Origin of the sequence: Pseudomonas sp. MN1F (assembly GCF_009391885.1) — a bacterium.
GTDB lineage: Bacteria > Pseudomonadota > Gammaproteobacteria > Pseudomonadales > Pseudomonadaceae > Aquipseudomonas.
In genome coordinates, this window is the sequence record NZ_VZII01000009.1 from 284,498 (window position 1) to 372,723 (window position 88,226).

An 88,226-nucleotide genomic window follows, 5' to 3' on the forward strand; every position below is an offset into this window, starting at 1 on the left:
CTGTGGATAACGTCACCACCCAGGTCGCCAAGGGCGAAGTGGTGGTGGTGCTCGGCCCGTCGGGTTCGGGCAAGTCGACCTTCCTGCGCTGCCTCAACGGCCTGGAGCATTTCGACCAGGGCCATGTGGCCATCGATGGCCTGCAACTGGCTGATCCGAAGACCGACATCAACGCTTACCGCCGCGAAGTCGGCATGGTGTTCCAGCACTTCAACCTGTTCCCGCACATGACCGTGCTGGAAAACCTGTGCCTGGCGCAGAAGGTGGTGCGCAAGCGCAACAAGGCCGAGCGTGAGGCCAAGGCGCGGGCGTTGCTGGAGAAGGTCGGCATTGCGCAGAAGGCCAACGAGTACCCGTCGCGCCTTTCCGGTGGCCAGCAGCAGCGGGTGGCGATTGCCCGTGCGCTGGCGATGGACCCGAAGGTGATGCTGTTCGACGAGCCTACCTCGGCGCTCGACCCGGAAATGGTCGGCGAGGTGCTGGACGTGATGAAGACCCTGGCCCAGGAAGGCATGACCATGGTCTGCGTTACCCACGAAATGGGCTTTGCCCGCGAAGTGGCCGACCGGGTGCTGTTCTTCGATCACGGCAAGCTGCTGGAAGATTCGGCGCCGGCTGAGTTCTTTGCCTCGCCTAAGGACCCGCGCGCTCAGGCCTTCCTGCGCCAGGTGCTGTAGCCGCGGTGGATTCATCGCGGATGAATCCGCTCCTACAGGGATCTGCACTGCCGCAAGGGCAGCACAGTACCTGTGGGAGCGGGTTCACCTGCGAAGCAAGCGACCCGGTATCAAAGGTTGAACCGCCCCACCATCCCGCGCAATTTCCGTCCTAATTGCTCCAGCTCCCCACTCGAAGCCGCCGTCTGTTCACTGGCCGTGCTGGTCTGGTCCGACACATCCCTCACACTGATCACGCTGCGGTTGATCTGCTCGGCCACCACGCTCTGTTCCTCGCTGGCCGTGGCGATCTGCTGATTCATCCCCTGGATGCTCGACACCGTGTCGGTGATCTGCCCCAAGGCCTGCCCGGCCCTGCGGCTCAGCTCAACGCTTTGCTCGGTCAGGCGCTTGCTGTCGTCGAGCAGGCTGGTGACCTCGTCGGTACCGCTGTGCAGGCTGGCGATCAGCTGCTCGATTTCCTCGGTGGATTGCTGGGTGCGCTGCGCCAGCCCGCGTACCTCATCGGCAACCACGGCAAAACCACGGCCCGCTTCACCCGCCCGGGCGGCTTCGATCGCCGCGTTCAGCGCCAGCAGGTTGGTCTGCTCCGACACCGACTTGATCACATCGAGAATGCTGCCGATACGCTGGCTCTCGCCGGCCAGGTGCTGCATGGCGGCCAGGCAATGGTCCATCTGCCCCGCCAGCTGTTCGATACGGCCAATGGCTTCGCCTACCACCTGGTCACCCAGTTGCGCCTGCTGGTCGGCATTGGTGGCCGCCAGTGACGCTTGCTCGGCGTTTTGCGCCACCTCCTGCACCGTGGCGCTCATCTGGTTCATGGCAGTGGCGACCTGGTCGGTTTCCTCGCGCTGCTGGTTGATGCGCAGCTTGGTGTCCTCACTGCTGGCTGCCAGCTGCGACGCAGCGTGGGACAGCTGGCCGACGCCCTGATCGATACCGCCGATCAGCTCGCGCAGGCTGGCGGTCATTTCACTCATGCGGGTCTGCAGCTGCCCCATTTCGTCGCGGCGTTGCACCGGCTCGAGCTGGCTAAGGTCGCCTTTGGCAATACTCGCGGCCAAGGCCAGCGTCTGGCGCAGCGGTTGGGTGATCTGCAGGGTAATCAACCAGCCGGCAAGGATGCCCACAATCAGGGCCAGCAGCGCCACGCTGGTGAGCAAGGAGCGGGCCGCCACGGCTTCGCTGTCGCGTTGCTCCACCTTCCGTTGGCTCAGTTCCAGGCTGACGGCCCTGAGCTCGGTGCCCATCTGTTCCATTTCGTTCTGCAACTGCTCGACCCGCAGCGCCGTTTGGCGGTACTGCTCCAGGCTGCTGCGGTACTTGCCCAGTTCGATGCCAGGCTGTTCCGTCAGCGTACGTGGCAGGCCCAGTGGCGCAAGGCCCTTGAGCAGCTGGCCGAGGCTGGTATCGGCGGCATTTAGTGCGACATCGCCAACCTTGGCGAAGTCCTCAAGGGGCGAGAAGGTGTATGCCGGCACCAGGCTTTGCTGATTGGCGGTGTCGACCTGGCGGCTAAGGTTATCCATCAGGCCAAGCACGCCGCCCTGGCTGTCGGCGGGCATCTTCAGCAGGGCCTGGGTCTGCAGGTCGTCGATGACGTCGTTGAGCTTCTGTTCTTGGGCCTGCATCGCCGCGCGTACTGCGCGGCGCTCGTCGACGCTGCGTTGCAGCGTGGTGAAGGTATCGCGCAGGCGCTGCAGCATTTGCAGTTTCTGGGTCAGCATCTGGCGTGACTCATCGACGTTGCTGCGCTGCTGAAGCGTGGTCAGCATGGCATCGAGCTGCTGCAGGATGCCGGCGATCTGCGCCTTGCTGGCGTCGTCCGCCAGCACTCGGTAGGTGATGCGCTCGGCGCGCAGGTCCTTGACCAGATCATTGATCCGGCCGATCTCACTGAGTTGTTCCGAGCGGGTAATGGCGCCGTCCAGGGCGCGCCAGCCGCTGACCGTGGTGGCCAGGGTAAGCGCGAGGACCACGGCGAAGCCCAGGGCGAGCTTGGCGCCGACACTGATATTGCCGAGCCTGTGATTGAGGTAGCCGAACATGGCAAGTCTCCGTCCAGTTGGTGGGGATGGGGTACTGGCGTAGTGCCGGCATCCCATCCCTGCCAATCGGCAGAGAGCTTGTAGGACTTGACCTGAAAGTTATGTAGGAAAATTCAGCACGAGTAATGGGGCATCAGAGCCTGAATCGCCCGACCAACCCTTGCAGGTGGGTGCCCAGGCGCGCCAGTTCGACGCTGGAACTGGCCGTTTCCTCGCTCGCCGCCGAGGTCTGGTCGGAGATGTCGCGCACATTCATCACGCTACGATTGATCTCTTCGGCAGTGGCACTCTGCTGTTCGGCGGCGGTGGCGATCTGCTGGTTCATGGCCTGGATCGACGACACCGTGTGGGTGATGGTTTCCAGCGAGCTGCCGGCGCGGCGGGTCAGTTCGACGCTGCTGTCGGTCAGTTGGCGACTGGCATCCATCACGCTGGCCACGCGCTGAGTACCGCTTTGCAGGCCGGCGATCAGCTCTTCGATTTCCTCGGTGGATTGCTGGGTGCGCTGGGCCAGGCTGCGCACCTCGTCAGCGACCACCGCAAAGCCACGCCCGGCCTCACCCGCACGTGCTGCTTCGATGGCGGCGTTGAGCGCCAGCAGGTTGGTCTGTTGGGCCACCGACTTGATCACGTCGAGTACGCTGCCGATCTTGTCGCTTTCGGCCTTGAGCTGGTTCATCGCTTCGCTGGAGTTGACCACTTCGCTGGCCAGGCGCTCGATCTGCGCGACGGCCTCGCCGACCACGCGATCGCCCTCGCGCGCCTGCTGGTCGGCCATTGCTGCGGCTTCAGAAGCCTGCTCGGCATTGCGGGCAACCTCATGCACGGTGGCAGCCATTTCATTCATGGCGGTCGCTACCTGATCGGTCTCGACTTTCTGATTGTTGACCCCGCTGCTGGTCTGCTCGGTGACCGCCGACAGCTCCTCGGCGGCGCTGGCAATCTGCGTGACGCCATCGCCGATGCCGCCGATCAGCTCGCGCAGGCCCTGGGTCATGCGTTGCATGCTGGCTTGCAGCTGGCCGAGTTCGTCGCGGCGGGTCGAAAGCAGGTCCTGGCGCAGGTCGCCGTTGGCCACGCGCTCGGCGGCAGCCAGGGTCTGGCGCAGGGGGATGATGATCTGCCGGGTAATGGCCCAGGCCGCGAGCAGGCCCAGTACCAGGGCCAAGGCCGTGGCGCCGCCGAGCATGACTTTGGCCTGAGCAGTGCCCGCGTCGCGCACTGCGGTCTGCGAAACGGTCATCGCCTCACTGGTCTGCAACAGCAGCGTGCCTTGGTCTGCCATGCGCTGTAGCGCCTGCTCGCTGGCGTTTTGGGCATTGCCGAACTGGGTTACCGCATCGCGGTAAGCGGCCAGCGCGGTGGCTGAGTCGTCGAGGCTGGCAGCATATTCCGCTGGCAGCTTGGCTGGCAGTGCCTTGAGCTCGGCCAGCGCCTCGTCGATGGCCTTCAGCGCCGTCTGCTGGTAGTCAGCGTTACCGCTGTAGGTGTAGCCACGCACCTGGAAGCGCGCCTGCTGCACCAGCGCGCTGACTTCCACGGCAGGTTGGTATTGGCTGATGTCACCGCTCTGCAGCAGGCGCTGCTGCACCCGCTTGATCAGCTCGACGGCCTTGTCGGCGCTGTCACCCAGCACACCGCGAGCAGCCTCGCGGCGCTGGCCGGCCTGCTTGAGGTCATTGAAGGCCTGCTGGTACTGGCTGACGGCGGCCTGTTGCTGTTGCAGGCGCTGGCGGTCAGTGGGCTGCTCGATCTGCCCGAGCATGAAGCTGATCTGGCGTTCGAGATTGCCCAGGGCCTTTTCCAGCTCGCCGATGGCCGCATCGTTGCGGTCGCGCTGGTAGTGCTGGCGGGCGATGCGCAGCTCCTGGGTGTACTGGTGGATCACCGAAATGTTGCCCAGCTTGTCACCGCGCTCGGTCACGCTGTTCAAGCCCTGCCATCCGGTAAAAGTGATGGCCAGAGTCAGCAACAGCACCAGGCCGAAGCCCAGCCCCAACTTGCGATTGACGCTTACATTCCCCAGCGATTGGGAAAACCATTGGTACATGTTCGACTCCCCGGCAACGTGGCAGCACTGATTATTGTAGTGTTGCCAACACCATCGGCTTGCGCCGGGGAAACTTGATAGGAGAAAGCTGACCCGTTCGTCAGAAAATCCTTGAGAGCAGGGCAGTGACGGCGGTTTCCACACGCAGAATGCGATCACCCAGCTGCACGGGGGCCAGGCCAGCCTTGCCCAACAGGTCGACTTCGTAAGGGATCCAGCCGCCTTCGGGGCCGATGGCCAGGGTTACGGGGCCTTCAACCGCACGTGGGCAGGCCGGGTAGGGGCCGGGGTGGCCGACCAGGCCGAGGGTGCCGTCGGCGATGGCAGGCAGGCGGTCTTCGACGAACGGTTTGAAGCGCTTCTCGATGATGACCTCGGGCAGCACCGTGTCACGGGCCTGCTCCAGGCCGAGAATCAGGTTCTCGCGGATGGTTTCAGGGTTGAGGAAGGGCGTTTGCCAGAAGCTTTTCTCAACCTTGTAGCTGTTGACCAGGATCAGCCGCGGTACACCCAGCGTGGCCACGGTCTGGAACAGCCGGCGCAGCATCTTCGGGCGTGGCACGGCCAGCACCAGGGTCAGCGGCAGCTTGGCCGGTGGCTGCTGGTCGAAGGCGACCTGCAGCTCGGCTTCATGCGTGTCCAGGCGCAGTACCGTGGCCTTGCCCATCAGGCCGTTGATACGGCCCACGCGCAGCGTGTCGCCCACCGCGACACGGTGAATTTCCTGCATGTGGGTGAAGCGCCGATCAGCGAGAACGACACGGTCGGCCGAGACGAAGTCGGCCTCTTCAAGGAGTAACAGGTTCACGGCTGGGTCGCTGGCGGCTGGTCGTTATGGTCGTTGGTGGCTTCGTCGTCGGCATGGCTGCGCTTACGGATCAGGCTGCCACACAGCACGCCGATCTCGAACAGCAGCCACATCGGCACCGCGAGCAGTGTTTGCGAGAAAATGTCCGGCGGGGTGAGGATCATGCCGACCACGAAGCAGCCGATGATCACGTACGGGCGGACCTTCTTCAGGTACTTCACGTCGACTACGCCGATCCATACCAGCAGCACCACGGCCACCGGGATCTCGAAGGCAACACCGAAGGCGAAGAACAACGTCATGACGAAGTCGAGATAGGCGGCGATGTCGGTCATCATCGCCACGCCTTCCGGAGTGGCTTTGGCAAAGAAGCTGAACATCAGCGGGAACACCAGGAAATAGGCGAAAGCCATGCCGGCGTAGAACAGCAGGATGCTCGACACCAGCAGCGGAATGGCGATGCGCTTTTCATGGCGGTACAGGCCTGGCGCGATGAAGCCCCAGATCTGCTGGAGGATGAACGGGATCGCCAGGAACAGCGAGACGATCATGGTCAGCTTGAACGGCGTCAGGAACGGCGAGGCAACGTCGGTGGCGATCATCGTCGCATTGGCCGGCAAGTGTTCGCGCAGCGGCGCCGAGACCAGGGTGTAGATCTGCTGGGCGAAGGAGAACAGCCCGGCAAAGATCAGGAAAATGACCGCCACGCAGCGCAGCAGGCGGGTGCGTAGTTCGGTCAGGTGCGAAACCAGCGGCATTGGCTGGTCATGTTCCGGGTTCTCGCTCATGGGGCTCGCGGCGGTTGAGGCGGTTCAGGAGGTGTGACCGGGGCGGCAGGTGGCTCGACCGGCCTGGCTTCGAGCCCGGCAGGTGGCTGCACGCTGGCCGTGGTGACCGGCGGCTGCGCGGGTGGCGTCAGCGGGTTGAGGATGCGCTTGGCTTGCTCTTCCATCTGCAGGATGTGCTCGTTATGCAGTTGGCGGCGGATGTCGTCGGCGCCGATTTCGCGCTCGACCTCCATCTTGATCGCATTGAAGCTGCGTTTCAGCCGCCCGATCCACAGCCCCGCGGTACGCGCGGCGCCAGGCAGGCGCTCGGGGCCGAGCACCAGCAGGGCGACCAGGCCGACGAGCAGCAGCTCGCTGAAGCTGATGCCGAACATGGGTCAGTCTTTCCGCTGCGGCTCTTGGACCGGCTGGGCCTGGCCCTCGATGGTGTGGCCTTGCTGCGGCTGGGCAGTGTTCTGCACAGGCGGCACAGGCTGGGCGGGCGGCGGGGTCTGCTCGGCCGGCTTGTTCTCTTCTTCGCTCATGGCCTTGCGGAAGCCCTTGATCGACTCGCCCAGGTCGCTGCCGAAGTTCTTCAGCTTCTTGGTGCCGAAGACCAGGACCACGACGACCAGCAGGACGATCCAGTGTTTCCAGTCAAAAATACCCATGGTGCTCTCCTAGAATACGGTTTGCTCAGGCCGAAGGCTGACGCGAGGCTTTTTCATCATGCCCGGAAAGCCCGAAGCGGCGCTCCAGTTCATCAAGCACGGCTTGCGGATGCTGGCCCAGCGCGCTGAGCATCACCAGGCTATGGAACCACAAATCTGCGGTTTCATAGATGACATCACTGTAATCCTTGCTCACGGCGGCGTCTTTGGCCGCGATGATGGTCTCGACGGACTCTTCGCCGAGTTTTTCGAGGATCTTGTTCAGGCCCTTGTGGTACAGGCTGGCCACATAGGAACTGTCGGGAGCCGCTTGTTTGCGCTCTTCGAGCACTTCGGCCAGGCGGTTGAGGGTGTCGCTCATGTCAGTGTCCTGCGCTGTAGATGGCATCCGGGTCTTTCAGAACCGGGTCGACGGTTTTCCACTGGCCGTCTTCGAAGACGCGGTAGAAGCAGCTTTCGCGGCCGGTATGGCAGGCGATATGGCCCAGTTGCTCGACCATCAGGATGATCACGTCGGCATCGCAGTCCAGGCGCATTTCATGCAGCTTCTGTACATGGCCGGACTCTTCGCCCTTGCGCCACAGCTTGCCACGGGAACGCGACCAGTAGATGGCGCGTTGCTCGGCGGCAGTCAGCGCCAGCGATTCGCGGTTCATCCAGGCCATCATCAGCACGCGTCCGGTCTTGTGGTCCTGGGCGATCGCCGGTACCAGGCCATCGCTGTTCCACTTGATCTCGTCCAGCCAGTCTTTCATCGTCGACTCCAAAGCGGGCCCGCTCCTGTGCCGGGCCCTTTGCGCTAGTGTGCCAGCCAGCAGCGCGGCTGGCTATTGGCGCACGATCAGGTAAAGCCCGGCAGCCAGCATCAGCCATGCCGGCCAAGCGCCAGGCGCGGCCAGGCTGGCGGCCTCGGCGGCGCCGGTGGCCAGTACCGCTCCGCCGCCCAGCAGGCCGGCACCGAGCAGGCGCAGTGCCCAGCGGTCGCCCTGGCGGCGGCGCTCCGGCAGTTGCGGGTCTTCCAGATGCGGCTGTGACAGGCGTTCGAGCAGGTCGCGGGCCATACCGGCCAGGTGCGGTAGCTGCTCGACCCGGCCATGAATGTTGCCGAACACCGCCTTGGGGCTCATGCGGTCGCGCATCCAGCGTTCCAGGAACGGCTTGGCAGTGCTCCACAAGTCCAGGTCGGGGTACAGCTGGCGGCCCAGGCCTTCGATGTTGAGCAGGGTCTTTTGCAGCAGCACCAGTTGCGGCTGGACTTCCATGTTGAAGCGCCGGGCGGTCTGGAACAGGCGCATCAGCACTTGGCCGAAGGAAATATCCTTTAACGGTTTTTCGAAGATCGGCTCGCACACGGTGCGGATCGCCGCTTCGAATTCATTGACCTTGGTGTGCGCCGGCACCCAGCCCGAGTCGATGTGCAGTTCGGCAACGCGGCGGTAGTCGCGCTTGAAGAAGGCGATCAGGTTACGTGCCAGGTAATCCTGGTCCTCGGCGGTGAGGCTGCCGACGATGCCGCAGTCGATGGCGATGTACTGAGGGCTCCACGGCTTGACCGTGCTGACGAAGATGTTGCCCGGGTGCATGTCGGCGTGGAAGAAGCTGTCGCGGAACACCTGGGTGAAGAACACCTCGACGCCACGTTCGGCCAGCATCTTCATGTCGGTGCGCTGGTCGGCCAGGGTGGCCATGTCGGTGACCGGCACGCCGTAGATACGCTCCATCACCAGCACCTTGGGGCGGCACAGGTCCCAGTACACCTGGGGCACGTACATCAGCTCGGAACCTTCGAAGTTGCGCCGCAGCTGGCTGGCGTTGGCCGCCTCGCGCAGCAGGTCGAGCTCGTCGTAGATGGTCTTTTCGTAGTCACCGACGATTTCCACCGGGTGCAGACGGCGGGCGTCGGCCGAGGCGCGCTCGGCGGCCTTGGCTATCAGGAACAGCCAGGCCAGGTCCTGGGCGATGACCGGCTTCAGGCCTGGGCGGACCACCTTGACCACCACTTCTTCGCCACTCTTGAGGCGGGCAGCATGCACCTGGGCGACCGAGGCCGAGGCCAGCGGCTCGACGTCGAAGCGGCTGAACACTTCGCCGACCTTGGCGCCGAGCTGATCTTCGATCATCGCCACGGCTTTTTGCGGGTCGAACGGCGGCACGCGGTCCTGCAGCAGCATCAGCTCGTCGGCGATGTCGGTGGGCAGCAGGTCGCGGCGGGTGGACAGCAACTGGCCGAACTTGATGAAGATCGGCCCCAGGTCCTGCAGCGCCAGGCGCAGGCGCGCACCGCGGCTGAGCTCGGAGGGCTTGCGCGGCAGCCAGCGCCATGGCATCAGCAGGCGCAGGCTGGCCAGCCACCAGGGCAGCAGGGGTTGTTCGAACAACAGGTCATCGAGACGGTAGCGGATCACCACACGCTGGATGCGAAAAAGACGGCGGACGGCGAGCAGCTTCATGCGTTATCGCTGGTATCAAGGGATCGGGAGAGGCGCTTGAGGCGGGCCTCTAGGCGTTCTGTGTCGAGCTTCAGGGTATCGAGTTCGCTGAAGGCAGCTTCAGCTTCGCGCTTGCCGACCAGGGTACGGGACTCTTCGGCCAGGTACTCGGAAAGGTTCTGGCTGAAGCGTGCCAGGCCCTGGCGGGTCCAGCGTGCGCGCAGGCGGATGTGCCCGGCCAGCATGGCCGTGGCAACCGGGCCGAGCCAGCGCTGCAGCTCGTGTTCCCAGTCCAGTTCCAGGTCCTGCAGCACGCCGAACAGGTCGAGCAGCACGGCACTGTCGCCATGCAGTTCGACCTGCGGGCTGTGCAGCACGGCAGCCTTGTCCCTGGCCACGGCCAGTTGCACCAGGCTGCCAGCCGGGGCGCGCAGGCTGCAGTCGACCTCGCCTTCCCAGTGGGCGGCGAGCATCAGGCCTTCTTCATCGGGCAGGATGAACACCTGCAGGGCCGGTTGGCGGCAGTCGATCTCGATGACCTTGCCTTCCAGCGCGGCCAGCCGCGGCAAAGCCGTGCTGTCCATGCGCAGGACGCGGTTCAGGCCATGTTCGACACTGGCGAGCAGCCCGGCCAGCAGCATCAGGGCTTGATTCCCCGGTGCACGGCAACGATGCCGCTGGTCATGTTGTGGTAGGTGACGCGGTCGAAACCGGCCTCGACCATCATGCTCTTGAGGGTTTCCTGGTCGGGGTGCATGCGGATCGACTCGGCGAGGTAGCGATAGCTCTCGGAGTCATTGGTGATCAGCCTGCCGGCCAGCGGCATGAAGGCGAACGAATAGGCGTCGTAGGCCTTGGACATCAGTTTGTTGGTCGGCTTGGAGAACTCCAGGATCAACAGGCGCCCGCCTGGCTTGAGCACACGCAGCATCGAGCGGATGGCTTGGTCCTTGTGGGTGACGTTGCGCAGGCCGAAGGCGATGGTCACGCAGTCGAAGTGGTTGTCCGGGAACGGCAGCTTTTCGGCGTCGGCCTGGACGAACTCGATGTTGCCGGCCACGCCACGGTCGAGCAGGCGGTCACGGCCGACCTTGAGCATCGAATCGTTGATGTCGGCCAGTACCACCTGGCCGGTCGGCCCTACAAGACGCGAGAACTTGGCGGCCAGGTCGCCGGTACCGCCAGCGATGTCCAGCACGCGGCTGCCGGCGCGCACGCCCGACAGTTCGATGGTGAACCGCTTCCACAGGCGGTGCATGCCGCCGGAGAGCACGTCGTTCATCAAGTCGTACTTGGCGGCCACCGAGTGGAACACTTCGGCGACTTTCTTCGCCTTCTGGCTTTCAGGGACGTCCTGGTAGCCGAAATGGGTGGTGGGTTCGGCGTGGTCGCCTTTGCGCTGGTCGTTCATATCGCTTCACCGAAAAAAATTACCGCCCATTCTAGGGCGAACGGGCGGATTTGTCTTGGCGGGGTGTGCCGGGTGGCAGGGGCGGGCATAATGCAGATTATGTCTACAAACCCAGGAACACCCGCATGACCCAGATCAGCGTCGAACGCAAACACTCCCTCGGCCGCGATGCCGCCCGCGCCAAGGCCGAAGCGCTGGTCGACAAGCTCAGCCGTGAATACGACCTCAAGGCCACCTGGAACGGTGACCGGGTCGACGTGGCGCGCAGCGGCGCCAATGGCAGCGTGCACATCGGTGAGGACAGCATCCGCGTAGAGCTCAAGCTCGGCATGATGCTGTCGATGATGAGCGGCACCATCAAGGGCGAGATCGAGCGAGCGCTGGACAAGGCCCTGGCCTGACGGGCATCAGGCGCTGGGGAACGGAATCAGGTCCTTGACCTGCTCGTAAGTCAGGTCGCCGCGGTAGACCTTCAGACGCTCATGCGGGCTGAGAGCATCCTCCAGCTGGGCGTCGCGCACCTTGGCCGTGGCGAACTTCAGATGCCCCTTGGCGAAGTCCCTGGGCGCAGCGTCCTGGCGCGTGTAGTGGAAGTGAGCCTCCCAGAGGATGGCGTTGCTGTTCGATTCCGCCCGGTACAGGGTATAGACGTCGAGGAAGTCTCGTTGGCCCAAGGGGCGGCGGGTCACGGTAGGCCTGATCTCGACCAGGTTGTGCTGCAGCAGAAAGCGCAGCGCCTTGCTGTCGGGGTGGCGAGTGGCCAGGTAGATGGCCTTCAGCCGATTGTGCTTTTCCTTCTGCACGCGCTCGATGGCGGCGTTCAGGTTGTCGAGCAACGTCGGGCTGGATTGACGTTCGAGCTGGCTGGTCAGTGCCGTCAGCCTTTCGATGTGATGGTCGAGCACATCCGTCAGGCTGTTCGGTTCGTCGTCGAACAGCCTGGCTCGGGCAATTTCGTCATCCGTTTCGGCCACCAGGCGGGTGCCCAGGCTGCGCAACGCCTTCTGACTGGCACGTGGCTGTGGCTGCAGCTCGACCCAGGTGCTGCCTTGTGCTTCATATTCGGCAACCGGCTGCATGGCGACGGGGTCGTACTGTACGGCTTTGCCGTCGCGCAGCGTCTCATCCACCAGCAGGGTCTTGTGGCGGGCCGTGCGGATCACCCGCAGCCGTGCGTGGCGCGTGTTCTGTGGCCTGGCCGGGGGCGCTGGCCTGGCCACAGGCCAGTCGGGATGTTGCTCGGCATCCAGGCGGGCGTTGGCGTGGTCCAATGCACGCTCGGCCATGTGCCTGAGCGTCGTCATTTCCCTGATGTAGGCCTGCAGGTGTTGCGTGTTCCAGGCCGGGTCCTCCAGCGTCAGCAGGTATTTCGCCGTGCCCAGTCCTGTTTCGTACTGTTGCAGGCTGCTCTCCAGGATGGCGATCTGGTCTTGCACAGAAGGGTCGGCACGCAACAGGCCATCATGGCTGAGCATGGCCTGATGCATGTCCTTGTTCCGCAGGTTCAGCTGTTCCTGATACATCCTGTCGACGTTCTCGGCATTCAGTTGCATGCGATCCAGGGCCAGTGCCTGCAGGTCGGAGATGATCTGGGCATGCACGACCAGCGTGGAGTAAGGGCGCGTATCGATTACCTCCTTGAGGTGAGTGTGTTTTTGTGGATAGACGATCCGCGGGTCATCCAGGACTTCGGTGATCACCTCGTCCAGCCGTTGGCTGACGGTAAGCAGGCGTTTATGAACGGCCAGGGCATTCTCACGAGTCTGGCGATAAACGCCATAGGCTTGGCGCTGGGGCGACGTGGTCGGTAAACGCGCAATCGCCATGGCCTGCAGGTCGATGCCGTCGTAACTGACTTGCGACAGCAGGCGGGTGTACAACTGGGTATCGTTCCGAATCAGTGTTTCGTACCAGAGCCCGACCTCGGCCTGGTAGTCGACACCGGCAAAACGCCGCATGGCCGGCGTGTTCAGGAAGTTGAGCAGATCGATGTTGGATTGCAGCAGGGCGGCCCGTTGTTCGTAGAGTTTGCTGACGGTCCGTACCGTACCGGCATGAGCTGCCCTGAGGCTGACGCGCTCGGCGCGCATGTCAGCCATGCGTGGCGTTTCGACGGTTGCTTCCCGGCTGTGCTGGCTGCCAAGTTCCATGAGCACTTGCGAGTAGGCCTTTTCATGCTCGTCCAGCGGGGCCAAGCTTGACAGGTTGCTGTTGATCATCGCATCGCATTCCTGGAGCGGCGCTTGATTTTCCAGCAGGGCATTGAGCAGCCTGCGGTATTCGATCTTGTCGGGAGTCGTTACCGGCGCGCCTCCGGCCAGGTTGAAGCTGATCGACCATTCACCGTTCCAGCGGCTTACCCAGTGGCTCATGACACGCTCGCGACCGACAATGTTGTAACCGTCGTCTGTACCGCCTTGGGCGACCCACTCGCCTTTGCTCAGGTCAGGGCCGATGATGCGCTTGCCGTTCCAGCTTTCCTGGACTTCAAAGGCGGCATCGGCGAGCTTCACATAGAGCCGCCCGTCAACCCGGTACAGGCCGCGCAGGCGTCCTTTTTCCAGCGGCACCTGCCCCTGCAGCGACTGCCTGGCCTGGAGCCTGACCAGTGCCTGGCGCTGCTCGGCGGACAACTTGTCCAGGCGCTGGACATCGCCATAGCGACTGCCCCTGAGCAGGACCGACTGTCGTTCAATCATAGCCTCTTGCCAGCTCCGTTCTTGCACGGGGTTCGCTACTTCCACCAGGTTCACGCCGCGTTCGGCCGGTTCGGCGAAGTGCAGTTGTGGAGCGCGCTCAGGCTGGGGCACGGTTTCGGCGCTACGCTGCGCGACCAGCATCGCGAGGTTGGTCAGCAGGTCGGTGGCGGCCATGATCCGCGCATCGTCGCTGCCTTCGGCGAGGGTGTGCAGGTCGTCCGCAGAGGCCGAGAGTGCCACGATCAGCCAGGTGATACCGGCCAGGGGGCCGCGCCACAGGAGTGTGGCGCCATTGAAGATGGCCCAGGCCACCTGCCTGACCAGCTCGCCCTTGATCTGGGCATTGGATGCGCTCCTGCGGGCGGCGAAATGCAGCATGGCATCCACCCTGGCGTCCAGCAGGTGGCCATCCAGGCCGCTGGACCAGGGCGCGAACGCCACTTCGACCGGGTGCCTGGTCTTTTCCAGTGCCAACTCGGTCACCACCGAGCCGAAATTCAGCGTGGCCGCCAGTTCATCCAGGCCGACATGCAAGTGGGGTATGCGCAAGCCACCCTTTTCGTAGATCGGCCGGGCGTTGTCGTCCAGTGCCTCGAGGACGCTCTTCTGCACCTCGGCGTTGCCGCGTACATGCTCCAGCATTCGCTCAAGGCTGGTGAACGCCAGCAGAGGGTCACCGTCGTGGAGGGGGCGGTAAAGCACCCAGCTCTCAGGCAACTGGATCAGGAACATGCCGTGCACTCGGTCGCTGCTTGTCGCGCCGGGCTCCCGACGCAGGGCCAACGGGGCAATGGCTGGCAGTTCATCACCAGCGTCATTGCAAAAGCCCAGTAGCGCCGTGCTCTGGGCTTCGCTCAACTGTTGGTCGAGACGCGCCTTGAGTGTGTCGAAGCGCAAGCGCTGGCGCCATTCCCTGGCGAACTGGACGATACGCTCGTGCTTTCGCGGCTGGGCAGCGACCAGGCTGCGCAGGTAGATGGGATAGTTGCCGCCAATGTCGATCGCACGGATCAGGGCCTCGACATGGCGGACCGTCAACCAGCCCGTGTGGGTCTGGCCTTGGCGTTCGCTGATGCGGGTCATCACCTCGCCGGGCCCGAGGCGGGAAATGGCCAGCGTGGTGAGGCTTTCGGTACGCAGGTATTGGGCTTGCGGCTGCGCGGGCAAGGAGCTGGCAAGCACCTGGTCGATGCTGATGAAGACCTCGTCAGGGTCACAGGGTGTTTCACGCGGATGGTCAAGCCGCATCTGGTCGCGCAAGCGGCGACGGGCGTAGCGCCGTATGTCGTCGATATCACCGAGCGAAGTACTGCCACGGGATTGCCCCTGGCTGGCGGCCAGGTCGAGCAGGGCGCCCTGGTAGGCGAAGCGCTGCTGCGCATCGGCATTCGCCAGCCAGCCTGGCAGCGCGATGGCGGGCAGGCCCGCTACCTGCAAGGGTTGGTCGAGAAAATTGGCGGAAGGGTCGCAGGCCGCGGCGAACGCCATTTCCAGTGCATCGATGGAGGCCACGCCGGTCACCCGCAAGCGCCTGAGATCGTCCAGCATGCCATTGAGCAGTTGCAGGACCTGAAACTGCACGCTGCTCCCGCTTAGCGGTCGCTGCGCCCAGGACAGGCTGTCGAAGCGGTAGCGATCCGCCAGTTCGTCCTGCAGGGCGGCTGCGAAGCCTGCCCGATCGACGTAGCGGCGAATCACCCCGGAGGGTTTGCACCAGAGCACCCGTTGGTCCGAGCCCTTGCCCGGGCTCAGCAGCAGATCTGGCAACAAGCGCGACCAACCTTTGCCGTCGACACTCAAGGTAACCTGGACGACGTTCACGGCCACGTTCTGGCCAGGCCCTTCGAGCATGGCGTAAAGCAAAGCCTGGTCATCGGCATCCAGCCCCTGGCGCGGGATATTGTTCAGCTGGGCAGCCTTGATGAGGTTGCCCAGCCACTGCATGCGCGGGGTATCGGAAAGTTCGTCGACACCGTTCCAGAAGCTGATCTGGGCTTGCGCAAAGGCCTCTGGCAGCTGCACCAGCACATGCTCAAGGTCCGCCTCCAGTTTCGCCATGTCCAGGTCGATACGCGGTTGTCGGCTGCTGTCGCTGCCCTGCGGCTGTGGATGGAAGATGGCGGGCGGGGCGAGTGACAGCGCATCGCTCGCCGTCAGCTGCAGGGGCGTGCCGTTCAGGTAGTGCTGCAGCAGTTCATCCAGCAGCGCGCCTGGGCGGACATCGCCGGCTGCGGATGACGCGCGCACCAGCGCGAATCCGTCGAGCGAAGACAGCTGTGGATAATTGCCCGGGATCATCGGATAACGGTCGATCAAGGCCTTGAAAGCTTCGTCTGCCAGGACTGCGCGCAGGCCCGGGCGCTGGCGGAAGCAGGCCGCAACCGCCTGCTTGAAGGTGGTTGTCGATGATGTGCTGGATGCGTGCATGGGCGGGGCTCCGGTGGAATGAAGCCCAAGACCCTAGCGGGTTGCCCCCACCCGGATGGGGTACATGAATGCAGCGCCTCTACCTTAGGGTGATGTTTCTAATTTTCTTCCCTACCTTGTGCACAAGCCCAACCTCCATGGGCGGTTTTTCCTCCACTCATGAGCATGAGGTACACAGCATGGCCAAAGTGATTGTGAAGAAAAAAGACGAAGCCCTGGGCACGTTGGGTGAAGTACGGGGTTACGCACGCAAGATCTGGCTGGCCGGCATTGGCGCCTACGCCCGCGTCGGCCAGGAAGGCTCCGACTACTTCAAGGAGCTGGTCAAGGCCGGTGAAGGCCTCGAGAAGCGTGGCAAGAAGCGCATCGACAAAGAGCTCGATGCTGCCAACCACCAGCTCGACGAAGCCGGTGAAGAAGTCAGCCGCGTACGCGGCAAGGTCGAAATCCAACTCGACAAGATTGAAAAAGCTTTCGACGCACGGGTAGGTCGCGCCTTGAATCGCCTTGGCATTCCGTCTAAACATGACGTTGAGGCGTTGTCCATCAAGCTTGAACAGCTGCATGAGCTGCTCGAGCGCGTCGCGCACAAACCATAAGGAGAGCAGGATGGCTGGCAAGAAGAATTCCGACAAAGAAGGCAGCTCCTGGATCGGCGGGATCGAGAAATACTCCCGCAAGATCTGGCTGGCAGGGCTGGGTATCTATTCGAAAGTCGACCAGGACGGCCCGAAGCTGTTCGACTCGCTGGTGAAAGATGGCGAGAAGGCCGAGAAGCAAGCGAAGAAGACCGCTGAAGACGTTGCTGAAACGGCCAAGTCCTCGACCACTTCGCGTGTGTCTGGCGTGAAGGACCGCGCACTGGGCAAGTGGAGCGAACTGGAAGAAGCCTTCGACAAGCGCCTGAACAGCGCCATCTCGCGCCTGGGCGTGCCGAGCCGCAACGAGATCAAGGCCCTGCACCAGCAGGTCGACAGCCTGACCAAGCAGATCGAGAAACTGACCGGTGCTTCGGTTACCCCGGTCTCCTCGCGCTCTGCAGCTGCCAAGCCGGCAGCGAGCAAGGCAGCGGCCAAACCACTGGCCAAGCCGGCGGCAAAAACCGCAGCAGCCAAACCTGCAGCGGCTAAACCCGCTGCCAAGACGGCAGCGGCCAAGCCCGCGGCAAAGCCGGCTGCCAAGCCTGTTGCAGCCAAGCCTGCCGCAGCGAAGAAACCGGCGGTGAAGAAGGCCCCGGCCAAACCGGCAGCCGCCAAGCCGGCAGCGCCAGCGGCCAGCGCCGCGCCGGCAGCTACCGCCGCGCCGGCACCTGCTGCGGCCCCGGCCAGCAACCCGCCTTCGGCTCCGGCCAGCACCGGCTCTCTGCTCTGATAGCGGTGTAGCAGCCTTCGCGGGCTTGCCCGCGAAGGCGTCGGCTGCAGCAATGCATCTCCTACCGGCTTACCCCTCGAGATACCTCACCGCCAATTCCTCTGCAGCAGCCCGTGCCTGCACCTCCAGGTGTGGCGCCACCAGCATCATCACCTGGTACACCACAATCCCCACATCCCCTTCGCGCCCCAGCACCCGCTGGTAATCCAACGAGAACATCAGGGTCAGGGTGATCTGCTCCACCAGTTGCCCCAGCGCCTGGGTCTCGCTCAGCACCAACCCCTGTCTCTTGAGGCTGGCCAGCAAGGCCGCCAGCGTACGCTTGAGCGCATTGATCAGGCTGCGCATGCCCCGCGCCAGCTTTGGCAGGCGCCCGGTCAGGTTGGACAGGTCCTGGAACAGAAACCGGTACTGGGCCATGCGCTCGACAATCAGGTGCAGGAACAGCCAGTAGTCCTCGGCCTCCAGGCGCACCTCCAGCGGTGGGTCGAGTAACGGTATCAGCGCTTCCTCGAAGCGGTCGAACAACCCGTGAATCAGAGGCTCCTTGCCGTGGAAGTGGTAATACAGGTTGCCTGGGCTGATGCCCAGTTCGTTGGCGATCTCCAGGGTCGAGACATTGGGTTCGCCCTGCGAGTTGAACAGCTGCAGGGCGCATTCGAGGATACGGTCGCGGGTCTTCATCCAGTCGTGGTGCTCATCGGGTCAGGACATAGGTGCCTGGCGCAGGGCCCAGCGGTGGATAGGTGGCGTTACCCAGCTCCGTGCGTGGCGCCTTGAGCGGGCCGGAGCGCGGCGTGATCCACTCCAGCCACAATGGCCACCAGCTGCCATCGCGGCGCTGCGCGTCATGGAACCAGGCGCGCGGGTCGCTCGATAGCTTGGGGTTTTCCAGGTAGTACGCCTTGGGGTTGCCGGGCGGGTTGATGATGCTCTGGATGTGCCCGCTGTTGGCCAGCACGAACTGCCGGTCGCCACCGAGCAGCAAGGCCGAGCGGTATACCGCGTCCCACGGGGTGATGTGGTCGTTGCTGCCCGCCACGGTGAAGCTGTCGAGGTCGACCTGCTTGAGATCGATCGGTGTGCCGCACACTTCCAGGCCTGCGGCGCGGGTCAACGGGTTGACCTTGAAGAAATCCAGCAGGTCGCCATGCAGGGCTGCCGGCAGGCGTGTGCTGTCGGCGTTCCAGTAAAGAATGTCGAAGGCCGGCGGTGTCTTGCCGAGCAGGTAGTTGTTGACCCAGTAGTTCCAGATCAGGTCGTTGGGCCGCATCCAGGCGAAGATCCGCGCCACCTCGCCACCGTCCAGCACGCCGCGCTGGTAAGAGCGCCGCTTGGCCGCCTCGATGGTCTGTTCGTCGGCGAACAGGCTGGCGGGGCTGTCGAACTTGCTGTCGAGCAGGCTGACCAGGTAGGTAGCGCTGCGGACCCGGCGCAGCTGGTGCTTGGCCTGCAGGTGGCCCTGCAGCGCGGCCATGGTCAGGCCCCCGGCGCAGGCGCCCATCAGGTTCGGGTCACGGTTGCCGCTGATGCTGCGGCAGGCGTTGAGCGCTTCTTCCAGCGCTTGTACATAGCTCGACAGGCCCCACTCACGGTGGCGTGGGTCAGGGTTGCGCCAGCTGACCATGAACACCTGCAAGCCGTTCTTCAGCATGTACTGGACGAAGCTGTTGGTCGGTTGCATGTCGAAGATGTAGAACTTGTTGATCTGTGGCGGCACCACCAGCACGGGCCGGGCATGCTGTTTTTCACTCATCGGCTTGTACTGGATGAGCTCCAGCTGCTCGTTGCGCAGCACCACGGCGCCGGGGGTGGCGGCCAGATTGCCGCCGACTTCGAAGGCGCGCTCATCCACCTGGCGCGGCAGGCCGTCGTTGTGGCGTAAATCATCGAGCAGGTGGGCGACACCGCGCACCAGGCTCTGCCCACCGGTGTTGAACAGTTCCTTGACCGCCAATGGGTTGAGCAGCGAGTTGCTCGGTGCCAGGGCATCGTTGATCAGGTTGAACAGAAAATGCGCACGGGCCCGGTCATCGTCATCCAGATGGCTTTCCTCGATCCACAGGCGGGTCTGTTTCTGCCAGGCCAGGTAGGCCTGCAGGCCACGCCGGTAGAACGGGTTCTGGCTCCACGTCGGATCGCTGAAACGTGCATCACGCGCGCTCGGCTGGTAAGGCGTGTCGCCGAGCATCACCCGGCCCAGCTGGCCGCTCAAGGCCAGCAGGTGGCGAGCTGTGTGCAACGGGTTGCGCAGGCCGTGGCGGCCAACGCTGCGCAAGGTGGAAATCAGGTCGCGACCGCGCACGCCGAGGATGGCGTTCTGCACGTTCATGCTGGTGGCGGGGAGCGTTGACGTTCCTTTGGCCGGTTTTTCTTTCATGGCAACAACTCCCTTGTCAGGCCACGGTCGTACTCATCAGTCGTGCTCGTGCAACAGCAAGCAACAATTCAGCCACCAGAGGCCGGACTGGGGTGCATGACCGCGCGCTGCCGTTCTTGCTGGAGAAACTTCATGATGATGGGGGCGACGGCCTCGGCCCGGGTGATCAGGAACAGATGACCGTCGTCGATAATGTGTAGCTGGGCATTGGGAATTCGCCAGGCCAGCAGGCGCATGTTGATCAGCGGGATCAGCGGGTCGTCGTCGCCGGCCAGCACCAGGGTCGGCTGCTGGATCTTGTGCAGCCAGTGAATGCTGGTCCAGCCAAGGCCGGCGAACAGTTGCCAGTAGTAGCCCAGCTTGCCACCGGAACGCACCTTGGCCGCGTGGTGCATGGCCAGGTCCGGGTCGCGGCGAAAACCGCCGCCATAGATCAGCGGTGCGATGCGGATGACGTGCGATGGCTGCACGTAGCGCCTGGGGCTTGCCATCATCCACAGCACCTTGGGCTTGCCCGGGACCATCACCGCGCCCGCAGCGGTGGCTGCCAGCACCAGCTTCTTGCAGCGCTCGGGGTAGTCGTGGGCGAACTGCTGGGCCAGGGCGCCACCCCAGGACACGCCGATGACATTGACCTGGCCGTAGTCCAGGTAGTCGAGCATGCGCGCGGTCAGCTTGGCCAGGCCAGGGAAGCGGTACGGGTGGCGCGGAGTGGACGAGCCGCCCACGCCGGGTACGTCGAAGGCGATGACTTCCAGGTCCGGGTCCAGTGCCTCGATGAATGGGAACACCAGTTCCAGGTTGGCGCCTATGCCGTTGAAGATCAGCAGCGGCGTCAGGTGCGGCTTGCCCGGGCGCACCGCGGTACGGATGGATTGGTCGTCCAGCTCGACGGTGCGGAATATGTAGGGTAGCGGCATGCGCGTGGCTCTGTGGCTTGAAAATGTACCGTGGCACGCTCCAAGCGGCCACGGCATTGCGACTCAACGCTCGTGGACGTAGGTCCCCGGTGCAGCCTCGCCGGCGGCATAGGCACGGTTGCCCAGGCGCGTCGGTGCCTTCTTCAGGTCGCCGGCGCGCTCGCCCAGCCAGGTCTGCCAGTGCAGCCACCAGGAGTCGGCATGCTTTTCGGCGTTATCCTGCCAGGCCACCGGGTCGCCCGGGCGGTCGGCGCCGGTCATGAAGCGGGCCTTGGGGTTGCCTGGCGGGTTGAGGATGCTCTGGATGTGGCCGCTGTTGGACAGCACGAACTCGATCTTGCCGCCGAACAGGTGCGCCGAGCGATAGCACGATTGCCACGGGGTGATGTGATCGGAGGTACCAGCGACGCTGAAGATGTCGCACTGGACGTTCTTCAGGTTGATGGGCGTGCCGCACACTTCCAGGGCGTCCGGGCGGGTCAGCGGGTTGTTCTTGAACATCTCGATCAGGTCGCCATGGAAAGCGGCCGGCAGGCGCGTGGTGTCATTGTTCCAGAACAGGATGTCGAATACCGGTGGCTCATTACCGAGCAGGTAGTTGTTGACCCAGTAGTTCCAGATCAGGTCGTTGGGGCGCATCCAGGCGAACACCTTGGCCATGTCGCTGCCTTCGAGCACCCCGGACTGGTAGGAGTGGCGCTTGGCCGCTTCGAGCGTCTGCTCGTCGACGAACAGCGCGACCTGGGTGTCCATGGTGGTGTCCAGCACACTGACCAGCAGGGTCAGGGCATTGACCTTCTGCTCACCCAGCGCGGCGTAGTGGCCGACCAGGGCGGTGCAGGTGATGCCGCCGGAGCAGGCGCCGAGCATGTTCAGGTCTTTGCTGCCGGTGATTGCCAGCACCGCGTCGACCGCTTCCTTCAAGGCATCGATGTAGGTCGACAGGCCCCACTCGCGCTGGGCCTTGGTCGGGTTGCGCCAGCTGATGATGAAGGTCTGCTGCTGCGAGCGCAGGCAGAAGCGCGCCAGGCTCTTTTCCGGGCTCAGGTCGAAGACGTAGAACTTGTTGATCTGCGGGGGGACAACCAGCAGCGGGCGGGCATGCACCTGCTCGGTGATGGGGCTGTACTGGATCAGCTCCAGCACATCGTTGCGGTAGACCACGGCGCCTTCGCTGGTGCCGAGGTTCTTGCCGACCTCGAACGCGTCCATGTTCACCTGGCTGGGCATGCCACCGTTGTTGACCACATCCTTGGCCAGGTTGGACAGACCGTCCAGCAGGCTCTTGCCGCCGGTTTCAAAGAAGCGCTTGACCGCCGCCGGGTTGGACAGGGTGTTGGTCGGTGCCATGGCTTCGGTCATCAGGTTGATGACGAACTGGCCGCGGGCGATGTCCTGGGGCGACAGGTCACTGTTGCCGATCCACTCCTGCAGCTCCTTGCGCCAGGCCAGGTAGGTTTGCAGGTAGCGGCGGTAAAGCGGGTTCTTGCTCCAGGCCGGGTCCTGGAAGCGACGGTCGTCACCTTCCGGGGCGAGGCTGGACTTGCCCAGCAGCACGTTCTTCAGCTCCAGGCCGAAGTGCGCCACATGCTTGGCACTGTGCAGCGGCTGGCGCACGGCCTGACGCAGCACGGTACGCGCAGAGCTCAGCAGGTCCTTGCGGCGGATGCCGATGACCGGGTTCAGCCCCAGGGTATTTTCCGAGGCTTGCCGCTGCAACTCATCGTTGTTCTTGTTACTCATCTACGACGCTCCGTTGTCCTGAGACGAGTACCGGATTGCTGTGGCGCAATGCACAGCGGACAGCCCGGTACTGCTACTCGGGTGACCAGTGATAAGGAACAGCGGTGCTGCGGGCCGGATGCATTCGGCGATGAGCTGCGGGGGATTCTGCGTGTGAAGACAGCCTGCTTTCGCTCGCGACCTCTACATACCGACCAGTGCCTGATTGCCTTCAAGGCGATGCAGGGAACTTGCCAGCTCCATTGGTTACCCGACTTTCATGTAATGCGCAAGACAGCCCGTTTAAGAGTTGTCTGTAAGGCATTCAAACAGATGAGATTAGAAAATGCGCTCTAAAGCCTGGAAGGCTTGCGCTAGAGCATGAGTTTGACCACTGATTCGGCCGGGTCGCGGGACTTGCCGGCCTTGTGCAGTTCATCGAGGTACTCGGCCCACAGCTGCTCCTGGCGCAGGCACAGTTGTTCGAGGTACTCCCAGGTGAACAGGCCGCTGTCATGGCCGTCGTCGAAGGTCAGTTTCAGTGCATATTGGCCGGCAGGTTCCAGGCCGATGAGGCCGACGTTGATCTTGCCGAATTGCAGGATGGGGTTGCCGTGGCCTTGAACCTCGGCGGAGGGGGAGTGCACCCGCAGGAATTCGGCGGGCAGCTGGTAGACCTCGCCGGGGGCGTAGGTGAGGCTGAGGGTCTTGGAGGCTTTGTGCAGGTTGATGGCGGTGGGCAGGCGGGCCATGGTCTGAATCTCTCGGGAGCTGATGGTGCAAGCTTCGAGTGATTCAGGCCATTGTGCAAGGGGCCGCGAAGCGGCCCCGTGCGGTGTTACAGGATGTAGCGCGACAGGTCTTCGTTCTGCGCCAGCTCACCCAGGTGGCCGTTCACATACGCGGCATCGATCAGGATCGGTGCTTCGTCGTGGGTGCTGGCCAGGTCACCGGCACTGAACGATACCTCTTCGAGCAGGCGCTCAAGCAGGGTGTGCAGGCGGCGGGCACCGATGTTCTCGGTCTTCTCGTTCACCTGATAGGCAATTTCGGCCAGGCGTTTGATACCGTCGGCGGCGAACTCGATGTTCAGGCCTTCGGTCTTGAGCAGCGCACTGTATTGCTCGGTCAGCGACGCGTGCGGCTCCTTCAGGATGCGCTCGAAATCTTCCGGGGTCAGCGCCTTGAGCTCGACACGGATCGGCAGGCGACCTTGCAGCTCTGGCACCAGGTCGCTCGGCTTGCTCAGGTGGAACGCACCGGAGGCGATGAACAGGATGTGGTCGGTCTTGACCATGCCCAGCTTGGTGTTGACGGTGCAGCCTTCGATCAGCGGCAGCAGGTCGCGCTGCACACCTTCACGGGATACATCGGCGCCGCCGACGTTGCCGCGCTTGGCCACCTTGTCGATCTCGTCGATGAACACGATGCCGTGCTGCTCGACCGCTTCCAGGGCCTTGCCCTTGAGCTCTTCCTCGTTGACCAGGCGGCTGGCTTCTTCGTCGCGCACCATCTTCAGTGCTTCCTTGACCTTCAGCTTGCGGGTCTTGCGCTTGCCCTTGCCCATGTTGGCGAACAGGCTCTGCAGCTGGTTGGTCATCTCTTCCATGCCGGGTGGCGCGGCAATTTCGACGCCCATGTTCTCGGCCACTTCGATCTCGATTTCCTTGTCGTCCAGCTGGCCTTCGCGCAGGCGCTTGCGGAACAGCTGACGGGTGTTGGAATCGGTGCTGGTCTGCGCGGCTTCTTCGCTGAAGCTGCTGACCCGCGCCTGCGGTAGCAGGGCGTCGAGGATGCGGTCTTCGGCGGCGTCTTCGGCGCGGTGGCGCACGCGAACGATCTCTTGCTCACGCAGCATTTTCAGCGCGGCATCGGCCAGGTCACGGATGATCGACTCGACATCGCGGCCGACATAGCCCACTTCGGTGAACTTGGTGGCTTCGACCTTGAGGAACGGTGCGTTGGCCAGCTTGGCCAGGCGGCGGGCGATCTCGGTCTTGCCGACGCCGGTAGGGCCGATCATCAGGATGTTCTTCGGCGTCACCTCGGCACGCAGCTCGGCAGGGAGCTGCATCCGCCGCCAGCGGTTGCGCAGGGCGATGGCGACGGCGCGCTTGGCGTCGTCCTGGCCGATGATGTGACGGTTGAGTTCGTGGACGATCTCGCGGGGGGTCATGGACATGATGAAAATGGTCCTCGAGCGGAGTAGGTCAGCGTGGAAAAGTCCCGCTACGAGCGGGACGCCAGAACAGCTGATTACTCGGCCAGGTCCTGCTCCTCGATGGTCAGGTTGTGGTTGGTGAACACGCAGATGTCACCGGCGATGTTCAGGGCAGCCTCGGTGATTTCCCGGGCCGACAGGTCGGTCTTGTTCAGCAGGGCGCGGGCTGCGGCCTGGGCATAGCCACCACCGGAACCCATGGCGATCAGGCCGTCTTCCGGCTCGACCACGTCACCGTTGCCGGTGATGATCAGCGATGCGTCCTTGTTGGCCACCGCCAGCATGGCTTCCAGGCGGCTCAGGGAGCGGTCGGTACGCCATTCCTTGGCCAACTCGACGGCGGCACGCACCAGGTGGCCAGAGTGTTTCTGCAGCTGGGCTTCGAAGCGTTCGAACAGGGTGAAGGCGTCGGCGGTGGCACCGGCGAAACCGGCGATCACTTCACCGTTGTACAGGCGACGGACTTTCTTGGCGTTGCCTTTCATCACGGTGTTGCCGAGGGATACCTGGCCGTCGCCGCCCATGACGACTTTGCCGTTACGGCGGACAGAAACGATGGTGGTCAAGGGGAGAGTCTCCACGCAGCGGGGCAAAATTGCCTGATGCAGACTCATATGGGGGGAGGGGGAAAGAGTTTCAAGCTTCAAGCCACAAGCGACAAGAAAAAGCCGATCGGTGGATGACCGGCCGGCTTCTTCTTGAGGCTTGCAGCTTGTAGCTTGCAGCTAGCCGTCAGGCCTCGTGGCAGACATGCCCATCGACCAAGGTATAACGCACGGCAGCCGGCAGGCAGTGGCCGATGAACGGGCAGTTGTCGCCACGCGACAGCCATTGTTCACCGGCAATGGTTGAGGCCTTGGCGTCGAACAGCACCAGGTCGGCGGCGCCGCCGACCTTCAGCTCACCGGCCGGCAGGCGCATGGCCTTGGCCGGGCCGCTGCTCAGGCGGGCGAGCAGGGTCGGCAGGTCGAGCAGGCCGTCCTCGACCAGGGTCATGGCCAGCGGCAGCAGCAGTTCGACGCTGCTGATGCCCGGCTCGGTGGCGCCGAACGGGGCCAGCTTGGCATCACGCTCGTGGGGCTGGTGGTGGCTGGAGATCGCCTGGATCACTCCCGATTTCACCGCCGCGCGCAGGCCGTCGCGGTCGGCGGCGGTGCGCAGTGGCGGCTGCACGTGGTACAGGCTGGAGAACTCACGCAGCGACTGGTCGGTGAGGATCAGCTGATACAGCGCCACGTCGGCCGTGACTGGCAGGCCCAGCTGCTGGGCCTGCTCGATCAGCCGTGCGCCACGGGCGCTGGTGATCTGGGTGAAGTGCGCACGCACGCCGGTCTGTTCCACCAGCAGCAGGTTGCGCGCCAGGGCCACGGTCTCGGCGGTCTCGGGGATGCCGGGCAGGCCAAGGAAGCTGGCCATGGCGCCTTCGTGGGCCAGGCCACCCTGGGCCAGGTCGCGGTCCTGGGAGTGGAACACCACGGTCAGGTCGAAGGTGGCGGCATACTCCAGGGCACGGGCCAGGGTACGGTTGTTGGGAATTTCCTTCAGGCCGTTGCCGAAGGCCACGCAACCGGTGTCGCGCAGGGCAACCAGTTCGGCCAGTTGCTCGCCCTCCAGGCCCTTGGTCAGGGCGCCGATCGGGTAGACCTTGCTGTTGGCCGCTTCGCGGGCACGGTCGAGGATCAGTTCGGCCACTGCCGAGGTGTCCAGCACCGGCTTGGTCTGCGGTGGGCAGCACAGGCTGGTGACACCACCGGCCACGGCGGCGCGGGTTTCACTGGCGATGGAGCCCTTGCGGCTATAGCCCGGCTCGCGCAGCGAGACGCCGAGGTCGACCAGGCCGGGCGCGGCGATCAGGCCGTCAGCTGCGATCGTGCGGCTGGCGCTGAAGCCGGCCGGGGCGGCGCCGATGGCAGCGATGCGGCCGCCGTCCAGGTGCAGGTCGGTGACCTGGTCCAGGCCGCTGACAGGGTCGATGACCCGGGCGCCAAGAATGCTGAGGGTCACTGGGCGTTCTCCTGGTCGAATTGACGTTGCGCGTTCTGCCCGCTCATGGCCATGGACAGCACGGCCATGCGCACGGCGATGCCGTAGGTGACCTGGTTGAGAATCACCGAGTGTTTGCCGTCGGCTACTGCTGATTCGATCTCCACACCGCGGTTGATCGGGCCTGGGTGCATGACGATGGCGTCGGGCTTGGCGCCGGCCAAGCGTGCGGTGGTCAGGCCGAACAGGCGGTAGAACTCGCCTTCGCTGGGCAACAGGCCACCGGCCATGCGCTCGCGCTGCAAGCGCAGCATGATCACCACGTCGACGTCCTTGAGGCCTTCGGCGAGGTCGGTGTAGACCTTCACGCCGTATTGCTCGATACCGATCGGGATCAGGGTTTTCGGGCCGATCACACGGATGTCCGGGCAGCCCAGCGCTTTCAGCGCGAGCATGTCGGAGCGGGCCACGCGCGAGTGCAGGATGTCGCCGACGATCGCCACCGAGAGGTTCTCGAAGTTGCCCTTGTGGCGGCGGATGGTCAGCATGTCGAGCATGCCCTGGGTCGGGTGCGCATGGCGGCCGTCACCGCCGTTGATCACGGCGACGTCCGGGCACACGTGCTCGGCGATGAAGTGCGCAGCGCCCGAGTCGGAGTGGCGCACGACGAACATGTCGGCAGCCATGGCTTCGAGGTTGCGCAGGGTGTCGAACAGGGTCTCGCCCTTGCTGGTCGAGGAGGTTGACACGTTCAGGCTGATCACATCGGCCGACAGGCGCTGGGCGGCCAGCTCGAAGGTGGTGCGGGTGCGGGTCGAGTTCTCGAAGAACACGTTGCACACGGTCTTGCCGCGCAGCAACGGGACTTTCTTCACGGCCCGGGCGCCGACTTCGAGGAACGAGTCGGCGGTGTCGAGGATCTCGGTGAGCAGTTCGCGGGGCAAACCGTCGAGCGAGAGGAAGTGGCGCAGCTGGCCCTGATCATTGAGCTGCAGCGGGCGCTTGGCGTCGATTGGCGTCATCGCGAGGGGACTCTTAAAGGGCGGAAGCGGTGGCGAGGTCCTGGCGCTCGAGGGCGAGCGGTGCGGGTCCGGTCAATTTTACCCGTTCATGGGCAGCCAGCGACAGGGTGGCGCCGAGCACATTGGGGCGGATTGGCAGTTCGCCGGCATCCAGGTCGAGCAGACAGACCAGGGTGACACTGGCCGGGCGGCCGTAATCGAACAGTTCATTGAGTGCCGCGCGAATGGTACGACCGCTCATCAGCACGTCGTCGATCAGCACCAGGTGCTGGCCCTCGACCTCGAATGGCAGCTCTGACGGGCGCACCTGCGGGTGCAGGCCGTTCTGGCTGAAGTCATCGCGATAGAACGACACGTCCAGGGTGCCGAGCGGGCTCTGGTCGGCCATTGCTTCCTGCAGGGCCTGGGCTACCCAGACGCCGCCGGTGCGGATGCCGATGAAGCGCGGCTCGGTGATGTTGCGGCGGGCCAGATGGGCGCCAAGGTCGACAGCCATCTGCCGGATCAGCTCGGCGGGATTGGGTAGGCTCATTGCGTATCTCCTGGGGGCGCCGGGGGCGTTGTGATTGCCCCGACGCAAACGCGGAAAGATCAGGTATTGGCCTCCAGCCAGCCTTGCAGCAGCAGGGCGGCGGCGATGGCGTCGACCGGGTTGTCACGGTAGCTGCCGCGCTGGCCGCCACGGGCCAGGCGCTCGCCTTTGGCCTCGAAGGTGGTCAGGCGTTCGTCGTGGGTGTGCACCGGCAAGTTGAAGCGGCCATTGAGGCGGCGGGCGAACTTTTCCGCGCGCTCGCTCATTTCGCTCGGCGTGCCGTCCATGTTCAGCGGCAGGCCGACGACGATGGCATCGGGCTTCCACTCGCTGATGAGCTTTTCCACCTGGGCCCAGTCCGGCACGCCGTTCTGCGCCTTCAGGGTGCACAGCTCGCGGGCCTGGCCGGTCACCACCTGGCCGACGGCGACGCCGATCTGCTTGGTGCCGTAGTCGAAGCCCAGCAGTAAACGCAGTTCGCTCATCAGGCGTGCCCCGCCTGGCTGGTCAGCAGGCTGAGGTTGATCCCCAGGCTGGCGGCGGCGGCGTCCAGGCGCAGGTCACTGGCCAGGCCGAAGATGATCTCTGGGTCGAATGGGCAGTTGAGCCAGGCGTTGTCGGCCAGTTCAGCTTCCAGTTGGCCTGCTTCCCAGCCGGCATAGCCGAGCGTGATGAGGCTTTGTTTTGGCCCTACCCCGGCGGCGATGGCCAGCAGCACGTCCTGCGAGGTGGTCAGCGACAGCCCTTCCAGGGCCACGGTGGCCTGGAAGCTGCATTCGCTGCTGTGCAGCACGAAACCACGGTCGGTCTGCACCGGGCCACCCTGGTAGATCGGCACCTGCAAGGTGCTGGCCGGCGGCAGTTCGTCTGGCCGCAACTGCTCGAGAATGTCGGCCAGGTTCAGCTCCTGCGGTCGGTTGACCACCAGGCCCATGGCGCCATTGGCGTTGTGCTCGACGATGTACGTGAGGGTCTGGGCGAAGTTCGGATCGGCCATGTGCGGCATGGCGATCAGGAACTGATGCTTGAGGTAGCTCGGGGTGAGGGTTTTCATGGGGGATAGTGTGGCGCCAGGTGGCGAGGCTGACAAGGTCCTGAAGCGGGGCGGCTGCACAGCCCGGAAGTGGAGCCGATCCGCTTCCGGGCTGCGTCAGGGGGGGCTGAATGGCACTTGTCCAGGCAGGCGGCTTGTCTAACGAGGCCCACCGATATTCGGGTCGGATGCAACCAGTTTGGTCACGTCAATTTTAAAGGTTATGCCCGCGCGATCTGTGAATTCGAACTTCGCTGTTGCATCGAGCGTGGTAATACCTGCGTGGGTCGAGGTCACGCGCTTGATGTCCATCGTTCCGCTGCCCCAGCTGTCTGCGCCGATTATCGCTTGGCCGCTGACGATCTTCCCCCGGCCGAAAAGGGCTGAATAGCTGCCGCTGGCGAAGGTATCGGTAATAGCGAACTTACCCGTATTAGGCGCTTGATCATGAATGAAGACGATGGCCTCCACTTCTTCTCCGGGTTTGAATACATCGCCTGGATAGAAAAAGAACGCGAGATAGGTTTTGCCATCGAGGTGGCATTGGCCAACAGAGCTACGGCGAACTGCGTCATCGATAGTCAGCTCGATGGTAATGTCGATGGGAATTTCAAGTAGTGGCGCGGTTGACGTCACTTGCCAGTTACCTTGCTCTTCTCGCGTGACCTGCCAAGTTGCGTCGTTGCTTTTCGGGTGTTTCATGGCGCTCTTCCAAATCAGGAATGGAAGCGCAATTAGAGGGCGTTCGCGACGTGGGCGAAACTGGCAGAAATAACAGGTCGATGTCCACCGACTCAGTTACTGGACAAGCGGTCACCACGGGCAAACCGCCAGGTGCGGATGATCTCCAGCCGGTCGAACTCGGCCAGGTCGCCGGTAAACGGCGCAAAGGGTGCCGCCAGGCGCACGATGCGCTGGGCCGCCTGGTCCAGCACCGGCTGCCCGGACGACTCCAGCACCAGCACCTCGTACAGCGAGCCATCGCGGTTGATCGACACCATCATCCGCAAGTTGCCGTAGATTTGCTGTCGACGTGCCTCGTCGGGGTAGTTGAGGTTACCCACCCGCTCGACTTTCTTGCGCCACTCTTCCTTGTACCAGGCGCCCTTGTCGCGCATGGTCGACGCCGCATTGAGGCGGTGAATCTTCGGGCGCTTGGCGTACATCTGCTGTTCGTTGGACAGTTCCGCTTCAAGGCTGGCGATCTGGCTCGACAATTGCGAACTGTCGAAGTCCGGGGTGGCTGCTGCCGGCTTGGGCTGCGGCTTGCTTTCCTTGGGCTTGGGCTCGACCTTCTGCACGTTCGTCGCCTTGGTCGCCACCGCGGATTTCTCCGGCACGGGCGGTGGTGTTACCTCCGGCTTGGCCGCAGGCGGCGGGGTGACTTTGTTGATCTTGCTGTCCTGGAACGGTGCCACCTCGGTGGTGGTCGGCACGGCCTTCTTCTCCAGGGTGCCGCTGCCCTGCTGATTGGCCTGGGCCTGGTAATCAGCCTTCTTCGGTGCCTTTTCGCTCTTGAAGGTGGCTAGGGTGATTTCCATGGTCTGGCGGATCTCGGCCGGTTTGACCACGGTAAAGCCCACGCCAAGGATCAGCGCCAGGTGCACCAGGGCAGCCAGGAACAGGGTAAAGCCAAGCCGGTCCACCGGGCGAACGCGCGGTGGCAGCAGGTCGGCAGGGATATCGGCAGGCAGCGTCATCAGGTATCCAGCAACCGCAGGGCGGGGCAGCAGCTCAGTCGAAAAGGACCGGCATCATACCCCACTCTGCGCATTTGCTCTGCGTCGGCGGTCAGCGCGCCTTGAGCTGGCGATCAATGGCATCCATCAGCTGGCCACCGATATCGGTGTTGTAGGCAGCGTCGATCTCGCGGATGCAGGTGGGGCTGGTGACGTTGATTTCGGTGAGGGAGTCGCCGATCACGTCCAGGCCAACGAACAGCAGGCCCTTTTCACGCAGGGTCGGGCCGACCTGGGCAGCGATCCAGCGGTCGCGCTCGGTCAGCGGGCGGGCTTCACCACGGCCACCGGCGGCCAGGTTGCCACGGGTTTCGCCACTGGCAGGAATACGGGCCAGGCAGTAGTCGACCGGCTCGCCGTCGATCATCAGGATGCGCTTGTCGCCGTCCACGATCTGCGGCAGGTATTCCTGGGCCATGATCTGCTGGTTACCGTGCTGGGTCAGGGTTTCGAGGATGACCGACAGGTTGGGGTCGTCCTTGCGGTGGCGGAATACCGACGCACCGCCCATGCCGTCCAGCGGCTTGAGGATCACATCGCCACGGCTCTCGGCGAACTCGCGCAGGATATCGACGCGGCGGCTGACCAGGGTCGGCGCCATGCACTGCGGGAACTGGGTGGCGAACAGTTTTTCGTTGCAGTCGCGCAGGCTCTGCGGGCGGTTGACCACCAGCACACCTTCGCGCTCGGCCTGCTCCAGCAAGTAGGTGCTGTAGACGAATTCCATGTCGAAGGGGGGATCCTTGCGCATCAGGATCACGTCCAGCTCGGCCAGGGCACTGTCCTGCTCCTCACCCAGCTCGAACCAGCGCGCGGGGTCGGCGAATACCTTCAGCGGGCGCATTTGCGCGCGGGCCTGGCCGGCACCCAGATAAAGGTCACGCTGCTCCATGTAGAACAGCTCCCAGCCGCGGGCCTGGGCGGCCAGCAGCATGGCCAGCGAGCTGTCCTTCTTGTAGGAGATGGACGCGATCGGGTCCATGACAATGCCGAGGCGAACGCTCATGGGGGGTTCCTCTTGGCGGCCGGTGGCCGCGGTAAATCGAACGAAAAGTGGCTCAGGGTGGCGCTGTGAGCGCCGCGGGTCAAGGGGGCGGCAGATGGAACGGGCCCCCGGAGTGTGCTAAAAATGCCCTCAGCTTCAAGCTGCAAGCCATCAGTGGCTTGCCGCCCACACAGTGCAGCGATGGTAGCGCAACTTATGGAACAGCCCCTGAAGGTGATGGTGATCGACGATTCCCGCACGATCCGCCGCACCGCGCAGATGTTGCTCGGCGAAGCGGGCTGCGAGGTGATCACCGCCAGTGACGGCTTCGATGCCCTGGCCAAGATCATCGACCACCAGCCACAGATCATCTTCGTCGACGTGCTGATGCCTCGTCTGGACGGTTATCAGACGTGTGCGGTGATCAAGCACAACAGTGCCTTCAAGGACATCCCGGTGATTCTCCTGTCGTCGCGCGATGGCCTGTTCGACAAGGCCCGCGGCCGGGTGGTCGGTTCCGACCAGTTCCTGACCAAACCATTCAGCAAGGAAGAACTGCTCGACGCAATCAGGGCCCATGTGCCCGGTTTCGCCGTGCCCGAACAACCCGCACCCTGACCGCGCCGCGCTGGCGCGGCCTTCAAACTCCTGATGGGGAAACAGCATGGCCCGAGTTCTGATTGTCGACGACTCGCCGACAGAGATGTACAGATTGACCGAATGGCTGGAAAAGCACGGTCACCAGGTGCTCAAGGCCAGCAACGGTGCCGACGGCGTGGCCCTGGCCCGCCAGGAAAAGCCCGATGCAGTGCTGATGGACATCGTCATGCCCGGCATGAACGGCTTCCAGGCGACCCGCCAGCTGAGCAAGGACCCGGAAACCAGCGCCATTCCCGTGGTGGTGGTGACCACCAAGGACCAGGAAACCGACCGTATCTGGGCCACGCGCCAGGGTGCCCGCGACTTCCTGACCAAGCCGGTGGATGAGGACGCGCTGATCGCCAAGCTCAAAGAAGTATTGGGCGCTTGACCACCCGCCCGCAGGGCGCGTCGCTGACCGCCTTCGAGCTGTTGCTGGACATCGACCGGCGCTGCCGCCTGCTGGTGGCCGACCAGCCGCCGCAGGACACGCGCCTGCAGCAATGGAGCGGCATCGGTTTTCGCATCGCCGGGCAGTGGTTCGTCGCCCCCATGGGCGAAGTCGCCGAGGTACTGCGCGAGCCGCGCAGCAGCCGTGTGCCTGGCGTGCAGCCGTGGGTATGTGGGGTGGCCAACCTGCGCGGCCGCTTGTTGCCGGTGATGGACCTGAGCAGTTTCTTCGGCCTTGGCCCCGCTGCGCCAGGCAAGCAGCGGCGGGTGCTGGTGCTGGACCACGATGACCTGTTCGTCGGCCTGCTGGTCGACGAGGTGCTGGGCCTGCAGCATTTCGCCCTGAGCAGCCTGGAGCTGTCGCCGCCGCAACCGCTGTTGCGGGCTGCTGCGCGCTTCGTGCAGGGGCACTTCCCGCGGGAACGCAACTGGGCGATCTTCAGCCCCTTCGCCCTGGCCCAGGCGCCGGGCTTTCTTGACGTGGCGCTATAGGACTTTTGAACGTGAACAAGCCGGCCACACCCGTCGCCCCCGCCAGCATGACCCCACGCACGCGCAGCATCGTGCAGATCACCGTGCTGTTCGTGATCCTGATCCTGTCGATCATCCTGTTGTTCGCCAACTTCGCCTACCTCAACACCCAGGCCAATCACGACAAGCAGTACATCGGTCACGCCGGCGAGCTGCGGGTGTTGTCCCAGCGCATCGCCAAGAACGCCACCGAGGCTGCGGCGGGCAAGGCCCTGGCATTCAAACTGCTGTCGGATGCGCGCAACGATTTCGAGCGACGCTGGGGCTACCTGCGCGAGGGCGACAAGTCCACTGGCCTGCCAGCGGCACCGGCTGCGGTGCGCGATGAAATGGAAGCGGTGCGCCAGGACTGGGAAAACCTGCGCAAGAACACCGACACCATCCTGGCCAGTGAGCAGACTGTGCTGTCGTTGCATCAGGTGGCGGCGACCCTTGCCGAAACCGTGCCGCAACTGCAGGTCGAGTACGAGAAAGTGGTCGAGATCCTGCTGCAGAGCGGTGCCCCGGCCAACCAGGTGGTGGTAGCCCAGCGCCAGCTGCTGCTGGCCGAGCGCATTCTCGGTTCGGTCAACACCGTGTTGGCCGGCGACGACGCGGCGGCGCAGGCCGCCGATGCCTTCGGCCGCGATGCCAGCCGCTTCGGCCAGGTGCTCGAGGGCATGCTGGGTGGCAACCCGGCGATCCAGGTGACCCGCGTCGAGGACGCTGACGCCCGCGCGCGCCTGGCGGAAATCGCCGAGCTGTTCCAGTTCGTGGCAGGTTCGGTCGATGAAATCCTCGAAACCTCGCCCGAGCTGTACCGCGTGCGCGAAGCGGCCGGCAACATTTTCAGCCTGTCGCAGACGCTGCTCGATGAAGCCTCGCACCTGGCCAACGGTTTCGAGAACCTGGCCAGCGGCCGCACCCTGGATACCGTCGGGGGTTATGCGCTGGGCCTGCTGGCGCTGGCTTCGATCATCCTGATCGGCCTGGTGATGGTCCGCACTACCCACCGCCAGTTGCACGAAACCGCCGAGAAGAACGAACGCAACCAGCAGGCAATCATGCGCCTGCTTGATGAAATCGAAGAGCTGGCCGACGGCGACCTGACCGTCACCGTGTCGGTGACCGAAGACTTCACCGGCGCCATCGCCGACTCGATCAACTACTCGGTCGACCAGCTGCGCGACCTGGTGGCCACCATCAACCACAGTGCCGAGCAGGTCGCCGCTGCCGTGCAGGACACGCAGAACACCGCGCGCCAGCTGGCCAAGGCCTCGGAGCACCAGGCCGCGCAGATCAGCGAGGCGTCCGAGGCGGTCGGCGACATGGTCGAGTCGATCGACCGGGTTTCCGCCCATGCCTATGAGTCGGCCAAGGTCGCCGAGCGCTCGGTGGCGATCGCCAACAAGGGCAACGAGGTGGTACACAACACCATCAACGGCATGGACAACATCCGCGAGCAGATCCAGGACACCGCCAAGCGGATCAAGCGCCTGGGCGAGTCTTCCCAGGAAATCGGCGACATCGTCAGCCTGATCGACGACATTGCCGACCAGACCAACATCCTCGCCCTCAATGCGGCGATTCAGGCCTCGCTGGCGGGTGAGGCCGGCCGCGGCTTTGCCGTGGTCGCTGATGAGGTGCAGCGCCTGGCCGAGCGCTCGTCCTCGGCGACCCGGCAGATCGAAGCGCTGGTGCGGACCATCCAGGCCGACACCAACGAGGCGGTGATCTCCATGGAGCAGACCACCGCCGAAGTGGTGCGCGGTGCGCGCCTGGCCCAGGATGCCGGGGTGGCGCTGGCCGAGATCGAAGGCGTATCGCAGAACCTCGCCGAACTTATCCACAGCATCTCTGATGCAGCCCAGTTGCAGACCTCTTCGGCGGGGCAGATTTCCCACACCATGGCGGTGATCCAGCAGATCACCGCGCAAACCTCCGCCGGCTCCAGCGCCACCGCCGACAGCATCCGCCACCTGGCGCGCATGGCCAGCGAGATGCGCCGCTCGGTTTCCGGTTTCACCCTGCCGGCGCCCGCCGAGCGAAGCTGAGGAAAACCCATGGCTTCTGCCGTCGTAAGCCCCGAGCGCCACGATACCGTGGCCCTGGCCTGGACCCGGGCCGCCATCCTCGATTGCCTGAGCCAGGCCCGGCAGGCCCTGGAACGCTTTGCCGGCGAGACCGACGACTTGTCGATGCTGGCGTTCGTGGTGGATAACCTGCATCAGGTGCACGGCTGCCTGCGCATGCTCGAGCTGCGCGGCGCCACCCGCCTGGCCGAAGAGCTGGAGCTGCTGGCCAAGGCCTTGGCCGAGGGCCAGGTGAGCCCCCGCGGTGACTGCCTGGGGCCGCTGTTCCGTGGCCTGGAGCAACTGCCGTCCTACCTGGAGCGGTTGCGCGGTGCGCGCCATGACCTGCCGCTGGTGATGCTGCCGCTGCTCAACCAGCTGCGTGCCTGCCGTGGCGTCGAGCCCCTGGCCCAGGCCAGCCTGATCAGCGGCGCCACACAGCGCTTTGCCGGCTCTGATGACCTGGCCAACCTCGACTTGTCGTTGGGCAACTGGCGGGAGCAGATGCAGGCCGGGCCGGGGCGTGATGCCCTGCGCTCGGTGATCAGCGCCCTGTGCGACGACCTGATGCGGATCAAGGAGCGCCTGGACCAGTTCGTGCGCGGTGACCGCCAGCACAGCGAGGAGCTGGACACACTGCTGGCACCGTTGCGCCATGTCGCCGACACCCTGGCAGTGCTGGGCTTCCAGCAACCGCGCCGGGTGATCATCGACCAGGTGCTGGCGCTGCAGGCCTTGGCCCTGGGTGAGCGCGCGGTGGACGACGCGGTCTTGATGGATGTGGCCGGTGCCCTGTTGTACGTGGAGGCCACGCTCAACGGCATGGTCCTGCCGCTGGAGGAAGGCGGGCAGGGCGGCCTGCCCGGTTCCGACCTGGCCGAGATTCGCCAGCTGGTGTTGAACGAGTCGCTATCGGTGTTGCAGCAAGCCAAGGACCTGATTGGCGATTGCCTGGAGTCTGGCTGGCCGCGCCAGCGCCTGCAGCCACTGCCAGGGCTGTTGCAGCAAGTGCGCGGCGCGTTGGCGATGCTGATGCTGCCGGCCGCCGCCGAGGTGTTTGCCGGCTGCGCGGGTTATGTGCAGGGCTGGCTGCAGCACCTGGAGGTGGAACCGCCGGCGGATGAGCTGAACCATCTGGCCGAGGCCCTCAGCGCCGCCGAGTGCTACCTGCAATGGCGGGTCGCCGACCCGTTGGCCGACGCTCAGCCGTTTCTTGACATGGCCCGGGCCAGCCTGACGGCGCTGGGCGTGCAGTGCAGCCATGCGGGCACGACCGAGGCGCAGGATGGCAGCGATGGCATCGATGATGAATTGCGTGAGGTGTTCCTCGAAGAAGCTGGCGAGTTGCTGCCGGAGATCGAGCGGCACTGGCTGCGCTGGCGCGCCGACAACAGCCTGCGCGATGCGCTGATCGAGGTGCGGCGTGACCTGCATACGCTCAAAGGAAGCGGGCGCATGGTGCATGCCGAGGCGGTGGCCGAGTTGGCCTGGGGCGCTGAACACCTGCTCAACCGGGTGCTGGAAGGGCGTATCGCCCTGACTCCGGAAGGCGCGGTGGCGCTGCAGCAGGTGTTCGTCCATCTGCCGGACCTGCTGGCCGACTTTGCTGCTGGCCAGTTGCCGCAGTTGAGCGAAATCGAACAACTGGCGAGCCACCTGCATGCCCTGGCCGAGAACGACACCCCGGTCAGCGCCGACATCGACGGCCTCGACCCGCAGCTGCTGGATATCTTCCGCAACGAGGCGCAGGGCCACCTGGCCAGCCTGGAAGGCTTTCTGCAGGGTGCCGACAGCCAGGGCAGCGAAGTCAGCGACAGCCTGCAGCGCGCCTTGCACACCCTCAAGGGCAGCGCTGCCATGGCCGGGGTCATGTCGATCGCCGAGCTGGCTACCGCTTTCGACCGCCTGGTGCGCGAGTACCGGGGGCACCAGCTGCCGTTGCAGGCGGCGGAGATGCACTGGTTGCACACAGCCCATGGTCTGTTCCTGCAGGGCCTGGCGCAGTTGGGCAGTGCGCCGTTGGCAGCCATCCCGGGGGCGGCCCAGCTGATCGAGCAGGTCGGCGAAGCGGTGGACCTGCGCCTGGCCAGCCTGCATGCCGAGCCCCAGCACACCCGCCACGGCAAGCGCGACCCACAGCTGATCGCCAGTTTCCTCGCCCAGGCCATGGACATCCTGCTGGATGCCGAGTCGCTGCTGTCGCGCTGGCAGCAGCAGCCCGAGCAGCGCGAACCGCTGGAGACCTTGCTCGATGAGCTGACCAGCCTTGGCCACGCTGCGCACCTGGCCGACCTGTGGCAGATGGATGCCGTCTGTGAGGCGCTGCTCGACCTCTACGGCGCGGTGGAAGAGGGCAGCCTGGGCGCCAGCCCGCGCTTCTTCGCCGTTGCCCAGCAAGCCCATGAAGCCCTGCTGGACATGCTCGACGAAGTGGCGGCCGGGCAGGAGCTCAGCCCGCGGCCCGACTGCGTCGACGCCCTGCGCGAACTGTTGGACGGTGCACTGGCGCCGGATGCCACCGGCTTGGTAAGCCCTGATGCGGTTACGCCGCTGGCTGGCTCGCTGGAGCAGGATGATGAGCCCGACAGCCCAGGCGACAAGGAGCTGCTGGAAGTCTTCCTCGAAGAAAGCTCGGACATCGTCGAAAGCGCCGCCGCCGCCTTGGCGCGCTGGCAGGCCGACCCGCGCAACAGTGTCGAGGTGGAGAACCTGCTGCGAGACCTGCATACCCTCAAGGGCGGTGCGCGCATGGTCGAGATCAGCGCCATCGGCGACCTGGCCCATGAACTGGAATTCCTTTACGAGCTGCTTGCCGCCGGGCGCCTGCCGCCGAGCGCGCCGCTGTTCGCGCTGCTGCAGAACTGCCATGACCGCCTGGCGCACATGCTCGACGCCGTGCGCCTGGGCCAGCCGCTGCACACCGCTACCGCGCTGATCGACTACATCCGCAACTTCAGCAGTGCCGCGCTGACCGACAGCGCAGCCGGCCAGGCCCCAGCCGACACCGCACCTGCGGAAGCACCAGCCGCGGCACCGGAGCGGGCGCCGGGCGACATGGTCAAGGTCGACGCTGAGCTGCTCGACGACCTGGGCAACCTGGCCGGCGAGCATTCGGTCATCCGTGGCCGTATCGAGCAGCAAGTCAACGACGCCCAGTTCGCCCTCAACGAGATGGAAACCACCCTGGAGCGCATGCGCGACCAGTTGCTGCGCCTGGACATCGAGACCCAGGGGCGGATCAGCAGCCGGCAGGCGTTCGAGGGCGATGCCTACGAAGATTTCGACCCGCTGGAAATGGACCGCCATTCGCAGTTGCAGCAGCTGTCGCGGGCACTGTTCGAGTCGGCCTCCGACCTGCTCGACCTCAAGGAAACCCTTACCCAGCGCGCCCAGGAGGCCTACAGCCTGCTGCAGCAACAGGCGCGGGTGAACAGCCAGTTGCAGGAAGGCCTGACCGCGACCCTGATGGTGCCGTTCGAGCGCCTGGTGCCGCGTTTGCAGCGGGTGGTGCGCCAGGTGGCCAGCGAGCTGGGCAAGCAGGTCGAGCTGGTGGTCGGCAATGCCGAGGGTGAACTGGACCGCAGTGTGCTGGAACGTATGGTCGCACCGCTGGAGCACATGCTGCGCAATGCTGTCGACCACGGCCTTGAGTCGCGCGAGGCGCGCCTGGCAGCGGGCAAGCCGGAGCAGGGCACCATTCACCTGAACTTGCTGCATGAGGGCGCCGACATCGTCATCGAGATGACCGACGACGGCGCTGGTGTGCCACTGGAGGCGGTCCGGCGCAAGGCAATCAAGCGCGGCCTGCTGGACCCGCAGGCGCAGCTGAGCGATCACGAGATCCTGCAATTCATCCTGCGCCCGGGCTTTTCCACGGCGGAGAAGATCACTCAGATTTCCGGGCGCGGCCTGGGCATGGACGTGGTCCACGAAGAGGTCAAGCAGCTGGGCGGCTCGATGACCATCGAGTCGGCCCAGGGCAAGGGCGCGCGCTTCCTGATCCGCCTGCCGTTCACCGTGTCGATAAACCGGGCTTTGATGGTGCACCTGGGCGAAGAGCAGTACGCCATTCCACTCAACACCATCGAGGGCATCGTGCGCGTGCCGCCGGCCGAACTGGCCGCCTGTTACCAGCTGGATGCCCCGCGTTACGTGTACGGCGGCCATGAATACGAGTTGCGTTACCTGGGCGAGCTGCTGCAAGGGCTGCCGCGCCCGGTACTGCTGGGGCAGAGCGTGCCGTTGCCGGTGTTGCTTGTGCACTCCCAGGAGCAGTCGTTTGCCATCCAGGTGGACAGCCTGTCGCCGAGCCGCGAGATCGTGGTGAAGAGCCTTGGCCCGCAGTTCGCCGCTGTGGCGGGTTTGTCGGGTGCGACCTTGCTCGGTGATGGCCGGGTGGTGCTGATCCTCGACCTGCTGGGCCAGTTGCGTGGCCAGCAGCGGCGGCTGGCGCGTCTGCCCGGTGGTAGCGGGGTGCAGCGCACCTTGTTCGGCCCGGCACCACGACGAGCCACGTTGGTGATGGTGGTGGACGACTCGGTCACCGTGCGCAAGGTGACCAGCCGCCTGCTGGAGCGCCATGGCATGAGTGTGCTGACGGCCAAGGATGGTGTCGATGCCATGGCCCTGCTGGAAGAGCACCGCCCCGACGTGCTGTTGCTGGACATCGAGATGCCGCGCATGGACGGCTTCGAAGTGGCCACCCGCATTCGCCGTGACGAGCGCCTGAAAGACCTGCCGATCATCATGATCACCTCGCGCACCGGGCAGAAGCACCGCGACCGGGCCATGGCCATCGGCGTCAACGATTACCTGGGCAAACCCTATCAGGAGTCGGTGCTGCTGCAGAGCATCGCCCACTGGAGCCAGACCCATGCTTGAACTGATTGCAGGGCAACGCAGCAGCCTCACCGGCCTGCTGCTGCCGCTGGGCGACCGCACCCTGGTATTGCCCAACGTCGCCGTGGTCGAACTGATCGGCCAGCGCAACCTGGTGTGCGAACCAGGCGACCCGGCCTGGCACCTGGGGTGGATCGACTGGCGCCAGCAGCATTTGCCGTTGATCGGTTTCGAGGCCGCGTGTGGCGGTGAGACGCCGTGTGGCGAGCGGGCGCGGATCGTGGTGCTGAATGCGCTCGGGGACACCGGCTTGCGCTACCTGGCGGTGCTGCTGCAGGACATTCCACGCTCGTGCAAGCTGGACAGCCAGCTCAATTATGTGGATGTACCGCTGGGCAGCCTGGAACTGGCCGCCGTGCAGGTGGGCGAGCAGGTGGCGCGGGTACCGGACCTGGCCGGGCTGGAAAGATTGGTGCGTGACGCTGAACTGCAACCTGCGTTTGGGTAGGATGTAGCAGGAATGGATCCTGTCATGAACCCAGCCCGCTTCAGGAGGTCTGTGTTTGCATGTACTACGGTGAACGCTTCAATGCCTGGACCCACCTGGTCGGTGCCGTCCTGGCCTGTATCGGTGCCATCTGGCTGATCGTCGTCGCTGGCCTGCAGGGCGACCCCTGGAAGATCGTCAGCTTCTCCATCTACGGCAGCACCTTGCTGTTGCTCTACAGCATTTCCACCCTCTACCACAGCACCCGCGGGCGGGCGAAGGTGATCATGCGCAAGCTCGATCACCTGTCTATCTATCTGCTGATCGCCGGCAGCTACACCCCGTTCTGCCTGGTCAGCCTGCGTGGGCCCTGGGGCTGGAGCCTGTTTGGCGTGGTCTGGGGGCTGGCGGTGATCGGCATGCTGCAGGAGATCAAGCCGCGCTCGGAAGCGCGCGTCCTGTCGATCATCATCTATGCGGTGATGGGCTGGATCGTGCTGGTGGCGGTCAAGCCGCTGCTGAACAGCCTTGGCACTGCCGGCTTCACCTGGCTGGCGGCCGGCGGCGTGTTCTACACCGTGGGCATCATCTTCTTTGCCTTCGACAGCCGCTTCCGCCACTGGCATGGCATCTGGCACCTGTTCGTGATTGCCGGCAGCCTCATGCACTTCGTGGCGGTGTCGCTGTACGTGCGTTAGCTTTTTTTTACGAAAAATCACCCCACAGCTGCTGCGCCACCGACAGCGCCACCACCGGCGCTGTCTCGGTACGCAGTACCCGCGGCCCAAGGCGGGCAGCATGGAAGCCAGCCGCCTTGGCCTGTTCGACTTCCGCCTCGTTCAGGCCACCTTCCGGGCCGATCAGGAAAGCCAACGTTGCCGGCTTGTCATGGCTGGTCAGCGGCTCGGCGACCGGGTGCAGGACCAGTTTGAGGTCGGCTTCGGTGCCCTTGAGCCATTCGGCCAGGGTCACTGGCGGATGAATGACCGGCAGGGTCGAACGGCCGCATTGTTCACAGGCACTGATCGCCACTTGGCGCCAGTGGGCCAGGCGCTTGTCGGCACGCTCGTCCTTCAGGCGCACTTCACAGCGCTCGCTGACGATCGGGGTGATTGCGTTGGCACCAAGCTCGGTGGCCTTCTGGATCGCCCAGTCCATGCGCTCGCCGCGCGACAGGCCCTGGCCAAGGTGGACCTGCAGCGGCGAGTCGGGCTGGCCGGCGAGGGCCTGTTCGAGGTTGACGCGTACCGTCTTCTTGCCGACTTCGAGCAGTTGGCCGAGGTATTCCTGGCCACTGCCATCGAACAGTTGCACGGCATCGCCAGGGGCCATGCGCAGCACACGGCCGATGTAGTGGGCCTGGGCTTCGGGCAAGTCGTGCTCGCCAAGGCTCAGGGGGGCGTCGATGAAGAAGCGGGACAGTCGCATGGGTTTGCTCGGTAGAAGAGAGACACAGGGATAGTGATATGGCGAACTGCCGGGGCTAGCCTGGGTCGCGGAAGTCGGGGTGGAAGTTGGCCGGGACGGCGACGCTGACGCTGTCGCGGGTGGCGATGTCGATGCCTTCGCTGGCCACCTCGGCGAGGAAGTCGATCTGCTCCGGGGTAATCACGTACGGCGGCAGGAAGTACACCACGCTGCCCAGCGGGCGCAGCAGGGCGCCGCGGGTCAGGGCGTGCTCGAACACCTTCAGGCCACGACGCTCCTGCCACGGGTAGGCGGCCTTGGTGGCCTTGTCCTGGACCATCTCGATGGCCAGGGCCATGCCGGTCTGGCGGATTTCGGCGACATGGGCATGGTCGGCCAGGTGCGCGGTGGCGCTGGCCATGCGCGCGGCCAGGGCCTTGTTGGCCTCGATCACGTTGTCCTGCTCGAAGATGTCCAGCGTCGCCAGGGCGGCGGCGCAGGCCAGCGGGTTGCCGGTGTAGCTGTGCGAGTGGAGGAACGCGCGCAGGGTCGGGTAATCGTCGTAGAAGGCCTGGTACACCTTGTCGGTGGTCAGGCAGGCGGCCAGCGGCAGGTAGCCACCGGTCAGGGCCTTGGACAGGCACAGGAAGTCCGGGCGGATGCCGGCCTGCTCGCAGGCGAACATCGTGCCGGTGCGGCCGAAACCGACGGCGATCTCGTCGTGGATCAGGTGCACGTCATAGCGGTCGCAGGCCTCGCGCAGCAGCTTGAGGTACACCGGGTGGTACATGCGCATGCCGCCGGCACCCTGGATCAGCGGTTCGACGATCACCGCCGAGAGGGTTTCGTGGTGTTCGGCCAGGGTCTGCTCCATGGCGGCGAACATATTGCGCGAGTGTTCTTCCCAGCTCATGCCCTCGGGGCGCAGGTAGCAGTCGGGGCTTGGCACTTTGATGGTGTCGAGCAGCAGTGCCTTGTAGGTTTCGGTGAACAGCGGCACGTCGCCGACCGACATCGCGGCAATGGTCTCGCCGTGGTAGCTGTTGGTCAGGGTAACGAAGCGTTTTTTCGCCGGTTTGCCGATGTTCTGCCAGTAGTGGAAGCTCATCTTCAACGCCACTTCGATGCACGACGAGCCGTTGTCGGCATAGAACACCCGGTCGAGCCCGGCGGGGGTCATGGCGACCAGGCGCTCGGACAGCTCGATCACCGGCTGGTGGCTGAAGCCTGCGAGGATCACGTGCTCCAGTTGGTCGACCTGGTCCTTGATGCGCTGGTTGATGCGCGGGTTGGCGTGGCCGAACACGTTGACCCACCAGCTGCTCACGGCATCCAGGTAGCGTTTGCCGTCGAAGTCCTCGAGCCACACCCCTTCACCGCGGCGGATCGGGATCAGTGGCAGCTGCTCGTGGTCTTTCATCTGGGTGCAGGGGTGCCACAGGACTTTGAGGTCGCGTTGCATCCACTGATCGTTGAGGCCCATGGGCACTTCTCCTGGCTTACTGCCTGCTTTGACCGCGTAAGCCTAAGCAAAGCCAGGGGGCAGGACAACCGCTAGTGCTCAATGGCGGCAGGTGCGGGTCCATTCCAGCTTGCGGATATGTACGGTGCCAGCCTGTGAAGTGGAGATGGTCAGGCGGCGGAAGGGCCCTTCGATGAGCTGATGGTAGGGGTGCGTGGAAATCGGCCCCGGCCTGTAGTCGGTGTAGCCGCTGCCAGAGAGGGTCAGCCAGTAGAAGTTGCGCGGGACCGGGGCGATCAGGTCCATGTCGTAGCCATCGGTATCCAGCAACATCTGCACATCGTCGAAGTGCTGGTCGCTGACGACGTAATATTCCAGCCGCAGGCATTCGACTTCCTCGTTGAAGGCAATCTCCACGTCACTGTGCTCGCCGATCACCAGTTCGGTGCCATCTTCGCCTTTGAACGCTTCATGCAATCCGGTCCATGACGTGCCGTTGGAGCGGATTTTCAGGCCTGAAGGGGTTTGTACTGTCTGGTTGTGCCACAAGAATTGTCGTTTTACCTGTGCGAAATGCTCCTCATAGGTCATCGTGTAGCTCCTGTTGTCGGTTTTTTCAGCCACTTTCGCCAGCTTCACCCAATGGCCGAAAGCCTGGCTACTGACAAAAATGCCAGTTGCCAAAGGCACTTGATGTCGCTGTGCTGGCAGGGTCTGAATACCTGACGTATTCTTAGCGCATCGTCTCTCGGGGCATTCCTGCCTCTTCTCATCCCTGCAATTTCAACTCGGAGTTCGCCGACATGGCTGCTGCTTGGGTGCGCCTGTGTGCGTTGGTATTGATCGGTGTGTCCAGCGGCGCCGCGCTGGCAAAGGACAAGACACCGTCGGCAATCGTGGTGGGTGGCGGCCTGGCAGGCCTGACCGCGGCGTACGAGCTGCAGAACAAAGGCTGGCAGGTCACCTTGCTGGAGGCCAAGTCGGGCATGGGGGGGCGTTCCGGCCTGGCCACCAGCGAGTGGATCGGCAATGCCAAGGCCCAGCCGGTGCTCAACCAATACCTCGACCGTTTCAAGCTTGAAACACTGCCCGCGCCGGAGTTCGTGCGTACCCCGGGCTACCTGATCGACGGTGAGTACTTCAGCGCCACTGACCTGGCCACCAAGCAACCGGCCACCGCCGAGGCGCTCAAACGCTACGAGAAAACCCTCGACGACCTGGCTCGTTCGATCGATGACCCGCTCAACCCGCAGGCGACCAGCACGCTGTTCGCCCTCGACCAGATGAACGTGTCCACCTGGCTGGACAAGCTGCAACTGCCGAGCACTGCGCGTCAGCTGATCAACCAGCAGATCCGTACCCGCTACGATGAGCCATCGCGCCTGTCGCTGCTCTACTTTGCTCAGCAAAACCGCGTCTACCGTGGGGTCAGCGACCGTGACCTGCGCGCCGCGCGCCTGCCTGGCGGTAGCCCGGTACTGGCCCAGGCATTCGTCAAGCAGCTGAAGACCATCAAGACCAGCTCGCCAGTCACGGCAATCGTGCAGGACAAGGATGGCGTCAGCGTCAAGGTCGGCAGCACGGACTACAAGGCCGATTACCTGGTGATGGCAGTGCCACTGCGGGCGCTGGCCAAGATCCAGATCACCCCTGGCCTGGACACCCAGCACGTGGCAGCGATCAAGGGCACGAACTACGGCTGGCGTGACCAACTGATGCTCAAGTTCAAGCAACCTGTATGGGAAAGCCGCGCGCGCATGTCGGGCGAGATCTTCAGTAACACCGGCCTCGGCATGCTTTGGATCGAGCCCGCACTCAAGGGGGGCGCCAACGTGGTGATCAACCTGTCGGGTGACAATGCGCGTCTGCTGCAGGCCTTTGGCGACAAGCAGATGGTCGACCAGGTGCTGATCCGCCTGCATGCCTTCTATCCACAGGCCCGTGGCGCGTTCACCGGTTACGAAGTCAAACGTTACAGCGTCGATGCGGGTACCGGTGGCGCCTACCTGGCCTATGGCCCGGGGCAGATCAGCAAGTACTGGCGCCTGTGGGAGCGCCCGGTGCAGCGCATCACCTTTGCCGGTGAGCACACCGACGCGCTCTATCCGGGTACCCTCGAGGGTGCCCTGCGCAGTGGCCAACGCGCTGCCAGCCAGGTGCAGGACTTGCTCGCCGGCAAGTCGTTCGACCCGGCCAAGGCTGCGACCGTCGCAGCTGCGGCGACAGCCGGTGCAGCGGTGGCGAAGAAGGACAGCGGCGGGTTCTTCTCGCGCCTGTTCGGTGGTTCCGACAAACCTGAAGTGAAGGCTGCACCGGTTGCCAAGGCCGAGGAAGTCGCGCCAGCAACGGCCCCGGCCCCTGCAGCCGCCCCTGCTACCCCTGCACCTGCAGAAGTGGCCAAGGAAGAGCCGGCCAAGCCCGCCGCAACCAAGGCAGCACCGGCCAAACATGCACCGGCGCACAAGCCTGCGGCCAAGCAGGCGAAAAAGGCGGTCGAGCCGAAGAAAGCCACGGTCAAATCCGAGCCTGTGAAGAAGCCGGTGGCCAATACCCAGGCTCAGGCAAACTGATGTGAAATCAGCACTGGCCCTATCACCGGCAAGCCGGCGATAGGGCCAGCCCTGGCAGCCTCAAACTCTCCGACTATTGTTAATGTTTCCTTAATAGGAAACTCACACACTAATCATCATATTTCTCGATAATCCAAAGCAGTTTTTTAAGCTTTTATTCGATACGTTACGCGATAGTCTGTGCACAGCTTTCACGGGGAACCACGTCATCATGCAACTGCGCAATTCACCTTCTCGCTATGGCGTGGTCAGCATCGTCCTGCACTGGGGCGTTGCATTGGCAGTCTTCGGCCTGTTCGGCCTGGGCCTGTGGATGGTCGACCTCGGCTACTACGACCCTTGGCGCAAGGCAGGCCCGGACCTGCACAAGAGCATCGGCCTGGTGTTGCTGGCGGTCATGTTGTTGCGCGTGATCTGGCGTTTCATCAGCCCGCCACCACCGGCACCGGCCAACCACGGGGCATTCACCCGCGTGGCGGCCAAGCTGGGGCACCTGGCGCTGTACCTGGGGCTGTTTGCGGTGATGATCGCCGGTTACCTGATTTCCACTGCCGACGGCGTAGGTATTCCGGTGTTCGGCCTGTTCGAGGTGCCGGCGCTGATCAGCGACCTGCCTGATCAGGCGGACCTGGCTGGCGTGATTCATCTGTGGTTGGCATGGGGCCTGGTGATCTTTGCCGTGCTGCACGCCCTGGCCGCCCTGAAACACCATTTTATCGACCGTGACGCGACCCTGACCCGCATGCTGGGCCGCAAAGCTTGACTCTCAACCTCAATTGCATAGGAAGGAAGTAAGGATGTTGAAAAAGACTTTTGCCGCTCTGGCGCTCGGTACCGCTCTGTTCACCGCCGGCCAGGCCATGGCCGCCGAGTACAAGGTTGACAAGGAAGGCCAGCACGCGTTCGTTGATTTCAAGATCAGCCACCTGGGCTACAGCTTCATCACCGGTACCTTCAAGGACTGGGATGGTAACTTCAGCTGGGACCCGGCCAAGCCTGAAGCCAGCAAGATCGACGTCACCCTCAAGACTGTAAGCGTGGATACCAACCACGCCGAGCGTGACAAGCACATCAAGAGCAAGGACTTCCTTGACGTAGCCAAGTACCCCACTGCGACCTTCAAGTCGACCAAGGTGACCCCGACCGGCAAGAACGCCGAAGGCCAACTGACTGCCGATGTCGCCGGTGATCTGACCCTGACCGGCGTCACCAAGCCGGTGGTGATCAAGGCCACCTTCATTGGTGAAGGCAAAGACCCATGGGGCGGCTACCGTGCCGGCTTCGAGGGCAAGCTCGATATCAACCGCAAGGATTTCGCGCCCAAGTCCATGGACCTCGGCCCGCTGTCCGAGAAGGTTGAGCTGTACTTCGTGTTCGAAGGTGTTCAGCAGAAGTGATGTTGCTGTCCAGGCAATAAAAAACGCCGCCCATTGGGCGGCGTTTTTTTATGCCTGATGCGCGACTTAGCCCTTGCGGGTAAGCAGTGCTGGGCGCTCACCGCGAGGGCGGCTTGGCAGATCGTCCAGCTGCTCGGGCGTCGGGTAACGGTCGAGCTTGGATTCCTTGCGGATGATCACTGGCTGGTGCTGTTCGCGGGTGCTGCGCACTGCTGGCTCCTGCCGCGATGCATCGTCACGGCCAGCCGAACGGTTGCGGCCACCGCCATTGTTGTCACGACGGGCGCCACCACCATTGTTGTTGCGTGGGCGCTTGTCGCCGCTGGCGTTGCGCTGCTGGCCGCCAGCATTGCGGCCCTGGCCTTGGCCACCGCCGTTGTTGCTGCGCGGGGATTGGCCCTGGCCCTGCTGGCTTTGCCCCTGGCCGGCACCGCCTGGGCGGCGGTTACGGCCCTGGCCCTTGCCCTGATAAGGGCTGACGTAGTCGGCGCGGTTGCCGAAGTTATCCACATCATCATCGAGGAATTCTTCCGGGTCGCGGTCGGCAGTTGCTTTCGGCGCGCCGTTGCTGCTGGCTTGCTGCTGCTGGCGAGGCTTCTTGTCACGCGGCTTGCGTGGCTGCTGCTGCTTGTCGCCGGACTTTTCCTTGTCGGCCGGCTTGTCAGCGGCCTGCTGCTTGGCCTTGCCTTTGTCCTTGCCCTTGTCCTTGCGGCCGCCGTTGGCGTCTTTGCCGCCTTCGCCACGGGCCTGCTGCTGGTTGCGGCCGCCGCGGCCGCTGTTCTGCTGGCGCTCGCGCACTTCAGGCTTTTCAGCTTCTACCTGGCTGGCATCGAAGCCCATCAGGTCGCCGTCCGGGATCTTCTGCTTGGTGACCCGTTCGATGCTCTTGAGCAGCTTTTCTTCATCCGGCGCGACCATGGAGATGGCCTCGCCCGAGCGTCCGGCACGGCCGGTACGGCCGATGCGGTGTACATAGTCTTCCTCGACGTTCGGCAGCTCGAAGTTGACCACATGGGGCAGTTGATCGATGTCCAGGCCGCGGGCGGCGATGTCGGTTGCCACCAGCACGCGCACGCTATTGGCCTTGAAGTCGGCCAGGGCCTTGGTGCGAGCGTTCTGGCTCTTGTTGCCATGGATCGCGGCAGCGGTCAGGCCGTGCTTTTCCAGGTACTCGGCCAGGCGGTTGGCGCCGTGCTTGGTGCGGGTGAACACCAGTACCTGTTCCCAGGCACCCAGCGTGATCAAGTGCGCCAGCAGGGCACGCTTGTGGCTGGCGGGCAGGCGGTAGACGCGCTGCTCGATACGCTCGACGGTGGTGTTCGGTGGGGTGACCTCGATGCGCTCCGGGTTGTGCAGGAGCTTGTCGGCCAGGTCGGTGATGTCTTTGGAGAAGGTCGCCGAGAACAGCAGGTTCTGGCGCTTGGCCGGCAGGCGGTTGAGGACCTTCTTGACGTCATGGATGAAGCCCATGTCGAGCATGCGGTCGGCTTCGTCGAGGACCAGGATTTCCACGTGGGCCAGGTCGACCTTGCCTTGGCCGGCCAGGTCGAGCAGGCGCCCCGGGCAGGCGACGAGCACGTCGACACCCTTGGCAATGGCCTGGATCTGCGGGTTCATGCCGACGCCGCCGAAGATGCAGGCGCTGACCAGTGGCAGGTCGCGGGCGTACACCTTGAAGCTGTCGTGTACCTGGGCGGCGAGCTCGCGGGTCGGGGTCAGGACCAGTACGCGCGGTTGGCGCGGGCCATGACGCTGGGATTTGTCGGGGTGGCCGGCCGGGAACAGGCGCTCGAGGATCGGCAAGGCGAAGCCGCCGGTTTTACCAGTACCGGTCTGTGCGGCAACCATCAGGTCACGGCCTTGCAACACGGCGGGAATGGCCCGCTGTTGCACCGGAGTCGGCTGGGTGTAGCCCGCTGCCTCGATAGCGCGGACAAGAGCCTCGGAGAGACCGAGGGAAGCAAAGGACATGGGCAATCCTGTTCTCGTTTGGGCTGGGCCCGTTGGGATATTCTGCCTGGCGCGACGGGCATCGAAGGGATGCGATCGCGTCCGGTCCAGCTGGGCTTTCACTGCACATCCGGGAAGCGGAGGGTGGACGCCAAGGGGCGTCAATGCCGATCGGGATGCCTGTTGCGAGGCCGAGCGTCCGGGCGTGAGCCGGGCGGGAAGGCCCGAGTATAACAGAGCTAACGCAGCGTGCTGCTTTCCTGCTGCTCAACGGCGCCGACAAGATCGCCTGCGTCGCCGATGTAGTGTTCGATAATCGCCTCGAACGCCGGTTCCTGCTTGAAACGACGCAGCTCTTCGGTAAACGCCTGGGCCAGTTGTTCGCGCCCGGGTTTGCGCGCCAGGCCCAGGTATTGCGCCTGACGGCTGATGATCAGGGGCAGCTCTTCGACCTGCTGTTCGAGGCCAAGCTGGTTTTGCAGGTAACGCCCGACCAGGCGGTCAGTGACCAGCAGATCGATGCGCCCGCGTATGAGTTTGCCAAAATTGGCTTCGTGGCTCGGCGCAGTTTCGCGGCGGAAATCCTCGGACTCATTGAACGCCGCGTCGTAGGCGTAGCCCGGCGACGTGCCTACGGTCAGGCCGGCTAGGTCATCCAGCTGGCGGATGGCATGGCGCCGGTCGCTGGCCTGAAACAGCACGAACTCGACATCGGACATAGGCTCTGCCGGATAGACCATGTAGGCCTTGCGCGACTCGACCTGGAAAATGTCCATCACCCCGTCAGCCTGGCCCAGCTCCACCAAGGCCAGGCAGCGCTTCCACGGCAGGAACTGCCAGTCCACCTCGACACCCAGGCGGCGGAATACCTCGGTGGTGACTTCGTAGTCGATCCCTTTGGCCTGGCCACTATCGCGATACACATACGGTGCCCAGTCATCGCTGACCAGGCGCAGCCGCTCACCTAGCGCCATCGGGCTCAGGCAGGCGAGCAGCAGGGTGCACAGCAATTGGACGATGTGGGGCATGGCGCGAGATTACGCGCTCACCCGGAGCAAGGCCAGTGAAGATCAAAGGCCCCGGTTTCGGCCATCAGCGATGGGAAGCACGCAGCAGGTGCGCCTCGATATCCTTGCGCCGGTCGCCCAAAGACAGGCGCAGGCTCGGGTGGCGCAGGCACTGGCGCAACTGCTCGGGCTCGATGCGCCCGTGGCGTTCGTTGAGGTTCTCCAGCGCCTTGTCCCACCAGGCCGTTGCACAGGCGCGATCGAACTCGTTGGGGTAGGGGTAGCAGCCGTACAGCAGCTCGCGCACGAACTGGCGCTCGCGGCTGGGCATGGTCAGGCTAAGGGCCTTGTAACCCAGGCGCTGCAGGGTCGGTGGGCGTGGCAGTTGGTCGTTGACCAATGCCACATCGGCAAGCGCCGCCGGCCCCAGTGGGTTATCGCCGTGTTTGCGCAGCCAGGCCTGGATCTTGGCGCGGAACTGGGCCTTGCGGCTCCAGTAGTGGTGGATGACGTCGGTGCATTCGGCCAGTTCCATCTTGCGGTAAGCGGCCACCGCCAGGCAGAACTCTTCAAGGGTGTAGGCGGTGCGGACCAACGGGTAGAACTCGTCCATCATGGCAATGGAGCGGTCCAGCACGTCGGTGTCCTCGGCGCACAGGCCGATCACCCCCGAGTTGACCAGCGGCATCTGGCGGTCGGCGAGGCCGCGTGACTCGAGAATGCCGAGCAGGTTGGTGTACAGCAGGCACTGCTGATTCGCGCCGTAGCGCGCGCCAATGGCATTGCACAGCAGCGTGCCGGGCTTGACCCGCTGGAACAGTTGCAGTGGCGACTTGCGGAAGAACGTATCGGTGTCGATCAGCACGGCCTGAGGGTGTTGCTGCAGCACTTGGCGCATCAGCACATGCTTGCTGCGAAAGTGATAGCCGTGGGGCTGGTTCCAGGCCTTGCGGGTAGCCTCGTCGAGCAGATGAACGGTTACTGGCAGTTTGCCGTAAGGCTCGGCGTTGTCGGTATAGACCTGGATGTCGATGGCCAGATTGGCCTTGCCCCCCAGCTGCGCGAGGGCGCTGACGATGCTGAAACAGGCTTCCTGATGATAGGTGGCGGGGCCGAACGCCAGGTATACGAGCTGAGGGCGAGATGGCAGGAAATGTTGCATTGCAGGCGACACCTATCAGAGCCAGAAAGTAAATAAGGCCCTAGTCTACGACTAAAGCCTTAATTGTTTCAGAATCTGTTGATGCCAAAAAGTTTCAGCGTGGCAGTTTCAGATTGTTCCAGATCGCCAGGCTCGCCTCGGCCTGGTTAAGGGTATAGAAGTGCAGGCCCGGTGCGCCGCCTTGCAGCAGTTGCTCGCACATGCGGGTGATGACTTCTTCGCCAAAGGCCTGGATGCTCGCCGTATCGTCGCCGTAGGCTTCCAGTTGCTTGCGGATCCAGCGTGGGATCTCGGCGCCGCAGGCATCGGAGAAACGCGCCAGTTTGCTGTAGTTGGTGATCGGCATGATGCCGGGCACCACCGGGATGTCCACGCCCATTTTCTGCGCACGCTCGACGAAGTAGAAGTAGCTGTCGGCGTTGAAGAAATACTGGGTGATGGCGCTGTCGGCACCGGCCTTGACCTTGTGCACGAAGTTGCCCAGGTCGGCCTCGAAGTTACGCGCCTGTGGGTGCATTTCCGGATAGGCGGCAACTTCCAGGTGGAAGTGGTCGCCGGTTTCCTGGCGGATGAACTCGACCAGGTCGCTGGCATAACGCAGTTCACCACTGGCCATGCCCATACCCGACGGCAGGTCGCCACGCAGGGCGACGATGCGCTTGATGCCGGCTGCCTTGTATTCGGCCAGCAGGGAGCGCAGCTCGTCCTTGGTATCGCCGACGCACGACAGGTGCGGCGCGGCAGGGACCTTCACTTCGCTTTCCAGCTGCAGCACGGTGTTCAGCGTGCGGTCGCGGGTAGAGCCACCGGCACCGTAGGTGCAGGAGAAGAAGTCCGGGTTGTACGCGGCCAGCTGGCGGGCAACGCCCATCAGCTTCTCGTGACCGGCGTCGGTCTTGGTTGGGAAAAACTCGAAACTGTAACGGCGATCTTGGGACATCTGGCGTTCCTCGAGCAGCAAGCCTCAAGCAGCAAGCTGCAAGTAAAAGCCAGATCGGTGATGGCCGATCTGGCTTGGGCATCGTTCAGGTTTCGGCTTTGAAGCGTGTCGCTTCAAGCCTGCCGCTTAGTAGCGGTAGGCGTGCGGCTTGAACGGGCCTTCGACGGTCACACCAATATAGTCGGCTTGCTGCTTGGTCAGCTGGGTGACCACGCCGCCGAAGCCGCGGACCATTTCCAGGGCTACTTCTTCGTCGAGCTTCTTCGGCAGCACTTCAACGGTCAGGCGCTCGGCTTTTTTCTCGGCCGGCAGGTCAGCGAACTTCTGCTCGAACAGGAAAATCTGCGCCAGTACCTGGTTGGCGAACGAACCATCCATGATGCGGCTTGGGTGGCCAGTGGCGTTGCCCAGGTTGACCAGGCGGCCTTCGGCCAGCAGGATCAAGTAGTCGTCGTTCTGCGGGTCGAAGTCGCCGGCGCCGGTACGGTGAATCTTGTGTACCTGCGGCTTGACCTCTTCCCATGCCCAGTTCTTGCGCATGAAGGCGGTGTCGATTTCGTTGTCGAAGTGGCCGATGTTGCAGACCACGGCGCGCTTCTTCAGGGCCTTGAGCATGTTGGCGTCGCAGACGTTGACGTTGCCGGTGGTGGTGACGATCAGGTCGATCTTGCCCAGCAGCGCCTTGTCGATGCTTGCTTCAGTACCGTTGTTGATGCCGTCGATGAACGGCGAAACCAGCTCGAAGCCGTCCATGCAGGCCTGCATGGCGCAGATCGGATCAACTTCGCTGACCTTGACGATCATGCCTTCCTGGCGCAGCGACTGGGCCGAACCCTTGCCCACGTCACCGTAGCCGATCACCAGGGCCTGCTTGCCCGACAGCAGGTGGTCGGTACCACGCTTGATGGCGTCGTTCAGGCTGTGACGGCAGCCGTACTTGTTGTCGTTCTTGCTCTTGGTGACCGAGTCGTTGACGTTGATCGCCGGGACTTTCAGCTCGCCCTTGGCCAGCATGTCCAGCAGGCGGTGCACGCCGGTGGTGGTCTCTTCGGTAACGCCGTGAACGCGCTCCAGAACGGCAGGGTACTTCTTGTGCAGCAGTTCGGTCAGGTCACCGCCGTCGTCGAGGATCATGTTGGCGTCCCATGGCTGGCCATCCTTGAGGATGGTCTGCTCCAGGCACCACTCGTACTCTTCCTCGGTTTCGCCTTTCCAGGCGAACACAGGGATACCGGCGGCGGCGATGGAAGCGGCGGCCTGGTCTTGAGTCGAGAAGATGTTGCAGGACGACCAGCGCACTTCGGCACCCAGGGCAACCAGGGTTTCGATCAGCACGGCAGTCTGAATGGTCATGTGGATGCAGCCCAGGATCTTCGCACCCTTGAGCGGTTGCTCGGTGAGGTACTTGCGACGCAGGCCCATCAGTGCAGGCATTTCCGATTCGGCGATGATGGTTTCGCGACGGCCCCAAGCGGCCAGGGAAATGTCAGCGACTTTGTAATCGGTAAAACCAGCAGGCGTGTTTACAGCGCTCATTGAGAGCCTCCATTCGTAATGTGCGAATGGGCGCCGTTGTGCGTTAAGCGCCCGCGAGAGCGGACAACGCCCCATCCGAGCCTGACAGGCCCTAGCCTGCTGCAGCGCCCCTCGGACAGGTGGCGGGCATGGCGCCGCTGTGGGCCGCCATGTGAAACGGCGAGGATTATAGCCGTGACGTGCTTCGAGCCCAAGGTTTTCTGTCGATTAATCGAGACGATAGTCGATCATCAATGGAGAGGCGGCGGCCGCTCTGCCATCATTACCGCACGTTAGCCAAGCCGGTCAGGAGTAAAGATGAACTTTCACACCCGCAAATGGGTAAAACCCGAAGACCTTAACCCCAATGGCACGCTGTTCGGTGGCAGCCTGCTGCGCTGGATCGACGAAGAAGCAGCGATCTACGCCATCGTCCAGCTGGGCAACCAGCGTGTTGTGACCAAGTACATGTCGGAAATCAACTTCGTCAGTGCCTCGCGCCAGGGCGACATCATCGAGTTGGGCATCACCGCCACCGAGTTTGGCCGCACCTCGATCACCCTCACGTGTGAAGTGCGCAACAAGATTACCCGCAAGAGCATCCTGACAGTCGACAAGATGGTCTTCGTCAACCTGGGCGAAGACGGCTTGCCAGCGGCCCACGGGCGGACCGAGATCAAGTATGTCCAGGACCAGTTCCCGGACTCTGCGGTGGAATGACGTTCCTGGGGCCGCAGAGCGGCCCCGGCATGCTCAAGGCTGTGCGCTGACCTTGCGCACTACGCGGCCAATGCTCAAACCCTGCACCAGGATCGAAGACAGCACCACGATGTAGGTGATCGACAGCAGCAGGTCACGTTCGTCGCCCATTGGCAGCGACAGCGCCAGTGCAACCGACACGCCCCCGCGCAGGCCACCCCAGGTCAGCACGCGGATGGTGCCCTGAGGCACCGGCCGCCAGCGACGCAACAGCATGATCGCTGGGGCCACGGTCAGCAGCCGCGACAGCAGCACCGCCAGCGCCAGCACACCACCCGCCGCCAGGTGCAGCCAGTTGAATGGCAGCAGCAACAGCTCCAGGCCGATCAAGGCGAACAGCAGGGCATTGAGCATGTCGTCGATCAGTTCCCAGAAACCGTCCATATAGCGGCGGGTCATGTCGTTCATCGCCAGGTTGCGGCCCAGGTTACCGATGATCAGGCCCGCGACCACCATGGCGATCGGTGCCGAAACATGCAGCTCGTAGCACATCGCCGAACCACCGATCACCAACGCCAGGGTCAGCATGACCTCGACCTGGTACTGCTCGACGCTCTTGATCATGCGGTAGGTGGCATAGCCGATCGCGCCGCCGAAAAGCACGCCGCCGATGGCTTCGCGGGCGAACAGCAGGGCGGTGTCGGCAACGCTCGGCGTTTCGCCCAGCTGGATGATGCCCAGCAGGACGGTGAACACCACGACCGCGGTGCCGTCGTTGAACAACGATTCGCCGACGATGGTGGTCTTCAATGGCTTGGAGGCATTGGCGGTACGCAGTGCGCCGAGTACGGCGATCGGGTCGGTCGGGGAGATCAGCGCACCGAACAGCAGGCAGTAGATCAGCGGTACCTGCCAGCCGAACAGGGCGAACACCCAGTGCGACAGGTAGCCGATCACCACGGTGGCGATCAGCACGCCCAGGGTGGCCAGCAGGCCGATCGGCCAGCGGTAGCTGCGCAAGTCGCTGAGGTTGACGTGCAGTGCACCGGCGAACAGCAGGAACGCCAGCATCCAGTGCATCAGCAGGTCATTGAAGTCGATCTGGTTCATCAGGCCTTCGACGCGTTCTTCCAGGCCAGGGAAGCCGATCAGGCTCAGGCCCTGCAGTATCAGGGAGAACAGCAGCGCCGTGACCATCACGCCGATGGCGGGTGGCAGGCCGATGAAGCGGTAATTTACATAGGTGAGGAGGGTGGTAAGGCAGATAAACGCGGCAACTAGTTCAAGCATCCCGAATCCTGTGACAGTGGCTTCCAAGTCGTTACCCGAATGGCTCGGGCAGTTCTTTGATGATCTGGCGAGGGGGTCGGGACACACTTTTTGACTGTGCAGGTAGACCGCGTATCCGTTGTGAGGTTTCCTGTATGTAGCTTCAGGCTTCTGTTCTTGCCATCGGGCGCTTGCCGACAGGCAACATGACGGGGTGGTACTGCAAGCCTGAGCCCGGCAGGGCGGCTTCAGCGATTCGGGCTGAGAAATATCTGTCGAAAGGCTCCCAGTCTGGGTACTCCTCAGGCGAAACAGACATCGCCATCAATCGCCCCACCAGGCCGCAGATCCAGTCTGCGCATTGCAGTGTCTGGAAGAGGTGGCTTTCGCCCTGCAGGGGAGGCTCAATCAGGCTTCGACATTTCTCACTGGCATCTTCGAACATCGCCAGGGTGCAGGCTTCTACATTTCGTTCACGCCATTCATTTCCGGCGCGCTGCTCATCCAGAAGAAGCATGAAGGTCGAGGCGGACGGCGTGCAGTAACGATCGATTGTTCTTATTGCGTGCAGCAGTTGGCGCTTGAACGTATCAGTCGCGTCGTGCTGCTTGACCGGTCCAGTCTTGTGCTCACCGGCATAGATGACATATCCACCAATGTTCCTGATGTGGTTGAGCAGGCGAAAGGTTGCCTGTCTCAATGATCGGTATTGCGTGACGTTTCGTGTCGTGAAGAGTTTGGAACCTTTCTTTTCCCACTGATAGGCAGGAAGGTTCCTGGGATTTTCATGGATTATGTCCCAGCTAAGTAACTGGCATTTCAACTGATAGAAGAAGATGGCGAACTCTCGTACTTCTTCAGCGGGAAGAAGAATCCCGCCCAGGCCGAACACGGGGCTGGTCTTGAAGTGGCTGTGAGTGCGCGAGACGTATTGCCCGACATGGCCGAATTCGTCGAGGTAGGTCACAAAGTGAGTCATGAGTTCCGGGTGTCCTTGCCCCAGAAACACGAAAGCCCGCGTGCTTGCGCATTGCGGGCCTCGGAAGGTAGGCACGGGTTACCCCATGCGTTGCGGCGATCCTAATCCTGCGAGCGGTCAAGCGTCAATCGTGTTTCGTAAGTGAGTGTGTATTCGTTAAAGTGGCTGAGTTCAGGTGCAGCGCGAGCGCCGCAACTACATGCGGTGCGGTGGGTGATGAGTGTATTGAATGGAACGACGAGAAACGGCTTTATGAACGTGCTGAAACTTCTACTGAGCGTGTAGTCTTTTTCCGTGGCCACACTTTGCTCCGAGGTATAGTGCTGCGAACCCATTTGATCCCAAGGCAAGGACTCTCCCGCGTGCTGGCAACTTTCCTGGTATTGGTCGCCGCCCTGCTGCACGCGACCTGGAACACCCTGATCAAATTCAGCGCCGAGCGCCTGCTGGTGATCGCCAGCATGGACCTCGTGGCGTTGCTGTTCGCCGTCTGCGCGGTGGCCTTCACCGAGTTCCCGCCCGCCGAGATCTGGCCATGGCTGCTGGCTTCGGCGCTGGCCGAGCAGTTGTACCGGTTCTTGCTGATCCAGGCCTACCGGGTCGGTGACCTGGGGCTGGTCTATCCTCTGATGCGCGGCCTGTCGCCGCTGGTGGTGCTGGGGCTGACCCTGGCGTTTGCCGGTGAGTCGCTCAGCCAGCAGCAGATCATCGGCATCCTGCTGATCCCGTGTGGCATGGCGTGCCTGTTGTGGCAGGGCGGCGGCGGTGATCGCCTGCCCTGGTCGATGTTGCCGGTGGTTGCGCTGATCGGCCTGTGTATCGGTTGCTACACCTGGTTCGACGGCCAGGCAGTGCGGTTGTGGGGCAAGCCCTGGGATTACCTGGTGTGGTTGACGCTGCTCAGCGCCTGGCCATTCCCGTTGCTGGCCAGCGTGGCGCGGCGGGCGCCATTCGTGCTGTTCTGGCGCAGCCAATGGCGCTTGGGGTTGGCAGTGGGCTTTTGCGTGCTGTTCAGTTACGCGCTGGTGCTGTGGGCCATGCACCTGGGGTCGGTGGCCGAGGCGGCGGCCCTGCGCGAGTTGAGTGTGATCCTGGTGGTACTGTTGGGCATGCGCTACCTCAAAGAACCTTTTGGCGGGCCGAGACTCCTAGCTTGCGGGCTGGTCCTGGCAGGCATGCTGGTGATGAAGCTCTGACCTGAACATTGAACAAGGAGTCCTGTGCATGACTGTTGCCCTGTGGTGCATCCTGATCGCCCTGTGCCTGCCGCCACTGTGCGCATTGATTGCGAAGGTGAGCAGTGGCCGCTTCGGCCTGCGCGACAACCATGACCCGCGTGCATTCCTCGATACCCTGTCGGGCCTGCCAAGGCGTGCGCATGCGGCCCAGCAGAACAGCTTCGAGGCGTTTCCGGCGTTTGCTGCGGCAGTGCTGGTGGCGGATATCGTCGGCAACGCCGAGCAGGTGACCCAGGATGTGCTGGGGGTGATGTATATCACCAGCCGGCTGTTGTACATCATCTGCTATCTGGCGGATTGGGCGGCGTTGCGGTCGCTGGTTTGGCTTGCCGGGATGGCGATTATCGTGGCGTTCTTTGTGGTTTCCATCTAAAACCGAGTCGCCTGCTTCGCGGGCTTGCCCGCGAAGCAGCCACCGCCGATCAAAGCACTTCAGGTACCTCTGGCAGCGGCTTGCCCTTGGGCCACAGCATCCAGATCTGCCCCTGCTGCTTCATGTTCCCGGCCAGTTCGCCGGCCTCCGGTCCGGTACCCCAGAACAGGTCGGCACGCACTTCGCCGGCAATCGCCCCGCCGGTGTCCTGAGCCCCCACCGGGCGTACCACTGGCGACCCATCCGGGCGCGTGGTGGACAGCCACAGCAGGCTACCCAGCGGGATCACCTTGCGGTCGATGGCCACGCTGTAGCCCGCTGTCAGCGGCACGTTCAGCGAGCCGCGCGGCCCTTCATTGCTGTCCGGCCGGGCACTGAAGAACACATAGCTAGGGTTGCTGGCCAGCAGTTCCGGCACGCGCTGCGGGTTGGCCATGGCCCAGGCGTGGATGCTGCCCATGGTCACGTCTTCTTTTTTCAACTGGCCTTGCTCCACCAGCCAGCGGCCGATTGGCCGGTAGGGGTGGCCGTTCTGGTCGGCGTAACCCAGGCGCAATTGGCGGCCATCTTCCAGCTGGATCCGGCCCGAGCCCTGGATCTGCAGGAACTGCAGGTCCATCGGATCGGTCAGCCAGGCCAGCACGGGCGCCTTGACGCCATCGCGGCTGATCACCTCGGCGGTGTCGTAGGGTTTGAGCACGCGACCGTCCAGGCGGCCACGCAGGCGCTTGCCCTTGAGTTCGGGGTATACGCTGGCCAGGTCGACCACGATCATGTCATCGGGTACGCCATAAACCGCCACGTGCGCCGCTTCGGTGCGCTTCAGGCTGCCGGGGTAGACCGGTTCGTAGTAGCCGGTGATCAGGCCGTTGGCATTGTTGTCGGCGGAACGCAGGCCGTACACCTGCAGGTTCTGCTCAAGGAACGTGCGCACTTGGGTGGCGCTCGCGGTGTCGCTGCCGGCCGCTTCACAGGTGGCGGCCCACACAGGGTCGCGTTTGAGTTTTTCGCAGCCGCTGCGCCAGGCGTAGAAGCCGGCCAGCAGGTCTTCATCGCTGACCGCGGGCAGGTCTTTCCAGGTGGCCGGGGCATAGGTGGCGATGGCATGAGGCTCGGGCTTGGCATTTTCGCCGCCGTTGCAGCCGACCAGCAGGGCGAGTGCCGGGAGTGTCCAGGCCAAGTGGCGCAGGGCAGATTTCATCAGAGTGTACCTGTGGCTGGCGAACATGAAGATTCGCCCTTGTGTTTTATGTGGCTATTGGTCTTTGCCTGGCAGGCGGCGATACTGGCCGCCCCTTTGCGTCGGCTGAAGTGACCGTGATGTTCAAGCGATTGACCGTAGTACTGCTTGCTGCCCTTGCCCTGACCGCCTGCGACCGGGTCGACCCCAACTCGCCGCTGGGCAAGCGCAAGGCAATCTTCAAGGACATGCTCAAGACCAGCGAAGACATGGGCGGCATGTTGCGCGGCCGCTTGCCCTTCGACGGGGTGAAGTTCGCCGACGGTGCGTTGAAGCTCGATGGCCTTGCCCATGCACCGTGGCAGCATTTTCCACAAGCGCGGGACGAAGGTGACAGTAGCGCGCGAGCAGAGGTGTGGGAGCGGCAGGCGCGGTTCCATGACCTTGCCCGGCAACTGGAGGGCGTGACCGGCGAGTTGGTCGACCTGACGCGGGCCCAGCCGTTGGACGCGGCGCAATTGAAGGCACCGATGGACAAGGTCGAGGCGGCGTGCAAGGCGTGCCATAGCGAATTCCGCAATCATTGATCGCCTGCATCAACAGGCGATCAGGCAAGATCAGCGGTCCAGGTCGTCCACGGCTTCCTGCAGCTCTTTACGCGACTCGGCAAGCTTGTCCTTGCGCTTGTTGATCTTTTCCGCGTCGCCTTTTTTCTCGGCCTTCTTCAGGTCTTTCTCGCGCTGCGCCACCTCATGACGGGCATCGAGCACTTTCTGCTCGCGCTCTTTACGCAGGCCGGCGTCGGTGCAATTGTCAACGCCACGCAGTGCCTCCTCGAGCCCTGCCACCTGATCGCTGTTGCCGTGGTCGCGGGCGATTTTCAGCTGGTTCTCGATAGCACTGCGCTTGGCGGCGCAACCGGTCAGGCCCTCTTCGGGCTGGGCGGCTTGGGCAGCGCCGACAGCGAGACCAAGCGTGGTCAGCAGTGCCAGGGTGGAAATCAATTTCATCAAAGCCTCCTTGAGGGGGCGGGGCAGCAAAAGATGGGGCAAATCCTGCCTTGGTTTTGACTATTTAGGAACCCTTGTTGGATATTTCTGGAACAATCCAGGCGTTTTCCTGCAACGGTTTTTGTTAAAACTCATTGCCTCATACGGGTGGCAGTGGCGGGGAAGCCCTGGATGCCGCTTTCACTCAGCTGCTGTGCGAGGGCCTGCACGTGCTCGGCCGCGAAAAACGCTTGTAGCTGGCTGGCGCGGGTTGCGCCAATGCCGGGCAAGGCTTGCCATTCAGTGGCTGAGCGCTGAGTGAAGGTTGCCCAGTCGCCCTCAAGTGGCAGATTGCGTGGTATCGGCACGCCAAGACCGCTGATCCACTGGGCGAAAGGCCTGGCGCGACCAGCCTCGAAGCTACGTTGCAGGTGCTTGGCGCGGGTATCGCTCATGCCAGGTAGCTGGGCCAGCCGCTCGGCGTCCAGCGCCAACCAGTCTGCCAGCGATGCTACCTGCCCGCCGCGTACCAGTCGTCGCCAAGTGCCGGGCCCGGTACCCGGCATGGCCAGGCCTTGTTTGCCGCTGAGCCAGGTGAGGCGGGCGATGAACTGTTCTTCGCAGCCTTCGCTGACCTGCCAGCATGTCAAAGCGCTGTATTGATCCGGCGCAGGCGCCGTGACGGCATCGCGCTCGGTGGCGCGAAGCACTACCTGTTCGAAGCGCGGGATGGTCAGCCCCGCCAGGCTGATGGCTACCTGGTCCCCCGGGCGAATATCGAGTGCTTGCCAGCGAGCCAGGGAGCCCAGGCTCACCTGGGTAATAAGGCGGTCGTCGAGTTGCACTGGCTGCAGCTTCAGGACGGGTGTGATTCGGCCCGTGCGGCCAATGCGAAAGTGCACGTCACGCACTTCGGTCAGCGCCTGGGCAAAGGGGTGCTTCCAGGCTGCGATCCAGTAAGGCGCATTGCTTTGCCAGCGTTCGGCGGATGGCCGTGTGTTCTGGCGCAGGATCACCCCATCCGTGGCGAAGGGCAGGGCAGAGCGATACCAATGCTGGCGCCAGTATGCCGCCTCGCCAGCGCTGTTGATGGCCACGCTGTAGCGCTGGCTGTCAGGGAAACCCAGCGCAGCCAGCTGAGCCACACGCTCGCCCTGATCGCTCGGCCCTTGTGGCCAGTCCCAGACAAACAGCGCAATGTTTGCGCCTTTTTCACGGGCCAGCTGCTTGCGCGCCAGCAGTCCCGCGACGGTGGCGCGCGCGTTGACGCTACCATTCTGCGCTTGCACATGGTCGCCCAGGCGCAGGTACAGCTCCCCTTGCAGGGTCAGCTCCAGTGGGTTGGGCAACTGCCGGTTGATGCCTTCCAGTACCTCGATATGCCGGCTCCAGTCATGCCCCTGGTTGCCGTCACCCCGGCTGAGCAGCTGGACCAGCCGGCCTTGGCGATAGACCAGGGTCACCGCGACGCCATCGACCTTCGGTTGCAGCCAGACACCTGTCTTGCCGGCCATCCAATGGCTCACGGCCTGTTCGTTCGAGAGCTTGTCGACGCCGGTGTGGCGGATCGGGTGGGCAATCGGCCCGCGTGCGCTGGCCAGTGAATCCAGCTCGCTGTGCAGTGCGAAGCACGCTTGCAGATTCAGCAGGCGTTGGCGGCTTTGGTCATAGAGCTCATCGGGCACCAGCGACTCGCCCAGGCGATGGTAGTGGTCATCCCAGTGGCTGACCGTCTCGCGCAGGCGGGTGACTTCGGCATGTGCCCGCTCGGACGACCAGGTCGGGCAGCCAGCGGCTTGCGCATTGATCGATAGAACGAGCAGAAACAGGAGCAGCAACGGCATGGCCAGCATCCTTGCTTGGCGGAGGGGAAGCCTCAGCCTAGGCAACGGCAGCGAGGGATGCGCCGCGCAGTTGTCAGCCGATATGTCACAAAAAAGCCCCTGCCGATCACTCGGCAGGGGCTTTCAGTTACCGCTGCAGGAAAATTACAGGCCGGCAGCGTCACGCAGCGCCTGGGCGCGGTCGGTGCGCTCCCAGGTGAAGGTGGTGAAGGTGTCGTCGCCGACGGTTTTCTGCTGCGGCTCACGGCCGAAGTGGCCGTAGGCTGCGGTTTCCTGGTACATCGGGTGCAGCAGGTCGAGCATCTTGGTGATGGCGTACGGACGCAGGTCGAAGCACTCGCGCACGATCTGGATGATCTTGTCGTCGGACACCTTGCCGGTGCCGAAGGTGTTGATCGAGATGGAGGTCGGCTGGGCCACGCCGATGGCGTAGGACACCTGGATCTCGCAACGTTCGGCCAGGCCGGCGGCAACGATGTTCTTGGCCACGTAGCGGCCGGCGTAGGCGGCGGAACGGTCGACCTTGGACGGGTCCTTGCCGGAGAACGCGCCACCACCGTGACGGGCCATGCCGCCGTAGGAGTCGACGATGATCTTGCGGCCGGTCAGGCCGCAGTCGCCCACCGGGCCACCGATGATGAAGTTGCCGGTCGGGTTGATGTGGAACTGGGTGCCTTTGTGCAGCAGTTCGGCCGGCAGGGTGTGCTTGACGATCAGCTCCATCACGGCTTCCTGCAGGTCTTTCTGCGAAACCTCAGGGTTGTGCTGGGTCGACAGGACCACGGCGTCGATACCGACGACCTTGCCGTTCTCGTAACGGCAGGTGACCTGCGACTTGGCATCCGGGCGCAGCCACGGCAGCAGGCCGGACTTGCGTGCTTCGGCCTGGCGCTCGACCAGGCGGTGCGAGAAGCAGATCGGCGCCGGCATCAGTACGTCGGTTTCGTTGCTGGCGTAGCCGAACATCAGGCCTTGGTCGCCTGCGCCCTGGTCTTCCGGCTTGGAGCGGTCGACGCCCTGGGCGATGTCCACCGACTGTTTGCCGATGATGTTCATCACGGCGCAGGTGGCGCCGTCGAAGCCGACGTCGGAGCTGTTGTAGCCGATGTCGATGATGACCTTGCGCACCAGTTCTTCCAGGTCGACCCAGGCAGACGTGGTGACTTCGCCGGCGATGATGGCGACACCGGTCTTGACCAGGGTTTCGCAGGCAACGCGGGCGTACTTGTCCTGGGTGATGATGGCATCAAGGACCGCGTCCGAAATCTGGTCGGCGATCTTGTCCGGATGCCCTTCGGACACGGACTCGGAGGTGAAAAGGGAGTATTCGCTCATCTCGACGGGTTCCTAAAATTTACCGATGGTGAGTGTCGCCAGCCGTCCGCTGAAAATGGCGGACCTGGATCTGGAAACCGTTACGCAAGCCCACATAGAGGCTGTCCCCGGGGACCAGCCCGGCTGCTGTGGCCCAACGGGCCAGGTCGTCCTGTTCAAAGCCGAGCCAGAGGTCGCCGCAGGCTTCCCGCGCCCAACCCTGGTCATGGCTGCACAGTTCGGTGACCAGCAGGCTGCCGCCTGCTTTCACCCGTTTGGCCAGCTGGCGCAGGGCCAGGGCCGGGTCGCTGAAATGGTGCAGGACCATGTTCAGCACAACGCAGTCGGCTTCCACATCCGTTGCACCCAGTGCATCGGCCAACTGCAGGTTTACATTACCCAGACGTTCGCGTTCGCAGACCTGTCGCGCCAGTTCGAGCATGGTCGGGCTGTTGTCCAGGGCCGTGACCTGGGCGAAGCGCCGTGCCAGGTCTGGCAGGAAGCCGCCATCGCCGGGGCCGACTTCCAGCGCGCTGGCGGTCGGCGCGAAGTTCAGCTTGTCGAGCAGCGCCAGCAGGCTTTCGCGGTACTGCGGCAAGCCGGCGATGAGGTCTTGCTGGGCGCGAAATTTTTCTTCCACACGCAGGAAAAAGTCCTGGCTGGTGGCGGCGCGGCGTTGCTGCACCTGGGCGATACGGGCCTGGACATCCTCGGGCAAGGTCAGGTCGTCGACCTCATCGAGCAGGGCCATGTGCAGGCGCCCGCCGAAGCGCTGCCCGTCGGGCAGGGCACGCCGGTAGAAGATCGCATTGCCTTCGCGCCGCGTGGCCACCAGCTCGGCCTGGGCCAGCACCTTGAGGTGGTGGCTCATGCCCGACTGGCCGACGTCGAAGATCTGCGCCAGCTCCAGCACGCCGAACGAATCACTGGCCAGGGCGCGCAACACGTTCAGGCGCAGCTCGTCGCCACTGGCCTTGCACAGGGCGGCCAGTGTGTCGCTTTGCTGAGGGATCGGTTGCGCACGGAGGTTCATGGGGCGGCAGTCTAGACAGGCAGGGCTGCCCCCGCAAGGCCAATATCAAAAAGTTTTGATATTGGCTGATGGGCGGATGGCTCTGGCGGTTTTTTCGCCGTTATGCAGGCCAATCACAGGAAAATCCCCCAACTGCGACCATCCGTCATTGCCCCCAGCCCCTGCAGTGGGCGAAAATGGCCGCCTTTTTCGTGACACCACCTATTCAAGCCCCAGGAGATAAGCGATGCCCAGCCGTCGTGAACGTGCCAACGCCATTCGTGCACTCAGCATGGATGCCGTGCAAAAGGCCAACAGCGGCCACCCAGGTGCCCCCATGGGCATGGCGGATATCGCCGAAGTGCTTTGGCGCGACTACATGAAGCACAACCCGAGCAACCCGGACTTCGCCGACCGCGACCGCTTCGTGCTGTCCAACGGCCACGGCTCGATGCTCATTTATTCGCTGCTGCACCTGACTGGCTACGACCTGTCGATCGACGACCTCAAGGCCTTCCGCCAGCTGCACAGCCGCACCCCGGGCCACCCGGAATACGGCTACACCCCAGGCGTCGAGACCACCACCGGCCCGCTCGGCCAAGGCCTCGCCAACGCCGTGGGCTTCGCCCTGGCCGAGAAAGTGCTGGCCGCCCAGTTCAACCGTGACGGCCACAACATCGTCGACCACAACACTTATGTGTTCCTCGGCGACGGCTGCATGATGGAAGGTATCTCCCATGAAGTCGCCTCGCTGGCCGGCACCCTGGGCCTGAACAAGCTGATCGCCTTCTACGACGATAACGGCATTTCCATCGACGGCGAAGTGCACGGCTGGTTCACCGACAACACCCCGGCGCGTTTCGAAGCCTACAACTGGCAGGTCATCCGCAACGTCAACGGTCACGATGCCGACGAGATCAAGATGGCCATCGAGACTGCGCGCAAGAGCGACCGTCCGACCCTGATCTGCTGCAAGACCATCATCGGCTTCGGTTCGCCGAACAAGCAGGGCAAGGAAGACTGCCACGGCGCACCGCTGGGCAACGACGAAATCGCCCTGGCCCGCAAGGAACTGAACTGGAACCACGGTCCGTTCGAAATCCCGGCCGAGATCTACGCCGAGTGGGATGCCAAGGCTGCCGGTGCCAAGGCCGAAGCCGCCTGGAACCAGCGTTTCGACGCCTACGCCAAGGCCTACCCGGAGCTGGCTGCCGAGTTCAAACGCCGTGACAGCGGCGAGCTGCCGGCCGACTTCAGCGAGAAGGCCCAGGCCTACATCAATGAAGTGGCTGCCAAGGGTGAAACCATTGCCAGCCGCAAGGCCAGCCAGAACGCGCTGAACGCCTTCGGCCCGATGCTGCCTGAGTTCCTCGGCGGTTCGGCTGACCTGGCCGGCTCCAACCTGACCCTGTGGAAGGGCTGCAAGGGCGTCGAAGCCAACGATGCCAGCGGCAACTACGTGTTCTACGGCGTGCGTGAGTTCGGCATGACCGCCATCATGAACGGCGTCGCCCTCCATGGTGGCCTGGTGCCTTACGGCGCGACCTTCCTGATGTTCATGGAATACGCCCGCAACGCCGTGCGCATGTCGGCACTGATGAAGCAGCGCGTGATCCACGTCTACACCCACGACTCCATCGGCCTGGGCGAAGACGGCCCGACTCACCAGCCGATCGAGCAGCTGACCAGCCTGCGCAGCACGCCGAACCTGGACACCTGGCGCCCAGCCGACGCGGTCGAATCGGCCGTGTCCTGGAAAAACGCCCTGGAGCGCAAGGACGGCCCATCGGCGCTGATCTTCTCGCGTCAGAACCTGCAGCACCAGGAGCGCGACGCGCAGCAGATCGCCGACATCAGCCGCGGCGGCTACGTGCTCAAGGATTGCGCTGGCGAGCCTGAGCTGATCCTGATCGCCACCGGTTCGGAAGTGGGCCTGGCCGTTCAGGCACACGCCAAGCTGACCGAGCAGGGCCGCAAGGTGCGCGTGGTTTCCATGCCTTGCACCAGCGTGTTCGACGCCCAGGACGCTGCCTACAAGCAGTCGGTACTGCCGGTCGAAGTCGCTGCACGTATCGCCATCGAAGCCGCCCACGCGGACTTCTGGTACAAGTACGTGGGCCTGGAAGGTCGTATCATCGGCATGACCACCTACGGTGAATCGGCTCCGGCTGCTGCACTGTTCGAGGAATTCGGCTTCACCCTGGAAAACATCCTGGGCACCGCCGAAGAGCTGCTGGAAGACTGATACAGGCAAGGCGAGGGCCGTAGGCCCTCGTTCGCGGCGCAAGGCCGCTCCCACAGGGTCCGCTTGCATCGCGGTCTTTGTGGGAGCGGCCTTGTGTCGCGAATGGGCCGCATGGCGGCCCCAATAGCCATCATGCGTTAGCGAGCCAACGAATGCCCCACCCGCGTCCCTACAAAGTTGCACTCAACGGTTACGGCCGCATCGGCCGCTGTGTCCTGCGCGCACTGTTCGAGCGGGGGGCAAAGGCCGGTTTCGAGATCGTTGCGCTGAACGACCTGGCCGATCAGGCCAGCATCGAATACCTGACACGCTTCGACTCCACCCACGGGCGATTCCCCGGCGAGGTGAAGGTCGACGGCGACTGTCTGCATATCAATGGCGACTGCGTGAAAGTCATGCGCAGTGCCACCCCCGAAGGCATCGACTGGGCCGCCCTGGGTGTCGACCTGGTGCTGGAGTGCTCCGGCGTCTACCACACCCGCGCCGATGGCCAGCGTTTCCTCGATGCCGGCGCGCCGCGCGTATTGTTCTCGCAGCCGATGGCCAGCGAGGCCGATGTCGACGCCACCGTGGTCTATGGCATCAACCAGGATTGCCTGACGGGCAACGAACGCCTGGTGTCCAACGCCTCCTGCACCACCAACTGCGGCGTACCGCTGCTGCGCGTGCTGGACCAGGCATTCGGCATCGAGTACGTGCAGATCACCACCATCCACTCGGCGATGAACGACCAGCCGGTGATCGACGCCTATCATCACGAGGACCTGCGCCGCACGCGCTCGGCCTTCCAGTCGGTGATCCCGGTATCCACTGGCCTGGCGCGCGGCATCGAACGCCTGCTTCCGGAACTTGCCGGGCGAATCCAGGCCAAAGCGGTACGCGTGCCGACCGTCAACGTCTCGTGCCTGGATATCACCCTGCAGACCGCCCGCGACACCAGTGCGGCCGAGGTCAACCGGGTGTTGCGCGAGGCGGCGCAGAGCGGCCCGCTCAAAGGCTTGCTGGCCTACACCGAGCTGCCTCACGCCAGCTGTGATTTCAACCATGACCCGCATTCGGCCATTGTCGATGCCAGCCAGACCCGCGTCTCAGGCCCACGCCTGGTGAACCTGCTGGCTTGGTTCGACAACGAATGGGGGTTTGCCAACCGTATGCTCGACGTAGCCGAACATTATCTGCACGTCGTCCACCCAACCCGCAGCAAACAGCCCTGAAGGACTGCATTCATGACCGTGTTGAAGATGACCGACCTCGACCTGCAAGGTAAGCGCGTACTGATCCGCGAAGACCTCAACGTACCTGTGAAGGACGGTGTGGTAACCAGCGATGCGCGTATCCTGGCAGCGCTGCCGACCATCAAGCTGGCCCTGGAAAAGGGTGCGGCGGTAATGGTCTGCTCGCACCTGGGCCGCCCGACCGAAGGCGAGTTCTCTGCCGAGAACAGCCTCAAGCCGGTAGCCGACTACCTGAGCAAGGCCCTGGGCCGCGACGTGCCGCTGGTTGCCGATTACCTGGGCGGTGTTCAGGTCAGCGCCGGTGACCTGGTGCTGTTCGAGAACGTACGCTTCAACAAGGGCGAGAAGAAGAACGCCGACGAACTGGCCCAGCAGTACGCCGCACTGTGCGACGTGTTCGTGATGGACGCTTTCGGTACTGCTCACCGCGCCGAAGGCTCCACCCATGGCGTCGCCAAATTCGCCAAGGTCGCTGCCGCTGGCCCGCTGCTGGCTGCCGAACTGGACGCGCTGGGCAAGGCCCTGAAAGCCCCGGCCAAGCCGATGGCGGCCATCGTCGCCGGCTCCAAGGTATCGACCAAGCTGGACGTGCTGAACAGCCTGAGCAGCGTCTGCGACCAGCTGATCGTCGGTGGCGGCATCGCCAACACCTTCCTGGCTGCTGCCGGTCACCCGGTTGGCAAGTCGCTGTACGAGCCTGACCTGGTCGAAACCGCCAAAGCCATCGCCGCCAAGGTCAGTGTGCCGCTGCCGGTCGACGTGGTGGTGGCCAAGGCGTTCGCCGAAGACGCCGAAGCCACCGTCAAGGCCATCGCCGACGTAGCCGCCGATGACATGATCCTCGACATCGGCCCACAGACCGCTGCCAATTTCGCCGAGCTGCTGAAGTCGTCGAAGACCATTCTGTGGAACGGCCCGGTCGGCGTGTTCGAATTCGACCAGTTCGGCAACGGCACCCAGGTGCTGGCCAAGGCCATCGCTGAAAGCGCTGCGTTCTCCATCGCCGGTGGTGGCGATACCCTGGCTGCCATCGACAAATATGGCGTCAGCAAGGATATCTCCTACATTTCTACCGGTGGCGGTGCCTTCCTCGAGTTCGTCGAAGGCAAAGTGCTGCCAGCCGTGGCGATCCTGGAAGAGCGGGCAAAAGCCTGACAATGGCGGCGCCTGGCAAAGGGAGCGACCTGATGGTCAAGCAATTGCCTGTGATGATCCTGGCCGGCCTGCTGGGCGCCTGCTCCAGCAGCCCGTCTTCGGATGCCGACCCGGCGCACCCGCCCAAGGGCGGGTGCTACCAGTCCGAGTGGCAGGCCGAGACCGTGCCGGTCATCAGCAAGCGCGTAGGCCCGCAAGGCCTGGAAAAGTACGACGAAGAACACCAGCACCAGGCGCCGGGTTGCCCTTGAAGAGAAAGACCGAACCAAGCGTTTCGTCGGGGCAGGCAACCAAGCGACCGCTGTGTGGTCATCTAGAGGATATGTAATGAAAGCGCTGCTGGCCTCGATGGCCCTGGCGACACTGGCAGGATGCTCACTGATGCAGCCTGCACCTTCCGCCCCGGCGGACAACTGGACCCGCTGGGTCTGTGACACCCAGGTCGAGGTGCTGTGGCGCTTCGCTGATGCTCAACGGGACCAGGTTGACGTACGCCTCGGCGGCGGTGATCAGGTCTATCGGCTCAAGGCCGAGCCGGGCGCCTCTGGCGCGCTGTACAGCGATGGCGTGCTGGCCTTTCACACCAAGGGCGAAGAAGGCCTGGTGTACTGGGTGGCAACCAACGATCTGATTGGGCGGGGCTGCAAGGCACCGTGACTGGCCGGGCCGCACAGGCGGCCCACACTACTTGAACAGCAACCGCCCCTGCGGCAGGCTTGCACGAAACAAACGACGCTTGTCGGGAGAGAGATACACAATGGCACTCATTAGCATGCGCCAGATGCTGGACCACGCCGCCGAGTTCGGTTACGGCGTTCCGGCTTTCAACGTCAACAACCTCGAGCAGATGCGCGCCATCATGGAAGCGGCCGACAAGACCGACTCCCCGGTGATCGTCCAGGCTTCGGCCGGTGCCCGCAAATATGCCGGTGCTCCATTCCTGCGCCACCTGATCCTGGCCGCCATCGAAGAATTCCCGCACATCCCGGTGTGCATGCACCAGGACCACGGCACCAGCCCTGATGTCTGCCAGCGCTCGATCCAGCTGGGCTTCAGCTCGGTGATGATGGACGGCTCGCTGGGTGAAGACGGCAAGACCCCGACCGACTACGAGTACAACGTCCGCGTTACCCAGCAGACCGTGGCCATGGCCCACGCCTGCGGCGTTTCGGTGGAAGGCGAGCTGGGCTGCCTGGGTTCGCTGGAAACCGGCATGGCCGGTGAAGAAGACGGCATCGGTGCCGAAGGCGTGCTGGACCACAGCCAGATGCTGACCGACCCGGAAGAAGCCGCCGACTTCGTCAAGAAGACCCAGGTCGACGCCCTGGCCATCGCCATCGGCACCAGCCACGGTGCCTACAAGTTCACCAAGCCGCCTACCGGTGACGTGCTGGCGATCGACCGCATCAAGGAAATCCACAAGCGCATCCCTAACACCCACCTGGTGATGCACGGTTCTTCCTCGGTACCGCAAGAGTGGCTGGCGATCATCAACCAGTACGGCGGCGACATCAAAGAGACCTACGGCGTACCGGTCGAAGAGATCGTCGAAGGCATCAAGCACGGCGTGCGCAAGGTCAACATCGACACCGACCTGCGCCTGGCGTCCACCGGTGCCATGCGCCGCCTGATGGCACAGAACCCGAGCGAGTTCGACCCACGCAAGTTCTTCGGTGAAACCGTGAAGGCCATGCGTGACGTGTGCATCGCCCGTTACGAAGCGTTCGGCACTGCCGGCAATGCCTCGAAGATCAAGCCGATCTCCCTGGAAGGCATGTTCCAGCGCTATCTGAAGGGTGAGCTGGCCGCCAAGGTCAACTGATCCACAGGTGTAAGAAGAAAACCCGCAGCGATGCGGGTTTTTTTATGCGTCGAAAAAGCTGCAAGGCGACCGTTAGTCGGCTACCGTGAAACTTATCCATTGATAGCGATCTGATTGCATTGCTTGTCGCAACTGCAGGTCTAGAGTATTAATCGGATCCAATAGCAAGTCGAAGTCGGTCAAACAAGAGAAGCAGCATGGATGGCGCTTACCCTCAACCACTGGATGGCCAATCGGTTCTCCTGGTGGTAGACGATTACCCGGAAAACCTCATCAGCATGCGGGCCTTGCTGGCGCGCAACGATTGGCAAGTGTTGACGGCAAGCTCAGGGATGGAAGCCTTGGGTACGTTGCTCGAACACGAAGTCGATCTGGTCCTGCTCGATGTGCAGATGCCCGAAATGGACGGCTTTGAAGTCGCCCGCCTGATGCGCGGCAGCCAGCGAACCCGGCTGACTCCGATCATTTTCCTCACCGCCAACGAGCAGTCCGATGCCGCCGTGCTCAAGGGCTATGCCAGTGGTGCGGTGGATTACCTGTTCAAGCCGTTCGATCCACAGATTCTCAAGCCCAAGGTGCAGGCGCAGCTGGACCAGCAGCGCAACCGGCGCATGTTGCAGCGGCTGACCCGCGAACTTGAGGCTGCCCGGGCGTTCAACGCCTCGATTCTGGAAAATGCCGCCGAAGGCATCCTGGTGGTCGATGCCGAAGGTGTCATCAGCTTCGCCAACCCGGCAATTTCGCGCTTGATGCATACCCCGGTCGAACAACTGCAGGGGGGCCACCTGCTCGATCTGCTGCAATTGGCCAACGCCACCCTGTGGAGCGAATCCGAGTTCCACAGCGCGTATCTCGCCCGGCAGATCGTGCGGGTCCACGATGCCCACCTGCGCACCCCGGGTGGTCAGCTGCTGCCCGTGGCGCTGTCGTGTGCGCCGTTGCCGGCAGAGCAGCAGGCGATGGTGGTCACGGTGCTGGACATGTCGGTTGAGCGCAATCTGCACCAGCAGCTCGAATACCAGGCGGTGACCGACCCCTTGACCGGGCTGCTCAACCGTCGTGGGTTCTACCAGGCCGCCGAAGGCGCCTTGCTGCGCGGCGAGCGCTCGAACAAGAGCCAGGCCCTGATGTACATGGACCTCGATGGCTTCAAGCGGATCAACGACTCACTGGGCCATGAGGCCGGTGACCGGGTGCTGCACTGGGTGGCCGAGCAGATCAAGGACTGCCTTGGCAGCGAGGCCCTGCTGGCGCGCATGGGCGGCGACGAGTTCACTGCACTGTTCGATGGCCTGCCCTACCCGGAACAGGCCGGGCGCTATGCCGAGAAACTGCTTGAGCGGGTGTCGATCCAGCAGCAGGTGGACGGGCTGGATGTGTGCCTGGGTGTCAGCATCGGCATCGCCACCTACCCCGACTGTGGCGGCAATGTCGAAGGCCTGCTGCGCGCCGCCGATACGGCGATGTATGCCGCCAAGCGGGCCGGCCGCCAGCAGTATCGCTTCTATGATCAGGAGCTCAATGGTCGCGCCCGCTCGCGGCTGATGCTTGAGGACAGTGTGCGCAATGCCATCGAGGCCCAGGATTTCAGCCTCGTGTACCAACCCCAGGTGGCCTTTGCCGATGGCCAGCTACGGGGTTTCGAGGCCCTGCTGCGCTGGCAGCACCCCAGTGTTGGCGACGTGCCGCCCGGGCTGTTCATACCGTTGCTGGAAGAGGCGCGGCTGATCAACCGACTGGCCAGCTGGATTTACCGTCAAGGCGCCGCCCAGCGTCAGGCCTGGTGCCAGCGTTTCGCCCCGGAGCTGGTATTGGGTATCAGCCTGAGCCGCGCGCAGTTCTCCATGCCCAGCCTGGTCGATGAACTGCAGCGGGTGATCCAGGATTACCAGCTCGACCCGGCGCAACTGGAGGTCGAGGTGGCCGAGACCTCGTTGATGTACAACATCGACACGGCGATCAAGCAGATTCACCGCCTGCGCGAGCTGGGCGTGCGGGTGGCGCTGGATGATTTCGGCGCGGGCGACTGTTCGCTGCGCATGCTGCGCGACCTGCCCATCGACACGTTGAAGCTGGACCGCCATCTGGTGGCGCGCCTGCCGGACTCGGCGGTGGATGCCGCGTTGGTGCGCAGTGTCATCGTCCTGTGCGCAGACTACGGCATCACCGTGATCGCAGAGGGGGTTGAAACACAGGCCCAGGCTGCGTGGCTGAAGGCAAACGGTTGCGCTTACGTTCAGGGTTTTCTGGTCGCGCACCCGATGACGGCGACCGACGCCACGGGCTTCCCGGCGATTTTTCCCTGGCAGCGGCCGTGATTGGCTAGAATCGGCATTCGTTACGCCGAATGCCGTGCCATGACCGTATTACGCTATTTGCAAGCCTACCCACCGCACCTGCAGGAGCAGGTGCGGCAGATGATCGACAGCGACCGCCTGGGCGAGTACCTGCAGCGCCGCTACCCCGGGCGCCATGACGTGCAGAGCGACAAGGCGCTGTACGGCTATGCCCAGGACCTGCGCCAGCAATACCTGCGCAGCGCGCCAAACCTCGACAAAGTGCTGTTCGACAACCGCCTGGACCTGACCCATCGGGCCCTGGGGCTCAATACCGCGGTTTCGCGGGTACAGGGCGGCAAGCTCAAGGCGAAGAAGGAAATCCGCATTGCCTCGCTGTTCAAGGAGGCGGCGCCCGAGTTCCTGCGCATGATCGTGGTGCACGAGCTGGCGCACTTGCGCGAGCGCGATCACAACAAGGCGTTCTACCAGCTCTGCCAGCACATGGAGCCGGCTTACCACCAACTGGAATTCGACCTGCGCGTCTACCTGACCTACCGGGAGTTGCCAGGCAACCTGTAAGGATTACGCAGCATGGATGTGAGCAAGACCAAGAGCAGTTTCTACCGTCGCCTGTACGTGGCCTGGCTGATCGACAGCCAGACCGCCACCAGCGTGCCGGCGCTGATGGAGGCCACCGGCATGCCACGGCGTACGGCTCAGGACACCATCGCCGCACTCGCCGACCTGGACATCGTCTGCGAGTTCGAGCAGCAGGAAGGTGCGCGCAACCATGCCGGGCATTACCGCATCCATGACTGGGGGGCGATCGACAAGCAGTGGATCATCCAGCACCTGCGGCAGGTCAGGGAAGTACTGGGATATCCATGACCTTGCGCATGCCGATATGCGGGATGTCATCCTCAAGGTATTGCTCACCCACCACTTCAAAGCCGTGCCGGGCATAGAACCCTTGCAGGTGCGCTTGCGCTGACAGATAGACCGGCGTTCCGTGCCAGCAGTGCCCGGCTGCTTCCAGCCCTTTCAGCAGCAGCGGATGACCAAGCTTCAGGTCGCGTACTTCAGGTGCGGTCACCACTCGCCCGATAACCACATCGCCGCCCTGCGACTGCGGATCGAGCAGGCGCAGGTAGGCCACCAGCTTGTCATCCTGCCAGGCCATAAGGTGCAGGGTATCGCCTGTCAGGTCCTGGCCATCGACTTCCTGGTAGGCACAGCGTTGCTCGACCACGAACACGGCGGTACGCAGTTGCAGGATGGCGTACAGCTCATGTTTGTCGAGGTCGGAGTGATGCTTGCAAAGCCAGTGGATCGACATGGTGATAACTCCTGAAAATGATGGCTGATCATCGCAAATTTTCGCAGCACGGCCAAAATAGAGGCTAAATGACATTATTGGCCGCTGCCCCAGGCAGCGGCTTTGTGTAATCTCATTGGCCAATCACCTTTCACAGCGTGTGCCTCCCACTGCAAAAGGACTTCTGCATGCGGCCGCTGCTTTGCGCGTTGGGCTTGCTGGGCGTGTTCCTGGCAGCACCTGCATTTGGCCAGGACAGGCTGCGGCTGGTGGCCGACAACTGGCCGCCGTTCACCGACAGCACCCTGCCAGGTGGTGGCCTGGCCACCCGCCTGGTCAGCACGGCGCTGGCCCGCGCCGGGTATGCCAGCGGCTACGAGGAAGTGCCTTGGGCGCGGGCGTTGATGGGCATTGGCGAGGGGCGCTACGACGTGCTCATCAACGCCTGGTACAACGACGCGCGCAAACAGATCGGGCAGTTCTCCAAGGGCTACCTGAACAATCGCATTCGCCTGCTCAAGCGCAAGGGCGACACGTTCCGCTACAAGAATCAGGGCGACCTTTATCCCTACAGCATCGCAGTCGTGCGCGACTATGCCTATTCACCTGCGTTCGATGGCGATACCCGCCTGCACAAGGTGGAGGTGCGCAACTTCTCGACCGCCGTGCGCATGCTGGCAGCCGGCAGAGTGAACCTGGCCGTGGAAGATGAGTACGTGGCGCGCTACAACCTGCAGCGCGAGTCGCAGGAAGTGCGCGATGGCGTGACGTTGGTGGAGCCGCTGCTGGCGGAGAATACCCTGCATATTCTGGTGAGCCTGAAGCACCCCGACCACCAGCAGATCGTCGAGCGGTTCGAGCAGGCTATCGCAGGGATGAAGGCCGATGGCAGCTATGCGCGGCTGCTACGTGAGCATGGCTTCTGACCTTGCGCAGCTCAGGCCGCGGGTGCCTCTTTGATGAGGTGGGCTGCCAAGGTCCGCAACGGTGCCAGCTGCCGGCAGATCAACGCCAGCTGTGTCTGCACCAGCCGCTGGTGCTCATCCAGCTCTTCCGGCATCTGCTCCAGGGCATCGGCCAGCGCCTCTTCGGCATCACTGTGTATCGCCACCGGCAGCCGCGCCGCGAGGCCATTGGCAATCTCATCCAGGCTATTGGCCAGGCTCTGCCCGGCGCCATCGATCAATTGCTCCTGCACCTCTGCCGGCAATGCCGTATCGCGGTGTGCGCCCAACCCTGACAGGTAACTGAGCAAGGTGTGCGACAGCACCAGGAAGCGGAAGCCGACATCGGCCTCCTTGCGGAAATGCCCCGGCTCCATGAGCATGTTGGCCAGCGTGGTCGACAGCGCCGCGTCAGCGTTGTGGGCGTTGCGCCGGGCCAGTCGGTAGGCGAGGTCGTCGCGCTTGCCGTGGGCGTACTGCTGCATGATCTGGCGCAGATACACGCTGGCGCAGGCCAAGGTGTTGGCCAGCGCCTTGTTCAGGCGCCGGCCCTGCCAGTCTGGCAGGAACAGGAACACCGCGAGGATGGCAATCAGGCTGCCGACCAGGGTGTCGAACAGGCGCGGCAGGAACAGGCCGTAGCCATCGCCGATCTGGTTGAAGCAGAACAGCACCATCAGCGTGATCGCTGCAGTGGCCAGGGTATAGCGGGTGGTGCGGTTGACGAAGAACACCACGCCCGCAGCCACTGCGAACAGCGACTGTATGACCGGGTTGGGGAACAGATCGAACAGCGCCCAGCCGACAGTCAGGCCAATCGCTGTGCCGAAGATCCGCTGCACCAGCTTGCGCCGGGTGGCGCCGTAGTTGGGTTGGCAGACGAATAGTGTGGTGAGGATGATCCAGTAGCCTTGGGTCGGGTGGATCAGGTGCACCATGCCGTAACCGACCGACAGCGCCAGCGGCAGGCGCAGGGCGTGGCGGAACAGCAGCGAGGTCGGCGTCAGCTGGGTGCGCAGGCGCGTCCACACGTCCTTCAGGCTGCGTGGTGAGCGGTCGAGCAGGCTGCTGTCACTGGCATCGGCCAGGCTGTCGGGATTGCTGGCGGCGCTGAGCAGGCGGTCGAGGGTCGCCAGGTTGGCAGCGAGGGCGCGCAGCGAACGCAGCAGGCCACGCCAGGCCGGGTTGCTCTGGACGCGCAGGTGTTCCAGTGAGGCGTTGAGGTCTTCCAGGGCCTCGGCAAAGCCGCTGGCCAGCACGAAAGGCTGGCGCAGGCGGATCGAACGGGCCAGTTCCTGGCAGGAGGCTCCCTGTTTGCGCAGCAGGCGTTGGCAGCGGAACATCACGTCGCTGTGGAAGAACGCTTCGTTCAGGGCGTTGTAAGGGTAGTGCGAGGCGCTGACCCGTTCGTGGATGTCCTGGGCCAGGAAGTACAACTTGAGGTAGCGGCTGACCTTGGAATTCGGTTGGCTGTTGCCGACCCGGTGCAGGATGATTTCCTTGGCCGCGTTGAGCGCCGCCACCACCTTGCCGTTCTGCTGCGCCAGCGCCAGGCGCTGGGCCTCGACATCGAGGTTGCGGATTGGCTCGAACAGGCTGGCCTTGAGCTTGAGGTAGCTGCCGAGTTCGAAAAACAGCTTGGCCAGGCTCTGCTGCACCGGCTGATTGGAAAACAGCGCCTGCCACAGCACCGAAAGCAGGCCGTACCAGGCGGCGCCTGCTACCAGCAGCATCGGTTCGTGCCAGAAGTCGGTGACCAGGCCGCCACGCTGGTCCACGCCGATCATGGTGTACACCGAGGTGATCAGCGTCGCCGAAGCAATCGCGCCATAGCGTTCGCCCAGGGCGCCGAGCATGGTCAGGCCGAACGCTGCCAGCGCCAGGGCGATGACGAAGACCCAAGGGTAGGGGAACAGCAGCTCGACCGCGAGTGCGGCGATGGCAAAGCAGGGCAGGGTAACGGCGAGGGCGCTGAGGCGGCCTTGCCAGCTGTCATCGGTCTCGGCCAGGGCGCTGGCGATGATGCCGAGGAACAGCGGAATCAGCAGGGCCATCTCGTTCTGGTACCAGCACAGGGCCAGGCTGCCGGTGAGGGCGATGGTGACCCGGATGCTGTAGCTGAACTTGTCTTGGCCCCACAGGCGACGCAGTGACTGACGGAACGAACTCGATGACATGATGGCCTGCTAGGCAGTGATCGAATGAATGCATTGCAGCACGGCCAGCAAGAAGCGTTCCGTGCTGCTGAATGGATTCTACTCTACACGAACTGCGCAGCGGCGTTGGCAGATGCCCAGGCCCACTGGAAATTGAAACCGCCCAGATGGCCAGTGACGTCGAGCACTTCGCCAATGAAGTACAGGCCGGGGCTTTTCAGCGATTCCATGGTCTTGGACGACACTTCGCGGGTGTCCACGCCACCGAGGGTGACTTCCGCGGTGCGGTAGCCTTCGGTACCGGCCGGCACCACCTGCCAGTTCGCCAGTTTTTCGGCGATCTGCGCCAGTTCCGCCGGGGTGTACTGCTTCATCGGCCGCGATTCGAACCACTGCTCGGCCAGCAGGTTGGCCAGCTTGCGGGTGAACACTTCGCCCAGCACGGTCTTCAGTTCGGCGTTGGCGCGCTCGGCCTGCATCTGCTGCAGCCAGGTCAGCGCATCGCGGTCGGGCAGCAGGTTGATTTCCACCGTGTCGCCGGCTTCCCAGAACGACGAGATCTGCAAGATCGCCGGGCCACTGAGGCCGCGGTGGGTGAACAGCAGGTTCTCGCGGAAGCTGGTGCCGTTGCAGCTGGCGGTGCAGTCCAGCGAAGTGCCCGACAACTCGGTGCACAGTGCCTTGAGTTGGGGCTCGGTGATGGTGAATGGCACCAGCCCGGCGCGGGTCGGCAGCAGGCTGTGGCCGAACTGGCGGGCCACCTGGTAGCCGAAGCCGGTGGCGCCCAGGGTCGGGATCGACAGGCCACCGGTGGCGATCACCAGCGACTGGCAGGCGAACTGGCCACCGCTGGTCTGCAGCAGGTAGCCAGCTTCGGTTTTCTCGATGTGTTCGATGCTGGTGTGCATGCGGATTTCGGCGCCGGCGTCGTCGCATTCGGCCAGCAGCATGTCGAGGATGTCGCTGGCCTTGTTGTCGCAGAACAGCTGGCCGAGCTTCTTCTCGTGGTAGGGCACGCCATGCTTGCTCACCAGCTCGATGAAGTCCCACTGGGTGTAGCGGGCCAGGGCCGACTTGCAGAAGTGCGCGTTCTGCGAAAGGAAGTTGGCCGGCTCGGTGTACAGGTTGGTGAAGTTGCAGCGTCCGCCGCCGGACATGAGGATCTTCTTGCCGGGCTTGTTGGCGTGGTCGAGCAGCAGCACCCGGCGGCCACGGCGGGCGCTGAGCTGGGCGCACATCAGGCCGGCGGCGCCGGCGCCGAGGATGATCACGTCGGTGGAGTGCACGGTGTTACCTCATAAATAGCCGGGGCCGCTGCACGCCCCATCGCCAGCAGGCCAGCTACCACAGGGAATGCACCTGGCCTGAGGCCTGTGGAGATCCGGTGGGAGCTGGCTTGCCGGCGATGGGCTGCAAAGCAGCCCCAAAATAGGTCAGACGATACGAACTTTCAGGGCCCGGCCCTTGATCTTGCCGCTGTTCAAGCGCTGCATGGCCTGCTTGGCCAAAGGCCTTTCAACTGCCACAAAGGCCTGGAAGTCGAAGATGGCGATCTTGCCCACCTGCTTGCCCGGGATCCCGGCATCGCCGGTCAGCGCACCCAGGATGTCGCCTGGACGCAGCTTGTCCTTGCGCCCGGCGGCGATGCACAGTGTGCTCATCAGTGGCAGCAACGGCGCGCCGCCCTGGTTCTTCAGGTTGTCCAGCTGGTCCCAGCGCAGCGGGCTTTTCTGCAGGTCTTCGATGGCCTGGGCACGATGGCCTTCGGCTGGTGCCACCAGGCTGACCGCCACGCCTTTTTCACCGGCACGGCCGGTACGGCCGACGCGGTGCACATGGATCTCGGCATCGCGCGCCAACTCGACGTTGATGACCATGTCCAGGCCATCGATGTCCAGGCCACGAGCCGCCACATCAGTGGCCACCAGTACCGAGCTGCTGCGGTTGGCGAACATGGTCAGCACCTGGTCGCGGTCACGCTGCTCCAGGTCACCGTGCAGGGCCTGGGCGACGATACCCTTGGCGGTCAGGTGGGCAACCACGTCCTCGCACTGCTGCTTGGTGAAGCAGAACGCCACGCACGATTGCGGGCGGTAGTGGCCAAGCACGCGAGTGACGGCGTCCAGACGTTGCTGCGGGTCGATCTCGATGAAACGCTGCTCGATCTGGTTGTCGGTGTGCAGGCTTTCGACCTTGACCTGCTGCGGCTTGCGCATGAAGTCGGCGGCCAGCTGCTCGATGCCGGCCGGGTAAGTGGCCGAGAACAGCAGGGTCTGGCGACGCGACGGGGTCTTGCCGATGATGCTGGCGATGGCGTCGAAGAAGCCCATGTCGAGCATGCGGTCGGCTTCGTCCAGCACCAGCGTGTTCAGGCCGTCGAGCACCAGGGTGCCCTTGTCCAGGTGCTGCTGGATGCGCCCCGGGGTGCCGACGATGATGTGTGCACCGTGCTCCAGCGAGGCGATCTGCGGGCCCAGCGACACGCCACCGCAAAGGGTGAGGATCTTGATGTTGTCCTCGGCGCGGGCCAGGCGACGCAGCTCTTTGGCCACCTGGTCGGCCAGCTCGCGGGTCGGGCACAGCACCAGCGCCTGGCAGCCGAAGTAGCGCGGGTTGATCGGGTTGAGCAGGCCGATGCCGAAGGCGGCGGTCTTGCCGCTGCCGGTCTTGGCCTGGGCGATCAGGTCCTGGCCGCGCAGGATGACGGGCAGGCTTTGGGCCTGGATCGGCGTCATCGAGGCATAGCCGAGGGCGTCCAGGTTGGCCAGCATGGCGGTGGACAGCGGCAGGGTGGCAAAGGCGGTGGATTCGGTGGTCACGAGGCGGGCCTGTGGTGCAAAGCGAAAAATGTCGCATAGTCTACCAGCCTCGTGGCCATTCGCCCTACGACTCCATGTGTTGTTCCGGACGACGGGCACGCCTTCCGTCCGTCGGCGACAGTTGCAGGAAGATCGCCGCCGCCAGCATGGCCATCACGCCGATGGTGACGAAGGTCAGCTGGAACGCGCCCAACGTAGTCTCCACGCCCTCGGCACTGCCCGCTGCGGTAAAGCCGCCGAGCAAGGCACCGGCGCAGGCCACGCCGAGGCTCAGTGACAGCTGCGCGACCACCGACAGCAGGCTGTTGCCACTGCTGGCGCTGGCGTCGTCAAGGTCGATCAGGGTTACCGTGTTCATCGCCGTGAACTGCATCGAGTTGACGGCGCCGAGCAGGGCCAGTTGCACCAGCAGCAGGGCATACGGAGTCTGCTCGTCGACCAGGCCCAGGCTGGCCAGCAGCATGCCCAGCAGCAAGGTGTTGCCGGTCAGCACGATGCGGTAGCCCAGCCGTTCGATCAGTGACCGGGCAACGGACTTGGCCAGCATCGCTGACGCGGCCAGCGGAATCATGCTCATGCCGGCCTGGGCCGGCGAGTAGCCCAGCGCCACCTGCAGCAGCAACGGCACCAGGAACGGCAGGGCACCGCTGCCCAGGCGCGCGAAGAGGTTGCCGAGGATGCCGATGGCGAAGGTGCGCACGCGGAACAGGCTGGGCGAGAACAGCGGCTCTGGGTCGCGCCCGGCGCGCAGCCAGTAGGCGGCCAGGCAGGCCATGCCGGCGAACAGCAGCAACATCACCCGCAGGTGCGGCAGGTGCAGCTCGCCCAGGCCTTCCATGGCGATGGTGATCAGTACCATCGCCGCGCCGAACAGGATGAACCCGGGGCCGTCGAAGCGGGTGCGCTCGGCGCCGCGCAAGTCAGGGATGAACTTCCACACCGCATAGCAGCCCAGCGCACCGACCGGCAGGTTGAGCAGGAAGATCCAGTGCCAGCTGAGGATTTCCACCAGCCAGCCGCCCAGGGTCGGGCCCAGCAGCGGGCCGAGCAGGCCGGGGATGGTGATGAAGCTCATGATCCTCACCAGCTCCGTGCGCGGGTAGGCGCGCAGCACCACCAGGCGCCCGACCGGCAGCATCAGCGCGCCGCCCAGGCCCTGCACGATGCGGGCGAAGACCAGGAAACCGAGGCTGTTGGCGGTGGCGCACAGCAGCGAACCGAAGCTGAACAGCAGGATGGCGCCGAAGAAGATGCGCTTGGTACCGAAGCGGTCGGCGATCCAGCCGGAGGCGGGAATCAGCAGGGCCACGGTGAGCATGTAGGCGATGATCACGCCCTGCATGCGCAGCGGGTCTTCGGCCAGCGAGCGGGCCATGGCCGGCAGGGCGGTGTTGAGGATGGTGCCGTCCAGGGACTGCATGAAGAAGGCGATGGCCACCACCCAGGGCAGCCAGCGGGCGGTGGTCGGGTCCAGCGGTGCTCGATCGGGCATGACGTCCTCTTCTGTCTGTACCGGCCTCTTCGCGGCTGAAGCCGCGAAGAGGCCGGTACTGCCAATCACAATGTCAGGGTCAGCGCTTTGACCAGCGCTCCAGGCAGATGACTCGACCCGGTACTGCGCTGCCCATAGGTACTGGTCGACAGGATCATCTCGCGCTCGCGGGTCAGATCCTCCAGCTGGCTGCCCAGCAGGCTGTACAGGCTGTCATCGAAGCGCATGGTGCTCACCGGTCCCTGTATCTCGCCGTTCTCCACCCAGAAGGTGGCGAAACGGGTCAGCCCGGTCATGCGTGCCGCTGGCAGGTCAGAGTAATTCAGGTACCACAGGTTGCTGATATACAGCCCGGTACCAAGCCGTTCAAGGATCTGCTCGCTGGGCAGGCTACCTGGCGCCAGGCTCAGCGCGCACGGCGACTCGTAGCTGTCGGCACCATTGGCCAGCAACTCGAACTCAGCGGCGCTGCGGGCACTGACCAGCCGCTGCATCGCGTTGCCCTGCTGGATCAACGGCACATCCAGGCGCGGTGAGCCCTCGTCGGAGAATGCCGGGCTCAGCGAGCCGCTGACCTGCTCGCTGAAGCTCACCAGCGGGTGCAGTTGCGCATCACCGTTGTACAGGCGCTGCAGGGCGCTGTTGCCGGTGGCCAGGGCCTGAGCCGAGAAGCCCCCCCAGCAGAGCATGCCGGCGATTTCGTCCATGGCCGCGGGTGCCAGGTAAGCGCGGTAGCTGCCGGGCTTGAGGGTTACTGCCGGGCGGCCGAGAAAACCCAGCTGTTGCCGTGCCAGGCGCAGGCGGGCGGTGAAGTCCTCGGCACTCCACAGTTGGCCAGCATAGTTGGCCTTAACCGCCTCGCCGTTTTCGTGGAACAGGCTCCAGTCGAAGTTGAAGCTGTTGGCCTGGTGCCAGCCAATAGCCCCGAACGAGCTGGCGAAGCCCCGGCAAATGGGGCCGGCGGCGTAGATGCCGACCAAGTCCAGGTCACCGGCCTCGCGATCGAGCAGGGCCAGTACTTCGCTCAGCGCGGGCAACGGCTGCTCTTGTTGGCTGTGGCTGTGCCATGCGCTTTCGTCCAGGCTCAGGTACGGGTCGACGGCCAGCAGTGGCAAGGTCTGGCGCAACTGCTCCAAGGCTGCGATCAGGCGTTGCTGGTCAAGTCGCGCATCGCCACTCAGGGTCACCTGCTGTTCTGCCTGGCGGCCATCGCGGATCAGCCGCAGTTGCGCGCTGGCCTGGCTCACTTCGCCGGCCTGGCGCACCTTGGCGTGATTGAAACGCACGAATTGCGACTGTTCGGCGCTGTAGCCGAGGGTGAATTGTTCGTCGGCGTGCAGGGCATGCCGCAGCTGCGCGATCAGGGCTTCGAAAACAGCTTTCATCAGGCGTCGCCTCCGAATACGTCGATGTGGCTGAAGACACAGGCGGGCGAGGCATGCCCGACCCGCACCACCTGGTTGGGTTCGCCTTTGCCGCAGTTGGGCGTGCCCAGGACCTGGAAGGTGCTGCGGTCGCCGACCGCCGCGAGGTTGCGCCAGAACTGCGCGGAGATGCCGCGGTAGTTGGGGTTCTTGACGATGCCCTTGAGCTCGCCGTTCTCGATCAGCTGGCCCCATTCGCAGCCGAACTGGAACTTGTTGCGCGCATCGTCGATGGACCAGGAGCGGTTGGTGCGCATCAGGATGCCGTGCTCGATGCCCCGGATCAGCTGGTCGAGAGACTGGTCGCCCGGTTCGATATTGAGGTTGGCCATGCGGTCGATCGGCGCACGGTTCCAGCCGCAGGCGCGGCTGTTGGCAACGCCATCCAGGCCCGAACGGAACTGCGACAGGGCGCCGCCCAGCGGGCGCAGGAGCAGGCCGTTGCGGATCAGGAACTGCTTGCTGGCGGCGGTCCCGTCATCATCGAAGCTGTAACTGGCCAGCTCTTCGCTGATGGTCGGGTCGAAGGTCACGTTGAGCAGGCTGGAGCCGTATTGCAGGTGGCCGAAGTCGCTGGCTTTGACGAAGCTGGTGCCAGCGTAGTTGCGCTCGTCGCCGAGGATGCGGTCCATCTCCAGCGGGTGGCCGATGGATTCGTGGATCTGCAGCATCATCTGGTCGGGCATCAGCAGCAGGTCACGGGCACCGCTGGGGGTGTTCGGCGCCAGCAGCAGCTGCAGCGCCTGGTCGGCGATCTGGCGGGCAGCACCGACCAAGCCACAGCGCTCGACGATTTCGAAACCGCCTTGCTGGCCGAAATTGTCGCGGCCCAGGCTGCGGCTCTGGCTGTCCTGGCCGTCGCTGGCGGTGACGCTCAGCCCCGGGAACAGGAAGCGTTGGGCATGGCGCAGCGCGGCGCCGGCCGAGTTCAGGTAGGTCTGCTCGACCAGGGTCAGGCCAAGGCTGGCCTGCCAGTCCACCAGGCGGCTGTCCTTGGGCACGCTGGCCGATTCGGCGGCGAGCAGGCCCAGGCAGTCGGCCAGGCTCGGTACTGGCTGGTCGAAGTTGGGTGAGATGTGGTCGTGACGAGCGCTGGTTACCGGTTGTTCGCGTAGGTCGAGCAGGCTGTGCCTGGCGATCTGTCGCGCCAGTGCCTCGGCTTGTTCCAGTGCCCGTTGCAGGCCGGCTTGGGACACGTCGGCAGTGGCCGCATAGGCCTCCACGCCCTTGACCCGCACCGTGAGCATGGCGCCTTCGTCGTGGCTGAAGATCGGCGGTTCGGCCACATTGCGACGAACCGAAAGCGCCTGGTGCGACTGTTTCACATGGCGCAGGGAAAACAACTCGGCCGTACTGCGCAGCGCGGCAAAGCGCTGGCGCAGCAGGGCGCTGGAATCGAACATCTGAAAGCCTCCGTTTTCACGGTGGCTCCCCCTAGAACCACCCGTCTTGCATGGCGAGGCAAGTGTCGTCGCGCGCCTCGAGCAATGCCAGGTCATTATGGCAGGCGGGGATTTCCCAGGTCAGGAAATAACGCGCGGCCTGCAGCTTGCCGAGGTAGAAATCGCGGTCGGCAGCGCTGCCCCTGAGCAGGCCAAGCTCGGCGTGGATCGCCTGTTCCAGCCAGCGCCAGCCGATCACGCTATGGCCGAAGGCTTTGAGGTACAAGGCGGAGTTGGCGAGGGCGCCGGCGATCTTGCCCTGTGCCAGGTCGCCGAGCAGGGCCAAGGTTACCGTTTGCAGGCGGTTGACCAGTTGCTCCAGTGGCTGGCGCAAGCTGTCCAGGCCCGGATGCTGGCTGGCGCGCTCTGCGGTCGCAGCGATCAGGCGAATCAGTTGCTTGAGGCCGGCGCCGTTGTTCTGCGCCAGCTTGCGGCCCAGCAGGTCGAGCGACTGGATGCCCTCGGTGCCTTCGTGGATCGGGTTCAGGCGGTTGTCGCGGTAGTACTGCTCCACCGGGTACTCGCGGGTGTAGCCGTGGCCACCGAGAATCTGGATCGCCAGTTCGTTGGCCTTGAGGCAGAAGGTCGAGGGCCAGGACTTGACGATCGGGGTCAGCAGGTCGAGCAGTTCCTGGGCCTGCCTGCGTGCGCTTTCGTCGCTGGCGGTGTGGGTGTCGTCGAACAGGCGCGCAGCGTACAGGCCCAGGTCGAAGGCGCCTTCTACGTAGGCTTTCTGCGTCAGCAGCATGCGCTTCACGTCGGTGTGCTCGATGATCGGCACGGCGGGGCTTTGCGGGTCCTTGTTGTCCGGCATGCGGCCCTGGGGGCGCTGGCGAGCGTATTGCAGGGAGTATAAATAGCCTGCGTAGCCGAGCATCACCGCACCCATGCCGACGCCGATACGTGCCTCATTCATCATCTGGAACATACAGGCCAGGCCCTGGTGCGGCTGTCCGACCAGGTAGCCGACGCACTGGCCGTTGTCGCCAAAGTTGAGCGCAGTGGAAGTGGTGCCGCGCCAGCCCATCTTGTGGAACAGCCCGGCCAGCAGCACGTCGTTGCGTGGGCCACGGCTGCCGTCATCGTTAACCAGGTACTTCGGCACGATGAACAGCGAAATGCCCTTAACGCCGGGCGGCGCGTCCGGCAGCTTGGCCAACACCATGTGCACGATGTTCTCCGACAACTCGTGGTCGCCACCGGAGATGAAGATCTTGTTGCCCTTGAGCCGGTAGGTGCCATCGCCAGCGGGTTCGGCACGGGTGCGGATATCGGCCAGCGACGAGCCGGCGTGGGGTTCGGTCAGCGCCATGGTGCCGAAGTAGCGGCCTTCGATCATCGGCTGCAGGTAGAGGCGCTTCTGCTCTTCGTTGCCGAAGCTCTCGATCAGGTTGGCCGCGCCCATGGTCAGGAAGGGGTAGGCCGTGGTGCCGGCATTGGCGGCCTGGAAGTGGGCGAAACAGGCCTGTGAGACCAGGCTGGGCAACTGCATGCCGCCGACGTCGAAATCGCGATTGGCGTTGAGGAAGCCGGCTTCGAGAAAGGCATCGACGGCCGGCTTCACCTCGGGGATCAGTTCGGCGCGGCCGTCCACATAGCGCGGCTCGTTTTCGTCGGCCTTGCGGTTGTGCGGGGCGAAGTACTTGTCGGCGATGGTGCGCGCGGTGGTCAGGGCCGCATCGAAGGTTTCGCGGCTGTGCTCGGCGAAGCGCGGGCGCTGGGTCAGGGCTTCGGCGTCGAGGACTTCGTAGAGTTCGAAGGCGAGGTTGCGGGGGCTGAGCAGGGTCTCGGGCATAGGGGGCGGTCCTTAAGCGGGCGTCAGCCGAGTCTAGGTGTGGCTCATTGGGGTAGCTACCATGATTGATCCAGATGATGGTTGGTCACAGCCAGCATATTTAGAGAGTGTGCAGCTATCGGAAAAGTCTTACTTATGCCTCGGAAGCGTATGGCATATTTTCAGGCGGAATAAGTATCCAATAGCAAGCTCTATTCACGCCAAGAGTTGCTGATGATGCTAGAGCAAGAAAAGGTCCCGGCTGCTGAGGGGCAGCAATTTTTTACAGTGTCGTTAAAGAAGATTGCTGTCGTTAGTTTTTTTACATTTGGTTGGTATTGGCTTTATTGTTTCTATCGTAGCTGGGCATCGCACAGAAAGTATTCTGGAGAGCGAGTGTTACCCCTCGTGCGTGCATTCTTCGATGTATTTTTTATTTATGCGCTGCTGAAACGTGTGGATAAGAAGCTTCGTTTTTCAGGGAGAAAGTATCAATGGTCGCCGCTTGCACTTACCTTGGGCCTCATCGCTACTGGCGCGCTTCCGTTTTTCTTGACTCACGGGCTTTTTACTAAAAATCTCTATGCCATTGTTTGCTTGCAACTCTTGTTGGCGGTACTGAATGCCTGGTTTGTAATGAGGGTGCAGCGGGCTATAAATTGTGCTGAGGGAGATATTAGCGGGGCAGTCAATTCGACTTTCACAGTTGCGAACTGGCTATGGATGTCGTTAGGCCTGTTGTTTTGGCCTAGTATGGTCTTCCTGATTCTATCGTCCTTGCTTATGGGTACCGATCTAGGCAGTGTTCAAGTGGGTAGGTAGTCGCCACAACGATGCCGAGAGGGTGTCAGAAATTTTGTGTTCGGGCATAACATGAGTAAGAGGTGCATGTATGCCAACCAAAAAGAAACCCTTGCGTGAC

The 88,226-nt window shown here is 63.8% G+C and carries 79 protein-coding genes, 1 pseudogene and 1 riboswitch (1 of these 81 cut by a window edge); of the genes and pseudogenes, 29 read left to right on the forward strand and 51 right to left on the reverse strand.

Annotated elements, in window-relative coordinates:
• Window positions 1-677, forward strand: the 3' portion of a protein-coding gene (locus tag F6X59_RS07130) for an amino acid ABC transporter ATP-binding protein (protein WP_346653765.1). The gene continues 58 nt to the left of window position 1, outside the view; only the last 677 of its 735 coding nucleotides appear in the window; its start codon lies off the left edge, out of view; the stop codon is at window positions 675-677.
• Between the two features lie 110 nt (window positions 678-787).
• On the opposite strand, the gene F6X59_RS28925 is transcribed toward F6X59_RS07130, so the two are convergent.
• From F6X59_RS28925 to ubiE, 12 genes and pseudogenes are all read right to left on the reverse strand, one after another.
• A complete protein-coding gene (locus F6X59_RS28925) occupies window positions 788-1,681 on the reverse strand; it encodes a methyl-accepting chemotaxis protein (RefSeq protein WP_372240325.1) in 894 nt (297 codons plus the stop codon).
• A gap of 9 nt (window positions 1,682-1,690) precedes the next feature.
• Window positions 1,691-2,785, reverse strand: a pseudogene (locus tag F6X59_RS28930) (methyl-accepting chemotaxis protein); the annotation flags it as partial.
• Window positions 2,786-2,861: 76 nt separating this feature from the next.
• Complete coding sequence (locus tag F6X59_RS07140; RefSeq protein WP_152955611.1) at window positions 2,862-4,778, reverse strand: methyl-accepting chemotaxis protein; 1,917 nt, start codon at window positions 4,776-4,778, stop codon at window positions 2,862-2,864.
• 100 nt (window positions 4,779-4,878) lie between these two features.
• Window positions 4,879-5,586, reverse strand: a complete 708-nt coding sequence (locus F6X59_RS07145) for a 16S rRNA (uracil(1498)-N(3))-methyltransferase (protein WP_346653760.1) — start codon at window positions 5,584-5,586, stop codon at window positions 4,879-4,881.
• The gene (tatC, locus tag F6X59_RS07150) at window positions 5,583-6,374 is read right to left on the reverse strand and encodes a twin-arginine translocase subunit TatC (protein WP_152955612.1); all 792 of its coding nucleotides are present in this window, start codon (window positions 6,372-6,374) and stop codon (window positions 5,583-5,585) included. The genes F6X59_RS07145 and tatC overlap by 4 nt, the downstream gene beginning before the upstream one ends.
• Window positions 6,371-6,748, reverse strand: coding sequence for a Sec-independent protein translocase protein TatB (tatB, locus tag F6X59_RS07155; RefSeq protein ID WP_152955613.1), 378 nt, complete (start codon window positions 6,746-6,748; stop codon window positions 6,371-6,373). Before tatB ends, tatC begins: the two co-directional genes overlap by 4 nt.
• A gap of 3 nt (window positions 6,749-6,751) precedes the next feature.
• The gene (locus tag F6X59_RS07160) at window positions 6,752-7,024 is read right to left on the reverse strand and encodes a twin-arginine translocase TatA/TatE family subunit (RefSeq protein WP_103446005.1); all 273 of its coding nucleotides are present in this window, start codon (window positions 7,022-7,024) and stop codon (window positions 6,752-6,754) included.
• 25 nt (window positions 7,025-7,049) lie between these two features.
• The gene (locus F6X59_RS07165) at window positions 7,050-7,385 is read right to left on the reverse strand and encodes a phosphoribosyl-ATP diphosphatase (RefSeq protein ID WP_152955614.1); all 336 of its coding nucleotides are present in this window, start codon (window positions 7,383-7,385) and stop codon (window positions 7,050-7,052) included.
• A gap of 1 nt (window position 7,386) precedes the next feature.
• A complete protein-coding gene (gene hisI / locus F6X59_RS07170) occupies window positions 7,387-7,779 on the reverse strand; it encodes a phosphoribosyl-AMP cyclohydrolase (protein ID WP_027592414.1) in 393 nt (130 codons plus the stop codon).
• A gap of 72 nt (window positions 7,780-7,851) precedes the next feature.
• A complete protein-coding gene (gene ubiB / locus F6X59_RS07175; RefSeq protein WP_152955615.1) occupies window positions 7,852-9,474 on the reverse strand; it encodes a ubiquinone biosynthesis regulatory protein kinase UbiB in 1,623 nt (540 codons plus the stop codon).
• Window positions 9,471-10,094 (reverse strand): SCP2 domain-containing protein, encoded by a 624-nt coding sequence (locus tag F6X59_RS07180; protein ID WP_152955616.1) that lies wholly within the window; start codon window positions 10,092-10,094, stop codon window positions 9,471-9,473. Before F6X59_RS07180 ends, ubiB begins: the two co-directional genes overlap by 4 nt.
• Entirely contained in the window at window positions 10,094-10,864 is a 771-nt protein-coding gene (gene ubiE, locus F6X59_RS07185) for a bifunctional demethylmenaquinone methyltransferase/2-methoxy-6-polyprenyl-1,4-benzoquinol methylase UbiE (protein WP_152955617.1), read from the reverse strand. Before ubiE ends, F6X59_RS07180 begins: the two co-directional genes overlap by 1 nt.
• A gap of 125 nt (window positions 10,865-10,989) precedes the next feature.
• Between ubiE and F6X59_RS07190 the strand changes: the two genes are divergently transcribed.
• Entirely contained in the window at window positions 10,990-11,265 is a 276-nt protein-coding gene (locus F6X59_RS07190; RefSeq protein ID WP_016712430.1) for a polyhydroxyalkanoic acid system family protein, read from the forward strand.
• Between the two features lie 6 nt (window positions 11,266-11,271).
• Here the strand turns inward: F6X59_RS07190 and F6X59_RS07195 are convergent, their stop codons facing one another.
• Complete coding sequence (locus F6X59_RS07195; protein WP_152955618.1) at window positions 11,272-15,990, reverse strand: DUF6543 domain-containing protein; 4,719 nt, start codon at window positions 15,988-15,990, stop codon at window positions 11,272-11,274.
• Between the two features lie 179 nt (window positions 15,991-16,169).
• On the opposite strand from F6X59_RS07195, the gene F6X59_RS07200 reads away from it, so the two are divergent.
• Window positions 16,170-16,589, forward strand: a complete 420-nt coding sequence (locus F6X59_RS07200) for a phasin family protein (RefSeq protein ID WP_152955619.1) — start codon at window positions 16,170-16,172, stop codon at window positions 16,587-16,589.
• A gap of 10 nt (window positions 16,590-16,599) precedes the next feature.
• A complete protein-coding gene (locus F6X59_RS07205; RefSeq protein ID WP_152955620.1) occupies window positions 16,600-17,361 on the forward strand; it encodes a phasin family protein in 762 nt (253 codons plus the stop codon).
• A 69-nt stretch (window positions 17,362-17,430) separates the two neighbouring features.
• On the opposite strand, the gene F6X59_RS07210 is transcribed toward F6X59_RS07205, so the two are convergent.
• From F6X59_RS07210 to gshB, 15 genes are all read right to left on the reverse strand, one after another.
• A complete protein-coding gene (locus F6X59_RS07210) occupies window positions 17,431-18,045 on the reverse strand; it encodes a TetR/AcrR family transcriptional regulator (RefSeq protein ID WP_152955621.1) in 615 nt (204 codons plus the stop codon).
• 13 nt (window positions 18,046-18,058) lie between these two features.
• Complete coding sequence (gene phaC, locus F6X59_RS07215; protein WP_152955622.1) at window positions 18,059-19,741, reverse strand: class II poly(R)-hydroxyalkanoic acid synthase; 1,683 nt, start codon at window positions 19,739-19,741, stop codon at window positions 18,059-18,061.
• Between the two features lie 68 nt (window positions 19,742-19,809).
• The gene (phaZ, locus tag F6X59_RS07220) at window positions 19,810-20,661 is read right to left on the reverse strand and encodes a poly(3-hydroxyalkanoate) depolymerase (protein ID WP_060509739.1); all 852 of its coding nucleotides are present in this window, start codon (window positions 20,659-20,661) and stop codon (window positions 19,810-19,812) included.
• Window positions 20,662-20,724: 63 nt separating this feature from the next.
• Window positions 20,725-22,404 carry a class II poly(R)-hydroxyalkanoic acid synthase gene (phaC, locus tag F6X59_RS07225; protein WP_152955623.1) on the reverse strand — a complete coding sequence of 560 codons (1,680 nt, stop codon included), beginning with the start codon at window positions 22,402-22,404 and terminating at the stop codon, window positions 20,725-20,727.
• Between the two features lie 353 nt (window positions 22,405-22,757).
• A complete protein-coding gene (locus F6X59_RS07230; RefSeq protein ID WP_103445993.1) occupies window positions 22,758-23,135 on the reverse strand; it encodes a gamma-butyrobetaine hydroxylase-like domain-containing protein in 378 nt (125 codons plus the stop codon).
• 86 nt (window positions 23,136-23,221) lie between these two features.
• Window positions 23,222-24,565 carry an ATP-dependent protease ATPase subunit HslU gene (gene hslU, locus F6X59_RS07235; protein WP_085676678.1) on the reverse strand — a complete coding sequence of 448 codons (1,344 nt, stop codon included), beginning with the start codon at window positions 24,563-24,565 and terminating at the stop codon, window positions 23,222-23,224.
• A gap of 74 nt (window positions 24,566-24,639) precedes the next feature.
• On the reverse strand, window positions 24,640-25,170 hold the full coding sequence (gene hslV, locus F6X59_RS07240) for an ATP-dependent protease subunit HslV (RefSeq protein ID WP_027920652.1): 531 nt from the start codon (window positions 25,168-25,170) through the stop codon (window positions 24,640-24,642).
• Between the two features lie 166 nt (window positions 25,171-25,336).
• Window positions 25,337-26,608, reverse strand: coding sequence for a dihydroorotase (locus tag F6X59_RS07245; RefSeq protein WP_372240321.1), 1,272 nt, complete (start codon window positions 26,606-26,608; stop codon window positions 25,337-25,339).
• Window positions 26,605-27,609, reverse strand: a complete 1,005-nt coding sequence (locus tag F6X59_RS07250) for an aspartate carbamoyltransferase catalytic subunit (RefSeq protein WP_152955624.1) — start codon at window positions 27,607-27,609, stop codon at window positions 26,605-26,607. Before F6X59_RS07250 ends, F6X59_RS07245 begins: the two co-directional genes overlap by 4 nt.
• 13 nt (window positions 27,610-27,622) lie before the next feature.
• Window positions 27,623-28,141 (reverse strand): bifunctional pyr operon transcriptional regulator/uracil phosphoribosyltransferase PyrR, encoded by a 519-nt coding sequence (gene pyrR, locus F6X59_RS07255; protein ID WP_152955625.1) that lies wholly within the window; start codon window positions 28,139-28,141, stop codon window positions 27,623-27,625.
• A 59-nt stretch (window positions 28,142-28,200) separates the two neighbouring features.
• Window positions 28,201-28,626: a Holliday junction resolvase RuvX gene (gene ruvX / locus F6X59_RS07260; RefSeq protein WP_152955626.1), complete on the reverse strand. Its 426-nt coding sequence runs from the start codon at window positions 28,624-28,626 to the stop codon at window positions 28,201-28,203.
• Complete coding sequence (locus F6X59_RS07265) at window positions 28,626-29,195, reverse strand: YqgE/AlgH family protein (RefSeq protein WP_152955627.1); 570 nt, start codon at window positions 29,193-29,195, stop codon at window positions 28,626-28,628. The genes ruvX and F6X59_RS07265 overlap by 1 nt, the downstream gene beginning before the upstream one ends.
• 138 nt (window positions 29,196-29,333) lie before the next feature.
• Complete coding sequence (locus F6X59_RS07270; protein ID WP_152955628.1) at window positions 29,334-29,876, reverse strand: hypothetical protein; 543 nt, start codon at window positions 29,874-29,876, stop codon at window positions 29,334-29,336.
• Between the two features lie 92 nt (window positions 29,877-29,968).
• Window positions 29,969-30,874 carry an energy transducer TonB gene (locus F6X59_RS07275; protein WP_152955629.1) on the reverse strand — a complete coding sequence of 302 codons (906 nt, stop codon included), beginning with the start codon at window positions 30,872-30,874 and terminating at the stop codon, window positions 29,969-29,971.
• 91 nt (window positions 30,875-30,965) lie between these two features.
• Entirely contained in the window at window positions 30,966-31,919 is a 954-nt protein-coding gene (gshB, locus tag F6X59_RS07280) for a glutathione synthase (protein ID WP_152955630.1), read from the reverse strand.
• Between the two features lie 195 nt (window positions 31,920-32,114).
• On the opposite strand from gshB, the gene F6X59_RS07285 reads away from it, so the two are divergent.
• From F6X59_RS07285 to F6X59_RS07315, 7 genes are read left to right on the forward strand one after another with little or no spacing between them, the layout of a single operon-like run.
• Window positions 32,115-32,516: a PleD family two-component system response regulator gene (locus F6X59_RS07285; protein WP_027920659.1), complete on the forward strand. Its 402-nt coding sequence runs from the start codon at window positions 32,115-32,117 to the stop codon at window positions 32,514-32,516.
• Between the two features lie 46 nt (window positions 32,517-32,562).
• Complete coding sequence (gene pilH / locus F6X59_RS07290; RefSeq protein ID WP_152955631.1) at window positions 32,563-32,928, forward strand: twitching motility response regulator PilH; 366 nt, start codon at window positions 32,563-32,565, stop codon at window positions 32,926-32,928.
• A complete protein-coding gene (locus F6X59_RS07295) occupies window positions 32,925-33,479 on the forward strand; it encodes a chemotaxis protein CheW (RefSeq protein WP_152955632.1) in 555 nt (184 codons plus the stop codon). Before pilH ends, F6X59_RS07295 begins: the two co-directional genes overlap by 4 nt.
• A gap of 47 nt (window positions 33,480-33,526) precedes the next feature.
• Window positions 33,527-35,551 carry a methyl-accepting chemotaxis protein gene (locus tag F6X59_RS07300; protein ID WP_152955687.1) on the forward strand — a complete coding sequence of 675 codons (2,025 nt, stop codon included), beginning with the start codon at window positions 33,527-33,529 and terminating at the stop codon, window positions 35,549-35,551.
• A 9-nt stretch (window positions 35,552-35,560) separates the two neighbouring features.
• A complete protein-coding gene (locus F6X59_RS07305) occupies window positions 35,561-40,450 on the forward strand; it encodes an Hpt domain-containing protein (protein WP_152955633.1) in 4,890 nt (1,629 codons plus the stop codon).
• A complete protein-coding gene (locus F6X59_RS07310) occupies window positions 40,443-40,916 on the forward strand; it encodes a chemotaxis protein CheW (protein WP_152955634.1) in 474 nt (157 codons plus the stop codon). Before F6X59_RS07305 ends, F6X59_RS07310 begins: the two co-directional genes overlap by 8 nt.
• A gap of 59 nt (window positions 40,917-40,975) precedes the next feature.
• Window positions 40,976-41,593, forward strand: coding sequence for a hemolysin III family protein (locus F6X59_RS07315; protein WP_152955635.1), 618 nt, complete (start codon window positions 40,976-40,978; stop codon window positions 41,591-41,593).
• A 7-nt stretch (window positions 41,594-41,600) separates the two neighbouring features.
• Here F6X59_RS07315 and F6X59_RS07320 read toward each other — a convergent pair whose 3' ends face one another.
• The 3 genes from F6X59_RS07320 to F6X59_RS07330 all read right to left on the reverse strand — a co-directional run bounded on the left by F6X59_RS07320 (window position 41,601) and on the right by F6X59_RS07330 (window position 44,355).
• Window positions 41,601-42,323: a 16S rRNA (uracil(1498)-N(3))-methyltransferase gene (locus tag F6X59_RS07320; RefSeq protein ID WP_152955636.1), complete on the reverse strand. Its 723-nt coding sequence runs from the start codon at window positions 42,321-42,323 to the stop codon at window positions 41,601-41,603.
• A gap of 55 nt (window positions 42,324-42,378) precedes the next feature.
• Window positions 42,379-43,785 (reverse strand): adenosylmethionine--8-amino-7-oxononanoate transaminase, encoded by a 1,407-nt coding sequence (locus F6X59_RS07325; RefSeq protein ID WP_152955637.1) that lies wholly within the window; start codon window positions 43,783-43,785, stop codon window positions 42,379-42,381.
• 78 nt (window positions 43,786-43,863) lie between these two features.
• Window positions 43,864-44,355 carry a hypothetical protein gene (locus tag F6X59_RS07330; RefSeq protein ID WP_152955638.1) on the reverse strand — a complete coding sequence of 164 codons (492 nt, stop codon included), beginning with the start codon at window positions 44,353-44,355 and terminating at the stop codon, window positions 43,864-43,866.
• Window positions 44,356-44,567: 212 nt separating this feature from the next.
• Here F6X59_RS07330 and F6X59_RS07335 point away from each other — a divergent pair, with 212 nt between their 5' ends.
• The 3 genes from F6X59_RS07335 to F6X59_RS07345 all read left to right on the forward strand — a co-directional run bounded on the left by F6X59_RS07335 (window position 44,568) and on the right by F6X59_RS07345 (window position 47,731).
• The gene (locus tag F6X59_RS07335; RefSeq protein WP_152955639.1) at window positions 44,568-46,334 is read left to right on the forward strand and encodes a flavin monoamine oxidase family protein; all 1,767 of its coding nucleotides are present in this window, start codon (window positions 44,568-44,570) and stop codon (window positions 46,332-46,334) included.
• A 211-nt stretch (window positions 46,335-46,545) separates the two neighbouring features.
• Window positions 46,546-47,097, forward strand: coding sequence for a cytochrome b (locus F6X59_RS07340; protein WP_152955640.1), 552 nt, complete (start codon window positions 46,546-46,548; stop codon window positions 47,095-47,097).
• 34 nt (window positions 47,098-47,131) lie between these two features.
• Entirely contained in the window at window positions 47,132-47,731 is a 600-nt protein-coding gene (locus F6X59_RS07345; protein WP_152955641.1) for a YceI family protein, read from the forward strand.
• A gap of 66 nt (window positions 47,732-47,797) precedes the next feature.
• On the opposite strand, the gene F6X59_RS07350 is transcribed toward F6X59_RS07345, so the two are convergent.
• The 5 genes from F6X59_RS07350 to ahcY all read right to left on the reverse strand — a co-directional run bounded on the left by F6X59_RS07350 (window position 47,798) and on the right by ahcY (window position 54,326).
• On the reverse strand, window positions 47,798-49,702 hold the full coding sequence (locus tag F6X59_RS07350) for a DEAD/DEAH box helicase (RefSeq protein ID WP_152955642.1): 1,905 nt from the start codon (window positions 49,700-49,702) through the stop codon (window positions 47,798-47,800).
• A gap of 218 nt (window positions 49,703-49,920) precedes the next feature.
• Window positions 49,921-50,709, reverse strand: a complete 789-nt coding sequence (locus tag F6X59_RS07355; protein ID WP_152955643.1) for an ABC transporter substrate-binding protein — start codon at window positions 50,707-50,709, stop codon at window positions 49,921-49,923.
• A 64-nt stretch (window positions 50,710-50,773) separates the two neighbouring features.
• Window positions 50,774-51,850: a hypothetical protein gene (locus F6X59_RS07360; RefSeq protein ID WP_152955644.1), complete on the reverse strand. Its 1,077-nt coding sequence runs from the start codon at window positions 51,848-51,850 to the stop codon at window positions 50,774-50,776.
• Window positions 51,851-51,944: 94 nt separating this feature from the next.
• Entirely contained in the window at window positions 51,945-52,790 is an 846-nt protein-coding gene (metF, locus tag F6X59_RS07365; RefSeq protein WP_152955645.1) for a methylenetetrahydrofolate reductase [NAD(P)H], read from the reverse strand.
• A gap of 126 nt (window positions 52,791-52,916) precedes the next feature.
• Complete coding sequence (gene ahcY / locus F6X59_RS07370; protein WP_152955646.1) at window positions 52,917-54,326, reverse strand: adenosylhomocysteinase; 1,410 nt, start codon at window positions 54,324-54,326, stop codon at window positions 52,917-52,919.
• A gap of 21 nt (window positions 54,327-54,347) precedes the next feature.
• A riboswitch (S-adenosyl-L-homocysteine riboswitch) is annotated at window positions 54,348-54,445 on the reverse strand.
• 178 nt (window positions 54,446-54,623) lie between these two features.
• Between ahcY and F6X59_RS07375 the strand changes: the two genes are divergently transcribed.
• Complete coding sequence (locus F6X59_RS07375; RefSeq protein WP_152955647.1) at window positions 54,624-55,025, forward strand: hotdog domain-containing protein; 402 nt, start codon at window positions 54,624-54,626, stop codon at window positions 55,023-55,025.
• A gap of 33 nt (window positions 55,026-55,058) precedes the next feature.
• Here the strand turns inward: F6X59_RS07375 and F6X59_RS07380 are convergent, their stop codons facing one another.
• Together F6X59_RS07380 and F6X59_RS07385 are read right to left on the reverse strand one after the other, a co-directional pair.
• Complete coding sequence (locus F6X59_RS07380) at window positions 55,059-56,294, reverse strand: sodium:proton antiporter (RefSeq protein ID WP_152955648.1); 1,236 nt, start codon at window positions 56,292-56,294, stop codon at window positions 55,059-55,061.
• 142 nt (window positions 56,295-56,436) lie between these two features.
• Entirely contained in the window at window positions 56,437-57,240 is an 804-nt protein-coding gene (locus tag F6X59_RS07385; RefSeq protein WP_372240322.1) for a DUF3800 domain-containing protein, read from the reverse strand.
• A gap of 374 nt (window positions 57,241-57,614) precedes the next feature.
• On the opposite strand from F6X59_RS07385, the gene F6X59_RS07390 reads away from it, so the two are divergent.
• Together F6X59_RS07390 and F6X59_RS07395 are read left to right on the forward strand one after the other, a co-directional pair.
• On the forward strand, window positions 57,615-58,448 hold the full coding sequence (locus F6X59_RS07390) for an EamA family transporter (RefSeq protein ID WP_346653740.1): 834 nt from the start codon (window positions 57,615-57,617) through the stop codon (window positions 58,446-58,448).
• A 28-nt stretch (window positions 58,449-58,476) separates the two neighbouring features.
• A complete protein-coding gene (locus F6X59_RS07395; RefSeq protein WP_152955650.1) occupies window positions 58,477-58,863 on the forward strand; it encodes an MAPEG family protein in 387 nt (128 codons plus the stop codon).
• A gap of 49 nt (window positions 58,864-58,912) precedes the next feature.
• Here the strand turns inward: F6X59_RS07395 and F6X59_RS07400 are convergent, their stop codons facing one another.
• Window positions 58,913-60,064, reverse strand: a complete 1,152-nt coding sequence (locus tag F6X59_RS07400; RefSeq protein WP_152955651.1) for a murein transglycosylase A — start codon at window positions 60,062-60,064, stop codon at window positions 58,913-58,915.
• 119 nt (window positions 60,065-60,183) lie between these two features.
• On the opposite strand from F6X59_RS07400, the gene F6X59_RS07405 reads away from it, so the two are divergent.
• Window positions 60,184-60,630: a cytochrome c gene (locus tag F6X59_RS07405; protein WP_152955652.1), complete on the forward strand. Its 447-nt coding sequence runs from the start codon at window positions 60,184-60,186 to the stop codon at window positions 60,628-60,630.
• A gap of 30 nt (window positions 60,631-60,660) precedes the next feature.
• Here F6X59_RS07405 and F6X59_RS07410 read toward each other — a convergent pair whose 3' ends face one another.
• From F6X59_RS07410 to F6X59_RS07425, 4 genes are all read right to left on the reverse strand, one after another.
• Window positions 60,661-61,053, reverse strand: coding sequence for a DUF1090 domain-containing protein (locus tag F6X59_RS07410; protein WP_152955653.1), 393 nt, complete (start codon window positions 61,051-61,053; stop codon window positions 60,661-60,663).
• A 131-nt stretch (window positions 61,054-61,184) separates the two neighbouring features.
• Entirely contained in the window at window positions 61,185-62,876 is a 1,692-nt protein-coding gene (gene ligB, locus F6X59_RS07415) for an NAD-dependent DNA ligase LigB (protein WP_152955654.1), read from the reverse strand.
• 144 nt (window positions 62,877-63,020) lie between these two features.
• Window positions 63,021-64,211 carry a methionine adenosyltransferase gene (gene metK / locus F6X59_RS07420; protein WP_060510781.1) on the reverse strand — a complete coding sequence of 397 codons (1,191 nt, stop codon included), beginning with the start codon at window positions 64,209-64,211 and terminating at the stop codon, window positions 63,021-63,023.
• Between the two features lie 19 nt (window positions 64,212-64,230).
• On the reverse strand, window positions 64,231-65,223 hold the full coding sequence (locus F6X59_RS07425) for a metalloregulator ArsR/SmtB family transcription factor (protein ID WP_152955655.1): 993 nt from the start codon (window positions 65,221-65,223) through the stop codon (window positions 64,231-64,233).
• Between the two features lie 226 nt (window positions 65,224-65,449).
• On the opposite strand from F6X59_RS07425, the gene tkt reads away from it, so the two are divergent.
• The 9 genes from tkt (at window position 65,450) to F6X59_RS07470 (ending at window position 74,826) form a co-directional block, all read left to right on the forward strand.
• The gene (tkt, locus tag F6X59_RS07430; protein WP_152955656.1) at window positions 65,450-67,447 is read left to right on the forward strand and encodes a transketolase; all 1,998 of its coding nucleotides are present in this window, start codon (window positions 65,450-65,452) and stop codon (window positions 67,445-67,447) included.
• Between the two features lie 152 nt (window positions 67,448-67,599).
• Complete coding sequence (gene epd, locus F6X59_RS07435; RefSeq protein WP_152955657.1) at window positions 67,600-68,661, forward strand: erythrose-4-phosphate dehydrogenase; 1,062 nt, start codon at window positions 67,600-67,602, stop codon at window positions 68,659-68,661.
• 12 nt (window positions 68,662-68,673) lie between these two features.
• Entirely contained in the window at window positions 68,674-69,837 is a 1,164-nt protein-coding gene (locus F6X59_RS07440) for a phosphoglycerate kinase (RefSeq protein WP_152955658.1), read from the forward strand.
• Window positions 69,838-69,869: 32 nt separating this feature from the next.
• A complete protein-coding gene (locus F6X59_RS07445) occupies window positions 69,870-70,088 on the forward strand; it encodes a hypothetical protein (protein WP_152955659.1) in 219 nt (72 codons plus the stop codon).
• Window positions 70,089-70,164: 76 nt separating this feature from the next.
• Complete coding sequence (locus F6X59_RS07450; protein ID WP_152955660.1) at window positions 70,165-70,494, forward strand: MliC family protein; 330 nt, start codon at window positions 70,165-70,167, stop codon at window positions 70,492-70,494.
• Between the two features lie 100 nt (window positions 70,495-70,594).
• Window positions 70,595-71,659: a class II fructose-bisphosphate aldolase gene (fba, locus tag F6X59_RS07455; RefSeq protein ID WP_008093958.1), complete on the forward strand. Its 1,065-nt coding sequence runs from the start codon at window positions 70,595-70,597 to the stop codon at window positions 71,657-71,659.
• Window positions 71,660-71,856: 197 nt separating this feature from the next.
• Window positions 71,857-73,977: a bifunctional diguanylate cyclase/phosphodiesterase gene (locus tag F6X59_RS07460; protein ID WP_152955661.1), complete on the forward strand. Its 2,121-nt coding sequence runs from the start codon at window positions 71,857-71,859 to the stop codon at window positions 73,975-73,977.
• A 39-nt stretch (window positions 73,978-74,016) separates the two neighbouring features.
• Entirely contained in the window at window positions 74,017-74,517 is a 501-nt protein-coding gene (locus tag F6X59_RS07465; protein WP_027920691.1) for a M48 family metallopeptidase, read from the forward strand.
• Between the two features lie 12 nt (window positions 74,518-74,529).
• Complete coding sequence (locus F6X59_RS07470) at window positions 74,530-74,826, forward strand: helix-turn-helix domain-containing protein (protein ID WP_152955662.1); 297 nt, start codon at window positions 74,530-74,532, stop codon at window positions 74,824-74,826.
• On the opposite strand, the gene F6X59_RS07475 is transcribed toward F6X59_RS07470, so the two are convergent.
• Window positions 74,801-75,274 carry a GNAT family N-acetyltransferase gene (locus F6X59_RS07475; RefSeq protein WP_152955663.1) on the reverse strand — a complete coding sequence of 158 codons (474 nt, stop codon included), beginning with the start codon at window positions 75,272-75,274 and terminating at the stop codon, window positions 74,801-74,803. The genes F6X59_RS07470 and F6X59_RS07475 overlap by 26 nt on opposite strands.
• A 167-nt stretch (window positions 75,275-75,441) precedes the next feature.
• Between F6X59_RS07475 and F6X59_RS07480 the strand changes: the two genes are divergently transcribed.
• Window positions 75,442-76,179, forward strand: coding sequence for an ABC transporter substrate-binding protein (locus F6X59_RS07480; protein ID WP_152955664.1), 738 nt, complete (start codon window positions 75,442-75,444; stop codon window positions 76,177-76,179).
• A gap of 11 nt (window positions 76,180-76,190) precedes the next feature.
• Here F6X59_RS07480 and yccS read toward each other — a convergent pair whose 3' ends face one another.
• The 7 genes from yccS to F6X59_RS07515 form a co-directional block, all read right to left on the reverse strand.
• Window positions 76,191-78,374 carry a YccS family putative transporter gene (yccS, locus tag F6X59_RS07485; protein ID WP_152955665.1) on the reverse strand — a complete coding sequence of 728 codons (2,184 nt, stop codon included), beginning with the start codon at window positions 78,372-78,374 and terminating at the stop codon, window positions 76,191-76,193.
• 83 nt (window positions 78,375-78,457) lie between these two features.
• Window positions 78,458-79,639 carry an NAD(P)/FAD-dependent oxidoreductase gene (locus F6X59_RS07490; RefSeq protein ID WP_346653734.1) on the reverse strand — a complete coding sequence of 394 codons (1,182 nt, stop codon included), beginning with the start codon at window positions 79,637-79,639 and terminating at the stop codon, window positions 78,458-78,460.
• Window positions 79,640-79,786: 147 nt separating this feature from the next.
• Complete coding sequence (dbpA, locus tag F6X59_RS07495) at window positions 79,787-81,124, reverse strand: ATP-dependent RNA helicase DbpA (protein ID WP_256669124.1); 1,338 nt, start codon at window positions 81,122-81,124, stop codon at window positions 79,787-79,789.
• A 112-nt stretch (window positions 81,125-81,236) separates the two neighbouring features.
• Window positions 81,237-82,664: a multidrug transporter subunit MdtD gene (mdtD, locus tag F6X59_RS07500; protein WP_152955666.1), complete on the reverse strand. Its 1,428-nt coding sequence runs from the start codon at window positions 82,662-82,664 to the stop codon at window positions 81,237-81,239.
• A 65-nt stretch (window positions 82,665-82,729) separates the two neighbouring features.
• Complete coding sequence (locus tag F6X59_RS07505; RefSeq protein WP_152955667.1) at window positions 82,730-84,049, reverse strand: TldD/PmbA family protein; 1,320 nt, start codon at window positions 84,047-84,049, stop codon at window positions 82,730-82,732.
• Window positions 84,049-85,491, reverse strand: coding sequence for a TldD/PmbA family protein (locus F6X59_RS07510; protein WP_152955668.1), 1,443 nt, complete (start codon window positions 85,489-85,491; stop codon window positions 84,049-84,051). Before F6X59_RS07510 ends, F6X59_RS07505 begins: the two co-directional genes overlap by 1 nt.
• Window positions 85,492-85,522: 31 nt before the next feature.
• The gene (locus F6X59_RS07515) at window positions 85,523-87,325 is read right to left on the reverse strand and encodes an acyl-CoA dehydrogenase (protein ID WP_152955669.1); all 1,803 of its coding nucleotides are present in this window, start codon (window positions 87,323-87,325) and stop codon (window positions 85,523-85,525) included.
• A 213-nt stretch (window positions 87,326-87,538) separates the two neighbouring features.
• Between F6X59_RS07515 and F6X59_RS07520 the strand changes: the two genes are divergently transcribed.
• Window positions 87,539-88,126 carry a hypothetical protein gene (locus F6X59_RS07520; protein ID WP_152955670.1) on the forward strand — a complete coding sequence of 196 codons (588 nt, stop codon included), beginning with the start codon at window positions 87,539-87,541 and terminating at the stop codon, window positions 88,124-88,126.
• Window positions 88,127-88,226 lie beyond the last annotated feature (100 nt).

Excerpts from the sequence above, each read along its gene's own strand:
- F6X59_RS07310 (WP_152955634.1), top strand. The coding sequence starts at position 40,443 with ATGCTTGAACTGATTGCAGGGCAACGCAGCAGCCTCACCGGCCTGCTG.
- F6X59_RS07405 (WP_152955652.1), top strand. The coding sequence starts at position 60,184 with ATGTTCAAGCGATTGACCGTAGTACTGCTTGCTGCCCTTGCCCTGACC.
- F6X59_RS07505 (WP_152955667.1), bottom strand. The coding sequence starts at position 84,049 with ATGAAAGCTGTTTTCGAAGCCCTGATCGCGCAGCTGCGGCATGCCCTG.
- ligB (WP_152955654.1), bottom strand. The coding sequence starts at position 62,876 with ATGCCGTTGCTGCTCCTGTTTCTGCTCGTTCTATCGATCAATGCGCAA.
- F6X59_RS07395 (WP_152955650.1), top strand. The coding sequence starts at position 58,477 with ATGACTGTTGCCCTGTGGTGCATCCTGATCGCCCTGTGCCTGCCGCCA.
- mdtD (WP_152955666.1), bottom strand. The coding sequence starts at position 82,664 with ATGCCCGATCGAGCACCGCTGGACCCGACCACCGCCCGCTGGCTGCCC.
- F6X59_RS07460 (WP_152955661.1), top strand. The coding sequence starts at position 71,857 with ATGGATGGCGCTTACCCTCAACCACTGGATGGCCAATCGGTTCTCCTG.
- F6X59_RS07195 (WP_152955618.1), bottom strand. The coding sequence starts at position 15,990 with ATGCACGCATCCAGCACATCATCGACAACCACCTTCAAGCAGGCGGTT.
- F6X59_RS07275 (WP_152955629.1), bottom strand. The coding sequence starts at position 30,874 with ATGACGCTGCCTGCCGATATCCCTGCCGACCTGCTGCCACCGCGCGTT.
- pyrR (WP_152955625.1), bottom strand. The coding sequence starts at position 28,141 with ATGAGCCTACCCAATCCCGCCGAGCTGATCCGGCAGATGGCTGTCGAC.
- F6X59_RS07360 (WP_152955644.1), bottom strand. The coding sequence starts at position 51,850 with ATGCAACATTTCCTGCCATCTCGCCCTCAGCTCGTATACCTGGCGTTC.
- ubiB (WP_152955615.1), bottom strand. The coding sequence starts at position 9,474 with ATGAAGCTGCTCGCCGTCCGCCGTCTTTTTCGCATCCAGCGTGTGGTG.
- F6X59_RS07330 (WP_152955638.1), bottom strand. The coding sequence starts at position 44,355 with ATGACCTATGAGGAGCATTTCGCACAGGTAAAACGACAATTCTTGTGG.
- ubiE (WP_152955617.1), bottom strand. The coding sequence starts at position 10,864 with ATGAACGACCAGCGCAAAGGCGACCACGCCGAACCCACCACCCATTTC.
- F6X59_RS07270 (WP_152955628.1), bottom strand. The coding sequence starts at position 29,876 with ATGAAACACCCGAAAAGCAACGACGCAACTTGGCAGGTCACGCGAGAA.
- F6X59_RS07470 (WP_152955662.1), top strand. The coding sequence starts at position 74,530 with ATGGATGTGAGCAAGACCAAGAGCAGTTTCTACCGTCGCCTGTACGTG.
- F6X59_RS07510 (WP_152955668.1), bottom strand. The coding sequence starts at position 85,491 with ATGTTCGATTCCAGCGCCCTGCTGCGCCAGCGCTTTGCCGCGCTGCGC.
- phaZ (WP_060509739.1), bottom strand. The coding sequence starts at position 20,661 with ATGCCGCTACCCTACATATTCCGCACCGTCGAGCTGGACGACCAATCC.
- hslU (WP_085676678.1), bottom strand. The coding sequence starts at position 24,565 with ATGTCCATGACCCCCCGCGAGATCGTCCACGAACTCAACCGTCACATC.
- gshB (WP_152955630.1), bottom strand. The coding sequence starts at position 31,919 with ATGAGCGTTCGCCTCGGCATTGTCATGGACCCGATCGCGTCCATCTCC.
- tatC (WP_152955612.1), bottom strand. The coding sequence starts at position 6,374 with ATGAGCGAGAACCCGGAACATGACCAGCCAATGCCGCTGGTTTCGCAC.
- tatB (WP_152955613.1), bottom strand. The coding sequence starts at position 6,748 with ATGTTCGGCATCAGCTTCAGCGAGCTGCTGCTCGTCGGCCTGGTCGCC.
- F6X59_RS07250 (WP_152955624.1), bottom strand. The coding sequence starts at position 27,609 with ATGACGCCAATCGACGCCAAGCGCCCGCTGCAGCTCAATGATCAGGGC.
- F6X59_RS07450 (WP_152955660.1), top strand. The coding sequence starts at position 70,165 with ATGAAAGCGCTGCTGGCCTCGATGGCCCTGGCGACACTGGCAGGATGC.
- F6X59_RS07440 (WP_152955658.1), top strand. The coding sequence starts at position 68,674 with ATGACCGTGTTGAAGATGACCGACCTCGACCTGCAAGGTAAGCGCGTA.
- F6X59_RS07325 (WP_152955637.1), bottom strand. The coding sequence starts at position 43,785 with ATGGGCCTCAACGATCAGTGGATGCAACGCGACCTCAAAGTCCTGTGG.
- F6X59_RS07305 (WP_152955633.1), top strand. The coding sequence starts at position 35,561 with ATGGCTTCTGCCGTCGTAAGCCCCGAGCGCCACGATACCGTGGCCCTG.
- F6X59_RS07355 (WP_152955643.1), bottom strand. The coding sequence starts at position 50,709 with ATGCCCCACATCGTCCAATTGCTGTGCACCCTGCTGCTCGCCTGCCTG.
- F6X59_RS07465 (WP_027920691.1), top strand. The coding sequence starts at position 74,017 with ATGACCGTATTACGCTATTTGCAAGCCTACCCACCGCACCTGCAGGAG.
- F6X59_RS07475 (WP_152955663.1), bottom strand. The coding sequence starts at position 75,274 with ATGTCGATCCACTGGCTTTGCAAGCATCACTCCGACCTCGACAAACAT.
- F6X59_RS07380 (WP_152955648.1), bottom strand. The coding sequence starts at position 56,294 with ATGCTTGAACTAGTTGCCGCGTTTATCTGCCTTACCACCCTCCTCACC.
- dbpA (WP_256669124.1), bottom strand. The coding sequence starts at position 81,124 with ATGCTGGCCAACCTGGACGCCCTCGGCTATGCCTCGATGACGCCGATC.
- phaC (WP_152955623.1), bottom strand. The coding sequence starts at position 22,404 with ATGAGTAACAAGAACAACGATGAGTTGCAGCGGCAAGCCTCGGAAAAT.
- F6X59_RS28925 (WP_372240325.1), bottom strand. The coding sequence starts at position 1,681 with ATGGGGCAGCTGCAGACCCGCATGAGTGAAATGACCGCCAGCCTGCGC.
- F6X59_RS07410 (WP_152955653.1), bottom strand. The coding sequence starts at position 61,053 with ATGAAATTGATTTCCACCCTGGCACTGCTGACCACGCTTGGTCTCGCT.
- F6X59_RS07520 (WP_152955670.1), top strand. The coding sequence starts at position 87,539 with ATGATGCTAGAGCAAGAAAAGGTCCCGGCTGCTGAGGGGCAGCAATTT.
- F6X59_RS07205 (WP_152955620.1), top strand. The coding sequence starts at position 16,600 with ATGGCTGGCAAGAAGAATTCCGACAAAGAAGGCAGCTCCTGGATCGGC.
- F6X59_RS07345 (WP_152955641.1), top strand. The coding sequence starts at position 47,132 with ATGTTGAAAAAGACTTTTGCCGCTCTGGCGCTCGGTACCGCTCTGTTC.
- F6X59_RS07350 (WP_152955642.1), bottom strand. The coding sequence starts at position 49,702 with ATGTCCTTTGCTTCCCTCGGTCTCTCCGAGGCTCTTGTCCGCGCTATC.
- F6X59_RS07335 (WP_152955639.1), top strand. The coding sequence starts at position 44,568 with ATGGCTGCTGCTTGGGTGCGCCTGTGTGCGTTGGTATTGATCGGTGTG.
- epd (WP_152955657.1), top strand. The coding sequence starts at position 67,600 with ATGCCCCACCCGCGTCCCTACAAAGTTGCACTCAACGGTTACGGCCGC.
- F6X59_RS07515 (WP_152955669.1), bottom strand. The coding sequence starts at position 87,325 with ATGCCCGAGACCCTGCTCAGCCCCCGCAACCTCGCCTTCGAACTCTAC.
- fba (WP_008093958.1), top strand. The coding sequence starts at position 70,595 with ATGGCACTCATTAGCATGCGCCAGATGCTGGACCACGCCGCCGAGTTC.
- F6X59_RS07445 (WP_152955659.1), top strand. The coding sequence starts at position 69,870 with ATGGTCAAGCAATTGCCTGTGATGATCCTGGCCGGCCTGCTGGGCGCC.
- F6X59_RS07425 (WP_152955655.1), bottom strand. The coding sequence starts at position 65,223 with ATGAACCTCCGTGCGCAACCGATCCCTCAGCAAAGCGACACACTGGCC.
- F6X59_RS07400 (WP_152955651.1), bottom strand. The coding sequence starts at position 60,064 with ATGAAATCTGCCCTGCGCCACTTGGCCTGGACACTCCCGGCACTCGCC.
- F6X59_RS07200 (WP_152955619.1), top strand. The coding sequence starts at position 16,170 with ATGGCCAAAGTGATTGTGAAGAAAAAAGACGAAGCCCTGGGCACGTTG.
- F6X59_RS07340 (WP_152955640.1), top strand. The coding sequence starts at position 46,546 with ATGCAACTGCGCAATTCACCTTCTCGCTATGGCGTGGTCAGCATCGTC.
- F6X59_RS07165 (WP_152955614.1), bottom strand. The coding sequence starts at position 7,385 with ATGAGCGACACCCTCAACCGCCTGGCCGAAGTGCTCGAAGAGCGCAAA.
- metF (WP_152955645.1), bottom strand. The coding sequence starts at position 52,790 with ATGTCCCAAGATCGCCGTTACAGTTTCGAGTTTTTCCCAACCAAGACC.
- F6X59_RS07300 (WP_152955687.1), top strand. The coding sequence starts at position 33,527 with ATGACCCCACGCACGCGCAGCATCGTGCAGATCACCGTGCTGTTCGTG.
- tkt (WP_152955656.1), top strand. The coding sequence starts at position 65,450 with ATGCCCAGCCGTCGTGAACGTGCCAACGCCATTCGTGCACTCAGCATG.
- metK (WP_060510781.1), bottom strand. The coding sequence starts at position 64,211 with ATGAGCGAATACTCCCTTTTCACCTCCGAGTCCGTGTCCGAAGGGCAT.
- F6X59_RS07230 (WP_103445993.1), bottom strand. The coding sequence starts at position 23,135 with ATGGCCCGCCTGCCCACCGCCATCAACCTGCACAAAGCCTCCAAGACC.
- F6X59_RS07210 (WP_152955621.1), bottom strand. The coding sequence starts at position 18,045 with ATGAAGACCCGCGACCGTATCCTCGAATGCGCCCTGCAGCTGTTCAAC.
- ruvX (WP_152955626.1), bottom strand. The coding sequence starts at position 28,626 with ATGAGCGAACTGCGTTTACTGCTGGGCTTCGACTACGGCACCAAGCAG.
- F6X59_RS07180 (WP_152955616.1), bottom strand. The coding sequence starts at position 10,094 with ATGCTGCTGGCCGGGCTGCTCGCCAGTGTCGAACATGGCCTGAACCGC.
- F6X59_RS07190 (WP_016712430.1), top strand. The coding sequence starts at position 10,990 with ATGACCCAGATCAGCGTCGAACGCAAACACTCCCTCGGCCGCGATGCC.
- phaC (WP_152955622.1), bottom strand. The coding sequence starts at position 19,741 with ATGAAAGAAAAACCGGCCAAAGGAACGTCAACGCTCCCCGCCACCAGC.
- F6X59_RS07160 (WP_103446005.1), bottom strand. The coding sequence starts at position 7,024 with ATGGGTATTTTTGACTGGAAACACTGGATCGTCCTGCTGGTCGTCGTG.
- yccS (WP_152955665.1), bottom strand. The coding sequence starts at position 78,374 with ATGTCATCGAGTTCGTTCCGTCAGTCACTGCGTCGCCTGTGGGGCCAA.
- pilH (WP_152955631.1), top strand. The coding sequence starts at position 32,563 with ATGGCCCGAGTTCTGATTGTCGACGACTCGCCGACAGAGATGTACAGA.
- F6X59_RS07285 (WP_027920659.1), top strand. The coding sequence starts at position 32,115 with ATGGAACAGCCCCTGAAGGTGATGGTGATCGACGATTCCCGCACGATC.
- F6X59_RS07375 (WP_152955647.1), top strand. The coding sequence starts at position 54,624 with ATGAACTTTCACACCCGCAAATGGGTAAAACCCGAAGACCTTAACCCC.
- F6X59_RS07480 (WP_152955664.1), top strand. The coding sequence starts at position 75,442 with ATGCGGCCGCTGCTTTGCGCGTTGGGCTTGCTGGGCGTGTTCCTGGCA.
- F6X59_RS07265 (WP_152955627.1), bottom strand. The coding sequence starts at position 29,195 with ATGAAAACCCTCACCCCGAGCTACCTCAAGCATCAGTTCCTGATCGCC.
- F6X59_RS07320 (WP_152955636.1), bottom strand. The coding sequence starts at position 42,323 with ATGCGACTGTCCCGCTTCTTCATCGACGCCCCCCTGAGCCTTGGCGAG.
- F6X59_RS07140 (WP_152955611.1), bottom strand. The coding sequence starts at position 4,778 with ATGTACCAATGGTTTTCCCAATCGCTGGGGAATGTAAGCGTCAATCGC.
- F6X59_RS07315 (WP_152955635.1), top strand. The coding sequence starts at position 40,976 with ATGTACTACGGTGAACGCTTCAATGCCTGGACCCACCTGGTCGGTGCC.
- ahcY (WP_152955646.1), bottom strand. The coding sequence starts at position 54,326 with ATGAGCGCTGTAAACACGCCTGCTGGTTTTACCGATTACAAAGTCGCT.
- hisI (WP_027592414.1), bottom strand. The coding sequence starts at position 7,779 with ATGAAAGACTGGCTGGACGAGATCAAGTGGAACAGCGATGGCCTGGTA.